The sequence below is a fragment of the Acidocella aquatica genome (genome assembly GCF_030160635.1).
Lineage (GTDB): Bacteria > Pseudomonadota > Alphaproteobacteria > Acetobacterales > Acetobacteraceae > Acidocella > Acidocella aquatica.
Genome location: NZ_BSOS01000065.1, coordinates 1 through 113,722 on the forward strand (window position 1 = coordinate 1; position 113,722 = coordinate 113,722).

Genomic DNA, 113,722 nt, shown 5'->3' on the forward strand with positions numbered 1-113,722 from the left:
ATCTCCTCGCGTAAAATGCCGAGAAAATTCTACTTATCAATCCCCTTAATGGCAGGGGGGATTACCAGCGGTCCAAAAGGAGTGCTGGCTAAAGCCGCAATGAACGACCTCCCGAACACGCCGGGGGAAGTTATTACTTTTGTTCGAGAATGGCGTCCCCGGCGGGATTCGAACCCACGGCCCCAGGATTAGGAATCCTGTGCTCTATCCTGCTGAGCTACGGAGACTTATCAAGGCGTTAACTGGCTTCTGAAGCTCAAAATCCAGTTTTGGTGTGTACATGATGTTCACGGGTGGTCTGGTGATGGCAGGCAAGGCGGTAGCAATGCGGTCTCTTTACCCTACCACTGAGGGCGAATCAAAGGTGAAGGTTTTAGCCGGTTCTCTACCTCCAGGTTCCCGCAGGAGAGCCTGCAATCTGCCGCGGGTGGCGCGCACGGGCTGGTTTTTTGCGCCATCAGTCGTCTTCGTTTTCGCTGGAGGTGAGGTCGACCATCATTTCCTCGGCGAGCCGTTCGAGGATTTTCTGGACGTCCTCAGTGGTGACGCTCCCGGGGACGCGCAGGCGCGCGGCGGCGCGGAACATGGTCTCGCCGGTGAAGGGGGCGCTTTCAATGCCGCTGCTGAACTCTTCAATATTGGCGCCGAGCTGGCCCAGGGCGTGGGTGACGTCGCGCACAATCCCCGGACGGTCCTGGCCGAGGAGTTCCAGGTCGAGGGTTCTGTAGCTGATTTCCGGTGGCGCGCTCGTGGTGCGTTCCACGGTGATCCGCAGCCCGGCTTCCTCCAGGCTGTGCAGGGCGGCGGTGAGGCCAGGGGCATTGGCGTCGGGCACGCTGATAAGCACGATTCCGGCGAATTCACCCGCTAGGCGCGCCAGCCGGCTCTCCAGCCAGCTTCCCTCGGCATCGGCGATTTTCTCGGAGATGGCGCTCACGAGGCCGGGTTTGTCGTGGGAAACGAATGTCAGCACGAGCGAAGTTGTCACGGCGCACCTCCTGGTTGTTTTGCTTCACGATACCATGAATGGCGGCCGCGGTGAACTCACCCGCCGCGCTGGTTGCGCGCGTGTTAAAATTGGCATTATCATGAATGGCATGAAAACAATTTTCAGCGCCGACCACCTGTTGCACCAGAGTCCGGGCGAGTTGATCTTTGGCGAATTTTTGCCGGCTTTTGAAAAACCGGAGCGCGCCGAGCTGGTATTGGGGCGGGTGAAAGAGGTCGGGCTGGGCGAGATACGCCCGCCAGAGAGCTTCCCCGTGAGCGCGATCACCCGCGTGCATGCGCCCGGGCTGGTGGCCCTGCTGCAGAGCGCGCAGGCGGAGTGGGAGGGGTTGGGCCGCACTGGGGCGGCATATCCTTATACCTGGATGTCGCGCGGCATGCGCGAGGATCGTGTGCCCGCCGGGCTGGATGGGCGACTCGCGTATTACAGTTTTGACTGTGGCACGCCGATTACCAAAACCAGCTGGCAGGCGATCAAATCCTCCGTTGATGTCGCGTTGAGCGGGGTGGCGTTGCTCAATTCGGGTGAGCGCGGGGCATTCTCGCTCTGCCGCCCGCCCGGGCACCACGCCGGGGCTGACCATTACGGCGGATATTGCTTCCTGAACAACGCCGCCATCGCCGCGCAAAAACTGCTGGACGATGGGGCGAAGCGGGTGGCGATCCTGGATGTGGATTACCACCACGGCAACGGTACCCAGCAGATTTTCTACCGGCGTGACGATGTGCTGCTGGTCTCCCTGCATGGGCACCCGGACCAGGAATATCCATATCTGCTGGGCTGGGAGGATGAAATTGGCGCGGGCGCGGGGGAGGGGTTCAACCTGAACTTTCCGTTGCGCTGGGGCACGGCCTGGCCTGAATGGTCAGCCGCGCTGGAAGCCGGGTTGAAGCGCATCACCGCCTATGGCGCGGATGCTGTTGTCGTTTCGTTAGGGGTGGACACCTATAAGGACGACCCGATTTCCCACTTCCTGCTTGAACATGAGCATTTCACGCAAATGGGCGCCCGCATCGCCAGCCTGCGCAAGCCGGTGCTCTTTGTGATGGAAGGCGGCTACGCCGTCGCGGAAATCGGCATCAACGCGGTGAACGTGCTCACAGGTTTTGAGGGAGCCTGAGGTTCACCGCGCTTTCGCCTATTGAATTAGAGCCTGATCGCTTTAGGTGTGATCAGGCTCTAGCCGTTTTTCTCAGGGCGATTCACGCTTTCGGCTCGCTCGGTTGAGCGAACCTCAAACGATCGCGCTTTAATGGGTAAATAGATTGCCGTTCTGGGTCACGCTCGTCAGCCCGGAGAAGATGAGCTGCGTGCCGTCATTGAGGGTGACGTTGAGCGAACCGCCAACCGTGGTTTCGCTCTGCACGCTCAGATTACTGGCCAGTTTCAGGCTGCCCTTGAATGTCTGCAGAACATCAACGCCGCCGCCGCCGGTGATGGAGATAAGGTCGGTTCCAACCGCCGCGGTGAAGAAGGTCTCATTTCCGGCGGCTGAAACAAGGGTGTTGTTGCCACCGCTGCCGCCGATGAGAACGTCATTGGTGCCGCCCGCGGCAAACAGATCGCCGCCGCCGCTCCCGCCATTCAGGCTGTTATTCCCGCCAAACCCGCCATACACGATGTTAGCGGTGCTGGCGCCGCCCGACATGGTTATGGCGGCATTGCTGGCACCACCGAGGATGGTGCTGGAGGTGCCGCTGGTGCCGATGAAGGTTAGTTTTTCGATGGCGTTGCCGGAGTTGCCGCCGATATGCACCCCGGGAATATCGGTCAGCGTTACTGATGTGCTGGCGTTGGCGATGATGGTGTCCGCGGCAAGATTGGTTTCCTGCAGGGCGATAAGGTTGTTGGCGCCGTTATTGATGATGGTGTTGCCGCCATAGACCTGGTCGCCGGCGGTCACGGTGTCGTTGGCGCCGGAGAGGGTGACGGCATTGCCGCCGAACAGGGTGATCTGCGCCGTGCCCTGGGTTTGCAGCAAGCTGTCCAGGCCGCCCAGAGAATACAGGCCGCTCTGCACGGTGAATGCGTTTTGCGTAAGCTGGTTGGGGGTAAAATTGGTCTCATAGGTGTAGGGGCTGCTGTCGGAGACTGTGTCCGATCCGCTCAGGTTGACCTGGTTGCCCGTGCCCATGAGCTGAAGGCTGATGTTCGATCCGGTGATGATGTTGTTGTTGGCCTGAACAACCATCTGCGCGCCATTGGTGCCGTTGATGGTGTTATTATCGCTCATCGCGACGAAGCTGTTGTTGCCGGAAACATTGATGGCGCCGCCCTGCGTGTTCACGCCGCTGCCGGCCTCGAGGATAAAGAGGTTGCCGCTGCCGCTTTCGTTCAACGTATCCTGGTTGGCGGCATAAATAATTCCGGTATTGCCGTTGCCCGTCACGTTGAGCGTGTTCTTCGCGTTCACGAACTTGCCGGTCATGCCGTTATAGAGGTCATCGGAGCCAAAGTTGATGACCGACCCGCTGATGCTGTCCTGCGAAATATTCGAACGGTCGGTCACCTGCACGGTATCATTGCCGGTGATGTTCACGAGGCTCGCGGCGGAAATGGAGAAATGATTGCCGCCGATTGAGTCGTTTATGGTCTCGCCGGCATTGGCCGTGACGCTGGCATTGGTGCCCATGACATTGATGGTCATGGGGGAGGGAGGGTTGATGATATCGATGATGGACGAGCCATCGTTATAGACCGTGCCAACCGATGAGTTCCCCGAAAGCACAACGACCGCCGCCGGTGCCGAGGGGCTCACCGTTAGCCCGGCACTGGTGACGGCGGAAACGGTATCGCCCGCACCCGAGGCGCTGACGGTTTCGCTGGTTCCCTGCGTGACCACGGATGACTGGCTGCCGCTGATGGAAATGGAATTATTGTAGCTCTGCGTGGAAACCGTGGTTTGCCCGCCGGAGGCGACGACGGTGTTGTTGTTGGTAAGGGAGGTAACGCTGGCGCCCGAACCGGTAATTGAGATCACGGCTCCCGGCGTTGTGTCGGTTCCCGCCGTTCCATTGCCATTGAGAAGATTATAGGGGATCGTTTGTCCCGGAATCGCTTCATTGACGAAGACGTTATTCTTGCCCGTATCGGTGATGCTTTTGGCAAGTACGGAGGTCACCGTGTCGTTATTGCCGTTGACCACGACATTGACGGCGCCAACGATAATATTCTCGTTGCTACCGTTGATCGTCATATTGCCGCCCAGATACAGGCTGTTGATCGTATTATAGGAGCCGTTGACGATCACATTCGCCGACTCAATTTTCTGGTTTGAAGCGATGGTGTTGTGGCTGCCGTTGATGGTGACCCCGCCGCCCTGAAACCCATAGTCCGCGACGATGTTGTAGTTGCCGCCTAGATAAAGACTGTCATAGCTCGAGGCGCCAAATGAAGGGATGCCCGCGGTGATGGTGCTGTTGGAGCCCGTGACGCTGATGAGCCCGTTGCTCCCGCTCAGTTTGATGCCGACATCCGAGGCGCTGCTCAGGACCGTATCGCCATCACCAGTGATCCCGACAGTGCCCGATTGCACGCTAATCGTTTTATAGCTGCCCGTGTAATAGGCCGACCCAGAAATAGTCACGATTGCGGTCATAACGGCTCCGTTCTTGGTCAAAGGCGATTGTTATTCAAGGTTGCATTGCAGCGTAAAATTACGTAATTTCTACCCAGAGTATATAAACACACAAGCAATATCACAGACAATTGAATTGAATAAGATGAATGAAAATTTAATAATTAAAGTTTAATTTTTGGGCTGTTCGGCCCAAAATGGGCTTGCAACAGCGGTCCGGGCTTGGGTTTTTCCATTTTTCCCATTGTGCGTTCACATTTTTTCGGTTGTTTAGGCGCAGAAACAGCACTCAGGCACCTCAATGACGCCCATATCCTTTCACGCGCCGCGGATTCTTGAAATTGGCGGCGGCGGCGTGGCCAAGGTTCCGGTGGTGCTGGCCCGGCTCGGTTTGGGGCGCCCGCTTATCGTCACCGATCCATTCATGGTTGCCTCGGGCCTGCTGGAGCGCCTGACGCAGCCGTTGCGCGCGGCGGGGCTGGTGGTCGATGTGTTTTCCGAGACGGTGCCTGAGCCGACGGATATGATCGTGGAGGCGGGGGTCGCGCGGATTCGGCCGGAGCATGACTGCCTGCTGGCCTTTGGCGGGGGCTCGCCGATAGACACCGCCAAGGCCATGAGCATTTTGGCCAGCAGGGGCGGAAAAATGCGCGACTACAAGGCCCCGGCCCTGGCCGATTCGGGGAAACTCCCGCTTATCGCCATTCCGACCACGGCGGGCACAGGCTCCGAGGTGACGCGCTTCACCGTGATTAGCGATGTTGAGCGCGATGAAAAAATGCTCATCGCCGGTTTGGGCGCGCTGCCGCTGGCGGCGATTGTTGACTACGAACTCACCTTTTCAATGCCCCCGCGTATCACCGCCGACACCGGGCTGGACAGTTTAACCCACGCTCTGGAGGCCTATGTTTCGCGCCGGGCCAATCCGCTCTCCGATGCGCTGGCCGAATCCGCCATGCGCCTGATCGGCGGCAATCTGCGTGCGGCGTTCCACGAGCCGCGCAATGCACAGGCCCGGGCCGCGATGATGCTGGGCGCGACACAGGCGGGGCTGGCGTTCTCCAACGCATCGGTTGCGCTGGTGCATGGCATGTCGCGCCCCATCGGCGCGCATTTTCATGTGCCGCATGGGCTCTCCAACGCCATGCTGCTCCCGGCGGTTACGCGCTTTTCGCTGTCCGCGGCGCTGCCGCGTTATGCCCAGGCATCCCGGCTGGCGGGGTTTGCCGGGGCGGGGGATGATGATGCATCCGCGGGCGCAAAGCTGTTGGCGGGGCTGGAGGCGCTGAATACCGAGCTTGATGTGCCCACGCCGGTGCAATTTGGTATCCCCGCCGCCGCCTGGCACGCCAGGACGCATTTGATGGCCGAGCAGGCGCTGGCCTCGGGCAGCCCGCAGAACAACCCGAAAATTCCCGATGTGGCTGAGATGGTTGCCCTTTACAGCGGATTGGTCCCGCAAGGATAATTTCCGCCCCGGGTTCGTTGTGATAAACGCATGATATGAAACATAGCAAAATTGGGTTTGTGACCGGCCTGGCCGCCGAGGCGGGGTTATTGCGCCAGACAGGTTTTTCAGTCGCGGTGGGCGGCGGCACCCCCGAGGGTGCCTTGCGCGCGGCGGAGGAGCTGGTGGCTGGCGGGGCGCAGGCGCTGGTGAGCTTCGGCTTGGCCGGCGGGTTGCGGCCTGGCCTGTTGCCCGGAACAGTGCTGGTGCCCTCCGCCGTATTTGAGAGCGCGCAGACCTATACATGCGACACATGGTTGATGGAGCTGCTGGGCGGCTCGACCGGCCGGCCGATGCTGGCGGGGCACCGGATCGCGGCTTCGGCCGGGGACAAGGCGCTGCTTTACCGCCGCGGCCGGGCCGATGCCATCGACCTTGAATCCGGTGCCGTTGCCCGTGCCGCCACGGCGCGGGGCATGCCCTTCGCGGTGTTGCGCGCGGTGGCGGACCCGGCGGAGCGCAATCTGCCCCGAGCCGCGCTGGCGGGGTTAAGGGATAACGGCGGGATCGACCTGGCGCGCGTTCTGCTTTCCGTGCTGCGCCATCCTGGGCAAATTCCTGAACTGCTTGAAGTGGGCAGAGACGCGGCGCGCGCGCGGCGCGCGCTCGTTGCGCGGGTAAGGCGGATCAAATAGAGGTGCTGGTTGCAATGTTTTACAATGCCGCCGGTTCGCCGCCCTAAACCTGCCTTAAATAGTGAGTATATTTGCTCTATAGCCGATGCTTACGGTCGAATATATTTAAGGAGTAACCAATGTCTTTCCGAACCATGAAATTTTCGTCACGCACCCTGGTCAAGGTTGCCGCCGTGGTTCTCGCGAGCGTTTCCCTGGCTGGTTGCGTGTATTATCCGGGCGGCTACGGCTATGGCCCAGGCTATGCGGTGGCGCCGCCGGTTGGCGTGGTTGTCGGCGGCGGTTGGGGCTGGCACGGCGGAGATGACGATTAAGGCTAACACCCAAGAAATCGCCGCGCGTTCTCCGTGCGCAGCAGGGTGAGTGTTTCTGGCGGCAGGCAAGCTGCCGCCAGAGCGCCAAGCGGATCGGCCTCCTGGATCTCAAAGGGGTAGTCCGTGCCGATCATCAATTGTGTCGCGCCGAATATATCCACGAGGTGGCGCAGGGTTGGCCCGTCATAGACCAGCGTATCATAATACAACCGCCGCGCGATTTTTACCGGTGATTCAGACATCAGCGTTTGTAACGGTTTGAGCGCCTGCCACCCGTGTTGCAGACGCGGCAGCACCGAGGCGAACGCGCCGCCGCCATGGCTGAAGGCGATTTTCAATCCGGGGAAGCGTGAGAGCATGCCGCCGGTCATCAGGCCGGAAATCGCCAGCGCCGTCTCGGTGGGGAAGGCCGCCACAGCACCCAGCACCGGCGGGCCGATCAGCCGGTCTAGCCCCGAAGGCTGAAACGCGTGCACGAAAACGGCCGCGCCGAGGTTTTCCGCCGCGGCGAAAAATGGCGTGAAACGCGCATCGCCAATCGGCACACCGGCAATGTTGGTGCCGATTTCCACGCCACGGAACCGGCCGTCGCGCATCAAATCCCGCAAAGCGGTTGCGGCCAGGGCGGGGTCCTGCAGGGGCACCATGCCAAGGCCGGTGAAGCGCGCTGGGGCAACCTCCACCATGGCGCCGATGGTGTTGTTCACCACCGCCGCCATCGCCCGCGCATCATCGGCGCTGAACTTATACGAGAGCAGCTCCGGCATTGGCGAGAGCGCCTGCCGCTGGATGCCATGGCGGTCCATATCCGCCAGTCTTTCTGCCGCGATGGACGTGCAGGTTGGCACGGTGCGAAAGATGCCGCCGCCGATCATCACATGCCGGTGCCCGCAGCCGGCCGGACAAATGGAAGGCCACGCCGCCTCGCCGGAATGCCCCGCATAGGCGGGGAACCCGGCGGGGACGATATGCGTGTGAATATCGGTGGCCATGCTTCAGCCCGTGAAGAAGTCGCGTGTCAGACGGGTGAAGTCAGCGCTCTTTTCAATCTGCGTCCAGTGGCCGCATTGGCCGAACACATGCAGCTGCGCCTTGGGAATAAGGTTAAGGAGTCGCAACGAAGATTCCAGCGGCACCACGCGGTCCTCGCGGCCGTGGATGAGCAGAACTTCCTTGTCCAGCGTGCGCAATTCGTCTTCGTCGCTGGCCAGCGCGTCCAGCCAGCGCTGGAAGGGGTGCGGAAACATGGTGCGGAAGGATTCCTGAAATCCCGGGCGGATGCTGGCCTCATAGCGAAGCTGCGCCAGCTCGTCAGTGACGATGGAGCGGTCATAGGCGAAAATATCCAGCAGGTTGCGCATGGCCTCGAATGATGGCTCATAGCCCCAAACCGCGGCGAGGCCTGGTGTCACCTCCCACTTCACCCCGGCCGCCCCCATCAGGATGATCTTGCCGACCCGCTCTGGATATTGCAACGCGAATGCCAAGGAAATACCGCCGCCGAACGAATTGCCGACCAGGTCCGCGCGTTCGATCCCGAGCGTATCCATCAGGTCTTTCACCTGCCGCACCCAGGTCTCCTTGGTGTAGGAAATGTTTTCCGGGCGGTCAGTGTAACCAAAACCCACCATGTCGGGCGCGACCACGCGGAAATCGCGCGCGAGCTGCGGGATGATCAGGCGCCAGTTGGCCCAGGCGGTAACGCCCGGCCCCGAGCCGTGGATGAAAATGACGGGCTTGCCCTCACCCTGGATGTGAACATTGGTGTTGTAGCCGCCGGTTTTGATGCTGTTTGCGATTTCCGGTGTGGTTGCGGTCATGTTTTTATAATCCCCAGTTGTTCGGATAAAAGCGCGTGGCCGCGCCATGATGTTAGACGCCCGGAATCAATCCGCCGGGTGTGGCCCCCCACATGCAGAAACTCAACGGTTCGCGCGTGAACTGGCGCGGGCGGTGCGTGGCCTCATCGGCGATTTCGCCAACGCCGCAGGAATATTCAAAGACCACGCCGTCAGGGCCTTTGAAATATAAAAACCGCGCGCCGGAAGTCGGGTGACGGCCGGGGCCGAATACGATGGGCACATTGTGTTCACGCAGGAAATAGTAAGAGCGCATCACGTCATCGACCTCGGCCACCTGATGGTTGATGTGCTGGATGCCGGGCTGGGCCGCCTGCACCAAAGCCAGCGTATGGTGAATGGCGTTGATGCGCATCAACGGAATATCGCCGATACGGTCGCTGACGCGGGCGTTGCAAACCTGCGTCCAAAAAACCTCGTCGCGCACGGGGTCGGTGGAGTTCAGGCCGACATGGTTGAATCCGGTAATCCCCGCATCACGGCTTGGAAAATGCCGCCTGGCGCTGAGTTGCGGGCGGGTCACCAGCTCGATCTGGTTGCCGGTGGGATCGCGGAAGTTGATAAATTCGCTGACATATCGCGCCTGCGCCTCCGCCGCCGAACCACGGCGCACCTTGTGCCGCAATGCCTCCAGCGCGGCGGCGGCGGCGTCTAGCGCGGCGGTGTTTTCGACCTCGAAGCCGATGATCTGCTCCTCCGGCGCGCCCTCAAAATAGCATAGCGAATGTGCGCGCTGGTCGGAGCGAAGATAAAGCGCATCGCGGCGGCGCTCGCGCACTTCCAGGCCCAGCACGCCGGTTGCGAAAGTCTCGGCGGTAGCAAGGTCCGCGGTGCCGAGCCGGACATAGCTGAGGTCTTTCAGTTCGATCATGGCGTTTGCCTTTTTGCGTGGTGCGGGTTGAGTTCCGGCAGTTCGGTGCAGATGCTGCCCCAGGCGCAGAACGCCTCCGCCGCCAGGGCGAATTGCCGGGGCGCGCGCGGCGCCGCCGGGGCGGCCGGGTGAACGAAGCTCCAGGCAAGCGCGCCTGGCCCCGCGAAGCGCAGGAAGCTGGAACCGGAGACGGCCTCCAGCCCCGGGCCGTGTACAATACGGGTTTGTTGGGCTTCCAGCCGGTAATTGTGCTGCATCAGGTAGTCGAAATCCGCCACCCCGAAGCCGATATACAACAGCCCGGCACGGTCTGATGGATACAGCGCGATGCGGTGATGCGCATCATCGAAGGCCAGATAAGTGATATCGCCAACCCGGCCGGCAACCCGCGCGCCGAGGAGGCTGGTCCATAGCCTGGTGTCGCGCGCCACATCCATACTGCGCAGGCCGATGCTGTGCAGGCCGGTGATGCCGCTGTCATGCGGCGGAAAAAAGCGGCTGGCCAAAAGCCGTGGGCGCAGCACAAGCTCCAGCGCATTGCCCGAGGCATCGCGCACCAGCAGCGCCTGCGCCACGCCGCGCTGTTCACAAAGCTCACGGTCCGCCCATGAACATATGAAACCCTCACGGGGCAGGGCGGCGGCGATTGCCGCCAGCGCGGCTTCATCCGCCACTTCCAGCCCGAGGCCCTGTTGCGCCTCGGCGGTCAGCGCCAGGCTCCACGCCGGCGGGCCGCTGCGCCAGCGGATTTCGCCTGCCACGTCCCCCGCGCGCTGCAATCCGAGCGTCGCCTCGGCGAACTGCGCCGCCGCGGCGGCATCAGCCACCGGCACGCGCGCGTAGCACAGCGCTGCCAGCCTAGCCTGCGTCATTGCCATCCTGCCTGTGTTTCTCGGCATAAAGCCGCACCATGCCGGCCCAGGTGGCAAAGCAGCGGTTCTGCCATTCGGTGTTGTCGTCCCACAGATTGCGTATTGAGTACCCGCGCACGATCGCCAGCGTCAGGCTGAGCAGTTCCGTGGCGATATCCTGGGGGATGCCCGCCGCGATGAACGCCTGTTTCCATGCGGCTTCCACCGGCAGCCGCGCGCGTTGGCTGATGGCGAGCACCGCCGTGCGTAATTGCGATGGCGGCTGGCTGGAGAGCACCAGATTCACCGCGACGAGAAAATATTCGCTGAAGAAAAATTCCTTGGCGTCTTCAATCACCATCTCGATCAGATCATGCGTTGAATCGCGTTGCGCCGCGCGCTGCCGGCTGGCCAGCATCTGGTTGTTGAAGGCATGTTCCACCAGCGCGATCACCAGCGTCTCCTTGGATTCGAAATGATGCTGCAACGCGCCCTTGGAAACCCCGGCCTCCTCCGCGACATCAGCCGTACGCAACGCGGCGTAGCCCTTACGCACGGTCAGCCGTGTGGCGGCTTGCAGAATGCGCTGTTTGGTCTCCTCGCTTCGCTCCTCCTGCGTGCGCCGCTTGCGCGCCGGGGGTTCGTGCGTGTCAGGCGTCAACATGGAGCACACCATCAATCTCGCTGACCGTGTAAGTCAGCAGGTTCTTATTGCACGGTGTCGTCACCACCTCGCCGGTGGTCACGTCAAAACTGCCAAAATGCCAGCTGCATTCTATGATGCAGCCGGTCAGAATGCCCTCCTCGGTGAGCGAGACCTCGCCATGCGTACACAGATCATCGGTCGCGTAGAATTTTCCATCGACGTTATAAATCGCAATCGCCCGCTCATCGGGCAACACCAATTTCTTCATTTCGCCCGGCGCCAGCGCGGCGGCCGTGAATGCAGCGAATGTGGTCAAGGCTCGGTTCTCCTTCAAAGCATTGTACTGCCGCCATTAACGCTGATGACCTGCCCCGTCACGAAGCCCGCTTCAGGTGAGGCCAGATAGCTGACCATGGAGGCAACCTCGCTCATTTCGGCCGCGCGGCCCATGGGGATGACGCTGATGAATTTTTTCGCCACCTCCGGCGCGCGGGCAATATACTCAGCCAGTTGCGGCGTATTCACCGCCGGGGGTGCCACGGTGTTGACGGTGATGCCATCGCCCGCGAACTCGCGCGCGAGCCCGGTGGTCAGCCCATGCACGCCGCCTTTGGCGGCATTATACGCGGCATGTTCCCACAGGCCGTTGCGCACTGAATCCGCGCCCATGTTGATGATGCGGCCATAGCCCTGCGCCTTCATATGCGGCAGCGTCAGCCATGTGGCCCACAGCACGGTCCATAAATTGCGGTCGATGGTGGTGCGCAAGGTCTCGGGCGTATGCTCCAGAAACGGGCGGATCACGCCTCCGCCCGCGTTGTTGACCAGAATGTCGATGCGCTCAAACCGCGCGATCGCGGCATTCACGGTCCGCTCCGCCACGTCCTGAAGCGAGAGATCTCCAGCCACGCTCACCGGTATGTGCGTCGGGTAGATGGTCAGGCGGCGGGCCGCGTCGGCCAGCCCGGCCTCGTCCATGTCGGCCAGCACGAGCTGCGCGCCATCGGCGGCAAGCCGCTGCGCGATAGCATAGCCGATGCCGCGCGCCGCCCCGGTGACGATGGCGACATTCCCTGAAAGCTTCGCTGGACTCATCGGCCGCCCCCTAAATGATGATGCTGATGCGGCATTGCGCGCGCAGCCCGTCGGAGGCCAGCATGGAGCGCTTCTCGCGGATTTTCAGCCCCGCGTCATCGCGCGCGAACTGGTAATAATGTGTGCCGAAATAGGTGTCGGTCACGGCATCCTTCGTGCGGTAGGTGATAAAGGCGGCGCTGGCGCTCAGGCTGTCTTCGCTCTGCGCCAAAATCCGCACGTTGCTGACCAGGCGCATGGTTTTGGAGCGCGGGAATTCCACATGCGCGGTCCGCTTCATCAACCGCTTCACCCGCTCGCTCAGGCGGAAATGATCGTCGGCGATATAGAACAAATTGTTCTCCGGCGAGGCCATGGGCGCCACGTCCGTCGAGGGCACATAATAAACGCCATCACCGGTGAACAGCGCCAGCCATTCCGGCAAGCGCCAGGTGTTCAGCAGCTCCGCCTCGGCGAACAGAAAATCTTCAATGTCGCTGCGTGTCAGCGGGGTTTTGTGGCTCATGCTTGGTCTCCAAACAGGCGGCGGTTCCACTCGGTCCAGAATGAGCGTGTCTGCGCCTCATCATCATAGGCCGGGGTTTGCCTGCCCATGCCGCGGGAAATATCATTCCAAGGGGCTTCTCTCATGTTGCTGAACCCGGCCTGGCATTGCTCCAGCGCCTCGATGTCGTCGGGCGTGGCAAAGCCGCCTGGCCCGAGGAATTCAAGAAAATTATAGAGCCGCGCCTGGCGGTCGTCGGCATGCTCGCCTTGCGGCGCCAGCGCCCAGCCGTTCACCGCCATCAGGTCGGGGGCCTTGGGGTAGAAGGTCCGCACCGTCACCGCCATGATGTCGTTGACCACGAGGTTGGGGAAAATGACCAGATTGCGGTTGCTATGGGCAATGCGCTCAGCGCGCGCCTCGCCGTGGCGCTCCACGAGTTTCTGGTAGATGGCATCGACGCGCGCCTTGCCCTCCTCGCCCCAGGCGGGAATCCACTGCGCGATCGGCCGGCCCCAGGGCGCCTTATATTCCACGACGCCATGGCCGTTGCCCAGCGCCCGGCCCGTACCGGAGAGCGCAATCGGCACCAGCCCGCCGGTGGTCGACTTCAGATAGTCCAGATAGGTCGCGTGGTTGGTTGCCGCGTGGTAGCCATCAAAACTGTTCTCGGCCAGCAGCTTCCAATTGGCGCGGATCGCATATTCCTGCGTGCCGCCGACAATGGCCATCCCCGCCTCCGAATGGTCGGCCACGAGTTCGAGATATTCCTTGGCGTTGCCAAGATAATCCTCAAGCGAAACGGCGTCCCTGTCGAAGTTCACGAACACAAATCCGCGAAAACACTCCAGCCGGGGCACATGTGTCATCTGCGTTTCCGGGCGCTGCTGGAAGTCCGGCTGATACGCATCCGCGCCGGGCAGGCCGCGCAGCGCGCCGTTGGTGCCGAAAACCCAGCCATGGTAGAAGCACTGAAAGGTTTTCGCGACACCGGAACGTTCCCGGCAAACCTGCGCGCCACGGTGCGGGCAGGCGTTGAGCATGGCGTTGAGCTTGCCCTGGTTGTCGCGCGTGAACAGCAGGTTGCGCCCGCCGACCGCGCGGGTCAGGAACGCGCCAGGCTCGCGCAGCTCACTTTCGTGGCCCAAATATAGCCAGCAATGGTCGAAAATACGGTCGTGCTCGGCCTGCAAAATGCCGGGATCAACAAAGTTGCGGCGCGCGACGTTGAATGTGCCTCGCGCGGTGTCGATTTTCACGGCCGGGCCAATGGCATGCGGCATGGGCGGTTCCTTCCTTGATTTTTTGTTCGTGGCGCCTGAGCGGTCCGCGGTTGTCGCTACATACAATCCATCCGGATGGTATGTCAATCGGGCAAAATTTAAACTTTACCGGGTCATACTGCCGCGCGCGGCCAGGCGCGGCCCCCGGCAAAAGTTTGGGAAGGTTCAGTCCGGCTGGATCAGCGCGCCAAACGCCGCCCCGGCGCGGCTGGGCGTGCGCTGTTTGTGGCGCAGCAGATGAAACGCGCGCTCGGGCAGGAGCAAATTCACCTGCCGGAGCAACCCAGCCTCCAGGCTGGGGGCGGCGACGGAGGCGGAAAGCGCCGTGGCGCCCAGCCCGGCTTCCACCGCGCCGCGCACCGCCTCGTTGGAGGGCAGTTCAAGCGCCACGCGCAAATTGCTGATATTCAGGCCAAAGCCGGCCAGGGCATGTTCGAATTCCGAGCGCGTCCCCGAACCCGGCTCGCGCAGCACCCACTCGCTTTGCGTCAGTTGCGCCGGCTCCAGCTTTTCCACGCTGGCCCATGGGTGGTCCGGCCCCACGACGAGCACCATGCTGTCACGCGCGACCTGCCGGCTCAACAGGCTCGGAGCCTCCACATTGCCTTCCACCAGCCCCATCTCGGCGATGCCCTCCAGCACCGCCCGCGCCACCTGGGTAGTGTTGCCCACGGTGAGTTCTATTTCGATGCCCGGATAGGCGCGCCGGAACGCCACCAGATGCCGGGGCAGCCAATAACTGGCGATGGTGTGGCTGGCCTGCACATGCAGCCGCCCGCGCGTGGCCCCGGCGAGGTCTTCCAACAGGGCCTGCGCGGCATCCGCCTGGGCCAGCACGGCGCGCGCCGCGCCCAGAAACTGCTCCCCCGCCTCGGTGAGCGCGATCCCCCGGCCGATCCGGTGAAATAATTTGGTGCCATGGCGTGCCTCCAGCGCGGCAATGGCGGCGCTCACGGCCGACTGCCCCAGCCCCAGTGCCGCCGCCGCCCTGGTGACATGCGCGCGCTCGGCCACGGCGATAAAAATACGTAGTTGTTCAAGGGTCATGGCCGGTTCCTCTCGAAGCAAAAGCTTCAGCTCAACGCGAAATTAACCATTTAATTAGATTGAAACAATAAAAACATTCGGTTTTATTAAAGTAATCCAGCGCTGTATGGTCATTTTCAAATCATTGAGGACCCTCATGTCTTTCCATCTGTCCAAACCATTCTCGCACCACCCGCATCCGCGCGAAATCGTCAGGCAATTCACCCCGAACTGGTTTACCGTGACAATGGGAACCGGCGTGGTGTCGCTGGCGCTCAACCTCTTCCCGCTGCATCTGTCCTTGCTGCACCAGATCGCGGTTGGGCTGTGGCTGCTCAACATCCCGCTGTTTGTGCTCTGCACGGTGCTTTATCTGGCCCGCTGGATATTTTTCCCGCGCGATGCCATGCCGATTTTCACCCATTCGGTGATGCCGATGTTTCTGGGGGCGATCCCCATGGGGCTGGCGACGATCATCAACGGGTTTCTCGCCTTCGGAATTGCCCTGATCGGGTCGCGGGCGGTCGGCATCGCGCTCACGCTCTGGTGGATCGACGCGGCGCTGGCCATCGGTATCGGCCTTCTCGTGCCCTTCCTCATGTTCACCCGCCAGACGCATAGTTTTGAATCCATGACGGCGATCTGGCTGCTGCCGATTGTTCCCGCAGAAGTGACAGCGGCCAGCGGCGGGTTGCTGCTGGTGCATCTGGCCAGCCCCGTGGCCGCCGCGCATATGTTGTTTCTCAGTTATGTACTCTGGGCTTTTTCGGTGCCGCTGGCGTGCGGCGTGCTGGTGGTGCTGTTCCTGCGGATGGTGCTGCACAAATTGCCCAAGCGGGACATGGCGGTTTCAAGCTGGCTGGCCCTGGGGCCGCTCGGCACTGGCGCCCTGGGCCTGCTGGTGCTGGGGCATGATGCGCCGGGTGTTCTGGCCGGGCTTGGCATGGCCGACATCGGCGCCGTCGCGCATGGCCTGGGTATTTTCGGCGGGTTAGTGTTCTGGGGCTATGGCGCATGGTGGCTGTTCATGGCCGTGGGCATCACCCTCACTTATCTGGATGAGGGCCTGCCCTTCAACATGGGCTGGTGGGGGTTCACCTTCCCGCTCGGCGTGTTCACTTTGGCCACGCTTAACCTTGGTGTGCAGACAGGCATGGGTTTCTTCACCGATTTTGGTGGATGCCTCGTGGTGGTTCTCGTTGGCTTCTGGATCATGGTTTCCGCCCGCACGCTGGCCGGCGGCTATCGCGGCTATCTGTTCGTCTCGCCCTGCCTCGCCAGCCGCAACGCGATGCTCTCGCCCGAGACGGGGTTGAACAGTTAGAGCGCGATCGTTTGAGGTTCGCTCAACCGAGCGAGCCGAAAGCGTGAATCGCCCTCAGAAAAACGGCTAGAGACTGATCGCACTTAAAGCGATCAGTCTCTAGCGCAATAGGTTCGAATTGGCGCAGGAGCGCCAATTCGAACCCGCTCCAAAAGCCCGCCGGCGCTCAGAAACCTTCGAGCACGATCTTGCCGCGAACCGAACCCGCTTCGATCGCGCCATGCGCGCGCTTCAGATTCGCCGCGTTGATCTTGCCATAGTTCTCGGTCATCGTGCTGCGCAGCGTGCCATTGTCGACCAGATGCGCAATGGCCTCCAGCGTGCGGTGCTGCGCGGTGATCTGGGGTGATTTCAAAATACCGCGAGCGAAAATATACTCCGTGTGCAAAGTGCCTGACTTTTTGATCAGCGCGGAAATATCCAAGGCCGTGGCGTCAGATTCGATAATGCCGATGGCGCCTTCGGGGGCCAGCAGCTCGGTGAGTTTCTTGAAATGCTGCCGTTGATGCGTGACACAGAAAATATGTTCCGGCGCATTCAGGCTGAATTGCGAAAACTGCGTCGCCAGATCGTGCTGGTGGTTGAATACGTGGTGCGCGCCCAGGGCGCGGCACCAGTCGGCGGTTTCGGGGCGGGCGGCGGTGGCCACCACGGTGTGGCCGGTAAGCTGGGCGGCAAGCTGAATCGCCATTGAGCCGACGCCGCCAGCCCCGCCGACGATAAGCAGTATGCCTCCGGCGGCGCGCGCGCGCGGCAGGTTGAAACGGTCGAACAACATTTCCCACGCGGTCAGCGCGGTTAGCGGCAGCGCCGCCGCCTGTGCGAAACCCAGGGATTTCGGCTTGTGGCCCACAATGCGGTCATCAACCAGATGAAACTCCGCATTCGTCCCCGGCCGCGTGGGCACGCCGGCATAATAAACCTCATCACCCACTGAAAAATGCTGAACCTCGGGGCCGATTTCGCGCACGATGCCCGCGGCATCAAACCCCAGCACACGCGGCTCACCCAAAGGCTCGCCGGAGAGGCGCAGTTTGGTGTCCACCGGATTAACCGAAACCGCTTTCACCTCCACCAACAGATCATGCCGCCGGGGAACGGGCATTGGCAGGTCGACATCCTCCAGCGAGTCAAAGGCCGTAATGGGTTTTGAATGGGTAAAGGCGACAGCTTTCACGACGCGGACCTTTCAGGTTTTTTTTTAAGTTAGTACCGTCAGCCGATCCTCAACAGTGCGGGACCATGCGTGCCCAGCCATGCGCTGGCGGCAATGCGGTGGGCGGTCAGTTGTTCGGTCAGCGCCCAGAACTGCCGCCCGTGGTTCATGTGGCGCAAATGCGCAACCTCATGCCCGACGACATAATCCTGCACGAATTCGGGCGCGCAGATCAGCCGCCAGCAGAAGGCCAGCGTGCCATCCGGCGCGCAGGAACCCCAGCGGGTGCGCGTGTCCTTCACCCGCACGCATCGGGGGGTAACCCCGGCATGCCGCGCCTTCTCGGCGGCGAGCGCGGTGAGCCGCTGGCGCGCCAGGCGGCGCAGGCAATCTGCCACGCGGCGGCTTAAAAATTCCGGTTCCCCGGTGACCAGGATTTCCCGCCCCTCAATCCACGCGCCGCCCCGCCCGGCGGGCACGGGGCGGATGACATGCTCAATCCCATGCACCGGCACCATCGCGCCAGGCAGGAAGGGCAGGGCGCGGGGCAGGGCGGCGAGTTTTTCCGCCACCCACGCCTCATGAGTCTGCAACAAGGCGAGGCCCGCCCGGCGTGAGGCGCGCGGCGGCAAGGTGATAACGATGCCGCCCTGCGCCGGGTCGATCCGCAGGGAGATTTTCGCAGCACGCACCGAACGCCGGAACGCCACCGGCGCCAGCGCGCCCTGCACCGGCACCATCTCGGTGGTGAGCTCGTTGTTTTTCATCGCCGTACCCTGGGCAGCTTGCCGGGCCATTCGACGATATGGTGCTCCAGCGGCCCGGCGTCGCGCTCGCTCAGCGCCCGCCCGGCCACGCTGGCGCCGGCCTCGACAACACTTTCCGCCCGGCCCGTGATGAGCGGATGCCAGGGCGGCAGGTCCTTGCCTTCCCCCAGCCTTCGGTAGGCGCAGCTGGGCGGCAGCCAGTCAACGGTCTTCAGCTTCCTGGGCGTGAGCTGCACGCAATCGGGGATTTTGGTTCGCCGGTTGGCATAGTCCGAGCAACGGGAGGTGTTCAGGTCCAGCAGGCGGCAGGCGACATTGGTGAAGCTCACCTCATCGGTATCCTCATCGCGCAATTTATGCAGGCAGCAGCGCCCGCAGCCGTCGCAGAGCGACTCCCACTCCGCCTTGCTCATCTCCGCTAATGTCTTGGTGCGCCAGAAGGTCATGCGCGCATCTTACCGCGTGGCGGGGCAATTGGCACCGGCTATTTGTACAAGGCTTTTGGCCAGCGGCGATGCAGCCAGAGCCAGGCGCCGGGCTTCTCGCGGATCCAGCGCTCCAGAATGCGGTTCATTTCGGCCGTCATGGCGGCCACGTCGGTGTCGCGGCCGCCGGTGTCAGGGGCGGTCATCGGCGGGTCGCAGATCACCTGCAGCCGCGCCGGGCCGATACGCACCACATGCACCGGCAGCACCGGGCATTTGAACTTGATCGCGAAGCTGGCCATGGCCGAGGCCGTCATCGCCGGAATGCCGAACAATGGCACGGAAATGCCGTTGTCGAGCTTCTGGTCGACCAGCATGCCCAGATGCCCGCCGCGCGCCAGATGCGCATAGGCCTGCCGCGCCCCGGCGCCGCCCTTGGCGAACATGATGATCTTGCGGCCGAAATTGGCCTCGCGCAGGCGCAGGATGATATCATCCACCAGCTTGTTGCTGGCGGCGCGGTACATGAAGCCGATATCCACCCCGCGCGAGAACGCCGCCGGGGGAATGATCTCCCAGTTGCCGATATGCCCGGTGAAAAAAATCGCCGGGCCGCCCTTGGCCAGCGCCGGGGCGACATGCTCCTCCCAGCCGGTGACGATATAGCCCGGGCCGGATTCGCTTTGGTGCAGCTCGCCGATGCGGGTGAGTTCCGCCACGGTCTGGCCGAGGTTGTCCCATACCTCGCCGATGATCTTGCGGCGCTGCGCGGCGTCCAGCTCGGGCATCGCCATGCGTAGGTTTTTATCGGCGATTTTCGAGACCGGGATGAGCGGCCCAAGCACGCGCGCCACGCCGCCCGCGATTCGGGCCGAGGTGGCGGGTGCCAGGTTGCGCAACAGGCCGAGCACGCCGCGCACCAGCAGCGCCTCGGCGCGGTGCGCCAGTTTCACCTCGCGGTGCGCCAGCTTCACCTCACTCATTTCAACAAAGCCTCCAACGCCGCCTCGTTCTCCCATTGCAGGCGCACACTCACCAGCAGACTTGCCGCGCGCAGCCGCGGCGGCAGTTTCACGTAATCCTTCGCGGTCGTCACCAGAGTTGCCCCCAGCTCCGCCGCCTCATTCAGCAGCCGTGCCGAATCGAGCGCAGTGTATACATGATGATCGGGGAAGGCATGGGTGGCCGCAATATCCGCGCCCAGCGAGAGCACCGAGCGGAAAAATTTCTCCGGCCGTCCGATCCCGGCATAGGCGATCACCCGTCGGCGGCTCAGGCTCCGCGCGCAATCGGGCACCAGCGCGGCGCGCAACACCGGCAGGCCGGGCGGCAGAGCGGCCAGGGCGCCGGTTTCATCAGCGCCTATGAGCACCGCCGCCTGGCAGCGCGCGGCGGCGCTGGCCACGGGTTCGCGCAGGGGGCCCGCCGGCAGCAGCATGCCATTGCCAAAGCCATACCCGCCGTCGACCACCAATACGGAGAGGGTTTTCACCAGCGAGGGGTTTTGCAGCCCATCGTCCATCACCACCACGGCGGCGCCCTCGGCCAGCGCCAGCTTGGCCCCGGCGGCGCGGTCGCGCGCCACGATGGTGGGGGCGGCGGCGGCAAGCAGCAGCGCCTCGTCTCCCACATCGGCGGCGGTGTGGACGGAGGGATCCACCAGGACCGGCCCAGCCAGCCGTCCGCCGTAGCCGCGCGTGAGCGCGAAGGCGGGGCCTTTCAGCCGGGAGAGGAAATCCAGCACCACCGTGGTTTTGCCCGCCCCGCCCGCCCCGGCGTTGCCGGCGCAGATGATCTTGATGCCGGGGTTGAACCCGGCCTTGCCAACGCGCCGGGCGGTGAGCATGGCGGTGATGGCGCCAAGCGGGCTGAGCGCATAGGCCAGAATGCCGCGTTTGGCCCAGAAGGCGGGCGTTTTCATGGTATGGCGGCCAGGATCAACCCGGCTAGCCGGGCGGGCAGGTTCTCCGCCGCGTCGAACGCCGCCTGCGCGGCGGCTCCGGCGGCTTGCGCGGCGGCGGGGTTGTCCAGCCAGGCCCGCGCGGCGGCGGCGAGGCCGGGAGCATCCGCCACCTCCACCAATGCGCCCGCGTCGCGCAGCCGGGCGGCGGCCTCGACAAAATTCTCATTATGCGGCCCGGTGATGACCGGGCGGGCCAGCAGCGCGGGTTCGATGACGTTGTGCCCGCCAAAACCCGCCAGCGAATTGCCGATAAAGGCGAACGGCGCGGCGCGGAAAAACAGCCCGAGTTCGCCCAGCGTATCCGCCACATAGATTTTTCCCGGCCGCGGGGCCTCGCGCAGGCTGCGGCGCGGCGCGGCGGCCAGGGCGGCCACTTCCGCGCCACGCTCGGGGTGGCGCGGGGCGATGATGGTGACCAAATCTGGATGGGCTTCCAGCAAGGCTTCATGCGCCTGCAGGACGAGAATTTCCTCACCGGGATGCGTGCTGGCGGCAAGCCACACCGGGCCGGGGATCTCGCGGCGCAGCGTGGCCAGGGCGGCGGCCTCCACCGGAAGTTTGGGGGCAAAGAATTTCAGATTGCCCCATTCGAGCACATTGCCCACGCCAAGGCCGCGCAGATTGGCGGCATCGCCCGGCGATTGCGCGTGAACGGCGCGAAACCCGCCAAGCAGACGCATGGCCAGAGGCGGCAGCCACCGCCATTTGGCGGCCGAACGGGCGGAGATGCGCGCGTTGATGAGCAGGCGCGGGATGCCCCTGGCGTCGCAGGCGGTGAGCATTCCCGGCCAGATTTCACTCTCCACGAACACCGCCGCCTCCGGCCGCCAGTGATCCAGAAAACGCCTCACCCAAACGGGATGATCCAGCGGCACGAACTGGTGGCGGGCAAAGCCGGGCAGGCGTCCGGCCGCGAGCCTGGCGGAGGTGAGGGTGCCGGTGGTGAGCAGAACCTGCGCCCGCCCCGCCAGCGCGCGGATCACCGGGAGGACCGACATCGTCTCCCCCACGCTGGCGGCGTGGAACCAGACGAGCGTTCCCTCAGGGCGGGGCAGGGAGGCAATGCCGAAACGCTCACTCAGGCGGGCCGGGTCTTCCTTGCCCTTGCTCACCCGGCGCGCAAGCATACGGCGCAGCGCCGGTGCGGCGAGGCGCATGGCGGCGTTGTAGGAGGGCAGGATCATAGCAGCTCCGCCGCGCGGTCCATCACGGCGTTAAGCGCGGCGGTGACGGCGGGAACACCCGCCGGCCAGTCATCCCGCGCAACGGTAATCGGCGCGCCGCAGACCAGGGCGCCACGGCCAAAGGGCAGCGGCAGGCGCATTTTGTCCCAGGAGTCGAGGGTTTTGGCGCGCGAGGTGAGGGCGCCGCAGGGCAGGATCTGCGCCCCGCTGAGGCTGGCAAGCTGGGCGACGCCGGGAGCTGCAACACGCCGCGGGCCGCGCGGGCCGTCAGGCGTGAGGCCCACATGCATGCCATTGGAAAGGGCCTTGATGAGCCCGCGCAACCCCGCCGCGCCGCCGCGCGAGGAGGAGCCAGAAACCAGGGCGATGCCCATATGCTGCACCGCCTGGCCGATGAGCTGGCCGTCACGGTGCTGGCTGGCCAGCACCACGGCCGGGCGGGTCATCCCCAGGCGTTTGGCGCGCAGCCAGAAAATGGGCATCGAAGGGAGCGATTCGTGCCAAAACACCACGATGAGAGGCTTGTCCCCCGCCATCAGGCGCAGATGCGACTCGCCCTCCACCCGCCAGCGCAGCGTGCGCGCGACCAGGGTGAGGTAACGCGCGGCAGCCCAGGCGATGAACGCCTGGGCAGGGGCGGATTGGTAGAACTTCTTCACAAACGCGGCGGTAGCATTAAGCGGCTGTAACGCCAACCGGGGCGGCCCGCCCCAGGCGCTCTACAGATCCTCGATCTGGCGGGCCGTGCCGTCCAGCAGGTCGGCGATCCTGCGGATCGTGCCGCTGGCCCGGTCGGTGTTTTCCAGCTTCAGCCGCAGCGCCGTGCGCAGGTTTTCCATCGCCCTTATCACTGGTGGCGCCATCTCGCGCGGTTGCGCCGCCGCGATGCGCGCCAGCAGCGAGTCCACGGCCGGTTGCGCCTCGGCGAGGCTGGCTTTGCCCTCCGGGGTGATCGAGAACAGCTTGCGGCTGCCCTCGGCGGCGCTCGCCACCTGGCCAAGCTCGTCGAGCATCATCAGCGTCGGGTAGATCACCCCGGGGCTCGGCGCATAGGCGCCCCCGGAGAGATCCTCGATCGCCTTGATGATCTCATAGCCATGCCGGGGCTTCTCGTTGATGAGATGCAGCACCAGCAGGCGCAGGTCGCCATGTTCGAGCAACCGGGCCATGCGCCCGCCGCGCCCGTGCCGGGGGCCGTGCATGCCGCCGCCGCGCATGCCGTGGCCGCCGCCTTCCTGGTCCGGGTGCCGGGCGAAACGGCGTTCGCCGCCGCAACGGGCGCCCTGGTTAGATTGGTCTTGATTACAAAATCGCATATGTCTTCTCCTTGTTAGACTGTATTTAGATATATCTAATTACAGTCTAAGTCAAGGGTAAACTTGCTGCGTCCACAAAACAGGGAGGATTCCCGCTTTCGCGGGAATGACGCCGGTTCTCGCGCCGGCTCTAAGCCGCCGGTTGCACCAGGGATTTAAGCTGCCCGCACGCCGCCAGAATATCCTGCCCGCGCGGGGTGCGGATAGGCGAGGCGTAGCCTGCGTCCATCACGATGCTGGCGAATTTCTTCAGCGCGGCCGGGGTTGAGGATTCGTAGGTGCTGCCCGGCCAGGGGTTGAAGGGGATCAGGTTCACCTTCGCGGGCAGCCCCGCGATGAGATAGACCAGCGCCCTCGCATCGGTCTCGGAATCGTTGATGCCCTTGAGCATGATGTATTCAAAGGTGATGCGCCTTGCGTTGGAGGCGCCGGGGTAGCGCTTGCAGGCGGCTATAAGGTCCTTGATCGGGTATTTGCGGTTCAGCGGCACCAGCTCGTCGCGCAGATCGTCACGCACGGCATGCAGCGATACGGCGAGGTTGACGCCGAGTTCCGCCCCGGCCTTGTCCATCATGGGGATAACGCCGGAGGTGGAGAGGGTGATGCGCCGGCGCGACAGGCCGATGCCCTCGCCGTCCATCACGATCTTCATGGCCTTGGCGACGTTCTCGTAATTATACAGCGGCTCGCCCATGCCCATCAGCACGATGGTGGAGAGCAGGCGCGGGGTTTCACCCTTGGGGCTGGGCCACTCCTTATAGGCATCGCGCGCGGCCATGAACTGGCCGACGATTTCCGCCGAGGAGAGGTTGCGCGCGAGTTTTTGTGTGCCGGTGTGGCAGAACCGGCAGGAGAGGGTGCAGCCGACCTGGCTGGAGATGCATACGGCGCCGCGGTCTTCCTGCCGGTCGGGGATATAGACGGTCTCGACCTTCTCATTATCGCGGAAATTGAAGAGGAATTTGCGGGTTTCGTCCTTGGAGAGCTGGTCCAGCGCCACTTCCGGGCGGCTGACGATAAAGTGCTGGGCGAATTTCTCCTGCAACGGCCGCGCGATGCTGCTCATGGCGGAAAACTCGCGCACGCCTTGATGATAGATCCAGTGCCAGAGCTGTTTGGCGCGGAAGGGGGCCTCGCCCACCTCGGCCACGGCGGCGAGCAGCTCCTCGCGCGAGAGGCCCACAAGGTCGCGCCGGCCATCGGGCAAGATGTTGCCCGGCGGCGGAAACAATGCGGCCTTGGCGAGGATGCGCTCGGCGTCAGCGGCGGTGAGATCAGTTAAGGACATGCTTTGACAATCGCGTTATAGGCGCCGGAAAAGCCGGTGAGGGAAAAATCATCCGTCACCGGATGGCCGTGCGGGCCGGTGGAAATGGCTTCCGCGGCGGCGCCGTTCTTAAAGGCGGCAACGGTCTCGCCCCCCGAGGCCGTGAAGGCGGTGCCGCCCTGGGTGTAAAAATCAACCTTGGTGGTGCCGATGGCAAGGGTCACGCTCGGCTTGGCCGGGTAGGTGTAACCGGCGCTGAGCGTTACCTCGTCGCGGCTGCCGGTACGCTCGGTCACGGTGAGCATCACCGGCCCCCGCGACTTCCAGCTCGGCTTGGAGGTTTGCGCCGTGGTGAAGGCGTAGCATATTTTGGCGCTGCCGGTGCCGTAGGCCGCGGCCGTCCAATCGCCGAATTTGCCGCCATTGCCGCCCAGCGCCACCGGGCCGTCAGCCGCGGCGGCGATCGCTGGGATGAGAAAAATGAGTGCTGCACCGAGGTATTTCATGACGCCTGACATAGCGTATGCACCCCCCGCGTCACAAGCACGCAAACGCATGCAAACCGGCGCGGCTGCTACCCGCAAAACACTTAGAGCCTGATCGCTTTAAGTGCGATCAGGTTCTAGCCATTTTTCTGAGGGCGATTCACGCTTTCGGCTCGCTCAGGCGAGCGAACCTCAAACGATCGCACTCTAAGGCGGCCTAATGCCCGCCACCGGGCAGGGCCATGGCGGCCAGGCTGATGAGCGCCCCCAGGATGAAACCGACCAGCGTGCCGTTGACGCGGATATATTGCAGGTCCTTGCCCACCCGCAGTTCCAGCTTGTCTGTGATGGTCGCGGTATCCCACGCGCCGACGACGCGGCCGATAAACGCGGCGAGCTCCGCCTGCGCGGCGGGGAGCAGGTTGAGCACCACGGTTTCCACGGCGGCGTTGACCCGTGCGCGTGCTGTTTCGTCCTTGCCGAGGATTTCTCCCAGCGAGGCCAGCGCGCTCTCGATCACGCTGACGGAGCGGCCATGCGGCAGGGCGGCATCGGTCTCCAGCGCGCGGCGCAGCCTGGCCCACACATCCCAGGCCCAGGCCTGCACCGTCTCATGCGCCAGCACGCCCTGCATCGCCCGGCCAAGCTCGGCGGCGCGGGCGGGGTCGGTTTCCAGCCGCGTGATCTCGAAACGGACCCATTCGTCGAAGGCGTCGCGCATCTCGGAACTATCCGGGCTGACGCGCTCCAGCTCGGCGTTGACGGCGGTGAGCACCCGTTTGGCCACCGTGGCGCCAAGCGCCCAGCCAACCAGCCGCCCCCCCTGTTCGCGCACCCGCTCCTTGATGGCGGCCTGCAAAACCTCTTCCCGCGCCACAAGGGTTTCCTTCAACTGGTTCAGGATAAACGAAAACACCTCCTGGTGCCGCCCACCCTCCACCAGCCCGCCCAAAGCGCGCGCCACGACCACGCCGGCCGCCCTGCCGCCGATCAGCTTGGGCAGCAGCCGGGCCAGCAGGCGCCGGGCGCGGCCGTCCTCAATGCTCGCCAGCAGCTTGGGCAACATGCCCGCCAGCGCCTCGGCGGCGGGGCGGGTGGCGGTGGGCTCGGTCAGGAACTGGCGGAGAATTCCCGGAGAATCCAGGTTGCCGAGGAATTTGCGGATATCCGTCTCGGTGAACACATGGTTGGCGACAAAACGGCCCAGCGCGTTGCCCAGGCGCTCCTTCTGCGCCGGGATGATGGCGGTGTGGGGAATTGGCAGGCCCAGCGGGTGGCGAAACAGCGCGGTGACGGCAAACCAGTCCGCCACGCCGCCGATGAACCCGGCCTTGGCGGCATCGCGCAGCAGGGTGGTCCACGGGCCGGGCGGCAGGGCGTAGCTGGCGGCGGCGAGGGCCGCCATGAGCCCCAGCAGCGCGGAGGCGAAAAGCTTGTGGCGTTTGAGGGAGGCGCGTAGCGGGGCGTCCGGATCAGTGGTCATCCTTGCAGCGTACAAGGCGGGGGCGATGCCGTGCAATACACGCATTTTTTGTTGCTTTTCAGGGGCGTTCGGGCGCAGAATTGCGAACGGAGATGATCCAGAAAGTCCCGCCGCGAGAAAACGGGATGGCTTCGAAGTTTCGAGGTACAAGGCAATGAATATAAAAGATTTAGAGACTGTAAACGTGCAGCCTTCGCCAAGCAGGAGGCGGCGGTCTTCCCGGCAGGTTTCCAATCCGACCTTTGCCGAGGCATTGTTCGGCGTGGTGTGCGTTGTGGGCGTGTTCGGGGTGCTCGCGCTGCTCTACTCCTTTAGGTAGCTGGCAGGTAACTGGTTGCCGTTTACAGGGGGCGTGTTTGCGGGGCATGATGAAACATGCCTTTTTTAACAGAACCGGAGCCGCAACGCGGCGTCCCGATTTTCGTCTTGCCGGGTATCCGGCGTGTGGTTGCCCGCAATCCCAGCGTCATGACCTATCAGGGGACCAATACCTACCTCATCGAGGTGGATGACGGCCTGGTGGTGCTCGACCCAGGGCCGAAGGATATGGAGCATGTGCGCGAGGTTATCGAGGCGGCGGGCAGCACCCCGATCCGCCATATCGTGCTCACACATACCCATAGCGACCATTGGGGCGCGGCGGCGGCGCTGGCGCAGGCCACCGGGGCGCCGGTCGCCGGCTACAAAATCAGCGAAAAACCAGGTTTCACCCCCGATCTCGGGCTGGACCACGGCGAGGTGATTGCCGGGCTCACGGCTCTGCACACGCCGGGCCATGCGGCGGATCATCTCTGCTTTGAGCATTTCCTGCCCGACGGCACCAAAATCCTGTTCAGCGGCGACCATGTGATGTCCTGGTCGTCCTCCATCGTCAGCCCGCCAGATGGCGACATGCTGGACTACTACCGCTCCCTGGAGTTGCTGCTGGCGCGCGACGAGGTGTTCTACCTGAGCGGCCACGGCCCCCTATTGGCGGACCCGCGCGCCCTGGTGCGGGAATTGCTGGCACACCGCCAGTTCCGCGAGCGGACCATTCTGGCCGAGCTGGAACAGCAGGACTGGGTGGTCGCGGCACTCTCGGCCAAGCTCTATGACAAAACCGATCCGTTCCTGAAAGCCGCGGCGCAGCGCAACGTGCTGGCGCATATGCTCAAGCTGAAGGCGGAAGGCTATGTCGAGGAGCATGAGCCGGATACCACGCCCCACCCCGATACGCTGATCATCACGCCACCGCCCGGCGTGCAGGATGAGAGCGGCGGCGAATTCGCCACCATGCGCGCCGACGCCCTGCGCCGCTTCGGCATGGTGGCCGCGCGGGCCTGATATCAGAGCGCGATCGTTTGAGGTTCGCTCAACCGAGCGAGCCGAAAGCGTGAATCGCCTTCGGAAAAAATGGCTAGAGCGCGATCGCACTTAAAGCGATCAGGCTCTAGGCATCCACCTCCGCCAGCCCCCTCCCGGCCAGGGCCAGATGGCGCTGGCCGGGAATGATGCCGCCATGATGGCTGATGGCAACGATGGTGGTGCCGGATAGTTTTTCACGCAGCACCGCCTGGATTTTTTCCACGGCCGCGGCATCCAGCGCTGAGATGGCTTCGTCGAGGAACAGCCAGTCCGGCTGGGCGATGATGGCGCGCGCAATCGCAAGGCGCTGCTGTTCGCCACCCGAGAGGATGAGGCTCCAGTTTTCAGTCTCGCCCAGCCGGGGGGCAAGACGTTCCAACCCTACATCAGCGAGCGCGGCGCGGACGGTATCATCCGTGACATCCTGTTCGGCTCCCGGATAGGTGACGGTGCGCTTCAGGCTGCCCAGCGGGAAGTAGGGTTTTTGTGGCAGAAACAGCAGGCTGCCCTTTGGCGGCGTGATGCTGCCCTGGCCAAACGGCCAGATGCCGGCGATGGCGCGGAACAACGTGGATTTACCGGCCCCCGAGGCGCCGGTGAGGAGAACCGGCTCACCGGGCCGCAGGGTGAGGCTGGCGTGGTCCAACAGGCAGCGGCCGTCAGGCAGGGTGAGGGTGAGGCCGTTAAGCGTGAGCATGGCCCCCGGCGCGCCCACCTGCGGCCCGGCGGCGGCGGCGATGCGCGCGGCCGCCACGGCTTCGCGGAAGCCGTAAAGACGCGAGACGGTGGCGCGCCATGTCACCAAATTCGGGTAGGAGGTGACAAACCAGGAGAGCGCCCCCTGCACCTGCCCGAACACCATGGGAATCTGGCTCAGGCCGCCAAGGCCGATGGCTTTGGCGAAATAGCGCGGCAAAATGACGACCAGCGGAAAGATGTTGGCGATCTGCGTGAAGCCGATGGTGAAGAAGTTCAGCAGCTTGGTCCGGCGCATGATGGCCCAGAAATTATCCCGCACCGCCTGAAAGCGCTCGCCCAGCGTGGCCCGCTCGTCAGCCTCGCCGCGGTAGAGCGCGATGGCCTCCGGGTTTTCGCGCACGCGCACCAGGCTATAACGGAAATCGGCCTCCAGCCGCTGCTGGTTGAAGGCGAGCGGCACCAGCTTGCGCCCGATGAGCTGGGTGAACAGCGTGCCGGCGGCGGAATACAATATGGCGACCCAGACCATATAGCCGGGAATGGTGAAGCCGAAGAGCTTGACCGAGCCGGAGATCTCGTAAAGCACGAAGACGAAGCTGAACAGCGTCACCACATTGGTGATGAAATCCATGCCCAGCGAGAGGCTGTTGGCCGTGAAATCGCGCAGATCCTCCGAAATCCGCTGGTCCGGGTTGTCAATGATGGCGCTGCGGCTCTGGCTCAGGCTGATGTTGTAATAAGCGCGCTCGGAGAGCCAGTTCTCGACATAATGCGTCGTCAGCCACTGCCGCCATTTAATTTGCAACATCTGGTTGAGGTAGAAGGCGTAGACCGCGATGAGGATATACACCACCACCAGCTCCGCGAAGCCCGGCATGGGGTAGCGCGCGCCTTTGATGGTGAGCAGCGGGTAATACAGCAGGTCGACCACGGTCTTTTGGTCATAGACCTGGATGGCGTTGAAGAAATCATTGTTCCAATAGGTCAGCACCACGTTCAGCCCGACCAGCAGCAGGTTGAGCCCGATAACCGCGCCCAGCAGAACAAACGCGGCCCAGCGCTCCTCCGAGCCGAAATACGGTTTGGCCAGGCTCCAGGCCTCACCCAACCCGGTGATGAAGTTGGTCATGGTGTGGCGCATGTTATTGTGCCTGTGTCAGGCGCAGGCGGATCACGCCGCGCGCTTCCGCCGGGGGAACCGGCTTGCCCTTGCGCAGGAGTTCAATGACCCCGGCCTTGGCCAGGCGCTGCGCGGCGAGGCGGATGGGCGAGAGGCTGGCCCGCCATGCCTCGCCCGGCGGGTTGCCGGCCAGGGCGCGGGCGGCTTCGGTGGGCGAGATGGATTTTTGCGCGCCCTTGCCAGTCAGCAGGGAGAGAATCGCTTGTTCGGCGGGGTCTGAGCTCATGTTTTGGCTTATGCCCAAAGCCGGGGCGAAGCGAAAGGCGGTTGCGGTTTTTTAAGGTTTTACTGGGTATTTCCAGCGGGCCGTTTCGCGTTAAGTGCGATTGCGCTTTAGAGTGCGATCGTTTGAGGCTTGCTCAACCGAGCGAGCCGAAAGCGTGAAGCGCCATCAGAAAAACGGCTAAAGCCTGATCGCACTTAAAGCGATCAGGCTTTAGCCCGCGGCGAGCATGGCGGAGATTTCAGCGGCGGCGACCGGCTGGCTGAAATAGGGGCCTTGGCCCTCATCGCAACCGATTTCGCTCAACAATACCAGTTGCTCCTCGCTCTCCACGCCGTCAGCCAGCACCGTGCAGCCCAGGGCCTGCCCGGCCTTTATCGCGGCCTGCACGATGGCGGTGCCCGAGGGGCCTTCACCGAGGTTTTGGGTCAGCGAGCGGTCCAGCCGCAGGGTGGTGATCGGCAGGCGCTTCAGCGCGCTCAGGCTGGCATAGCCGGTGCCAAAATTGTTGAGCGCCAGCCGCACGCCGAGGCTTTGCAGGGCTTTCAGCGCAAATACGGTGTCGTCGTTTTCATCGATCAGCATGGCCTCGGTCAGCTCCAGCTCCAGCTGCTCGGGCGGCAGGCCCGAGGCGCTGAGTGACTCCAGAAGCTGGCGGATCAACCTTCCGCTCTGCACATGGCGCTGGGAGAGGGTGAGGGCCACCGAGAGATTGCCCGGCCAGCCTGCTGCTTCCACGCATGCCTGTTGCAGCATCCAGCCGCCGATGTCGTTGATGACATCCGAGCGTTCGGCGATGGGCATGAAATGCGAGGCGGCGATGAGGCCGCGGCGGCTGTGCCGCAGGCGGATAATGGCCTCGGCCCCGCGGATAAAGCCCGATTGCAGCGAAATCAGCGGCTGGTACTGTAGCATGAGGCCGCCGGTGGCCAGAGCCTGGCGCACCCGCTGGGTGATGCGCCGCCGCTCGGTGATCTCACGCCGCGCGGTGCGCTGGCGCAACTCGCGCGCCGAATGCGGGGCGGGGGCTTCGGCGAGCGGAGCTAGCTCCTCTGCCGAACTTGCCTCAGCGGCGATTTTTGATGCGGGCGGCATGGGAGGTAATGCAGGTCATGCGGGGAAACTGACCGCAGAAAGTTAATGCGCAGAAAATGCTATTTTTATAAATTTAGGCAAAGTTTCTCAGGAAGTTGCGACAGCGCTGCAAGGAAAAAGCGCGGCCAGGAATAAGCGCTGCCTAAGCCGTGGGTAGGTCTGCGTGACCCTTAAGCGGCAGCAATGCCCGTGCCAGACCGGCGAAGCTGGGCCCGGTGCCATAATGCCGGCTGATATAGGCAAGGGCGGCGCCTGGCGGCGGCGGCGCCGATAGTTGCTTCACGATGGCGCGCGCAAAATGGTCAGCCGCCTTGGCCTCGATGAAGGGGCTGGCCGCATCGGGCGCAAAACCGTTCAGGCTGGCGGGGGTGGCGATGGTGAACAACCCGTGGCGGGCATAGTCCAATAGTTTGATCTTGAGGCCAGAGCCGACCCGCAGCGGCGCGATGGCAAGGCTGGCGCGGTGCAGCAGCGGCGATATATCGTCCACCCGGCCGAGGCGCGTCACGCCCTCGGGCAGGCCGCGCAAAGCCGGACCGCAATCGCCGATCAGGTCCAGGGTGATCCCCTGGCCGCGCAGGCGGGGCCAGACTTCGGTGAAGAACCAGCGCAGCCCGTCGAGATTGGGCAGCGAGGCGCTGCCGATGAAAACCAGCCGCCGGGGCAGCTTCTCAATCCCGGGCGGGGCGGGCGCGGGGCTGGCTGGCATGGGGAGTAAAAATATGTCTCGCGCCGGGCACATGTCCGCGAAGATTTTTGCTTCGTCGGGCTGGATGGCGGCGATATGGCGCGCCCTGCCGGCCAGCGCGGTTTCCTCCTCGCGGCTCAGCTGCGCCGGCTGCACGCGATAACCGGCGCTACGCAGCGCCCGGTGGCGGCGGTGGAACAGGTCATGCGTGATCAGCACGCTGTTCAGCCCGCTCAGGCCCGGGGCGGCGAGCACCGGGGCGCGGAAGATCGTGTCGAGCAAGAGAACATCCGGCCGGGAGCGGGCGGCGTGGCGGGCGCACCAGGCGGCGTCGGCGGCGGAGGTGAAGCTGCCGAGCACGGCATCGGCGCCATGCCGCGCGGCGCGGATTTTGGCCGCCAGCGTGGCGGGCAGACGCCGCAGCAGCGCACGCGCCACGCTGCGCACGATAACGCGCGGAGAAACCGCCACCACATAGCCGCCAAAACCGCGGACATGCGGCCCGGCGACTGGCGCCAGAGCATAGCCCTCCACCGGCCTGGGCAGCCGGTGCCCGACCAGCAAAATCTCAACCTCATGCCCCAGGCCTTGCAGCCATTCGATAATCGCGAAGTTCAACGCCAGATGCCCGGCGGTGCCGGGCCTTGGCAGCTCATCGGTGATGAAGGCTACGCGCATTGCGCCAGGGTGGTGCGCCAGGGCCGCGTGCCGGGGCGGCGCGTCAGGCGGCGTTGTCTTGCGCGATGCCTTTTTCATTCAACAGGGCTTCCAGCTCGCCGCTCTGATACATCTCGGTCACGATGTCGCAGCCGCCGATGAACTCGCCCTGGATATAGAGCTGAGGAATGGTCGGCCAGTTGCTGAAGCTCTTGATGCTGTCGCGGATTTCTGGATTTTCCAGCACGTTGACGGTCTTGAACGCAACGCCCGCATGCTTGAGGATTTGCACGACACGCGCCGAGAACCCGCATTGCGGAAACATCGGCGTGCCCTTCATGAAGAGCGCAACGGGAGCGGAGTCGATAAACGACTGGATTTCGGCGAAAACGGGGTCGGTCATGGGGCGTAAATTTCCTTAATCGGGGGCGGCGGTTTGCAGGGCCAAAGCGTGGAGCGCGCCACCCATGTTGCCCTGCAGGGCGGCATAGACCATCTGGTGCTGGCGCACGCGCGATACACCGCGAAACGCCTCGGAGATGACAGTGGCGGCGAAATGGTCATTATCGCCCGCCAGATCCTCGATCGTGATGACGGCATCCGGAAACGCGGATTTGATCAGGGCTTCGATTTCACTAGCAGGCATGGCCATGTTTTGTATCCTTCAGGCGAACCAAGCGGGGAAAAACCCCTCGTTGGCCTCGCGCAGTACTGATAACGATATGGCGACGCCGCCGGGCAGAGTCAAACATTCGTCAATGGTTGTATGGCCGATTTTTTGCGCGGGAATGCCGGCGGCAAAGGCGGCGGTGAGCAGGGGCTCCGCGTCCTCGACCGCCAGAACATAACGGGCCTGGTCCTCGCCGAAGCCGAAGGCGGGGGTGGTGTCGGCCTGGGTGAGGTCGGCGCCGGTGTTCCCGGCCAGTGCCATTTCTGTCACCGCGACGAGCAGGCCGCCGTCGGAGAGATCGTGGCAGGCGGCGACATTGCCTTGCAATATCTGCTCGCGCACGAAATCGCCGTTGGCGCGTTCGGCCGCGAGATCAACCAGCGGCGGGGCGCCGGTTTCCAGCCCGCAGATTTCCCGCAGGTAGAGCGAGCAGCCAAGCTCGCCATAGGTTGCGCCGATCAGCACCAGATCCTGCCCAGGGGCGATGGCGATGCCGCGCGCCAGGGCGGCGTCCTCCAGCACGCCGACGGCGCCGATGGCGGGGGTTGGCAGAATGCCCTTGCCCTCGGTCTCGTTATAGAGCGAGACATTGCCCGAGACGACAGGGAAATCCAGCGCGATGCAGGCCGCCGCCATGCCTTTGATGGCGCCGGCGAACTGCCCCATGATCTCCGGCTTCTCCGGGTTGCCAAAATTCATATTGTCAGTCACCGCGAGCGGCTTCGCGCCGGTGGCGGTGATGTTGCGCCACGCTTCGGCCACGGCCTGGGCGCCGCCCTGTTCGGGGTCGGCCACGCAGTAGCGCGGCGTGCAGTCGGTGGTGATGGCGAGCGCGCGGTTGGTGCCCTCCAGCCGCACGATGGCGGCATCCGACTCGGCCGGGCGTTTGACCGTCTGGCCGCCAACGGTGGAATCGTACTGGTCAAAAATCCAGCGGCGCGAGCAGAGGTCCGGGCAGGCGATGAGTTTCAGCAGCGCCGCTTCCAGGCTCATGTCCGAGGAGATCGGGCCAAGCGGCTCGGGCTTTGGGGCCTCGACATAAGGGCGGCGATATAAGGGCGCTTCATCGGAGAGCGGGGCGAGCGGAATATCCGCCTCCACCACGCCCTTATGCGTGATGACAATGCGCCCGGTATCGGTGATATGGCCGATGATCGCGTAATCCAGGTCCCATTTTTCGATGATTTTGCGCGCCATCTCGGAGCGTTCGGGCTTGAGCACCAGCAGCATGCGCTCCTGGCTCTCGGAGAGCATCATCTCATAGGCGCTCATGCCGGTCTCGCGCTGCGGCACGTTATCCAGCGTCAGCTCGATGCCGACGCCGCCCTTGCCGGCCATCTCCACCGAGGAGGAGGTGAGCCCGGCCGCCCCCATGTCCTGGATGGCGACGATCGCATCCGTCTGCATCAGCTCCAGGCAGGCTTCGATAAGCAGTTTTTCGGTAAACGGGTCGCCAACCTGCACGGTCGGGCGCTTCTCTTCCGAGGAGGCGTCAAACTCGGTGCTGGCCATGGTGGCGCCGTGGATGCCGTCGCGCCCGGTCTTGGAGCCGACATACACCACCGGATTGCCGATGCCCGCGGCGGCGGAGAGAAAAATCTTGTCCTGTGCGGCGATGCCGACTGTCATCGCGTTGACCAGCGGATTGCCGTTGTAGGCGGGGTGGAAATTCACCTCGCCGCCCACCGTGGGCACGCCCACGCAATTGCCATACCCGCCGATGCCGCGCACCACACCATCGACCACGCGCTTGGTGACGGGCAGTTTCGGGTCGCCAAAGCGCAGCGCGTTGAGGTTGGCGATGGGCCGCGCGCCCATGGTGAACACATCGCGCAAAATCCCGCCGACACCCGTGGCCGCCCCCTGGTAGGGCTCGATGAAGCTCGGGTGGTTATGCGATTCCATCTTGAAGATCGCGGCCATGCCTTCGCCGATGTCGATCACGCCGGCGTTCTCGCCCGGCCCGTGGATAACCCAGGGCGCCTTCGTCGGCAGCTCCTTCAGCCACACGCGGCTTGATTTGTAGGAGCAATGCTCCGACCACATGACCGAGAAAATGCCAAGCTCTGTGAAGCTCGGCACCCGGCCCATGATCTCCAGAACCTTGGCGTATTCCCCGGCGTTGAGGCCAAAGGATTTCGCGAGTTTTTCGTCAACGGGTTTCATGCGGCCGCCAGTGAGTCAAAAAGTGGTTTGCCGTCGGTGCCGCCCATCAGCGGGTCCACCAGGTCTTCGGGGTGCGGCATCAGGCCGAGAACGCGCAAATTGGGGGAATACACCCCGGCGATGGCGCGCGCCGAGCCGTTGCGGTTTTCGTCATGGTAGCGGAAGGCAACCAGGCCTTCGCCCTCCAGCCGGTCCAGCGTCGCCTCGTCAGCGGTGTAATTGCCGTCGCCATGCGCCATCGGGGCGCGGAAAACCTCGCCCTTGGCGTATTTGGCGGTGAATACCGTGTCGTTGCGCTCCACCTTCAGCATTGTGTCCATGGAGAGAAACCGCAAGCCCGCGTTGCGCAGCAGCGCGCCAGGGAGCAGGCCGGTTTCGGTGAGGATCTGGAAGCCGTTGCACACGCCCAGTACATAACCGCCGCGTTCGGCATGGTCGCGCACCGCGCGCATCACCGGGCTTTGCGCCGCCATGGCGCCGCAGCGCAGATAATCGCCAAAGGAGAATCCGCCGGGGATGATGACGAGATCAAGCCCGGTGAGATCGGTCTCCTTGTGCCAGACGATCCTGGGCTCTGTGCCAAAGCTCTGGCGCACCGCGAGCACCATGTCGCGCTCGCGGTTGATGCCGGGGAAAAGAAGAATACCAGCTCGCATCGTTTTGCTCCTACCCAGCGGGCGGGGTAATGTAAAACCTTAAAATCAACCGCTTAAACGGCGATCTCCACCTTGAAGCTCTCAATGACCATGTTGGCCAGGAGTTTTTTGGCCATCTCCTCGGCCGCGGCCTTGGCGGCGGCGGGGTCGGTTTCCGCCAGCTCCAGCTCGATGATCTTCCCGGCCCGGACCTCGCCAACCTGGGCAAAGCCCAGATTGTTCAGCGCATGGCCGATGGCCTTGCCCTGCGGGTCCAGCACGCCGGCCTTCAGCATGACGGTAACGACAGCCTTCATTGCATCATCTCCGGGCCCTTCATGTCGCGCGTGCCGGCTTCGGGCAGAATCCCGAGGCGGCGGGCAACCTCCTGATACGCTTCCTCGATCTTGCCAAGGTCGCGGCGGAAGCGGTCCTTGTCCATCTTCTCGTTGGTTTTGGCGTCCCACAGGCGGCAATTATCCGGGCTGATCTCGTCGGCCAGGACGATTCGCATGTCCTCATTCTCAAACAGGCGGCCAAATTCAATCTTGAAATCGACCAGCGTGATGCCGACACCCAGGAACAGCCCGGTGAGGAAATCGTTGATGCGCAGGGTGAGGTGCACAATATCGTCCATGTCCGGCGGGGTGGCCCAGCCGAAGGCGGTGATATGTTCCTCGGCCACCATCGGGTCGTTGAGCTGGTCGTTTTTGTAGTAATACTCCACGATCGAGCGCGGCAGGCGCGTACCCTCGGGGATGCCAAGGCGCTGCGAGAGGCTACCCGCGGCGATGTTGCGGACCACCACCTCGATTGGGATAATCTCAACCTCTTTAATAAGTTGCTCGCGCATGTTGAGGCGGCGGATGAAGTGCGTGGGGATATTGATTTCCGCCAGCTTGAGCATCAGGAATTCGCTGATACGGTTGTTCAGCACCCCCTTGCCGGTGATGGTGCCCTTTTTCTGGGCATTGAACGCCGTGGCGTCATCCTTGAAATATTGCACGAGGGTTCCGGGTTCGGGACCTTCGAACAGAATTTTTGCTTTGCCTTCATAGAGCTGCCGGCGGCGTGCCATAGGGAATACCTTCAGAGTTTTAACAGGAGCGGTCTATACCAACCAACCGCGGCGAGCGCCATGGCCGCCGCCGCATGGATGATGCGCCCCCGGGGTTGTTGTTCGCTCTTTAAGCTTTTCATGAGACGTTCCGGCTCAACCTCATGACAGAACTGATCCATACCGTTGCCGACCTTACCGATCTGCGGAACAAGGATGTTCTTGAGGCAGCCCTGGCGCGGGTGATTTTTGAGCTGGCCGAGGCGTCGAGCCTGTCAATCTGGCGGGTGGTGAACGAGGGGGCGGAGATCAAACTGCGCGAGCGTGTGTCGCTGCCCGCGCGCGAAGGCCAGAGCGAGGAGATCGGCCTTGATGAAGCGCGGCAGGAATGGCGCGATTGCCATGCCGGGCGGCGTTATATCTACTGCCCGCGCGATCAGGGCGGGTTGTGCCGTCATGTTTTTCCACTCTGTAATGAACGTGAGGTCATCGGGCTGCTGGAAATTCTGCGGCCCTCAAAGCTGGAGGGAGTCCAGGCGCATACGGTCCATGGATTGCTGCGTGTATACCGCAACCATCTGGGGTTGCTGGATTATGGCGACCGCGATGAGCTGACCGGCCTGCTCAACCGGCGGACCTTCGGCACCTATTTCAAGCAGATCACCGCCGAGAATAACGTGCATGCGGTCATCGCGGTGGTGGATGTCGATTTTTTCAAGCGGATCAATGACCAGTTTGGCCACCCCTATGGCGATGAGGTGCTGATCTTGCTGGCGCGGTTGATGAGTGAATATTTCGCCGGGATCGAAGGCATTTTCCGCTTTGGCGGCGAAGAATTCCTGCTGGTTTTGCCCGAGACAACGCAGGAGGAAGCCTGGGTGGCGCTCGATGCTTTCCGCGCCGCGGTCGCGGAGGCCGCGTTTCCGCAGGTCGGGCGGGTGACGGTGAGCATTGGCTTTAGCAAGATCGAGCCGGATGACAGCGGCGCGGCAGCCTTTGGCCGCGCCGACGAGGCGCTGTATCTGGCCAAACACAGCGGCCGCAACCGGGTGAAATGCTATGAGGAGCTGGTGCTGGAGGGATACCTCGCCGGAACCAGGCATTCAGGCGGCGAGATCGAGTTATTTTAGCGCGATCGTTTGAGGTTCGCTCAACCGAGCGCCGAAAGCGTGAATCGCCCTCAGAAAAATGGCCGGAGCCTGATCACACTTAAAGCGACCAGGCTCCGGCGCCGGCTGAAAATGGGGGCGGCGCTCAAAACGCCGCCCCCCCCAACCTTACGCGAGCGCCGATTCCATTGCGGGATAATCAGTATAGCCATGCGGGCTCGACCCATAAAACGTCGAGGCATCCGGCTCATTGAGCGTGGCGCCGCGCTTGAAGCGCTCCACCAGATCGGGATTGGCGATAAAGAGCTTGCCCCAGGCGATAGCATCAGCATCGCCGGCGGCCAGTGTGGCCTGCGCGGTTTCCAGGGTGAAGTTCTCATTGGCGATGTAGATGCCGCCGAAAATTTTCTTCAGGCGCGGCCCGAGCGAATCCGGCCCCTGATATTCACGGGCGCAGATGAAGGCGAGGCCGCGGTCGGCCAGTTCCGCCGCAACATAGCTGAAGGTGGCCACGGGGTCGGAATCGCCGGCGCCGTTGCCGTCCATCCGCGGCGCCAGATGCATGCCCACCAGGTCGGCCTCCCACACGGAGGTGACAGCATCGGTGACTTCCAGCATCAGCCGCGCGCGATTTTTGATCGAGCCGCCGTAGTCATCGGTGCGCTGGTTGCTGCCGTCCTGCAAAAACTGGTCGAGCAGATAACCGTTGGCGCCATGGATTTCCACGCCGTCAAACCCGGCCATCTGCGCGTTCATCGCCGCCTTGCGGTAGGCTTCCACGATACCGGGGATCTCCTCAATATCCAGCGCGCGGGGCGTGACATAATCCTGCTTGGGGCGAACCAGGGCGACATGCCCCGTCGCGGCGATGGCGCTGGGGGCGACCGGGAGTTCGCCGTTCAGGAACAGCGGCGCCGAAATACGGCCGACATGCCAAAGCTGGGCAAAAATCCGCCCGCCGGCCTGATGCACCGCATTGGTGACGAGTTTCCAGCCCTTCACCTGCTCATCGGACCACAGGCCCGGCGTATCGGCGTAGCCAACACCCTGCGGCGATACTGAAGTCGCCTCGGAAATAATCAGCCCCGCGGTGGCGCGCTGCGCATAATATTCGGCCATCAGCGCATTGGGCACACGCTCGGGCCCGGCGTGGGCGCGGGTGAGGGGGGCCATGATGATACGGTTGGGCAGCGTGAGGCCGCCGAGGTTCAACGGGTCGAACAATGAGGGCATAATAAGTCCTTTAGTGGTTTGGATTGGGCTATATGTAGTTGGCTGTGTGCGTTGCACAATAAGCAGGGCCAGGCATGGCGGCATTGCGGGCGGATAATCTCAGCTGATCTTGGGTGTGCTCCGCCCGGAGCGGGTGATGACCACAACGCCGTCGCCCGGCTCGATGACCGTGGCGGGCGACGGGCGGGTGAGCGTTTCGCCGTTCTTGCGGTTGATGGCGATGACAAACAGGCCGCCGGCCGCCTCCTGCTCGACTTTTCCGATGCTGCTGCCCGCCAGCGGACTGTCGGGCTATACCGCCATCACTTCAAGTTCCAGCCCCAGCGTGCGCAGCCCCGCCCCCAGCGCGCGCATGCGCCTGGTGTCGTCGGTGAAGCGCGAGGTCTGCGGGAAGAGGATCAGCTGCGCGATGCGCTCGGCGCCGATATGCGTGGGCTCCACCACCGAACTTGCCCCGGCATGCAGCAATTTGCCCTTGGTGTTGGGCGAGACGCCGCGCGCGATGATCTCCAGGTCCTTGTTCAGGCTGCGCGCCGTGAGGGTGATGAACACGTTCACCGCATCGTTGGGCACCACCGTGGCCAGGGCCCGCGCACGGTGCACCCCGGCCTCTTCCAGCACGCTCTCGGTGGTTGCGTCGCCCTGCCAGGTGGGAAACCCATGCGCCGCCGCCTGCGCCAGCCGTGCTTCGTCGAGGTCAACGATGACGAACTGCGCCTCACCCGCCCGCAACTCCTCCGCCAGCGCCTCGCCGATCCGCCCATAGCCGCAGATAATCACATGGCCGGACATTTTCTCGATCTGCGTTTTCATCCGCTTGGTTCCGAACAATTGCTGAATTTGCGTATAGGTGAAGGCCTGCACCAGCGCGCCGGTGAGGAAAATAACGCCCGTGCTGCCCAGCACGATGGTGCCGATGGTGATCGCGCGCAGCTCTGGCGAATGGATCGGGTGGACCTCTTCATAGCCGACGGTGAAGACGGTGATGATGACGAAATAAAACGCATCCGCCAGGTTCCAGCCCGCCAGCACATAGGCAAGCGTGGCCAGCGCCGTGATGGCGAGCATGTAGAGCAGCCCGGCGATCAGGTTGCGCCAGGGGCCGGAGGGCAGGCGGTTCAATAAAAAAAAGCCAAGGAAGTTTCCCCCCTTGGCCCTTGCGCGTGAGCGGAGCCTGGCATCAGCCCCGCTGGTCGATTGGTGTGTAGTCGCGGGTGGCGGCGCCGGTATAAATCTGGCGCGGCCGGCCGATGCGCTGCTGCGGGTCCTCGATCATTTCCATCCACTGGCTGATCCACCCGACAGTGCGGGCCAGCGCGAAGATGGGGGTGAACATGGTGGTGGGGAAGCCCATGGCCTTCAGGATGATGCCCGAATAGAAATCAACATTCGGGTAGAGCTTGCGCGAGACGAAGTATTCATCCTCCAGCGCGATCTTTTCCAGCTCCATGGCGAGGTCGAGCATCGGCTCGTCCTTGATACCCAGCGCCTCGAGCACCTCGTAGCAGGTCTGCTGCATGATCTTGGCGCGCGGGTCAAAGTTTTTGTAAACCCGGTGGCCGAAGCCCATGAGCTTCACATGGCTGTTCTTGTCCTTCACCTGCGCGATGAAGGCCGGGATGTTGTCCTTATGGCCGATCTCGGCGAGCATTTTCAGCACGGCCTCGTTGGCGCCGCCATGCGCGGGGCCCCAGAGCGAGGCGATGCCGGCGGCGATGCAGGCGAACGGGTTGGCGCCGGTGGAGCCGGCCAGGCGCACCGTGGAGGTGGAGGCATTCTGCTCATGGTCGGCATGGAGGATCAAAATCCGGTCCATCGCGCGGGTCAGGATCGGGTTCTGCGTATACGGTTCAGCCGGCACGGCATGGAACATATGCAGGAAGTTTTCCGAGTAATTCAGGTCGTTGCGCGGATAAACGAAGGGCTGCCCGGCGTTGTATTTATGCGCCCAGGCGGTGATGGTCGGGATTTTCGCGATCATGCGGTAGGCGCTGATCTCGCGCTGGCGCGGGTCCTGGGTATCGATGCTGTCAGGATAGAAGGCGGACATCGCGCCAACGACCGAGCAGAGCATCGCCATGGGGTGCGCATCGCGGCGGAAACCGTCCCAGAAGCGGCGGATCTGCTCATGCAGCATGGTGTGGCGGGTGACGCCGTTGGTGAACACGCCCAGCTCGGCCGTATTCGGCAAATTGCCGAACAGGAGCAGATAGGCGACCTCGAGGAAGGTGGATTTTTCAGCCAGCTGCTCGATCGGGTAGCCGCGATAGAGCAGAATACCGGCATCGCCATCAATATAGGTGATGGAGCTTTCACAGGAGGCCGTGGCGCCATAGCTGGGGTCGAAGGTGAAAACGCCGAGTTCGCCTTGGAGCTTGCGGATATCGACGCAGGCCGGGCCAAGCGAGCCTGCCAGCACGGGCAGGGGCGCTGATTTACCATCATAGCTCAGCGTTGCGGTGCCGACCTGCTTGCTGGTTACGGAGTGAGGCATGCGGATTCACCTTCTGATTGGTTCGAGGGGCTGTTCGAATAATAGTCTGGCATGGCGCGGACTAAGAGAGCGTTATTAAATCATGGGTCACATGTAAAGGCAGGCGCTCGCGGTTGCAGCATTCCGCCTGCATTGCTGTTCTGCCCCAGGCGTAGGGCGTCCCTCGTTTCAGACGGTATCCACCTCAGACGATATCCGCCGGCTTGATAAAGCGTTGCAGGGTTGCGCCATGCGCGCCCAGGCGCCGCCAGGGGGTGGAGACCAGGAATTCCGCCAATGCGGCGGTGGGGAAGCCGTCGTTCAGGCGCACCAGATCAGGCTGCGAGCTGGCCGGGCCGGAAATCGCCAGCGCCAGATCGTGCAACCCCGGATTATGCCCGATCACCAGCGCGCTGCGCACGGTCTCCGGCAGATCGCGCAGCAGATCGCGTATCCGGTTCGGCGAGGCCATATATAAAACGGGCAGGGAATCGATATTGGGCCATTCATCCCACACCCCGGCGGCTTCCAGCGCTTCGAAGGTCTGCTGTGTGCGCAATGCCGTGGAAACAAGCACGACATCGGGCGCCAGCCCCGCCTTGCGCATGGCCGTGGCAATGGCGGTGGCGGCCTGCCTGCCGGCGTCGGTCAACGGCCGGTCGTGGTCCGAGGGGGCGGCGTTTGCTGGGGCCGCTTTGGCGTGACGGAGTAAAATCAGTTGATGCATAAGAGTATTCTGCCACGCCACGTTATGGATGTCGCCCCTCCGCGGGAACTGATCCAAGTTTCATCGTTCATCGTATATTAATGCAAGCTGAAACGCTCAGCCGTTAGATCAACATGCGATTGGATTGACCCGGAAGGTTCAAGCTAACCGCATGAAACCAATTGTTAAAACATGACCGGACGAGATGAGCCAAGAGGCGGGAGCGACGATGCAAAGGCGGCGGTTTTTAGCGGGAACAGCGGCATTGGCCGTGGCGGGGCCGGCATTGGCCGACGGGCTGCCTGTGCCTCCGGGCAACAGCATGGCCTTCCGGGTGCTGCGCAACGGCGCGCCGATCGGTGAGCATCACCTGAATTTTTCCGGGAACGGCGATGCTCTGGTGGTGGATATCAACATCGCCCTGCTAGTCACCTTCGCCGGGATTCCTCTGTTCCGCTATGGCGCCGCCGTGCGGGAGCATTGGTCGGGCGGCGTGTTCCAGGGCCTGGAGAGCCAGGTGAACGACAACGGCACGCGCCTTGAAGTGCATGCGCGCAAGGTGGCGGCTGGTTATGATGTCGCGGGGGTCAACCACAACAACCCGGCCAAAAGCTACCCTGAGTATACCGCTCCGCCCAACACCATGCCCTTAACCTACTGGAACAAGGCGATGCTGACAGGCACGCTCCTCAACATCCAGACCGCGCATTGCTACCCGGCTGTTGTGAATTCACCAGGCTGGAACAATTTGCCCACCGCCGGGCAAGAGGTCATCACGGCGCAGCGCTTCGATCTCACCGGCAAACTGCATCTAAGCGTCTGGTACGACGGGTTTTCCCAGTGGTCTGGCCTGGCCTTCCATATCAGCGGCAACGAGAGCTATGAAAAATTCATCACCTGAAGCCGGTAAAGCTCAGCCCAGGCCGGCCTGCTTCTCGGGATGGCGCAGATGCCAAAGCCGTTCATGCGCGGCGACCAGGCTTTCGATGGTTTTGCGGCGGTTGGCGTCGGGCGGCACGGTGCGGCGTGTCAGCATGGTTTCCAGAATCCGCAGCAACTGCTCGGCGATCTCATAATCGCCCTGGTCGCAGGCATGGTGAAAGGCAATCAGAATCTTATCCGACAGCCTGCGGCTATATCGCGGAACAGCCGCGCCTGATTTGATCTGGGACTCGATTTCGTCCTCTGGTACACTTGCCATGATGCGTTTAGTCCAATGTAAAGCCGCCACCCACTATTCCACGAAGCACACCTGGTTTAACCTTAGTATAACCGTTTAGCCGTAGTCTAACCATGCGCGCCGAACGCGGTCACTCCGTCGAATGCTCGTTGTTAACTTATACCACGGTATTAGGCCATGCAAAAAACGCACAACTCTTCGCGAGTTGGTAGAAAAGCGCTGTAAACAAACAACCTTAAATGGCAAACCGTGGTGCAACGGCTTGGTTTTATTGCACCGGCAAACTGCTGGCGGACTCGGCAGCGCCGAACTCGGCGAAGGCATCCTCCCAGCTCCCGGTGGTTGACGCCTTGCTGTATTCGGTGGAGCGGTTCTCGAAAAAATTCGCGTGTTCCACCGCGTTCAGCATCTCGTCCAGCCAGGGCAGGGGGTTCTTGTCGACATGGAAGAGCGCGTTGAGCCCGAGCTGCGTCAGCCGGCGGTCGGCGATGTAGCGGATATAGCGCTTCACCTCATCCGCCGTCAGCCCTTCCACCGCGCCCAGCTCGAAGGCGAGGTCGATGAAGGCGTCCTCATGGTCGACGATGGTGGCGCAGGTCAAATACAGGTCCCGCCGCAGCTCCTCGGTCCAGATTTCCGGGTTTTCCTGCACGAAGGTGCGAAACAGCTTGATGATCGACTCGCAATGCAGTGATTCGTCACGCACCGACCAGGTGATGATCTGCCCCATGCCCTTCATTTTATTGAAGCGCGGGAAGTTGAGCAGAATCGCGAACGAGGCGAACAACTGCAGCCCCTCGGTGAAGGCGCCGAACGCCGCCAGGGTTTTCGCGATATTATGCTTATCGGAGACCGAGAAGCCGTGCATGAAGTCGTATTTGTCCTTCATCTCCTTATACTTAAGGAACGCGGTGTATTCGACCTCGGGCATCCCCACGGTATCGAGCAGATGCGAATACGCGGCGATGTGGATGGTCTCGATGTTCGAGAACGCCGAGAGCATCATCAGCACCTCGGTGGGTTTGAACACCTGGGAATACTGCTTCATGTAGCAGTTGTTCACCTCGACATCCGCCTGCGTGAAAAAGCGGAAAATCTGCGTCAGCAGATTGCGCTCGGCCAGGGTCAGGTTCTTGTGCCAGTCCTTCACATCATCGGCGAGCGGCACTTCCTCGGGCAGCCAATGCACGCGCTGCTGCGTCAGCCAGGCGTCATAGGCCCAGGGGTAGCGGAACGGCTTGTAGACCGGATTCTCAGTCAGCAGGTCGATCTTCAGAGGCAGGTTTTCGCTCATAATTTAGGCCTTTAATCTCTATTTGTGCTGCCAAGGGGCGCGGCCCCTTGGATCCCCACCAGGGCGCCGCCCTGGACCCGCTGGGGCCACTGACCCCAGACCCCGATCAGGTTTTTGCTACTGGCAGGCCAGGCATTCCTCATAATTCGTCGAGGCGGGTGCCTGCACCCCAGGCGCCGCCTCCACCGGAATCCCGGTGAACTCATCCGGCCGCACCGCCTTCTCAGACACCGTATCCGCCCGCTGGATCGACAGCGACCGGCAGTAATACAATGATTTCACGCCTTTTTTCCACGCCTGATAATGATACTGATGCAGGTCGCGCTTGTTCACATTGGCCGGCACGAAAATATTGATCGACTGGCTCTGGCAGATATAGGGCGTGCGGTCGGCCGCGTGTTCGATAATCCAGCGCTGGTCCAGCTCGAAGGCGGTCTTGTACACATCCTTCTCATGCTGGCTCAGGAAGTCCAGATGCTGCACGCTGCCCTTGGTGGTGGTGATGGAGGACCACGTCTCATCATCATCGCGCCCATATTTCTCCAGCAGCTTCTGCAGCGGCCGGTTGCGCACGGTAAAGCTGCCCGAGAGAGTCTTCTGCAGAAACACATTGGCCGCGATCGGTTCAATCCCCGGCGAGGTATTGCCGGTGATGATCGAGATGGAGGCGGTCGGCGCAATCGCGATCTTGTGCGAGAAGCGTTCCATGACGCCGTATTCCTCGGCATCCGGGCAGGCGCCGCGCTCTTGCGCCAGTTTCTTCGACGCCGCATCAGCTCCGGCGCGCAAGTGTTTGAACATCTTCACATTCCACACTTTCGCCATCACGCTTTCCCACGGCACGTTCTGGTCCTGCAGGAAGGAGTGGAACCCCATCACGCCAAGGCCGACCGAGCGCTCGCGCATGGCGGCGTATTTCGCCTTCTCCATCAGGTCCGGCGCCTTGTCGATGAAATCCTGCAATACATTGTCGAGGAAGCGCATGATGTCCTCGATGAACATCTCCTCCTTGTGCCACTCGAACCAGGTCTCCAGGTTCACCGAGGAGAGGCAGCACACCGCCGTGCGCTGCTTGCCATGCTGGTCCAGCCCGGTCGGCAGGGTTATCTCGGCGCAGAGGTTGGAGGTTTTAACCTCCAGCCCGGCCAGCTTGTGGTGCTCGGGGCGCGCGTTGTTCACATGGTCGGAGAACACCAGATACGGCTCGCCGGTCTCAATCCGCGCGGTGAGGATTCGCACCCAGAGGGCGCGCGCGGAGATGCTGCGCACATGCGCGCGGTCCTTCGGCGAGGTGAGCACCCATTCGGAATCGGTTTCCACCGCGCGCATGAACGCATCCGAGATCAAAATGCCGTGATGCAGGTTGAGCGCCTTGCGGTTGGGGTCGCCCCCGGTCGGGCGGCGGATTTCGATGAACTCCTCGATCTCGGGGTGCCACACAGGCAGATACACCGCCGCCGAGCCGCGCCGCAGCGAGCCCTGGGAGATGGCCAGCGTCAGGCTGTCCATCACGCGGATGAACGGCACAACGCCGGAGGTCTTGCCGTTCTGGCCGACCTTCTCGCCAATCGAGCGCAGATTGCCCCAATAGGAGCCGATGCCCCCGCCCTTGGAGGCGAGCCATACGTTCTCGTTCCAAAGCCCCACGATGCCCTCCAGCGAGTCGGAGGCTTCATTGAGGAAGCAGGAAATCGGCAACCCGCGCTCCGTGCCGCCGTTGGAGAGCACGGGGGTGGCCGGCATGAACCACATTTTGCTGATGTAGTCGTAGAGCCGCTGCGCATGCGCGGCATTGTCGCCGTAATAGGAGGCTACGCGGGCGAACAGATCCTGGTAGCCTTCGCCGGGGAGCAGATAACGGTCATCCAGCGTGGCGCGGCCAAAGTCGGTCAGCAGCGAATCGCGGGAGCGGTCGATATGCACCTGGTGCCGCCCGCGCATTTGTACACCGTCATCGAGCAGCACAGCCTCAGGCTTTGTCATCATGTTCATATTGTCAGACCCCGATGTTCTACTCTGGAACGCATTATCCTAGGACGCCAAACTACATCTTGTGGAGTATAAAGCAATCGATAACTACATCTGTCCGCAGGAGTTTTTTTTAAGACTCGCGTTTCCGCCGAGTCCCGGCGGTGCCAAAAAGCCTTTCCCTGGAAACCGTTACCCCAATATGGGGCGCCGCCGTCGCCCATAACATAACGATACATTGTGCCGACTCCACATGGACGGGGTATCTCCAAAACATGACGGCGGCGAAAACTTATACGCATGAGGAAATTCTCCCCGTCATCCGTGGCGTGGCCTTGTGCATTCTGCTCGCGGCGCTGGACCAGACCATTATCGTCCCCGCCGTGCCGCGCATGGCGCGCGATCTGGGCGGCGGGCCTCACATCGCCTGGATCATCTCCGCCTATCTGCTCACCGGCACCGCCGCCACGCCGATCTTCGGGCGGCTGTCTGACATCTACGGGCGGCGGCGGCTGATGCAGCCGGCGATCCTCGTGTTCGCCGCCGCCTCGCTGGGCTGCGCGGCGGCAACGCATTTCTGGGAAATCGCGCTCTGGCGGGCGGTGCAGGGCATCGGCGGGGCGGGCCTCATGGTCATCGCCCAGACGGCGATCGCCGATGTCGCACCGCCGCGCGAGCGTGGCCGCTATCAGATATATATGAGCGGCATGTGGGGCATCGCCAGCATCGCCGGGCCGATGCTCGGCGGCGCGCTGACCGACAGCCTCTCCTGGCGCGGCATCTTCTGGATCAACCTGCCCCTCTGCGCCCTGGCCTGGGTGTTCAGCGGCCGGGCGCTGCGCCGCCTGCCGCCGCATGCTGGCGCTGGCCAGCGCATAGACTTCCTCGGCGCCGCCCTGCTGGTGTGCGCCATCACCGCCTGGCTGGTGCTCGCGGCTTCCGGCGGGCGCGATTTTCCCTGGGACTCGCGGGCAACGCTGATCCTGGTGGCATCCGGGGTGGTTTTCACCGGGCTCACCGCCTGGGTGGAGCACCACGCCCCCGCGCCGATGCTCCCGCTGCGCCTGTTCGCCAACGCCACGGTGCTGGGCGGGTTGTTGCTCTCGGCCACCAACTCGCTATGCACCTTCGGCGGCTCGCTGCTGCTGCCGCTGTTCTTTCAATACATAAAACACACCAGCGCCGCTGTCTCGGGCCTCTACACCACGCCCTTTCTGCTGGCCTTTGTCATACTCTCTTATATAGGCGGCAAAATCTCCCGCGCCCTGGGCCGCACCAAACCCACCATGCTGGCGGCCCTGGCGCTATGCGCGCTGGGGCTGGGGCTTCTGGCGACCATGGGGGCATCAACGCCGCTGTTACTGTGCGAGGCATACAGCGTGCTGCTCGGCGGCGGCATCGGCTTGGTGCAACCCAACATCACGGTGGCCATCCAGAACGCGGCGCAGCGCGGCGATGTCGGCATCGCCACCGGCTGCATGCTGCTCTTTCGCGCCATCGGCGGCGCGTTTGGCGCCACGCTGGCGGCGGTCATGCTGCTGGCGCACGGTTTTGGCGCGGGGTTTGGCGCCTGCGCGCTGGTGGCGCTGCTGGCGGTGGGCATCGCCGCTGTGATGCGCGACGCGCTGCTCCGCTCGTAGCGCGGCATGCGCGTTGTTTAATACGCCGCTACAGGTTTAACCCGGCGCCCTGGCGGAGCACGGCATCGGCCGCCGGGGTGATCCCCGCCGCGTCATGCAGCGCCAGCCCCTGCAACACGCGGTCCGGGCTTTTGGCGCCCCGGCGCGCCGCGATGATGACAATCTTCGCCGGCTCGCCCGCCCGCGGCCAGAGCGGAAACAAGCTGATCGCGCCGCACCCCGCCCCGCGCAGCGCCGCCCCGGCGGCGGCGAAGGAGGCGGCGGGCAAAATCAGTGTGATGCTCCCGCGCGGGCGCAAAACGCGGGTGAGCGAGTTGATCCAGCCTTCAAGCAACCCCGGCCCGGCCTGATGCGCCAGCGCGCGCCGTGCATCCGGCGAGGCGGTGTTATGCGCGCTGAACCAGGGCGGGTTGGCCATCACATGGCCGAACGCATGGCTGGGGAAGGGCAGGTGCATGGCGTCGCCCCGGATACAGGCATTATCCGCGAACCCGTTCGCCCGGAAATTCTCATTGGCCAGGCGGGCGAGGGCAGGCTCGTACTCGATGCCCACGCCCCGCACCCCCGGCACCCGCGCGGCCATGCACAACAGAGCCGCCCCCGCGCCGGTTCCGGCCTCCAAAACCAGCTCCCCCGCCCGCGCCGGCACGGCGGCGGCCATCAGCACCGGCTCAAACCCCGTGCGATGCCCCGTGGCAAGTTGCCGGTAAGCCACGCGCCCGCCCAATAATCCGCCAGAGGTGATCTCATTCATGCCGCGCGCCTTGACCCTTTTTTCCGTCCGCCCGATATGGAGGTAACGTAAACCAAGCTCCCAGGTTAGGCCTAAAAAATTGGATGGTGCGACGCCTTTGACGACCAACGCTTTAGGCCGGCTCACAGCCATGCTGGAGCCCGAACTTCTGGCCACCAACCAGGCGATCATCGCCCGGATGGATAGCCCCGTTGCCCTGATCCCCCAGCTGGCCGCGCATCTCGTCGCGGCGGGCGGCAAGCGGCTGCGCCCGCTGCTCACCCTGGCGGCCGCCAAGCTCTGCGGCTACGAGGGCGCGCGCCAGATCAAGCTCGCCGCCTGTGTCGAGTTCATCCACACCGCCACCCTGCTGCATGACGATGTGGTTGACGAATCCGTGCTGCGGCGCGGCTTTGCCAGCGCCAACGCGGTGTTCGGCAACAAGGCCTCGGTGCTGGTGGGTGATTTCCTCTTTGCCCGCGCCTTTGAGCTGATGGTCGAGGACGGTTCGCTGGAGGTGCTGCGCATCCTGTGCAGCGCGTCCGCCACCATCGCCGAGGGCGAGGTGCTGCAATTAACCACGCAGAACGACCTCTCCACCACCGAGCAGAAATATTTTGACGTGATCCGCGGCAAGACCGCGGCGCTTTTCGCGGCGGCCTGCGAGGTTGGCGGCGTGATCGCGCAGCGCCCGGCGGCGCAAACCGCGGCCCTGGCGCAATTTGGCATGGACCTGGGCATGGCCTTCCAACTGGTGGACGACGCGCTGGACTACGCCGCCGACGAGGCCGAGCTTGGCAAAACCGTGGGTGACGATTTCCGCGAAGGCAAGCTCACCTATCCGGTGCTGCTGGCCATCGCCGGGGCGGATGCGCGGGAGCTGGAATTCTGGACCCGCACCATCGGCGAGGGCGAACAATCCGAGACCGACCTCGCCACCGCCCTGGCCTTCATGCAGCGCCACAACGCCACCCAGCGCAGCATCGCCCGGGCCGATGCCTTCGTCGAATCCGCCTGCGCGGCGCTGGCGGCCTTCCCGGAAAGCCCGATGCGCACCGCGCTGGAAGATGTCGCCCGCTACACTACCGCGCGGCGGTTCTGAGGCGCTAGCGATTTTTCTGAGGGCGATTCACGCTTTCGGCTCGCCCGGTTGAGCGAACCTCAAACAATCGCGCTCTAGCTCTTGTCGTTCGCCGCCACGGGCGCCAGCACCGAGGTGATGGTCGAGCGCACGATGCTCACGGTGACATTCGGGGCAATTTCCACTTCCACCTGATCGGCGCCGTCAACCGCCTTTTTCACCAGCCCGACGATCCCCCCCGCGGTGACAACCTTGTCGCCGCGCTTGATCGTGGCCAGCCGCGCCTTCAGCTGCTTCTGCTGCTTCTGCGAGGGCATGATGAGCAAAACATAAAAAACGCCAAACATCAGCACCAGCGGCGCGAACTGGAGAATCGTGCTGTAGCTGCTGGCCCCACCCGAGGCGGTCTGCGCGAAGGCCGAAGTGATAAACATGTCTGCTCCTGTTTGCGTTCAGTTGCGGCGGACCATAGGTTGCGGCGCGATCCAGTCAACTGGCGCGCCAAAACAACCGGGAGACCGCCGAATGGACGACACATTGCTCCGCCGCATTGCCGAGGCGCTGGAGCGCCTTGCCCCGCCCGTGCCGGTTCCGCCGGACCTGGGGGCGGCGGAGGCGTTCGTATGGCACCCGGAGCGGCTGACGCTGGCCCCGGTGCCCAAGGTCGCCCGGGTGGAGCTGACCCTGCTGCAGGGCATTGACCAGCAGAAGGGCATATTGCTGGAAAACACTCAGCGATTCGCAGCCGGCCTGCCGGCCAACAACGCCATGCTGTGGGGCGCGCGCGGCATGGGCAAATCCTCGCTGGTGAAGGCCGTGCACGCCCAGGTGAACAAGGAACGACCCGATTCGCTGGCGCTGATCGAGATCCACCGCGAGGACATCCGCACCCTGCCGGTATTGCTGAACGTGCTGCGCGGGCAGGCGCGCCGGTGCATCATCCTGTGCGATGATCTCTCCTTCGAGCGCGAGGATGCCGACTACAAGGCGCTGAAATCGGTGCTGGACGGCGGGATCGAGGGGCGGCCAAGCAATGTCCTGTTCTACGCCACCTCGAATCGGAGGCACCTGATGCCGCGCGACATGACCGAAAATGAACGCGCCGTGGCGATTCACCCCGGCGAGGCGGTGGAGGAGAAAGTCTCCCTCTCCGACCGATTCGGCCTATGGCTTGGCTTCCATAACAGCGGCCAGGACATTTTTTTCGCCATGGTCGAGGGTTACGCCGCCGCCTACAACCTGCCGGTCACCACCCAGGCGCTGCACGCGGCGGCGGTGGAGTGGTCAGTGACGCGGGGAGGGCGCTCCGGCCGGGTCGCCTGGCAGTTTATCCAGGATATCGCAGGCCGCCTGGGTGTCCGCCTGGAAAGCTAGAGAAAACCCCCCATGATTTGTATGGGGGGTTGTGCTTGCGGCGTTTTTGAAGGGGGCTGGCTCCCGAAGTAGGACTCGAACCTACGACCGAGCGATTAACAGTCGCTTGCTCTACCAACTGAGCTATTCGGGACCAGTGGGGGCGCTATAGCCAAACCTGCGCGCGGGTGCAAGGCGCCCGGTTGATTTCATTTTCCACCTACCTTACACACGGGCCAGACGCGGGCGTGGTGGAACTGGTAGACGCGCCGGACTCAAAATCCGGTTCTGGTGACAGAGTGTCGGTTCGATTCCGACCGCCCGCACCACCTCTTCAGGATGGATCGTTAAGCGGCCTCAAAGGCCCTTAAGAGCAATGAAGCGTGAGGCGGCGGCGCCATAGCGGCTCGTCCAGCCTAATGTGCGCCAGCCTAACGTGCGATAGTCACGGATCCAGGCGGTTTCTCGAATAAGCACATCCCCAATGCCCGGGCATTCACAAAGCATCGCCAGCCGGTGGCTTGCCGTTCATGCGGGTGAAATCAGGAAATTGATGAACATGTTGAACAATTCAGACTGGCTGGAGATCTGCAACCGGTCGTAGATCGCCTTCCTGTGGATTTTGACAGTCCCTTCAGTGATGCCAAGCCGCAGGCTGATGGAATGGTTGCTGTGCCCGCGCAGGATTAATTGCACGATCAGCCTTTGCCGCTCGGTCAGGCGATCCGCCGCGAAACGCCCGAAGGCCAGTTCCATCGCCTCGCCCTGGATTGACCAGGTTCGCCGCATCGCCGCGCCCTGGACGGTGGTGATGTACTTCCACTGCTGGGCGAGAATAAAGCGGACCATCGGTTCAATGGCCGCCAGGCGGGCAAATTCAGGCTCTGAAAACGGCGGGCTGCCATTGCTGCGCATGAGCGAGTAGGTGGCCATGAAACCGGCTTCCAGCGGCACGAAAAAACCGATTTCCTCGGCGAGCGAGCCTGTTTGCATCGAAATGCAAGGATGCACCGCGGGCGAATGATAATATTCGCTGCTGAAATAATTATCCGGCGCGAGCGCCGCCATGCGGTACAGCCCAGGCAGAATCTGGTTTGAGCAGGCAAGGTAGAAGGGGTCCAGCAGATAGGTTCCGCGCATATACGCCTCGAGCGCGCTTTGCGTGGCGGTATTCTTCAAGCCATCATGGAGCAGGATCGGCTCGCGGCCGTCTGGATAGGCGAAGGCCACTGAAATGTCGAAGGGAACGACGCGCCCCATGGCCGCCTCCAGCCGCGCCAGCACATCGCTGCCATCCGCCTGTTGCAGAATACCGGCAAGATCACGGTTCCAGAGCGTCCATGTTCCACTATCCATACGGCCACCTATCCCATTTGGGATATTTACCCAGCCCATGGTGTTTCTGCAAACATGAAGCCTCGGGGATTAAAAACCAGAAACAACAGGCGATTCAACCAAGCCGCGCTCTGAACGAGCGTTTCTACTGGTGTGCTTCATGAGTGTTATGAGGGGAGATTGTTATGGAACAAGGCGTTGAGGTGGCTATTCTCGATAATGACAAGCAAATTCTTCATCAGATGGGATATGCACAGGAATTGTCGCGCCGCATGCGGACATTTCAAAATTTCGCTGTGTCCTTCTCCATCATCTGCATTGTCTCTGGCGGGCTGAACTCCTTCGGCCAGGGCATTGGCAGCGTCGGCGGCGCCGCGATTGGCCTCGGCTGGCCGCTCAGCTGCCTGTTTTCGCTGTTCTTTGCCATCGCCATGGGCCAGATCGGTTCAGCCTACCCCACCGCCGGCGGTTTATACCATTGGGGCTCCATTCTCGGTGGCCGCTTTGTCGGCTGGGTCACCGCCTGGTTCAATCTTGTCGGCCTGCTCACCGTGCTGGCCGCCATCAATGTCGGAACCTATCTCTATCTGGTCGGCTCAATTGCCCCTTATTTCGGGATAGATACCGCAGCCCTCACGCCGGCCACGCCAACGCCTTACAGCATCGCGGTGCAGGTCGCGGTGGTCGGCATCATCACGGCAAGCCAGGGGCTGTTCAACCATCTCGGTATCCGCCTGACCTCAAAGCTTACGGACCTCTCAGGCTACCTGATTTTCGCCAGCGCGATTGCTCTTACCGTCACGCTTCTGCTTTGCGCATCTCATATTGATTTGTCGCGGCTTTGGACATTCACTAACTACAGCGGCGACGCTGGCGGCGGCGTCTGGCCGAAGACCAGCAATATGGGTTATCTCTTTCTGCTCGGGTTTCTCTTGCCGGCCTACACCGTCACGGGGTTTGATGCTTCGGCGCACACCGCCGAAGAGACGATTGATGCCGCGCGGGCGATTCCCCGTGGCATGATCCACTCCGTCGTCTGGTCCGGGCTGTTTGGCTGGATCATGCTCTCGGCCGTCATTCTGGCGGCGCCTGATATGAAGACCGCGGCCTCCCAGGGGTTCGGCGCGTTTTTCTGGATCATGAACGTGGTGCCTCCAGCGTGGAAGCTGGTGCTGTTCGTCGCCATTGCCATCGCGCAATATCTCTGTGGCCTGGCCACGGTTACCTCGGCAAGCCGCATGGTCTTTGCCTTTTCGCGGGATGGCGGGCTGCCGGGCTCTAAATTCCTGCGCCGGGTCAGCGCCAAATACCGCACCCCGGTGCATGCCATCTGGATGGTGTCCATCCTCTCCGTCGCCTTCACAATCTACGCGCCGGTTTACACGACCATTGCCGCGGTCTGCGTTATCTTCCTCTATATCTCTTATTTGTTGCCGATCATCGCGGGCCTGATCGCCTATCGGCGCAGCTGGACGGTAATGGGCCCGTTCGATGTGGGTAAAATGTATCCGGTCTTCGCCATCCTTGCGATCATCGGTGCGGCGGTGCTGCTTTATATCGGTGTGCAACCGCCCAACCAACAGGCGTTGACCGTCACCTTGGGCGTTATCGGCCTCACGGTTATCGTCTGGTTCGGCATTGAACGCCGGCGCTTCCAGGGGCCGCCGGTGGGCGATATGATCAAGCGCCGCCAAATGGAAATCAAGGCCGCCGAGGCCGCGGTAGGGGAGGTCTGAGGTGGCGGGCAGGCTGGCGGGTAAAACTGCCATCATCACGGGCGGCGCCGGAGGATGTGGCGCCGCCGCCGTCCGCCTGTTCGTGGCGGAAGGTGCGCGGGTGGGCATCATCGACCGCGATGAAGCCCAGGGCAAGGCGCTGGCGGCGGAAACCGGCGCTGTGTTCGCGCAGGCTGATGTCTCCGATGAGGCGCAGGTTATCGCCGCTGTGAGCAATCTCAATGCGTCCCTCGGCCCGGCGAACGTGCTGTTCAATCATGCGGGAACGCTGATCGTAAAACCGTTCCTGGATATAACGGCAACGGAATGGGACTGGCTGATGGCCGTGAACGTGAAAAGCATGTTCCTCGTCACCCGCGCGGTCCTCCCCGGCATGATCGCCGCGGGCGGAGGCTCCATCGTTTGCACCTCATCAATCTCCGCCGTGGCGGCCACCCCGATGGAGGTGCTCTACGACACCACGAAAGGCGCCTGCCACATGTTTGCACGCGCCATCGCTGTGGAGTTCCGGGACAGAAATATCCGCTGCAATGCGGTCTGCCCCGGCTTCATCCGCACGCCGCACGGCATGCGGGAGGTAAGAGATTTGCAGGCGCTGGGCGTTGATGTTTCAGAGGCCGCGCTGGCCGCGCAGCAGGGGCGCATGTGCGAACCCGAGGAAGTCGCCCGCGCCGTGCTGTTTCTCGCCTCGGATGATAGTTCCTTCGTGAATGGAACGCAGTTGTTCGTGGATAATTGCTTTACCGCGGTGTGAACGGCGGGGAGGCGGGTATATGCCGTCAATCAGATAACAATACCGCCTGTTGATTACTGATCGCCCGAGGGGGGAGGCGATTCCCCCTCAGGACCACGCAACATCATTTTTCTCAAAAACCCCCTGTCATCCCGCGGGTTATCTACCCCGGGGGATGGCGGGGGGATGCAACATTCATGCGGCCGTAAGCATGTTGTGCGGATCGATCACGAATTTCTTCGGCGCGCCGGCATCGAACTCGGCATAGCCCTTGGGGGCGTCGTCAAGCGAAATGATCTGCACGCCGACGATATCGGCGATCTTGATGCGGTCCCATAAAATCGCCTGCATCAGCGCGCGATTATACTTAAGCACCGGGGTCTGGCCGGTGTAGAAGCTGTGCGATTTGGCCCAGCCGAGGCCAAAGCGGATGCTCAGCGCCCCCTGTCTGGCGGCTTTGTCGGCGGCGCCCGGGTCGTCAGTGACGTAGAGGCCGGGAAAGCTGATCTTGCCGGCCGGGCGCGTCACGTTCATCAGCGAATTCAGCACGGTGGCCGGGGCCTCGTGCTGTGCGCCGTCATGGCCGTGGCCGCGTGCCTCGAAGCCGACCGCATCGATGGCGCAATCAACTTCGTCAGTGCCCAATATCTGCGCGATCTGCTCCGAGAGCGAGGCATCCTTGGAGAGGTCCACCGTTTGGAAGCCCACCTTGGCGGCGTGGACCAGGCGCACCGGGTTGACATCGCCGACGATAACCACGGCCGCGCCGAGCAACTGCGCAGAGGCCGCCGCCGCCAGGCCGACCGGGCCGGCGCCCGCGACATAGACCGTGCTGCCAGGGCCGACACCAGCCGTCACCGCGCCATGGAAGCCGGTGGGCAGAATATCGGAGAGGCAGGTCAGGTCACGGATTTTGGCCATGGCCTGCGCCCGGTCGGGGAATTTCAGCAGGTTGAAGTCAGCATAGGGCACCATGACATATTCAGCCTGCCCGCCGATCCAGTCGCCCATGTCAACATAGCCATACGCGCCGCCCGCGCGCGCCGGGTTGACCGTGAGGCAGACGTTGCTGTGCTGCTCCTTGCAGGAGCGGCAGCGCCCGCAGGCGACGTTGAAGGGAACCGAGACGAGATCGCCCTTTTGCAGGGTCTCCACATCGCGGCCCACCTCGATCACCTCGCCGGTGATCTCATGGCCGAGGATCAACCCCGCCTGCGCCGTGGTGCGCCCGCGCACCATGTGCTGGTCGGAGCCGCAGATGTTGGTGGAAACGACCTTGAGAATGACGCCATGTTCCGCCCGGCGCCCGCGCGGGTCTTCCAGCTTGGGGAAGGGGATTTTCTGGACTTCGACTTTTCCTTGGGCGATGTAAGCAACGCCTCTGTTACCTGTCATGTGACCTCCTGATTATTGTACTGGATAGCGGGGCGGGTGCCCCTGCCGGTTAACGCGGGTAGATGGGAAAGCGGGCGCACAGCGCGTGGACCTGCGCGGCGACCGAGGCTTCAACGGCGGCGTTGGTGCCGTCGTTGGAATGGGCGAGGCCCTCGACCACCTGGTTGATCAGCAGCCCGACCTCGCGGAACTCAGCGACGCCGAAGCCGCGCGAGGTGGCGGCCGGGGTGCCCAGGCGGATGCCGGAGGTGATGAAAGGCTTTTCCGGATCGAAGGGGATCGCGTTTTTATTGGCCGTGATATGCGCGCGCTCCAGGCTGGCTTCAGTGTTTTTGCCGGTCACGCGTTTGGGCCGCAGATCGACGAGCATCAGGTGGCTGTCGGTGCCGCCGGAGAAAATATCGAGACCTTCGCCGGCCAGGGTTGCCGCCAGCGCCTTGGCATTCTCGACCACAGCCTTTTGATAAACGCGAAACGATGGTTGCAGCGCCTCGCCGAAGGCCACCGCCTTGGCGGCGATGACATGCATCAGCGGGCCGCCCTGCAGCCCGGGGAAAATCGCGGAATTGATCTTTTTGGCGATGTCCTCATGGTTGGTGAGCACCATGCCGCCGCGCGGGCCGCGCAGGGTTTTATGCGTGGTGGTGGTGACCACATGCGCGTGCTCCATCGGCGATGGATAAATACCGGCCGCGACCAGCCCGGCGAAATGCGCCATGTCCACCATGAAATAGGCGCCGATTTCATCAGCGACGGCGCGGATGCGGGCAAAATCGATGAAACGCGGATAGGCCGAGCCGCCCGCGATGATCAGCTTGGGCTTGTGCGCGCGCGCGAGGGATTCCAATTCTTCATAGTCGAGCAGGCCATCTTCACGGCGCACGCCGTATTGCACGGCGTTGAACCACTTGCCGGACATGTTGGGCGCGGCGCCATGGGTGAGATGCCCGCCGGCGGCCAGCGACATGCCGAGAATGGTATCGCCCGGCTTGATGAGAGCAAGAAACACCGACTGGTTGGCTTGGCTGCCGGAGTTGGCCTGCACATTGGCGAAACCCGCGTTGAACAGTTTCTTCGCGCGCTCGATCGCCAGGGTCTCGGCCAGGTCCGCCGGGCCGCAGCCGCCGTAATAGCGCTTGCCGGGGTAGCCCTCGGCGTATTTATTGGTGAGCACCGAACCCTGCGCCGCCAGCACCGCGGCCGAGACGATGTTCTCCGAGGCGATCAACTCAATGCCATCCTGCTCACGGCGCAGCTCGGCGTTGAGGATGCCGGCAATTTCAGAGTCAGCCTGCACGAGCGGGGCCGAAAAGAAGTGCTCCAACTCTTGGGTGGGGTAAGATGTCGTCATGACGAGAGGTTCAACTCCAGGTTAAAGGCAAATTTCAGACACACCGGTGGCGTCTGGCGCCGCGGAAGGAAATGCTAAACAGCGGCCGGGACGGCGTGTGTTCTTCTGTTTTTTCCAGATATGGCCTGCAAAATATCCTTGATCCGGCAGATGCCGACGATTTTTCCGTTGTCATGGATAAGGGCCGGACGGTCGGATATTTGTTGTGCGTTCACAACCTGCTTCAGCGGCATTTCAAGCGGCACACAGGCAATAAAATCCTCCGGCGCGCCAGGAAAATTCTCCCCCTCCGCATAGGCAAAAGGAATGGTCCGGCCGCCGCAGGTTACGCTCTGCAGCCTGTCCTCGCGGTCGATCTCAAGGGTGTAGTCTGCGCCGCAGTGGAATGCGATGCTGTTCCCCTGGCGGGCGAAATCGCCAAGCGGGAGCATGACGGAGGAGGCGGTAAGCGCATTGAGCGGGTTCATGTGCTGGACGAACTCGGCCACATAATCGTTCTTCGGCCGCAGGATAATATCTTCCGGCCGGCCCGTCTGCACAATGCGCCCGCCTTCGAGGATGGAGATGTGGTTGCCGATTTTGAGCGCTTCATCCAGGTCATGGCTGACAAAGAGGATGGTTTTCTTCAGCCGTTTTTGCAGTGAGAGCAGCTCATCCTGCAGTTTGGTGCGGATCAGCGGGTCAAGCGCCGAGAAGGGTTCGTCCATCAGCAGAATATCAGCATCGGTCGCCAGCGCGCGGGCCAGGCCGACACGTTGCTGCATGCCGCCTGAAAGTTCGCTGACATAGCGATCAGCCCATTGCGTCAGCCCGACCAGTTCGAGTTTTTCATCAACAGCCGCCTTGTAGTCGCGCGGTTTGAGCCGGCGCAGTTCCAGGCCGAAGCCGACATTCTCGCGCACGGTCTTCCATGGCAGCAGCGCGAATTGTTGAAACACCATGGCCACGCTCTCGGTGCGCAGCTTGCGCAGCATCGCGGCGCTGGGCTGGGCGGCATCGAGCATGCCATCCTTGTGCTGCACGAGAATCTGCCCGCTGGTGACCTGGTTCAACCCGTTCACAGCCCGCAGAAGCGTGGTCTTGCCGGAGCCGGAGAGGCCCATGAGCACGGCGATTTCGCCTTTTTCAACCGTGAGGTTGGCGTTGCCGACACCCAGCACCGCCTTGGTCGAGGCGATGATCTCGGCCCGGCTCTTGCCCTGGCGGATTTCCTCTATAACCTTCGCCGCCTTGATACGGTCAGATTTTCTGTTGCTGACGCCAAAGACGATATTAACGTCGATAAACTGGATGGCGATGCTCATGATTGACTCGTCTTATCTTCAGAGGGACGGAATACACGGTCGAGGATGATCGCGAGAATGACGATGGCAAGGCCGGATGTGAAACCCTCACCGATCTGGACGGTTTCCATGGCGTCGACCACCGGTTCACCCAATCCGCCCGCGCCGACGAGTGCGGTGATCACCACCATCGAGAGGCTGAGCATGATAACCTGGGTAAGCCCGGCAAGGATCATCGGCCGGGCGGCGCGCAGTTCAACCTTCAGCAGGAGCTGGGTCTTCGTCGCGCCGAAAGCCTGCCCGGCCTCGATCAGCGGGCGGGGCACGGAGGAAATGCCCAGATAGGTCAGACGTATCGGCGTGGGCAACACGAAGACGATGGTGGAGATAAGGCCAGGCACGGTGCCCAGGCCGAAGAGCACCAGCGTGGGGATGAGGTAGACGAAGGTTGGCAGCGTCTGCATGAGGTCAAGCACCGGATGCAGGATGCGATAAAGCCAGGGGCGGTGCGCCGCGGCGATGCCGATGGGCACGCCGATGAGCATGCAGAAAAATGTGGCGTAGAGGATCAGCGCCAATGTCAATACGGTATCAGACCAATACCCCTGGTTCATCACAAACACCAGGGATAGGCCGACAAACAGCGCGAGCTTCCAGGATTTGCGCGTAAACCACACCGCGGCGACGAATATGCCGATCAGCAGCGGGCCCGGTATATCAAGCAGGAGGTTTGCTGTGTTGTCCAGCAGAAAGCCGAGGCCGTCGGAAATGACGTTGAAAAAACCGGCGGCGTTGGTTTTGATAAAGTTGATGTACCAGATGGCCCACGGGCCGACGGGTATCTGATTTGCCGTAATCCATGTTTCCAACGCGTTCAAGGTATCGGCCTCCATAGCATCCATAAACCCCATGTGCTGCACGCAACGAGGGCGGTTTAAGTCAATAGCACCGCGAGGTCAGCGCCAGGCGCGCTGGCGCCAACCTCGCGCACGCTCAGTTAGCCAGTGCGCTGGTGACAGCCGCAAGCCCCGGCTGGCCTGTGGTGGTGACCACGTTGGCAAGCTCGGCCTGCACCCATGCCGGGTTGGCCTTCAACCAGGTCTTGGCGACGTCATCGGCCTTCTCGCCTTTGATCTGGATGGCATACATCATCGTGTTTTCAGCATCGATCGGCAAGTTGAAATTCTTCAGCATGGTGCCGACATTCGGGCACTGCGCCGCATAGCCGTGCCGGGTGTTGATGTAGATTTTGGCAGCGCCCTCATTGGGGCCGAAGAATTCATGACCACCGCTCAGGTATTGCAGGCTGTAGGTCACGTTCATCGGCTCCGGCTCCCAGCCGAGGAAGACAATCGCCTTCTTCTGCGGATACAGCCGTGAGACCTCGGAGAGCATACCGGCCTCGCTCGACTGCACGAGGTGGAATTTGCCCAGGCCGAACTTGTTCTCCTGAATCATCTTCAGGATATGCTCGTTGCCGTCGTTGCCCGGCTCGATGCCGTAGATGTTGTAGTTGAGCTGCGCGCCGAACTTCTGGATGTCTGCGAAGGATTTCAGGCCTTCGTTATAGAGATAGGTCGGCACCACGAGGGTATATTTGGCGCCGGTCAGGTCGGGGCCCATCACATCGATTGTGCCGGCCTTCTCATAGGGGGCGGTGATGGAATCCATCGAGGGCGTCCAGTCATCCAGGAAAATATCAAGCTGGTTGTTCTGCAACCCGGCGTAGGCGACCTCTTCGGCGAAGAGGGTGCTCTTGGGGGTGTAGCCCAGCGCCGTCAGGATATTCGAGAACACGGCGTTCTGCACTTCATTGTCGGTCCAGCCGATATCGGCCATGCGGACCGCCTGGCAGGATTGCGGGTCGGTGGCGGCATGGGCGGCCGTGGTGGGGGCGGCGGCGAGGCCCAGGCAAAGAAAACCTGCGGCGAGCGTTGGGGCGAGGGATGTTTTTTTCATGAAGCGTCCTTTCAATCGGAGTGGGAAATAAGCAGTCTTGGCCTCGGGTCTGGTGCCGCGTGTTTAGCCGGACTAGGCAGTTCAATCGGGATTAAATAGCCGTTCAAGTAAGATTTGTGTCCTTAAAGCGAAAATACCGATAGTCCGGCTTTTTTGTTTTTCTCTTCTGTTCTTAGCCTTGCAAGCCCTATCATCGGCATTCGGGCGATACTTACTTGTGTGATTCCGACGCATGGCTTGAATGAAATGGGGGAATGCGACGAAAAAGGGGCGGATAAAAATTTTTACTTTTTTTGTTGATTGGTTGTTCAATTACGTGTTTTCTGTCGGAAAGCAAACAAGCAAAAACTTCGCGGCTGCCGCGTGAAATCATGATAGGGGTCATCACCATTACTACATTAGTCCACCAAAACAACGGCTCAACCGAAGATTCCCGGCGCGGGCAGATTATTGAGGCGGCGATAGATACCATCGCCGAGCTTGGTTATGTGGGGACCACGCTGGCGCAGATCGCGGCCCGCGGGGGTGTCTCGGCGCCGCTGATCTCGCATTATTTTCAGGACAAAAACGGCCTGATGGAGGCTGTGTTTCGCAAGCTGGTGCAGCGCGTGGCGCGTGGTGTGGTGGTGCGCCAGGGGCGGGCGCAAACGCCGCGCGCGCGGATTCAGGCGGTGATTGACGCCAATCTGGCGCCGGAGGAGTTTGACAGCCGCACCGGCATTGCCTGGCTGGCTTTTTGGGGGCAGGTGATACATGTGCCGCAATTCCGCCGGGTGCAGGTGGTGTATCAGAGCCGGATTCTCAGCAATCTGCGCCATGCGCTGCGTCCGCTCGTGCCGGCGCATGAGGTGGCTGAAACGGCGGCGATGATCGCGGCGATGATCGATGGGGTGTGGCTGCGGGCGACCTTGTCGGACTGGAGCGAGACGAACAGCGATTCGGCCCGGCTGATGGTGAGCCATCTGGTGGATATGGCGCTCGCCGCCGCGCAGGGAAAAATGCAGATTTTGCAGCGCGCCACGGGGCAGGTGCAAAAAAACTTCATCAATGGCGGGTTCGTCAATGCGGCCGGAGGGGAGACTTTCGAGACGCGCAACCCGGCGACCGGGGCGGTGCTGAGCACGGTGGAAATTGCCGGCGCGCCTGAGATTGAGCAGGCGGTGGCGGCGGCGCGGGCGGGCCAGCGCATTTGGGCGCGGATGACCGGCGCGCAGCGCGGGCGCGTGTTGAACGAGGCGGCGCGGCTGCTGCGGGCGAAGAACGGCGAACTCGCCCTGCTCGAGACGCTCGACACCGGCAAGCCGATTCAGGAGACCAGCGTTGTCGATGTTGCCTCCGGCGCTGACTGCCTGGAATATTTCGCAGGCATCGCCAGCGGCCTTGCCGGCGAGCAGGTGGACCTCGGTCCCGCCGCCTTTGGCTATACAAGGCGTGAGCCGCTGGGGATTGTGGCTGGCATCGGCGCATGGAACTACCCGCTGCAGATCGCCTGCTGGAAGGCCGCCCCCGCGCTGGCCTGCGGCAACGCGATGATCTTCAAACCCGCCGAGATGACGCCGCTCACCGCGCTCAGGCTGGCGGAAATTTTCAAGGAGGCAGGCCTGCCCGATGGGGTTTTCAACGTGGTGCAAGGTTTCGCGGCCACCGGGCGGATGCTGACGCAGCATCCCGGCATCCATAAAATCTCCCTCACCGGCGAGGTTGGCACCGGCCGCGCGGTGATGGCCGACGCTGCCGCGTCACTCAAGCATGTGACCTTGGAACTGGGGGGCAAGTCGCCGCTGCTGGTGTTTGAGGACGCCGATCTCGACAATGCGGTCTCCGGCGCGCTGCTGGCGAATTTTTATTCCGCTGGTGAAGTCTGCTCAAACGGAACGCGCGTGTTCGTGCATGAGCAGGTGCGCGATGAATTCCTGCGGCGCCTCAAGCTGCGCACCGAGGCGATGCGCGTGGGCGATCCGCTGGACCCGGCGACGCAAGTGGGCGCGCTGATCTCACCGGCGCATATGAACAAGGTGCTCTCCTATATCGAGGCCGGAAAGGCCGAAGGCGCGACACTGGTGACCGGCGGCGCTCGCGCCCTGGCCGGGGCGCTGGCGCAGGGCTGCTTCGTGGAGCCAACGATCTTCGCTGATTGCCACGATGAGATGAAGATCGTGCGCGAGGAGATTTTCGGCCCCGTGATGTGCGTGTTGAGCTTCCGCGACGAGGACGAGGCCGTGGCCCGGGCGAATGCGACACGCTTTGGCCTCTCGGCCGGGGTGTTCACGCAGGATCTGACGCGCGCGCACCGGGTGATTGCGAATCTCGAGGCGGGCACCTGCTGGATCAATCATTTCAACGTCACGCCGATCGAGCTTCCCTTCGGCGGCGTCAAGCAGTCCGGCCTGGGCCGGGAGAACGGCAAGGCCGCGATCGAGCATTATACGCAGATCAAGAGCGTCTACGTGGCGCTCGAAAAAATCGACGCCCCTTACTGAGCATTTTTAGGATCTTGTGATGCCTTCTGAACAATTCGACTATATCATCGTCGGCGCGGGTTCCGCCGGTTGCGTGCTGGCCAACCGCCTCTCGGCGGAGGCGGGCGTTTCGGTGCTGTTGCTGGAATACGGCGGATCAGACCGCTCGATCTTCATCCAGATGCCGAGCGCCTTGTCGATTCCAATGAACATGCCGAAATACAACTGGTTCTACGAGACCGAACCCGAACCGCATCTCAACAACCGGCGGATGCACACGCCGCGCGGCAAGGTTATCGGCGGGTCGTCCTCGATCAACGGCCTGGTCTATATCCGCGGCAATCCGCTCGATTTTGACGCCTGGGAAGAGCTGGGCGCGAAAGGCTGGGCCTATCGCGACGTGCTGCCCTATTTCAAACGCGCCGAGACGCGCGCCGAGGGCGGGGATGCGTATCGCGGCGGCGATGGCCCGCTGCACACGCAATATGGTCCGTTGAAAAATCCCCTTCATAAAGCCTGGCTCGATGCCAGCGCCCAGGCGGGTTATCCGATGACCAGCGATGTCAACGGCTTCCAGCAGGAAGGCATGGGGCGGATGGATATGACCGTGTATAAAGGCACGCGCTGGAGTGCGGCGAATGCCTATCTGCGGCCGATCCGCCACCGCAAAAATCTGGAGATTCGCGCCCAGGCGCTGGCCACGCGGGTGCTGTTCACCGGCGGGCGCGCCAGCGGGGTTGCCTACCGGCAGGGTGATTTGCACAAAACCGCCACGGCCCGGCGCGAGGTGATCCTGGCCGGCGGGCCGATCAACTCGCCGCAGCTGCTGAAGCTCTCCGGCATTGGCCCGGCGGCGGAGCTGCGCGCGCATGGCATAGAGGTGCTGGCGGACCGCCCCGGCGTGGGTGAAAACCTGCAGGACCATCTGGAGTTCTACTTTCAGGTGGCGTGCAAACAGCCGGTGACGCTGTATTCCTCGATGAATCCACTGGCCAAGGCGATGATCGGCCTGCGCTGGCTGCTGCGCCATGACGGCCTTGGCGCCACCAACCACTTTGAGAGCTGCGGCTTCATTCGCTCGCGCAGCGGGATTCGCTACCCGAATATCCAGTATCATTTCCTGCCGCTGGCCGTGACATACGATGGCAAATCCCTCGCCACCTGTCACGGATTCCAACTGCATGTGGGGCCGATGCGCTCGAAAAGCCGTGGCCATGTCAGGTTGAAATCAAACAACCCGCTGGAGAAGCCGGAAATTTTGTTCAACTATATGAGCCAGCCGGAAGATTGGGAGGAGATGCGCGCCTGCGTGCGGCTGACGCGCGAGATCGTGGCGCAGAAGGCGTTCGATCCGTATCGCGGCGAGGAGATGCAGCCCGGCGCTGGCGTGGTCAGCGACGAGGCGATCGACGATTTCATCCGCGCCAAGGTGGAGAGCGCCTACCACCCCTCCTGCACCTGCAAGATGGGCAGTCCCGGCGACCCGATGGCGGTGGTGGACCCGCAAACCAGGGTAATCGGGGTCGAGGGGCTGCGGATCGTGGATTCCTCGATCATGCCGCGCGTGACAACGGGAAATCTCAACGCCCCGACCATCATGATCGGCGAGAAGGGCGCGGATTTCATTCTCGGCAAGCCGCAGCTGGCGGCTTCCAACGCACCCTATTTCGTGGCGCCGGACTGGGAGCGCGCGCAACGCTGAAATCGCGGATAAATCCGCCAGACCATCAAAGCCGCCCGGTTTGCCGACCGGGCAGCTTTTTTATGTCCGCGCCATGCCGCGCGGTGGGGGAATGTCGCATTTATTCAACCCCTGCGCCGAGTTTGTGCGCGCTGGGGGCCGGGCTTGCGGGCACGCTTCAGCTCCAACAAGAGGCAATTATAAATGCAGCGTTTTTCCGCCTTCGCTTTGGTCAAACACGCGCTCTCCGGGCATCAGCGCTGGCAGCCGCAATGGCGCGACGCCACGCCGAAGCCAGCCTATGACGCGGTGATTGTCGGCGGCGGCGGGCATGGCCTGGGGGCGGCCTATTACCTGGCCAAGGAACATGGGCTGCGCAATATCGCGGTGCTGGAAAAAGGCTGGATCGGCGGCGGCAACACCGGGCGCAACACGACCATCATCCGCTCGAACTATCTTTTTGATGAAAGCGCCGCACTTTACGACCATGCGCTGAAGCTCTGGGAGGGGCTGTCGCAGGACATCAACTACAACGTGATGTTCTCGCAGCGCGGCGTGCTGATGCTGGCGCATAACGTGCACGATGAGCAGTCGTTCAAGCGCCACATTCACGCCAACCGGCTGAACGGCGTGGACAATGAATGGCTGACCCCTGCACAGGCCAAGGAATTTTGCCCGCCCTTGAATATTTCCGGCAATATGCGCCATCCGGTTCTGGGGGCCGCGCTGCAGCGGCGCGCGGGCACCGCGCGGCACGATGCCGTGGCCTGGGGCTATGCGCGCGCGGCGGATGCGCTGGGTGTCGACATTATCCAAAACTGCGAGGTCACCGCCATCCATCGCGATGCGTTCGGCCATGTCACCGGCGTTGCGACCAGCCGTGGCGAGATCGCGACCCGCAAGATCGGCGTGTCCGCCGCCGGCAACAGCTCGGTGGTGATGGGCATGGCCGGGCTGCGTATGCCGCTTGAGAGCTTTCCGCTGCAGGCGCTGGTCTCCGAGCCGATCAAGCCGATTTTCCCTTGCGTGGTGATGTCCAACACCATCCACGCCTATATGAGCCAGTCCGACAAGGGCGAGCTGGTGATCGGCGCGGGAACGGATGCCTACACCTCCTACACCCAGCGCGGCGCGCTGCATATTTCCGCACACACGCTGGAGGCGATCTGCGAATTATTCCCTGATTTCCGGCGTATGCGGATGCTGCGCAACTGGGGCGGTATTGTCGATGTCACGCCTGACCGCTCCCCGATCATCGCCAAAACCCCGGTGCCGGGCCTGTATGTAAACTGCGGCTGGGGCACGGGCGGCTTCAAGGCGACGCCAGGGGCCGCGCATCTGTTCGCCTGGACCATCGCCCGCGACGAGCCGCACACGATCAACGCGCCGTTCAACCTCGAACGCTTCGCCCGGGGCATGCTGATTGACGAAGCCGCCGCCGCCGCCGTGGCGCATTAGTTTTAATTTTTCCATAAAGGCCGTAAACATGCTGCTGATCACTTGTCCTTTCTGTGGACCGCGCCCCGAGCTGGAATTCGGCTATGCCGGCGAGGCGCATGTGGTGCGCGCGCAGGACCCGCGCGATGTTTCTGATTCGCAATGGACCGAATATCTCTACCAGCGCAGCAATGTGCGCGGGGTACATGCCGAGCGCTGGCGCCATGCGCATGGCTGCGCGCAGTTCTTCAATGCCCTGCGTGACACAACGACCGATCATTTTGTCGCGACCTACCGGATCGGCGAGAGCAGACCGGATGCGGCGGTGGAGGCGGGCCGATGAGCCAGAATTTCCGTCTCCCTACCGGCGGGCGCGTCAACCGCGGCAAAAAAATCAGCTTCACGTTTGATGGCAGGCGCATGAGCGGGCTGGAAGGCGATACGCTCGCCTCGGCGTTGCTGGCCAATGGCGAGCATCTTGCCGGGCGGTCGTTCAAATATCATCGCCCGCGCGGCATTTTATCGGCGGGCCCCGAGGAGCCGAATGCGCTGGTCGGCGTGGGCGCGGATGAGGGGCATTACAGCCCCAACCTGCGCGCCACGCAGGTGGAGCTGTTCGAGGGGCTGGTGGCGGAAAGCCAGAACCGCTCGCCATCGCTGCGATATGACTGGGCAGGTGTGAACAACCTGATCTGGCGCTTCATTCCCGCTGGTTTTTACTACAAAACCTTCATGTGGCCGCGCGGCGCGTGGACCAAATTTTTCGAGCCGCGCATCCGCGCGATGGCCGGGCTGGGCCGCGCGCCGCGGGCGCCTGATGCCACGACCTACGCGCAGCGCTACGCGCATTGCGATGTGCTGGTTGTCGGCGCTGGCCCCGCTGGGCTGGCGGCGGCGCTGGCGGCGGTGCAGGGCGGGCAACGGGTGATCCTCTGCGATGAACAGAACGAACTTGGCGGCTCCCTGCTCAGTGAGACGGACGCCACGATTGACGGCGCCCCGGCGGCGCGTTGGCTGAGCGAGACCATCGCGCAGCTACGGGCGGCGGGCTCGTTGCAGATATTGGCCCGCACCACCGCCTTCGGCTATTTCCCGCATAATATGCTGGGGCTGGTGGAGCGCCTCACCGACCATCTGCCCGGCGTCGCCGGCCAGCCGCGCGAGCGGCTCTGGCAGGTGCGCGCCAAGCAGGTGGTGCTGGCGGCAGGCGAGATCGAACGTCCGCTCGTGTTCCCCGATAACGACCGCCCCGGCATCATGCTGGCCGGCGCGGCGCGCATATATGCCAGCCGCTATGGCGTGAAGCCCGGCCAGCGGGCCGTCATCGTCACCGCGCATGACAGCGCCTACCGCGCCGCGCTGGCGCTCTATCAGGCCGGGGTTGGCATCGCCGCCATCGCCGATGTGCGGGCTAATCCGCAGGGCGGCTGGGTGGATCTGGCGCGCAAGGCCGGTCTGCCGGTGCGCGCGGGTTGCACCATCACCGGCACCAGCGGGCGGCTGCGCGTCAGCGGGGCAGACCTCGCGCCGCTCGCGGCGGATGGCACGGTTGGCGCGTCCGAGCGGGTGAGCTGCGATCTGCTGCTGATGTCGGGCGGGTTTACGCCCAGCGTGCATCTGTTCTCGCAGAGCCGGGGCAAGCTGGTTTATGACGATGCCCTGGGCGCCTTTGTGCCCGGCACTCCGGCGGAGGATTGCTGGGTGGCGGGTGCGTGCCGTGGCGTGTCGCTGCTCAGCGAGGTTCTGGCCGATGGTTTCGCCAAGGGCGCCAGCGCGGCCCGGGCGGCGGGCGGCGCGCTGGTGCCCGCGCGCGGCTTTGCCACCACCCATGCCCCCGCGACCGGCGGCGGCTTTGCGGGTGCGTTGCCGCACGGCAAAAATCCTGCCTCGGTGCGCGCCTTCGTCGATTTCCAGAATGATTCGACCGCCAAGGACATCAAGCTCGCCATCAGCGAGGGGTTGCGCTCGATCGAGCACATCAAGCGCTACACCACCACCGGCATGGCGACCGACCAGGGCAAGATCTCGAACATGAACGCGCTTGGCATCGCGACCGATGTTCTCGCCCGCCCGATCGCGCAGATCGGCACCACCACCTTCCGCATGCCCTACACCCCCACCACCTTCGGCGTGTTCGCGGGCTATGCGCGCGGCGACCTGTTCGACACCGTGCGCCGCACCCCCGTGCATCATTGGGCGGAGGCGCAGGGCGCGGTGTTTGAGGATGTGAGCCTGTGGAAGCGCGCCCGTTATTTTCCGCTGGCGGGTGAGGACATGCACCAGGCCGTGGCGCGCGAGTGCCGCGCGGTGCGTGCCGCCGCGGGGATTTTCGACGCCTCGACGCTGGGCAAAATCGAAGTGGCGGGCCCCGATGCGGCGGAGTTTCTCAACCGCATGTATGTGAACGCCTGGAGCAAGCTCAAGCCCGGGCGGCTGCGCTACGGCCTGCTGCTGCGCGAGGATGGCTTCATCCTCGATGACGGGGTGATCGGCCGGATGAGCGATGAGTGCTTTCATGTCACCACCACCACCGGCGGCGCCGCGCGGGTGCTCACCATGATGGAGGATTACCGCCAGACCGAATTCCCCGAGCTGAAGGTTTGGCTGACCTCGACCACCGAGCAATGGGCGGTGATCGCCTTGCAGGGGCCCAAGGCGCGCGAAATTCTCGCCCCCTTCGTGGAAGGCGCGGATATTTCACACGCGGCGATGCCGCATATGAGCGTGGTGGAATGCCGCGTCGCCGGGGTGCCCGCGCGGTTGTTCCGTGTCAGCTTCACCGGCGAGCTGGGTTTTGAGATCAACGTCCCCGCTGATTACGGCCGCGCCGTATGGGAGGCGATCTTCGCCGCCGGCCAGCCGGCCGGGCTGGTGGCCTACGGCACGGAGACCATGCATGTGCTACGCGCTGAGAAGGGCTACATCATCGTCGGCCAGGAGACCGACGGCACAGTAACCCCCGACGATGCCGGGTTGAGCTGGGCCATTGGCAAGGCGAAGCCTGATTTTGTCGGCAAGCGCGCCCTGGCCCGCGCGGGAATGGGCGAGGGCGTGCAGCGCAAGCAGCTGGTCGGCCTGCTCACCGACGACCCGCAGGTTGTGTTGGAGGAAGGCGCGCAGCTGGTCGCCGATCCGGCGCAGCCGCCGCCGATGACGATGCTGGGCCATGTCACCTCCTCCTATTGGAGCGCCACGCTCAACCGCTCCATGGCGCTCGCCCTGGTTAAAAACGGCCGCGCCCGCATTGGCGAAACGCTCCATGTGCCCATGCCTGGCCGGGTCATCCGTGTAACCATCACCGGACCGGTTTTCTACGATGCTGAAGGGATTAAGCTAGATGGCTGAAACAATGGCGCGCCTGCACCCGCTGGCTGCGGTTAAAACCGTGGCGGACCCGCATTTGGTGGCGCAGGGGCCGATGGGCCGGTTCTCCTTGCGCCTGTCTCCCACGGCCGCGCCGCCGCCGCTCGGCGCGCTGGGGCTGAGCCTGCCGCTGGCGCCTTGCCGCGCTGCCCAGTCTGAGACCGCCGCCGCCCTTTGGCTGGGGCCAGGCGAGTGGCTGCTGCTCACCGCGCCGGAACGCGCCCCGGCGGTTGAAGCCGCGCTGCGTGCCGAGCTTGCGGGGCAGGCGTTCTCCCTGGTCGAGATCAGCCATCGCCAGACCGGCTTCAGCCTCTCCGGCCCGCGCGCGGCGCAACGCCTCAACGCCGGTTGCCCGCTGGACCTTGATCTCGCAAGCTTCCCCGTTGGCATGTGCACCCGCACCGTGTTCGCCAAGGCCGAGATCGTGCTCTGGCGCACCGGGGCAGAGCAGTTCCACATCGAGGTCTGGCGTTCCTTCGTGCCGTATCTGTGGGAGTTGCTCGTGATCGTGGGAGCTGAGACCTCATGATCAGCGTTTTCGAGCTTTTCAAGATCGGCATTGGCCCCTCCTCGTCGCACACGATGGGGCCGATGCGCGCGGCGCGCAATTTCACCGAGGCATTGCGTGAGAGCGGCCTGCTCGATGTCACGGCGCGCGTGCGGACCGAGCTGCTCGGCTCCCTGGCCTGGACGGGTGAGGGCCACGGCAGCGGCAAGGCGGTTATCCTGGGGCTGGCGGGTGAAATCCCGGAAGAGATCGACCCGGCGCACGGCGAGGCGTTGATCCTCTCGGCCACCACCGCGGGCCGGCTGCGCCTCGGCGGCACACATGATCTTGCTTTTGTTCCTGCACAAGACATCATCTTTGACCGCCATTCCCCCACGCCGCGCCACCCCAACACGCTCAGCTTCAGCGCCTATGCCGCTGATGGCGCCTTGTTGCTGGCGCAGCGCTGGTGCTCCGTGGGCGGCGGTTTCGTGCTCCCCGAGGATGCCCCGGATGCCCCCGCGCAAGGGGCGCAGGCGGTGCCTTACCCTTTCAACTCCGGCGCGGCGCTGCTGCGGCTGGGAAAGTCGAGCGGCCTGCCGATTGCCGACATGGTTCTCGCGAACGAAACCGCCCTGCGCCCGCATGCGGAGGTGATAAATTATCTTGATCGCATCATCGATGTGATGATGGAGACGATTGACCGCGGGATGCACGGGCAGGGGATATTGCCCGGCTCGCTCAAGGTGCGCCGCCGCGCCGCCGGGCTGCGGGAAAAGCTGGAGGCAGACGCCGGGCTTAACAACCTCGCGCCGCATGCGACCATGGATTGGGTCAGCCTGTTCGCCATGGCGGTGAATGAGGAGAACGCCGCCGGCGGGCGCGTGGTAACGGCGCCAACCAACGGCGCGGCCGGCGTGGTGCCCGCGGTGCTGCGCTATTACCGCGAATTTTGTCCAGGTGCGACACGCGATACCATGCGCCGCTTCCTGCTGGTGGCCACCGCCATCGGCGGCCTGTTCAAAACCAACGCCTCCATCTCCGGCGCCGAGGTGGGCTGCCAGGGCGAGGTCGGCGTCGCCGCTTCCATGGCCGCCGCCGGGCTCGCGGAAGCTCTGGGCAGCAGCAACGAACAGATTGAAAACGCTGCGGAAATCGCCATGGAACATCACCTCGGCATGACCTGCGACCCGATCGGCGGCCTGGTGCAGATTCCCTGCATCGAGCGCAATGCGTTCGGCGCCGGCAAGGCGATCAGCGCCGCCTCGCTGGCCCGGCGCGGCGATGGCACGCACCGTGTTTCCCTCGACCATGTGGTTGACACTATGCGACAGACGGGCCAAGATATGATGACAAAATATAAAGAAACATCGCAAGGCGGGCTTGCCCTGAACTTTGTAGAATGTTGATGGGGTGGAACACACCGGCACTTCAAAATATGGAGAAAAGCCGTGTTATATACAAGAGACTACGTAAACGACGCCGCGCCGCAGAAGGACGCTGAAACCGATTTCGGCCAGCAAAGACAGAAATATGAGCCCGCGAGGCGCAAGCCGCTTTCGATCGGCATTATTCTCGCACCCAACTTCACGCTCTCGGCGCTATCGCTGTTCGTGGACACGCTGCGCCTGAGCGCCGACGAGGCCGATCGCTCGCGCCCGATCGGTTGCAACTGGGCGGTGTTGGCCAGCCGCTCCGAGACGATCCGCTCCAGCTGCGGCGTGCAGGTGAACCGCACCAGCGCGTTCAGGAATCCCAAGGAGTTTGACTATATCGCGGTGATCGGCGGCACGCTGCACAATGGGCAGGAGACCGACGAGGAAACGGTGGCCTATCTGCATCAGGCGGCAAAGCTGAATGTGAACCTGATCGGCATCTGCACGGGAAGTTTCATTCTGAGCCGCATCGGGCTCATGAAAAACCGGAGCAGCTGCGTAAGCTGGCTGCATTATCAGGATTTTTGCGAGGAGTTTCCAGACCAGAAGGTCTCCGCGGACCGGCTGTTCGAGGTTGACGGCAACCGGATCACCTGCGCCGGCGGCGCGGCGGCGGCTGATCTCGCGGCATGGTTGATCGAGCGTCATCTCGGCCAGAGCACCGCGCAGAAGCCGCATCATGTGCTGTTGCTTGACCGGGTGCGCACGATCAGCTCCGTGCAGCCGCACCCGCCGATTGCTGAGGCCACGGTGAATGTGCGCATCCGCCGCGCGCTGCTGCTCATGGAGCAGCATCTCTCAAATCCGCTGCAGATCAGCAGCATCGCCGCCACGCTCTCGCTCTCCACGCGCCAGCTTGAGCGCTTGTTCCAGACCGAACTCTCAACCCGTCCCTCGACTTTCTACCGCGTGTTGCGGCTGCGCTATGCGCGCTGGCTGCTCACCAACACCAGCCGCTCGGTCACTGAAATCGCGCTGGATTCCGGCTTTTCGGATGGCGCGCATTTTTCCCGGCAGTTCAAGGCGGCGCACGGCTGCCCGCCTTCAAACATTCGCGCCAGCGCGGGACCTTTGCCAAATTCCGACAAAATTCCGCCAGTGCCGCCAGGGCTGTTGGACCAGCAATTGGTCGGGTGCGCCGGGTCGCGGGTTTTTTAACTGATTTTCCGTCAATTTTGTCGGAAAATAGAAAATATTTGGCCCAAAATCTAAAGACGAGCATGGCCGGGCGTTGCATGCTGCCAGTCATAAACACTCAAGCAGAAGGCCAATAAAATGTCCGACGCCGCGATGACGAAGCTCAAGCATCTGGTACAAAACCGCCGCCCCTACCACATGCTTGAGGCGCCGTTCTATACCGACCCTGATATTTTTAAGGCGGATATGGATCTGATTTTCAGGCGGCATTGGATTTTCGTGGGGCTGGAGCCGGATGTGCCCGAGCCGGGCGATGTTATGAACGTCAAGATCGGCGATGCGTCCATTCTGATCGTGCGTGATGATGACAACAACATTCACGCGATGCACAATATCTGCCGGCACCGCGGCGCGGCTCTGGTGGTCGATGAAAAAACCAGCGTGGGGCGCCTGGTCTGCCCTTATCATTCCTGGACCTACGGGCTCGATGGCGCGTTGCTGCACGCGCAATATATGCCGGAGGATTTCGACGCCAGCTGCAGCGGGTTGCGCAAGGTTCACCTGCGTTCGGTCGAGGGCTTGCTGTTCATCTGCCTGGCGGAAAACCCGCCGGAGGATTTTGAGGAATTCGCAAAAACCGCCGGCCCCTACGTGGCGCCGCACGACATCGCCAATTGCAAGGTGGTGCATGAGAGCGATCTGATCGAGCCGGGCAACTGGAAGCTTGCCGTGGAGAACAACCGCGAGTGCTACCATTGCTCGGCCAATCATCCCGAGTTGACGCAATCGATCTATGAGTTCGGCTTCGGCTTCGATGCAACCGAACATGACCCCTCCCGCCAGGCGCTGCGGCGCCATTATGAGGATATGGTTGAGAAAGATCTGGCGGCGTGGGAGGCGGCGGGCCTGCCCTCAGTTGAGAACAACCAGCGCCTGGAAGCGGTTTCGGGCTTTCGCGTCGGGCGTATGACGATGGATAAGGCGGGCGAATCTCAAACGCTGGATACCAAGATCGCCTCCAAAAAACTGCTCGGAAATTTCACCGAGGCGCGGCTTGGCGATCTCTCGATCCACACCCAGCCCAACTCCTGGCATCATCTGATGAGCGATCATATCGTCTCCTTCGCGGTGTTTCCGCTGAGCGCCAACCAGACCCTGGTGAAAACCAAATGGCTGGTGCACAAGGATGCGGTGGAAGGTGTTGATTACGACATGGAGAATCTCACGCGCGTGTGGAGCGAAACCAACGTGCAGGATAGCCGCCTGGTCGGGCTGAGCCAGCTCGGCGCGCAGAGTCCCGGCTATGTGCAGGGGCCGTATTCTAAACAGACGGAAGGGCAGGTGGAGCAGTTCGCCGCCTGGTACATCGCGCGGCTCAAGGCGCATCTCTGCGCATGAGAGCCGAGCATATCTTCAAGGACGATGCGGGCGGTACCTCGTCATTCTGGAGCGGCGAGGACGACAATACGCTGGTCTGCATCGGCACGCGCGAGGAGACGCATGATGTTAAAACCTTCATCTTTGCGCCCAAGCGCCCAGCATTGTTTCATTTTCAACCCGGACAGTTCATCACGTTTGATTTCGTCATAGGCGATGCGGTGGTCAACCGCTGTTACACCATCGCCTCCTCGCCCACGCGCCCGCATGTGCTCAGCATCACGGTCAAGCGCGTGCCGGGCGGCCCGGTTTCCAACTGGCTGCATGAGACTATGTCCCCCGGCCAGGAGGTGAACGCCACAGGCGCATTGGGCAGTTTCAGCTACGCGCGCAATCCGGCTGAAAAATACCTGCTGCTTTCCGGCGGCTCGGGCATTACGCCGATGATGTCGATGGCGCGCGCGCAGTTTGACCTCGCCAGCGAGAGCGACATCGTCTTCATGCACCACGCGCGCACCCCGGCGGACATCATCTTCCGCCGTGAGTTGGAGTTGATGGAGGTTCATTCACGGAACTTCAAATTCATCCCGGTCTGCGAGGCCGACGCCAAATTCCACAGCTGGGGTGGACTGCGCGGGCGCATCAGCGCCGGAATGCTGAGCCTGGCCGTGCCCGATTGCGCCGAACGCGAGGTCTTTGTCTGCGGCCCGCCGGCCTATATGCGCGCGGCCAAGGCGCTGCTGGAACAGCTCGATTTCAACATGGCGCACTATCACGAGGAGAGTTTTGATTTCGCCACGCTGGCGCAGGAGCCAGCGCCGGTGGCGCCGGTGCTGGCCGGCGGGGGTTCATATGAGGTCATGTTTGCCAAAAGCCAGCGCGCGGTTATCTGCCCCGCGCAAAGCACGGTGCTCGATGCGGCCCGCGCCGAGGGGATGCGCCTGCCGTCATCCTGCGCTAAGGGGCTGTGCGGCACATGCAAATCCCGGCTGCTTTCGGGCAAGGTGGAAATGTCGCATCAGGGCGGCATCCGCCAGCGCGAGATCGACCAGGGAATGATCTTGCTCTGCTGTTCCAAACCGCTGAGCGATCTGGTGATCGAACGATAAGACATGGATCTGGCGTCACTTTCCCGGTTTGGATTTTTCACACTGCCTGACTATTCGATGATCGCGGTCACCAACGCCATCGAGGCGTGCCGCATGGCAAACCGCGTCGCCGGGCGCGAGGTTTATTCGTGGCAATTGCTGACGATGGATGGCGTGCCCTCAACCGCCAGCAACGGTCTTGCTCTGTCGCCGTGCATGCGGCTTGGTGCCGCGCCGCCGCCTGATGTTCTGTTCGTCTGCGGCGGCGTGCATGTGCGCGCGGCGGTGAAAAAACCAATGCTCGATATGTTGCGCCGCCAGGCCCGCCACGGCCTGCCGCTCGGCGCCCTCTGCACCGGCGCCTTCGCCCTTGCCGAGGCGGGGCTGCTCGAGGGCTACCGATGCGCCATCCATTGGGAAAATCTCCCCGCCAGCCGTGAAGAATTTTCAAAGACAGAGTTTGTTCCCGACCTTTTCGTGGTCGACCGTGACCGGATCACCTGCACCGGCGGCATCGCCCCGCTTGATATGATGCTAAGCCTGATCCATGCCCGGCTGGGCCGCTCCTTCGCCGAGGAAGTTTCCGCCGCGTTCATTCACGAGCGCATGCGCATGAGCGGCGAGCGCCAGCCGCTGGCCGCGCATGACCGCGCCAGCTCCAGCCATCCGCTCCTGGCGCAGGCGGTGGCGCTGATCGAGGCAAATCTCGCCAACGATCTCCCGGCCTCTGAAATCGCCGAACGGCTGAATGTCTCGCCCCGCCAGTTGCAGCGCTTCTTCAAGCGCCACATGGGCACCACGCTGGCGCATTTCGCACAGGAATTGCGCCTCAAGCGCGCCCAGCACCTGTTGCAGCAGACCGATTTGCGCATTACCGACGTCGCCTCGCTGTGCGGTTTTTCATCCGCCGCCTATTTTTCCTCCGCCTATGCGCGCTGTTTCGGTTACGCGCCCAGCCGCGAGAGCCATAAATCCTCCATCACCGGAGCATGAAATGCCATGCGTCGTGAATTCCCCTGGAAATGTCGCTTTCAGTAAAGTTACGCGTGACGAAAACGGACAGATTAGCCAACAACCAATATTCGATAAGAGATAAATATGACCTCCTTGCATCAAGACTCCATTGTCATCGACGGTTTGATCATCGCCAAATGGGGGCGTGACGTTTTTGAGGATATGCGCAAAGGCGGGCTGACGGCCGCCAACTGCACCGTCTCGGTGTGGGAAGGCTTCCAGGCGACGGTTCAGAACATCGCTGGGATGAAGAAAATGATCCGCGAGAATGCTGATCTGCTGACCCTGGTGCGCAGCACCGCCGACATCACGCGCGCCAAGGCGGAGGGCAAGACCGGCATCATCCTGGGATTCCAGAATGCCCACGCGATCGAGGATCATCTCGGCTACATCGAGGCCTTCGCCGATATGGGCGTGCGGGTAATCCAGCTTTGTTATAACACGCAAAACCTCGTCGGCACCGGCTGTTACGAACGCGACGGCGGCCTCTCCGACTTTGGCCGCGAGGCGGTGGCCGAGTTGAACCGCACCGGCATCATGATTGACCTGTCGCATGTCGGCGCGAAAACCTCGGAGGAGACGATCCTCGAATCCAAGAAGCCGGTTTGCTATTCACACTGCCTGCCCTCAGGGCTGAAGCAGCATCCTCGCAACAAATCCGACGAGCAGTTGCGCTTCATCGCCGATCATGGCGGCTTCGTTGGCGTCACGATGTTCGCGCCGTTTCTCAAGCGCGGGATCGAGGCAACGGTGGACGACTACATCGAGGCGATTGATTACGTCATCAACATTGTTGGTGAGGACACCGTCGGCATCGGCACGGATTTCACCCAGGGCTACGGGCATGATTTCTTCGAGTGGCTGACGCATGATAAAGGGCGCCACCGCCGCCTCACCAATTTTGGCAAAATCGTCAACCCTGAAGGCATCCGCACAATCGGCGAATTCCCCAACCTGACCGAGGCGATGGCCCGCGCGGGCTGGGGCGAGGCGCGTATCCGCAAGATCATGGGTGGCAACTGGCAGCGCGTCTTCGGGCAGGTCTGGGGCGCTTAAGCTTTTTCATTCATCCGGGAGCCATTTATGAATCCGCTTTTGCCAATTGATGTCGACGAGAACACCGGCGTTTGGACCACCGACGGTCTGCCGATGCTCTATGTGCCGCGGCATTTTTTTACCAATAACCATCTCGCGGTGGAGGAAGCTCTCGGCCGCGCGCGTTACAGCGAAATTCTCTACCCCGCGGGCCACCGTTCAGCCTATTTCTGGTGCGAAAAAGAGGCGCAGACGCACGGGCTCTCTGGCCTCGCGGTGTTTGAACATTATCTCAAGCGTCTCTCCCAGCGCGGCTGGGGCCTGTTTGAATTCATCTCCGCCGATGCCGCCACCGGCCAGGCGCAGATTTCGCTGCGCAACTCTTCTTTCGTGTTGCAACAGCCCCAGGCGCACGGGCGGCTTTGTTACATGTTCGAGGGCTGGTTCGCCGGCGCCATGGATTTTGTCTCACAGCAGACGAACCCGGCGTCGCCGGTCAAAACAAAAAGCATAGAGAGCCAGTGCGCGGCCGAAGGGCATGAATACTGCATCTTCACCGTCTCGCCGGTCACGCCCTGATACATTGCTGCAGGGCGCCCCGCGCGGGCGGATTGCCTTGCCCTGATATTTTCTGAGGATTTTTCATGCGCTACCCAAACCTTCTTTCGCCTTTTGTGTTGAACAAACTGACCCTGCGCAATCGCATCGTCAGCACGGCGCATGCTGAGGTTTATGCCGAACCGGGCGGCCTGCCCGGCGATCGCTACATCCGTTATTATGAGGAGAAGGCCAAGGGCGGTCTCGGTCTGGCCATCTGCGGCGGGTCCAGCCCGGTGTCGATCGACAGTCCCCAAGGCTGGTGGAAATCAGTCAACCTCTCCAACGACCAGATCATCGAGCCCCTGGCCCGCCTGGCCGGCGCCATGCACCAGCACGGCGCGAAGATCATGATCCAGGCGACGCATATGGGCCGCCGCTCGGCTTTTCATGGGGAGCATTGGCCGCATCTGATGACGCCTTCCGGCGTGCGCGAGCCGGTGCATCGCGGCAACGCGAAAATCATCGAGGTTGAAGAAATCAACCGCATCATCAAGGATTTTGCCGCCGCCGCCCGGCGGGTGAAGGCCGCGGGCATGGATGGAATTGAAATCTCCGCCGCCCATCAACATCTGATCGATCAGTTCTGGAGCCCGCGCACCAATTTCCGCACCGATGATTTCGGCGGCAGCCTGCAAAACCGCATGCGCTTTGGCCGCGAGGTGCTGAGCGCGGTCCGCGCCGAGGTGGGGGCAGATTTCGCCGTGGGCCTGCGCATGTGTGGCGACGAGTTCCACCCCGATGGCCTCGATCATGAAACATTGAAGGAAATCGCCCATGAAATGGTATCGAGCGGGCTGATCGATTTCCTCAGCGTGGTCGGCTCCGGGGCTGATACGCACAACACCCTGGCCAACTGCATGCCGCCGATGGCGCTGCCCCCTGAGCCTTTCGTGCATCTGGCGGCTGGCATCAAGGCGGTGGTGAACATTCCGGTGATGCACGCGCAGAGCATACGCGACGCCGGCCAGGCCGAGCGCCTGCTGGAGAGCGGCATGATCGACCTCGTCGGCATGACCCGCGCGCAGATCGCCGATCCGCACATGGCGATGAAAATCCGTGATGGGCGCGAGGATGAAATCAAGCAATGCGTCGGTGCGAATTACTGCATCGACCGGCAATATAACGGGCTGGACGTGCTATGCGTGCAAAACGCCGCCACCTCGCGCGAAGCCACAATGCCGCATGTCATCGCCAAATCCGGCGGGCCGAAGCGCAAGGTCGTGGTGGTGGGCGGCGGCCCCGGCGGGCTGGAGGCGGCGCGGGTCGCGCGGCTGCGCGGGCATGATGTGGTGCTCTTCGAGCGCGAATCCACTGTCGGCGGGCAGGTCAATCTCGCCGCGAAAGCGCCGCAGCGCGAGCAGATGGCGGGCATCATCCGCTGGTTTGACATGGAAACAACCCGCCTCGGCGTGGAGCGCCGCCTGGGCGTGGAAGCCACGGACGCGATGATCCTGGCGGAAAATCCCGACATCGTGGTCCTGGCCACGGGCGGTGCCAGCCATATGGGCCAGGTCGCGGGCTGGGGCGCTGCCTCCGGCCTATCTGTCAGCGCGTGGGATATTCTCTCAGGCCGCGCCGCCCCGGCGCAAAACGTGCTGGTGTATGATTCAATGAGCACCCACGCCGGCGCCGGCGTCGCTGACTTCCTGGCCACGCGCGGCAGCCGCGTCGAGATCGCGACGCCGGACGTGAAAATCGCCGATGATGTCGGCGGCACCACTTTCCCCATCTTCTACCGCCGCCTTTACGCGCTGGATGTGGTGATGACGCCAAACGTCTGGTTAGACGAGGTCTATCGCGAGGATGGCAGGCTGGTCGCCGTGTTGCGCAATGAATATACCGAGGTGCAGGAGGAGCGCGTGGTCGATCAGGTGGTGATCGAGAACGGCATCCTGCCCAACGACCAGCTCTATTGGGCGCTGAAGGAAAAATCCCTCAACCACGGCCAGACGGATATGGAAACGCTGTTCGCCGCGGCGCCGCAGCCCTCCTTGTCGCAGCCGCTGGGCGGCGGGCGCTTCCTGCTTTTCCGTGTGGGCGACTGCATCTCCCAGCATAACATCCATGGCGCGATCTATGATGCGCTGCGGCTGTGCAAGGATTTCTGAGCATGCACAGCCTGGATCATCTGGTGACGCTTTTCTTCTGGCTGGCCGTGGCGGCGCTGGCTTTCGGCACAATGCGGCGCGCGCGGCTGTGGCGGGCGGGGGCGGCGGCGCCGTTTAATTGGGCGCAGCTGCTCACCGTGCCCCGGCGTTATCTGGTCGATGTGCACCATGTGGTGGCGCGCGACCCGTATATCGCGCGCACGCACATGCTGGTGGCCGGTGGCGCCGTGGCGGCCATGGCGCTGGTGGCCCTCAATTACGGGCTGATGCTCTATCGGCCGCTGCTGAACGGCGCGCTCGTGCTGGCGGCTGCGGTGATGCTTGGCGGCAGCTATCTGGTCTGGCAGCGCCGCCGCGCCCCGCTGCCGCGCCTCTCGGCCGGGCCCTGGAACCGTTTGCCCTACACGCTGGCGGCCTTCGCGTTCGGGCTGCTGGCCCTGGCGCTGCTGCCCTCCGCTTTGCTTTCAGGTTTTTTCGCGGCGCTCATCATGCTGGCGCTGCTGGCCGGCACGGCGGAGCTGGTGCTGGGTATCGGCACCGGCGGACCGATGAAACATGCGGTGGCGGGCGTGCTGCATCTGGCCTTCCATCCCCGCGCGGAGCGTTTCGCCCCCCGCGCGGAGCGTTTCGCCATGCGCTCCACCGCGCTGCGCCCGCTGGACCTCGCCGCCCCGGTGCTGGGCGTGGAAAAGCCAACGGATTTCCGCTGGAACCAGCTTCTCGGCTTCGATGCCTGCGTGCAATGCGGCAAATGCGAGGCCGCCTGCCCGGCCTTCGCCGCCGGTCAGCCGCTGAACCCGAAAAAATTCATTCAGGACATGGTGCTGGGCCTCTCTGGTGGCAGCGACGCGGCGTTTGCCGGCAGCCCCTATCCCGGCATCACCCTGGGCGGCCATTCCGGCGGCCCGGAGGAGCCGATACTCCCCGCGCTGCTCGCGCCGGAAACCCTCTGGTCCTGCACCACCTGCCGCGCCTGCGTGGAGGAGTGCCCGATGCAGATCGAACATGTCGACGCGATCATTGATCTGCGCCGCTTCCAGACCCTCGCGCGCGGCGCGCTGCCGGGCAAGGGGCCGGAGATGCTGGGCAACCTGCGCGAAACCGCAACGCAGGGCGGATATGACAATGCCGCCCGCTACCATTGGGCGGTGGATCTCAACGTCCGCCAGATCAGGCCGGGTGAATCGGTTGATGTGCTGCTGGTGGCGGGTGAGGGGGCGTTTGACATGCGCTACCAGCGCAGCCTGCGCGCCCTGGTGAAGCTCCTGCAGGCCGCCTCGGTGGATTTCGCGATCCTCGGCGCGCTGGAAGTAGACACCGGCGACACCGCGCGCCGCCTGGGCGATGAGGCAACCTTCCAGGCGCAGGCCGTGCGGTTGATCGCCACTTTGTCGACCCTGACCTTCGGGCGGATTCTCACCGCTGATCCGCATGTGTTCCACAGCCTCAAGAACGAATATCCGGCCCTGGGCGGGCACTTTACCGTGCTGCATCACACCGTCTTTCTGGCCGGGCTGGCCAGCAGCGGGCAGCTGAAGCTGGGCGCAACAAGCGAGACGCGCACCATTACCTATCACGACCCCTGCTATCTCGGCCGCTACAATGGCGAGACCGAAGCACCCCGCGCCCTGCTGCGCCAGATCGGCGTGCGCCTGACCGAGATGGAACGCTCGGGCCTGCGCGGCCGCTGTTGCGGCGGCGGTGGCGGCGCGCCGTTGACTGACATCCCCGGCACTCAACGCATCCCCGATATCCGCATCGCCGACGCCCGGGCCACCGGCGCCGGGCTGGTGGCGGTGGCCTGCCCCGGATGCACCGCGATGCTGGAAGGCGTCGTCGGCCCCAGGCCGGAAGTTATCGATGTGGCGGAGCTGCTCGCCGCCGCGCTGGAGGGCCAGGCATGAACCAGGAGCGTAAACGTCTCGACCCCCGCCGCCCCTTCGTGCTGAGCCCGGCCGGCCTGCGCCGGATCATCCTTGGCGCCACCGGCGGGTTTGATGCCTCGCTGCTGGCCGCGCCCGCGCACACGCCCGCGGCCAAACCGCTGCGCCTGAAGGGGGATCCTGCCGGGTATCTGCTGGTCGCGGCGCACAGCCAGCGCGGCATGCTCGATGCGCACGCCCACCAGGCCATCGCCGCCGCCGCATTGCTGGCAAGCCCGCAACAGGCGGTCGCCGTGCTGGTGTTCGGCGGTTTGAATGAAGATCTGCGCGCGTATGGCGCTGATCTGGTGGCGGTGCTGCCCGGCGCCGATGAGCAGGGCTTCGCGCCGGAGCAGGAGCTAGCCTCGCTGTGCGAATTTGTCACCCGCTATGCGCCCGCGCATGTGTTCATGCCTGATAACGATATCGGTGATGGCGATCTCGGCCGCCGCCTCGCCGTCCACCTGGAGGCGGAGGTTGCCACCCATGTGGTGGAGCTCAAACCCGGCGCGGTGGCGATGTACTGGCAGGGCGGCGCCGCGCTGGCGCGCGGACCTATGCCCCTGGTGGTGCTGATCGCCCCTGATGTGGTGGAAACCGGCCTGCCGTTTTCCGGCGCGGGTGAAACCGTGGCGCCACCCGCCGCTCAGGCGCCGCCGGGCCGCTATCAGAACCGCGGCCTGCGCGAAATCGCCGCCTCCGCCTTGGCGCTGGAGGAGGCGGATTTCATCGTCGCCGCCGGCAACGGCGTGGCCGATATTCCAACGCTGGAGGCCGTGGCCGCCGCCTTCGGTGCCGCCGTGGGAGCCAGCCGCGTGGCGGTGGACGAAGGCAAATTCACCCGCGACAAGCAGATCGGCGCCACCGGCAAGACCGTGAGCGCCAGCACCTACCTTGCCGTCGGCATCTCCGGCGCGGTGCAACATCTGCAGGGGATCAAAGCCTGCCGCCACGTCATCGCCATCAACAGCGACGCCAGCGCGCCAATCACCAAACGCGCGGATCTGAGCGTCGTCGGCGATGCCCAGGAGGTGATGACGGCGCTGCTGGCCGAGCTGGCGCAGCGCAACTGGCCTGATACCGCGCGGGAGAGCGTATGATGCCCCCTCAACTCAAAATCGCGGCCCTGGTCTCCGTGGGGCGCAACCCGGCCAGCGGCGCGCCGCGCGCCGCGCGCAACGATGTGCTGGCGCTCGATGCCGCCCTGGCCCTCGCGCCGGAGGTCAGCGTGCTGCATGCGGGCGATGCCGCCCCCGCGCTGTATGATTACCTGGCCTACGGCGCCGCCAATGTGGAGGTGCTGCCCCTGCCGGCCGGGGCTGATGCGCTGGCGCCGCTGGCGGCGCGTGTTGCCGGGTATGATCTCATCCTGTGCGGCCAGCGCGCCGAGGCGGGGCAGGGCAGCGGCACGCTCCCCTACCGGCTGGCGAAGGCCCTGAACATGCCAGTGGTGAGCGCGGCGTTGGAGATCACCCTGCTGGGAGACGAGGCGGAGATTGTGCAGTTTCTGCCCAAGGGCCAGCGCCGGGTCGTGCGCGTCAGCCTCCCGGCTGTCATCGCGCTGCACCCGCTGGCCCCGCGCGCCCCGCGCTATGTGTATGCAAGCCTGCGCGCCGGGCGCCTGCTGAGCGCGCCGGCGCTGGTTGCGGCGCCCTTGCCGGCCAGCCCCTGGCAGAGCGAACCCGCGGTCAAAAAACCCCAGAGGCTCAAGCCGCTTGAAACCCGCCAAGGCCATGCAAGGCTGCTGGGCGCCATCGCCACCGAGAGCAAGGGTGGCGCGCTCGTGCGCGAGGGCAGCGCGGCCGAAAAAGCGCGCGCGATACTGGATTATCTGCGCACCAACCGGCTGATCGAATTCTAGATGGCACTCATCACTCCCGCATATGATATTGCCTCGCAACGATACGCGCATGGCTCGCCAGCATGAACCAGACCAGCCCCATCAGAGACTCGCGGCTTTTTCGCCGCATGTTTGTCAGAGACCTGGTGCTCGATGCCTCGATCGGCGTTTACGCGCATGAGCATGAGACGCTCCAGCGCATCCGCATCAATCTGGATCTCTCCGTGGTTGACGATGGCGGCGCGCATCGCTCGCACTGCGTGGCCGGGCCTGACGATCTGGCCCGCGTGGTGGACTACGAAGCGATCGTGGTGCGCGCGCGTGAAATTGTGAAATCAGGGCATGTTCAGCTGGTTGAAACGCTTGCCGAGCGTTTGGCGCGAACATGTCTGGATGATGCCCGGGTGTTGAACGTCCGGGTACGCGTGGAGAAGCTCGATGTATTCGTTGATGCGGCATCAACGGGTGTTGAGATCGAGCGCTGGAATTCCTGACGACCCAAACTGCGAGACTGTGTCAGGAAAAAATAAATCAGATCGCAAACACGGCAATGCATCTGAGTTTAACAGGTAAGTTGAGACTTTAACGTTTATTGGAGAACAAAATGAATATTCGGCAAAAGATTCTTTGCCTCACGGTGTCGGCCATCGCCATCGCGGCTTGTGCGCCCACGGCGAAGGCGATGAGCGGCCCGGCCGCCATCCAGATTGATGGTGGACCGCTGGGACCGCTGGAATTATCAGGTGCTGCCGATGGCATGGCCTATTTTTTTTCCGGAACGCAGCGCTACGCTGACACCGGCGGTATAGGCGCGCCCGCGACCAACAATGCGGGGCCTAAAGCGGTCGGAATGCAGTTTATGAACGGCGAAATCGAGCTGCAAAAGAACACCGGCGTGCTCCAGGCCACCATCGAGGTGGGCTCGACGAATTACATCTACCTGGGCCTGGGTCAGAACCCATCCTCAATCCAGAGCTTCTCCACCGGGCCGCTTTATGGCGCTTACGTCACCCTGGCGCCAACCGGTTCGCCGGTCACCATCTCGGTTGGCCAGGTCACCGGGCTGGAGGGATATGAAGCAGGGCAGGAGTTCAACAACGCGAATATCTTTCTCTCGCAGATCGCCTATGTGGAAAGCGGACAAGGCCGCGGCGTGATCGCGAACTACGCCTCGGGCCCGGTCAGCGCCTCCGTGTTCTTCGGCGATGGCTACGACACCGGCGTGTTCAACTCGCTGCAGGCGGTGGCAGGCTACACCTTCAACAGCAACAACAGCGTTGATGTTTATTACGGCGGCAACCTGGGCAGAACCGGCGTGCACGCCAACACCTACGGCAACGGCTCGCTGGCCTATAGCAACAGCTATGTAGGCGCGGCGCCGGAATTCGAGAACTCGCAGATGGTCGGCGCCTTTTACAGCTACACGGTGGGCCATCTGAACCTGGTGCCTGAGCTGCAGTATGAATACGCCAAGGCCGATGCCACGCTTGGCATTCAGAAGGGCATGTCCAACATCGTAGGCGCGGTCTTCGCTGATTACAGCTTCGGCACCTCGCCCTATTCGGTCGGCGCCTGGGTTGAGTATTTTGACCAGCATGAGAGCGTGGCGGATGCCACAAACGGCACCTACTGGTTCTATGGCCCGAATGCGACGGGCGAGGCGATCTCCGTCACGCCGACCTGGCAGGAGAAGGATATCTTCCTGCGCGCCGATGTTGGCGCGTTGCTGCTCAACCGCACCAGCGCTTACGGCCTGCCCAAATACGGCTATGGGAATCAGCATAATGATTCCTTCCAGCTGAGCGGGCTGCTTGAAACCGGCCTGGTGTTTTAATCCGCTCCGGCAGCCAGAGCGCGATCGTTTGAGGTTCGCTCAACCGAGCGAGCCGAAAGCGTGAATCGCCCTGAGAAAAACGGCTTTAGCCTGATCGCACTTAAAGCGATCAGGCTCTAGCCATCCTCGCGGGCTGCAGGCCCCCCTGCCGGCCGTACCCGGCTTCTGGCAATCATGCGCATGATGACAGATTTTAAACTGTGAAGCAGGAGTAAGGCGGGTGCGGGCTGCCCAGGTCATAGAACGGCTGCAGCAACTGGAAGGCGCGATGCCCAGTGCCGGTGCTGCCGTGGGCATGACTCTGGTCTCCGTCCTGCTTTGGGGCTTTTCGCCCATCGCCACACGCTACATGGTTGGAATCGGCGATGGCGGGCTCTCGCCGGTCGCCTTCATGGGTTTGTGCTACGGCATCGCCGCTGTTGTGTTGTCACCCGCTTTGCTCCTGACCCGTAACTGGACAAGCCGGGACTGGCTCGCGGGCGTGGTTTCCGGCGTTATCGGCATCACCGGCTATAATTTCCCAGCGGCGATTGGGCAGCAAACGGTCTCAGCCGGGCTCACCGGGCTGCTGGACGCGACGGAGCCATTACTGATTTTGGTTTTTGCCTCCATCGCGCTGCGCAAGGCGCCAACGCTGCTGACGGTTTTCTCGGTTATCGCCGGCCTCTTCGGCGTCATGCTGCTGGCGCACGGCACGGGGCCTGCTTTTGGAACGCCGCGTGGCATCATCCTGGTGCTAACCGGCGCCGTGCTGTGGGCGCTATATTGCGTGCTGGTAACCCCCCTTATCAACCGCCGCGGTGCTTTGCCCACAACCGCCGTCACGGTATTATCAGGCGCTTTGCCGATGGTCCTGTTTGGCGCGCCCAAAATTCCTGGCATCGTTGTGGGCATGAGCCTGGCGCAATGGCTGGTCACTTTCGCGTTTATCGGCGGCAACGCCGTGGCAGCCATTCTTTTCTGGAATGCGGGCAGCGCCGTTCTGGGGGCGCAGCGCGCCGGATGGTTCCTGTATCTCCTGCCACTGGTCAGCCTGCTCGGCGGGGCCGCGTTTTTGGCTGAGCCGCTGAGCTGGATTGAATTGCTTGGCGGCGCGCTGATCCTTCTCTCAGTATTCCTGGCGCATCTTGAGGCGAAGCCGCCCGGTTAGCGCTTATGCTCAGCTGATAGATAATTGCTGGCAAAACTCGTTCCTGGCCTCTCGATGCCCACTCCCGGCACAAGCGCCCAACGCCCCATCAAACAAGTACACTACCTACCAATACGCTACTTGATATTTTTTCCGCCTTCCCACACTCTCCCCCCATCAGCCCCAAGCCTCACCGCCAGGGGACGCAAAACAAAACGGGAGCAGAGCATGCAGCAAGTAGGTTTTATCGGCGTCGGCGCCATGGGCGGGGCAATTGCCGCCTGCCTGCTCAAAAAGGGCGTCCCCGTGCTGGCGTATGACCGCAACCCGGCGGTCCTGGCCGCCCTCCAGCAAAAAGGCGCCACCGCCGCCGCCTCGGTGCGCGAGGTTGTGGACCAGGCCGAAATCGTCTTCGCCTGCCTGCCCACGGTGGACATCTGCAAAACCGTCGCCTTTGGCCCCGGCGGCGTCGCCGAGGGTCAAAAGGTCAAAATCTACATCGAAACCTCCACCCTGGGCGGCGCGGCGGCTGTGGAAATCGCCGAGGGCCTGGCCAAACACGGCATCACCTTGCTCGATACCCCCGTCGTCGGCGGCACCATGGCGGCTGAGGCGGGCAACCTTGGCGTCCTCACCGCCGGCCCCGCCGAAGCCTTTGAGCGCGCCAAATTCGCCCTGGAAGCCTTCGCCGGCCGCCTCTTCTACCTTGGTCCCAACGCGGGCATGGGCCAGGCCGGCAAGGTGGTGAACAACGCCGTCGCCTACGCCTGCGTGCTCTCTACCTGCGAGGCCGTCGCGCTGGGCCTGAAGGCCGGGCTGGACATGGAAACCGCCGTCGCCATCATCAACCAGGGCAGCGGCGCCAATTTCTTCTCCCAGCGCGTCTTCCCCGGCTACATCATGCAAAACAAGTTTGACGGCACCGGCGCCATCGAAATCGGCCTCAAAGACGTCAAACTCTTCCTGGAGGAAGCAGGCCGCCTGCATATGCAAACCCCGATGGCCAGCGCCGTCTCCTCATTGCAGAAACAAATCATCGACTCCGGCGCTCCCGGCCGCGACACCCTCACGATATTTCACTATTTCACCGATCTGGCCGGTCTGCCCCGCTTTGGGTCGTAACAATCCCTCTTGCCTGCCTCCGCGTTCAGTTCAATGATGCGGCCATGACCCTCCCCACCCAATCGCGTGCCGTCATCATTGGCGGCGGTATCATCGGCTGTTCCACCGCCTACCATCTGGCCAGGCTCGGCTGGGAGGTCACGCTGCTGGAGCGCGCCAAACTCACCTCGGGCAGCACCTTCCATGCCGCCGGTCTGGTCGGCCAGCTTCGCTCCTCGGCCAGCATCACCCAGTTGCTAGGTGAATCGGTTAAGCTCTACCGCTCGCTGGAAGCCGAAACCGGCCTCGCCACCGGCTGGAAGATGAACGGCGGCCTGCGCCTCGCCTGCAACCAGGAGCGCTGGACCGAGGTGAAGCGCCAGGCCACCACGGCGCGCTCCTTCGGGCTGGAGATGCATTTGCTCACGCCGAAGGAGGCGCAAGACCTCTGGCCGCTCATGCAGATCGACGATCTCATCGGCGCCGCCTTTTTGCCGACGGATGGCCAGGCCAACCCGTCGGACATCACCCAGTCGCTGGCCAAGGGCGCGCGCATGAACGGCGCGAAAATCTTCGAGGACACGCCGGTCACCTCCATCGAGGTCACCAACGGGCGCGCCACCGCGGTGCTCACCGCGCAGGGGCGCATCGCCACCGATGCCGTCATCGTCTGCTGCGGCCAGTGGACCCGCACCCTCTGCGCCACCGTCGGCGTCAACGTGCCGCTGGTCTCGGTCGAGCACCAATACATGGTCACCGAGGCCATCCCCGGCACACCCAAAAACCTGCCCACTTTGCGCGACCCGGACCGCCTGACCTATTACAAGGAGGAAGTCGGCGGCCTCGTCATGGGCGGCTACGAGCCCAACCCCATCCCCTGGGCCGTGCACGGCATCCCGGAAAACTTCTCCTACCAGTTGCTCAACTCCAACTGGGAGCATTTCGAGCCGATCATGGAGCTGGCCATCGGCCGCGTCCCGGCCCTTGCCACCGCGGGGGTTAAAACCCTCATCAACGGGCCGGAAAGCTTCACCCCCGACGGCAATTTCATCCTCGGCGAAGCCCCGGAACTGCCCGGCCTCTTCGTCGGCGCCGGGTTCAACGCCTTCGGCATCGCCTCGGGCGGGGGCGCTGGCAAAATGCTGGCCGAATGGGTCGTGGGCGGCGAACCCTCGGCTGATCTCTGGCCGGTTGACATCCGCCGCTTCGGCCCCCCGCACCGCGACACCGGCTGGGTCCGCACCCGCACGCTGGAAGCCTACGCCAAGCATTACACCATGGCCTGGCCATCGGAGGAGTATAAATCCGCCCGCCCGCTGCGCCGCTCGCCGCTTTATGCGCGCCTTGAGCAGGCCGGCGCCTGCTTTGGCGAAAAGCTCGGCTGGGAGCGCCCCAACTGGTTCGCCGGCCCGGGCGAAACCCCGGCTGACATTTACACCTTCGAGAAACCCAACTGGTTCTCAGCCGTTGCGCGCGAGCACGGGAACACGCGGCGCAACGTCACCCTGTTTGACGAAACTTCCTTCGCCAAATTCCTCTTCACCGGCCGCGATGCCGAGGCCGCCCTCTCGTGGATCTGCGCCAACGACATCTCCGCCCCCCCCGGCAGCCTCACCTACACGCAAATGTGCAACACCCGCGGCGGTATCGAGGCTGATCTCACCATCGCCCGCCTGGAGGAGCGCAAATTCTACATCACCACCGGCACCGGCTTCGCCACGCATGATGCTGACTGGATCACCCGCAACATCCCCAAGGGGATGGACGCGCAGCTGCTCGATGTCACCTCCGCCTACGCCACCCTGGCACTGATGGGGCCAAATGCCCGCGCGGTGTTGCAGCAGATCACCACGGACGACCTCTCCAACGCCGCCTTCCCCTTCGGCACCGTGCGCACCATCACCGCCGCCGGAGCGCGCGTGATGGCCCTGCGCATCACCTATGTCGGCGAGCTCGGCTGGGAGCTGCATATCCCCACCGAATTTGCCCTCACCGTCTATGACGCCCTGATGGCGGCGGGCGCTGCCCATGGCATCGCGCCGGGCGGCTACCGCGCCATCGAATCCCTGCGCCTGGAGAAATTCTACCGCGCCTGGGGCTCGGATATCGGCCCCGATCACACCCCGCTCGAAGCCGGGCTGCGCCCCTTCGTGAAACTGAAAAAGCCCATCCCCTTCCTCGGCCGCGCGGCCCTGGAGGCCCAGGCGGCCAGCCCGCTGAAGAAGCGGCTTGTAAGTTTCACCACCAACGACCCGAACGTGATTCTTCTTGGCCGCGAGACCATTTATCGCGACAACATCCGCGCCGGCTGGCTCACCGGCGGCGGCTTTGGCCACACCATCGGCAAACCCATCGGCTTTGGCTATGTCCGCAACCCGGAAGGTGTGAGCGACGAATTTCTCACCTCGGGCACTTACGAACTCGAGGTCGCCACCATCCGCGTCCCCGCCACGCTACACCTGGCGCCGCTCTACGACCCAAAAATGGAGAAAATCAAAGTTTGATGGAATCGCCAAGCGATTCCGGTTCTAAACTCTGTTAAGCTCTATAAGGTAGATGGCCGTCCGGCCCTCTGGCGTCACGATGAGGGGCCGTGTCTGGCTTTCAAAAAAAGCGGCATCCCTGGCGGGTAGGCGGCCTGAATGGATACCGTCATCAAGACCCAGAGCGCCGGAACAGCTCAGGACCACGGTGATCCCGGCTTGCAATTGCCACCGCACGGGCGCCTCCGTATCCAGCCTTAGCAGCCGGTGGGTGAAACGGTTGCGCCTTGTCATGACGTTGAGGTCGAGGATGGGTCCATCAACCAATTTTGCAAAGGCGGGGGCATCCGCGGCAAAGCTGTAGGGGATGGATGCCGGTGAAATCCTGACCGGCGGAGCCTCAGAGATTGAAAGAACGATGCCATTGCCTTCAAGAACCGCAAGCGTGCGATCAATCTGCGGAAACTCCGAAAACCAGCCGTCGGCGCCGACCTGCGCCATGCTGATGCGCCAGTCGAAGTCATCCGTCGTGGCGCCGGGTGGCGCCACGGCGATTTCAGCCGTCGTACCGGCTCCGTTTTTCCAGGGCATCTGGCGGTAGCCGGCACTTTCGATGATTCGCATTCAGGCGATCAGCCCAGAATGCCAGGCAGGTCGAGGCCGAACTGCCGCGCGCAATCCTTCGCAATGTCGTAGCCCGCGTCGGCATGGCGCATCACGCCCGTTGCCGGGTCGTTCCACAAAACATTGCCAAGGCGTTTCGCCGCTTCCGGCGTGCCGTCGGCGCAGATGACCATGCCGGAGTGTTGCGAGAACCCCATGCCGACACCGCCGCCATGATGCAGCGAAACCCAGGTGGCGCCTGAGGCGCAATTGAGCAGCGCATTCAACAAGGGCCAGTCGGAGACTGCATCCGATCCATCCATCATGGCCTCGGTCTCGCGGTTGGGCGAGGCAACGGAGCCGGAATCCAGATGGTCGCGCCCGATGACAACAGGTGCTGAGAGTTCACCGCTGGCGACCATCTCATTGAAGGCCAGGCCGAGGCGGTGCCGGTCACCCAGGCCAACCCAGCAGATACGCGCCGGCAGACCCTGGAAGGCGATGCGCTCACGCGCCATGTCGAGCCAGTTGTGCAGATGCTTGTCGTGCGGCAGAAGTTCTTTCACTTTGGCATCGGTCTTGTAGATGTCCTCAGGGTTTCCCGAGAGCGCCGCCCAGCGGAACGGGCCGACGCCGCGGCAGAACAGCGGGCGGATATAGGCTGGTACGAAGCCCGGGAAATCAAAGGCGTTCTCAACCCCTTCCTCCTTCGCCACCTGCCGGATGTTATTGCCATAATCAAAGGTAGGAACACCCATTTTTGAAAATGTCAGCATGTCGCGCACATGCCCGGCCATGGAGGCGCGGGCGGCCGCCTCTACGGCCTTCGGGTTGGTCTCGCGGCGCTCGATCCATTCGGCGACTGTCCAGCCCTTGGGCAGATAACCGTTGATGGGATCATGCGCGGAGGTTTGGTCGGTGAGCGCGTCCGGGCGGATGCCACGGCGCAGAAGCTCGGGCAGAACTTCGGCAATGTTGCCGAGCAGGCCGACGGAAATCGGTTTTTTCTCGGCAACCGAGCGGTTGATGATCTCCAGCGCCTCGTCCAGCGTGTCGGCGCGCACATCGACATAACGTGTCTTCAGGCGCATCTCGATGCGGCTGGCCTGACATTCCACGGCCAGGCAGCTTGCGCCCGCCATGGTGGCGGCCAGCGGTTGCGCGCCGCCCATTCCGCCCAGGCCGGCGGTGAGAACCCATTTGCCAGCAAGCTCACCCTGATAATGCTGACGGCCCATTTCCACAAAGGTCTCGTAGGTGCCTTGCACAATCCCTTGGGTGCCGATGTAGATCCAGGAACCGGCGGTCATCTGGCCATACATCATCAAACCCTTGCGATCGAGCTCATGAAAATGCTTCCACGTCGCCCAATGCGGCACGAGATTTGAATTCGCCAGCAAAACACGCGGCGCATTTTCATGCGTGCGGAACACGCCGACCGGCTTGCCGGACTGGATCAGCAGGGTCTGGTCTCCTTCCAGCCGCCGCAACGTCTCAACGATTTTATCATACGAATTCCAGTCACGCGCGGCACGGCCGATGCCGCCGTATACCACCAGCTCCTCCGGGCGTTCGGCGACCATGGGGTCCAGATTGTTCATAAGCATGCGCAAGGGCGCTTCGGTCTGCCACGATTTGGCCGAAAGCTTATTGCCGTGCGGGGCGTGGATGATACGGGCATTGTCCAGACGGTTCATGGGATAAAACTCTCCAGAATGGTTTTTAAAATTTGAAGGATAGGCGGGGCAGGATTGAAGGGGGAGGGCCAGTTCTCCGGTGTTGGCGCCGCTGGTTCCTCCATATAGCCGCGGCAGGCGAGTTCCATCTGAAGGGCGTTGATGCCCTCTTCCGGGTCGCCGTAATGGCGCGTGATATATCCGCCCTTGAAGCGGCCGTTCACCACCCGCGAGAAACGCTCATCGGCCTCGCAGATTGCGGCAACGCGGTCTGTTATCGCCGCATCACAGGCTTTATCATCATTGGTTCCAATGTTGAAATTTGGAAGAACTCCCTGAAACAGCCTGGGGATTTCACTGCGAATGGAATGGCAGTCATATAACACGATGGCGTGGTGCAAGCGGCGGAGCCGTGTGATCTCCGCGGCCAGGGCCTCATGATACGGATCAAAATATTTAACCCGGCGCAGCAGAATTTCCGCCTCGTTCGGTGCGTGGCCGTCAACATATAACGGCTCGCCATCAAAAGTCTCGGTGGGGCAAAGCCCCGTGGTGGCCTGCCCGGGGTAGAGCGATACGCCCGAGGGGTCACGGTTTACGTCGATGACCGTGCGCGAAATGCGCGTGCGCACTACGGTCGCGTCCAGAGCCTCGGCAAAGGCATAAAGCTCTGGCAGCCACCAGTCGGCATCCTTGCGCGCGAGCCAGGGGGAAACCAAGGACGGCAGCAACGATTCCGGAATTTCCGTGCCAGCATGCGGGATGCTTAGAATCAGCGGGGCCGACCCCTGCCGGATGCTGATAAAGCTCATGCGACACCCGGCAGGTTTTGCACCGGCAGCGCAGCATGTTTCAACAGGGCGATGGTAGCTTCGATGTCCGGCGCGAAATAGCGGTCGTCATCCAACGCCGGTACTTTTTCGCGGAGCACGCCACGTGCGGATTCAAGAATATCGCTTGATGCCATCAGATGAAAATCGCAACCTTGCACGGCGGCCAGCAGTTCGATGGCGATAATGCCGCGCAAATTGTCCGTCATGGCCATTAACCGGCGCGCGCCGTGCGCAGCCATGGAGACGTGATCTTCCTGGTTGGCAGAAGTCGGGATGCTGTCAACCGAGGCGGGGAAAGCGCGGCCCTTGTTCTCGGAGACCAAAGCTGCGGCTGTGACCTGCGGAATCATGAAGCCTGAATTCAATCCCGGCTTGGGCGCCAGAAACGCCGGCAGGCCGGAGAGGGCAGGGTCCACCAGCATCGCCAACCGGCGCTCGGCGAGCGAGCCGATTTCGCAAACCGCCATCGCGATCATATCCGCCGCGAAGGCCACAGGCTCGGCGTGGAAATTACCGCCCGAGAGCGCTTCAGCAGGTTCCGTGAAGATCAACGGATTATCGGTCACGCCATTGGCCTCGGTCTCCAGCGTCGCGGCGGCCTGGCGTAAAAGATCCAGTACCGCGCCCATGACTTGCGGTTGGCAGCGCAGGCAATAGGGGTCCTGCACGCGCGCATCGCCGATTGCGTGCGAGGCGCGAATGGCGCTGCCCGCCATCAGCCCGCGCAATGCATCCGCAACCTCGGCCTGACCTTTGTGGCGTCGCAGTGCGTGAATGCGGGCATCGAAGGGTGCGTCTGAGCCTTTGGCGGCGTCAGTTGAAAGCGCGCCGGTGATCAGCGCCGCGCGGAACAGCGCCTCGGCCTCGAACAATCCAGCCAGGGCGTAGGAGGTTGAGAATTGTGTGCCGTTGAGCAGTGCCAGGCCCTCTTTGGGGCCAAGCACAAGCGGCGCCAGCCCGGCGCGCGCCAGACCTTCGGATGCGGAAAGACGCTGGCCGGAGAAGAAAACTTCGCCATGGCCAATCATCGCGGCGGTCATATGCGCGAGTGGTGCAAGGTCTCCCGAGGCGCCGACAGAGCCTTGCGCGGGCACAACCGGGATAAGGTTTTTGGCAAGCATCTGCTCCAGCATGAGCACTGTTTGCGGGCGCACGCCAGAGGCCCCTTGCGAGAGCGATCCCATCTTCAGCGCCATCATCAGGCGCGCGACGGAAATGGGCATGGGCTCACCCACACCAGCGGCATGCGAGAGAACGAGGTTACGCTGCAAGGTTTCAAGATCAGCTTCGGCAATGCGCACGCTGGCGAGTTTGCCAAAGCCGGTGTTGATGCCATAAACCGGCTCTCCCGCCGCGACGATCCGCGCCACGGCTTCGGCGGCGCGCTCGATAACGGGGATGGCCGAGGGCGCGAGGCTGACAGGCGCGCCGTTATATATATCACGCCATTGTGCTAGGCTGACGTTGCCGGGAATAAGATTCATGCGTGGCTCCAGATGCGGCGGTAAAGAGGGTTGAAACCGATATTGTAGACAAGTTCAGCCGGGTCTTTGATGTCCCAGATGGCGAGATGGCATTTTGCACCCGGCTTGAGCGTGCCAACATCTGCTCTGCCCAGGGCGGCGGCGGCGTTACGGGTGACGCCAAGCAGACACTCCTCCACCGTGAGGCGGAATTGCGTGGCGGCCATGTTCATCGCCAGCAACAGCGAGTTTAGCGGCGAGGTGCCGGGGTTTAGATCAGTGGAAACAGCGATTTTCACGCCATGCGCCCGCAGCGCGGCAATTGGCGGCATCCTGGTTTCCCGCAATGAGTAGAAGGCGCCGGGGAGCAGCACGGCAACCGTGCCCGCCGCGGCCATGGCGGCGGCGCCGGCATCGTCGGTGTATTCCAGATGATCGGCGCTCAGCGCGCCAAAGCTGGCCGCGAGTGCCGCACCGTGGAGGTTGGAGAGCTGGTCGGCATGCAGCTTCACCCGCAGGCCATGCGCGGCGGCGGCTGTGAAGACGCGGGTGATCTCGTCCGGCAAAAAGGCGATTCCCTCACAAAAACCATCGACGGAATCAGCTAATTTTTGCGTGGCGATTTGCGGAATGAGTGTATCGCAGAGTAAATCGAGATACCCCGCACGGTTATTGGCAAACTCCGGCGGCAGGCTGTGGGCACCCAGAAAACTGGAAGAAATATCAACCCCCGCTACCTCGCCCAGTGCGGCGATCACCCGCAAAAGCTTCAGCTCCGATTCCGCCGACAGCCCGTAGCCGGATTTTATTTCAACCGTGGTGACCCCTTCGGCAATCAGCGCGTTTAACCGCACGAGGCTTGCGGCGTGGAGATCAGCGTCGCTCGCGGCGCGCGTTGCCTGCACCGTGGAAGCGATGCCGCCGCCCGCGCGGGCGATGTCTTCATAGGTGGCGCCCTTTAGCCGTGCCGCGAATTCTCCTGCGCGGTTGCCGGCAAACACCAAATGCGTGTGGCAATCGATTAGGCCCGGCGTGATCCATCGCCCGCCGCAATCGGTTGTTTTGGCGGCATCGAAGGCGCGAACCGGGCCCGCATATATAATGCGTCCCGCCCTTTCGGCGACCACGCCATGTTCCACGGCACCCAGGCCGGGCAGGGCCGGATCCATGGTGGCGAGGCGGGCGTTGGTGAAAATATGGTCTGCTTGCATGAAATAACCCTTGGCCGGGCTGATTAAGTTGTATATACAATAGGGGCATCTGAGGGAGTTGTCCAGTGGTTCGTGATTTATTTTTCAGGCATGCGTTGTTGCCCACCGGATGGGCGAAGAATGTGCGGCTCAGCATAAGAGACGGCATGATCTCAGGCGTTGAGGAAGATGCGCGCCCGCATGACGAGGCTGGGGCGATTGCATTGCCTGGCATGCCGAACCTGCATAGCCACAGCTTTCAGCGCGCGCTGGCGGGGCTTACCGAACATAGAGGCGAGGGCAGGGAGAATTTCTGGACCTGGCGCGATTTGATGTATCACTTCGCATTGCGGATGAACCCGGACGATATAGAGGCGGTGGCGACGCAGGCCTTCGTGGAAATGCTGGAGGGCGGGTTCTCCGCCGTGGCGGAATTCCATTATCTGCACCATGCGCCTGATGGAAAACCCTATGACGACATTGCCGAGATGGCCTCGCGGCTTGGCGCGGCGGCAGCGGCGGCGGGAATTGATTTAACATTGCTGCCCGTGTTCTATGCTCATGCAGGCTTCGGCGGCACGCCACCTGCGACGGCACAGCGGCGGTTTATTAACGATATCGGCTCCTACGCCAGATTGCATGAACGCTGCCAGCAAATCGCGAACACAGGCGTGGCCCCGCATTCATTGCGTGCGGTAACGCCGGAGGAGCTGCATGCGCTTGTCACGATTGCGGGCGCCGCACCGCTGCACATCCACATCGCGGAGCAGACGGCCGAAGTGGAAGATTGCGTCGCGTGGTCCGGCCTGCGGCCCGTGGACTGGCTGATGCGCCACGTGCCGGTGGCGGCGAACTGGTGCCTGGTGCATGCGACACATGTGACACCCGCCGAATGCACGGGCATGGCCGCCAGCGGCGCCGTTGTGGGGCTGTGCCCGGTCACCGAGGCCAATCTGGGCGACGGGATTTTTCCGATACGTGATTTTTCAGGAAAATACGGGATCGGTTCGGATTCAAATGTATTGATCGGGGTGGCCGAGGAGTTGCGGATGCTGGAGTATTCGCAGCGGCTTGGCCTGCGCCAGCGCAATGTGATGGCGACGGCGGCGGCGCGTTCAACAGCCACGGCGATGTTCCAAGGTGCGGTTACTGGCGGTGCGCAGGCGTTGGGCGCGATTGGCGGGCTGGCCGTGGGCGCACCGGCAAATATCGTGGCGCTGGCAGGAGATGATCCTGATATCGCGCTGGCGCAGTTTGTTTTTGCGACGCGCGCGCCGGTGGTAAAAGACGTGTGGGTACGCGGGAGGCATTGCGTGCGCGATGGAAGGCATGAGTTGGCGGAAAGCAGCCGCAAGCGGTTTGACGCCGTGGTGCGGAAGCTGTTGGCATGACCGGCACCGAGGCGCCAAAGCCGCAAAAACTCTACGAGCAGATCAAGCAATATTTGCTCGATGGCATTGCTTCAGGCCAATGGCCCGATGGAAGCCGCATACCTTCGGAACATGAGTTGATGGAGGTTCTGGGCGCATCACGCATGACGGTAAACCGCGCAGTACGGGAATTGTCCGCTGATGGCTTGCTGAATCGCGTGCAGGGGCTTGGCACTTTTGTGCGTGCGCAGGCGCCGCGCTCAGCCTTGCTGGAAATCTATGATATATCGGAAGATATTCAGCGGCGCGGCAATGTGCATAAATCACGGGTCCTGCTGCTGGAGGCGGTCCGCGCGGACGAGGCTCTGGCGGCGGCATTCATCTTGCGGCGCGGCGCAAGGCTTTTTCATTCCGAAATCGTGCATTTCGAGAATGATCTGCCGGTGCAGTTTGAGGTGCGCTACGTCTCGCCGCGCTTTGCCCCGCAATATCTGGATCAGGATTTCACCCAGCAGACCAGCAACCGTTACTTGCAGAGCATCGCGCCGCCGAGCGAGGTGGAGCATATCGTGCATGCCGTGGCGCCCGATGAGCGGGCACAGGCATTGCTGGAAATCGGCCCGCATGAACCCTGTTTGCAGGTTGAGCGGCGAACCTGGACCGAGGCCGGCCCCGCCACGCGCTCGGTCCTCACGCATCCGGGCAGCCGCTACAGCCTGGGCAGCCGCTACGCGGTGGCGGAGTGGAATGCCAAAAAAGGCGGGTAGGGCAGGTTACGCCAGTTTGCGCGGCGAGAGGTGAACACCCGCGATCATGCAGCGTACGGAGCCGCCCGCCAGCTCGATCGTTGGCACCTCCAGCGGCAGCACCGTGACCGCTTGTTCAAGTTCATGCCGCTGCGCCGGGGTTAAAGCCCGCAAGGCCCGTGCCGAGATGGCCAGGATTTTCCCCGCACTTCCCTCAAGTTCTATTGCATTCCCAGCAAATTCCGCGATTTGCGCATGGGTGAGATCAACAATGCGCCGCCCGCCCGCCGCCAGGCGTTCCACGATTTCCGCGCGCCGGGCTTCATCTTTTATGGTTTGCAGGCCGATGAGACAAATCTCGCTGCCGATGCCCATCAGCACATTGGTATGGTAGATGGGCTGGCCATCCGCATCGAAGGCGTCGAACACAATCGGCTCGAAATTGAAATGCGTGCAGAAGCGCTCCAGCGCCACGGGGTTGCAGCGGTTTGAGCGCGCGGCATAGGCGACGCGCTCCACATGGTCCAAAACCATCGCGCCTGTGCCTTCGAGAAACACATTGTCATATTCAAGGCCGGAGTAGTCGATGACATCCTGCACGCGGTAGCGCTGTTTCAACAGCTCGATCACATCGCCCCGGCGTTCCTTGCGGCGGCTCGGCGCGAACATCGGGTAGAGCGCGATGTGCCCGCCGGTATGGGTGGAGAACCAGTTGTTGGGAAACACCGAATCCGGTGAATCCCGTGTCTCATCCTCAAACAGATGCACCGTGACCCCCGCCGCCACAAGCTGCGTGGCGGCGCGGGTCACCTCCGCATAGGCCGCCCGCGAAATTTCTTCCGCCGTGCGCGAGGCATCCTTTGCCTGAAAGCTATTGTCCTGTGCGGTGTCCGCATTGGGGGAGAAATGATGCGGGCGGATCATCACGACGCTGCGCGGGGATTGGATGGAGAGCATGGCTTCGTCCCTTTTATAAAATCAACCGATGGTCATCAGGCTGGCGTTGCCACCCGCGGCCGCTGTGTTGACACTGATGGACTGCTCAGCGAGCAGGAATTCCAGCGGATACTCTCCGGCGCGCGCGCCCTCGCGCGGCAGGCTGTAAACAGCAGCAACCGCATGGGTCTGCGTGGCCAGTTCCTCCATCAGCGCACACAGCGCGTTAGCGTCGCCATCAAACAGCGCGGCATCGGGCGCCTTGTCCGCAGGTACGATATAACTTGCCAAAGCTGCAGGCAGGTCATGTAACACCTGGTAATCACCCAGGTTTTTCACGAGCGCGATGTTGCCGGTGGCGAGGCATGCGGCAATCTGGCGCAGCAGGCCATCTTGCGTTGCGGCCCGGCAAAGCACCTTGCCGCGCGGCAACAGCCGATACTGGTTGGCTTCCCCCACAGGCCCGGCAAAAGTTATTTCCGCACGGCTTGGCGCCTGCGCGCTGTAGTGCGAGAATCCGGCAGTCCCGGCCTTGCGTTCCTGCAATGTGGCGATGAACAATTGCAACGCCTCGGGCGCCGCACCTATCGGCAGGCCGTGCATAACCGGGCGCTCGGCCAGCAGGCGGCGCAGGTAGAGCGGCCCGCCGGCCTTTGGCCCGGTGCCCGAGAGGCCATGCCCGCCAAACGGCTGCACACCCACAACCGCGCCGATGATGTTTCGATTCACATAGATATTTCCAGCATTAATCCGGTTCGTAACCTGCGTGATGCTCTCCTCGATCCGGCTGTGGATGCCAAAGGTGAGGCCGTAGCCCAGCGCGTTCACGGCGTTGATGGCGTTGTTCAACTCCGTGCGCTTGTAGCGCAGCACATGCAGCACGGGGCCAAAAACCTCGCGGCCCAGCACATCGATTGAGGGAATCTCAATGACCGTTGGCGCCATGAACCAGCCTTGGGCACAGGCTTTGTCCAGCTCCGGGGCAAATACCGGGTAGCCCCGCGCACGCATGGTCTCGACATGTTTGGCGATCCCCTGGCGGGCCTCGGCGCTGATCACCGGGCCGATATCCGTGGCCAGATGGTCCGGCTTGCCGATGGAAAGTTCCGCCATTGCGCCTTGCAACATGGTGAGCAGGCGCGGCGCGATGTCGTCCTGCACCAGCAAAATCCGCAGAGCCGAACAGCGCTGGCCGGCGGAGTCGAAGGCGGAGGCGATGATATCCGCCACCGCCTGCTCGGGCAGCGCGGAGGAATCGACCACCATGGCATTCTGCCCGCCGGTTTCAGCAATCAGCGGAATGGGCAGGCCGCGCGCGTCCAGCCGGTTGGCCAGTTGCGCCTGGATCATGCGGGCAACCTCGGTGGAGCCGGTGAACAGCACGCCGCGCACCCTTGTATCGGCAATCAGCGCCGCGCCGATCCGCCCGTCACCCGGCAACATTTGCAGCGCGCCGGGGGGGACTCCCGCCTCCAGCAGCAGATGCACGGCGGCGGCGGCGATCAGCGGTGTTTCTTCGGCCGGTTTGGCCAAAACGACATTTCCCGCCGCCAGGGCTGCGGCAATCTGCCCGGTGAAAATCGCCAGCGGAAAATTCCACGGGCTGATCGCCACAACCGGCCCCAGCGGGCGGTGTGTATCGTTGTCAAAACCATGGGTGATCTGGTGGGCATAATAGCGCAGAAAATCGACCGCTTCGCGGACTTCGCCGATGGCGGCGGGAATGGTTTTTCCGGCCTCACGCACAATCAGCCCGACAAGCGTGGGCAGGCGCGCTTCCAGCAAATCCGCCGCGCGTTGCAGCGTGGCGGCGCGGTCCTGCGGCGGGGTGGATTGCCAGATGGGGGCGGCCTCCTGCGCCAAGGTGAAGGCCGTGCCTACGATTTCCGGCGTCGCCTCGCTCACCTGGCCAACCTTGTCGCGCGTATCAGCCGGGTTGAGCACCGCCCGCGCCTCGCCGGAAACGTCGCCGGTGGCGAGGATCGGCCCCGCCTGCCACTGCACCGCCAGCCCGGCCAATACGGCGGACGCGAGCGAGCCGAGGCGCTGCTCGTTGGAGAGATCCAGCCCGGCGGAGTTGGCGCGCTGCTCGCCAAATATCGCGCGCGGCAGGGCAATTTTCTCATGCGCCGCGCCCAGGGGCACAATCTTGCGCGCTTCGCCCACCGGGTCGGCGGTCAGTTCGTCAACGCTCACCTTGGCATCGGCGATTTTGTTGACAAATGAGGTGTTGGCGCCGTTTTCCAGCAGGCGGCGCACCAAATAAGCGAGCAGTGTCTCATGCGTGCCGACGGGTGCGTAAATCCGGCAGGGGCGGTTGAGATATTGCGGGCCGACGACATCCTCATACAGCGGCTCGCCCATGCCGTGCAGGCACTGGAATTCATATTGCCCGCGGTAAAAATTCTCCCCCGCCATGGTGTGGATGCTCGCCACCGTATGCGCATTATGCGTGGCGAATTGCGGGAAGATGGCATCTGGTGCGGCCAGCAGCTTCTTCGCGCAGGCGAGATAGGAGACATCAGTATGCACCTTGCGGGTGAACACCGGAAAACCTTCCAGCCCATCAAGCTGCGCGCGTTTGATCTCTGAGTCCCAGTATGCGCCCTTCACCAGCCGCACCATCAGGCGGTGCTTGCTGCGGTGGGCGAGGTCTATGAGATAATCCAGCACGAAGGGCGCGCGCTTCTGATACGCCTGCACCACGAAGCCGATGCCGTTCCAGCCTTCCAGCGCGGGGTCGAAGCAGAGGCTCTCCAGCAGGTCCAATGAGAGTTCCAGCCGGTCGGCTTCCTCGGCGTCGATGTTCAGCCCGATGTCATAAGAGCGGGCGAGCTTGGCCAGATCGGTGAGGCACGGCAGCAGTTCGCTCATCACCCGTTCGCGCTGGCCCCGCGCATAGCGCGGGTGCAAGGCGGAAAGCTTGATGGAAATACCAGGACCTTCATAAATCCCCTGGCGCCGCGCGGCCTTGCCGATGGCGTGGATCGCCTGCTCGTAATCGCGCAGATAGCGCGCGGCATCCTCGGCGGTCAGCGCCGCTTCGCCCAGCATATCGTAGGAATAACGGAAGCCCTTGGCCTCCCATTTGCGGCTGTTGGCGAGCGCCTCCGCAATGCTCTGCCCGACGACGAATTGTTCGCCCATGAGGCGCATTGCGATATGCACACCCCCGCGCACCACAGGCTCCCCGCTGCGCGCGACCAGCTTGGTGAGGGCGGAGGAGAGGCTGGCCTCACTGTTGGTGGCGGCGAGTTTTCCGGTGAGCAGCAACCCCCATGTGGCGGCGTTCACGAATAATGACTGGCTGCCACCCAAATGGCTCTGCCAGTTTCCGGCGCCGATCTTATCGCGGATCAGCGCATCGCGGGTGGCGCTGTCAGGTATGCGCAGCAGCGCCTCGGCCAGGCACATCAGGGCCACGCCCTCCTGGCTTGAGAGCGCGTATTCCTGCAACAACGTCTCCACAATGCCGCGCGTGCGCTTGGCGCGCAATTTCACCACCAGGTTTTTCGCCGTCTCGCGCGCCGCCGCCGCCTGTTTTTCGGGCAGCGTGGCATGGGCGATGAGGGCAGGCACGCAATCCTCCTCCGGCCGGCGATAGGCGGCGGTGATCGCGGCGCGCAACACGGTCTGCGGTTGCACATCCTGCGCGAAATCCAGAAACGGCATGAACGTGGCGGCCTCTTCCTCCGGCGGCGCTCCCTCGGTGTCTGCGTCATCGGCGCCGCCATGCAGGCTCTCGCCACGCTCCAGCCGCTCCAACCCGGCCAGGATCATCTGCTTGACCACCCAATGCGCGGTTCGCGCCTGCGCCTCCGCCGCGGCCTTCAGCCGCAGGCGAATATGCTCGTCCAGTTTTACGCCGATCGTGGTGGTTGCCATAACGCCCTCCAAAAGGTTTTTGCGAATTTTGGCGAGAGTTATACAAAACCGAAAAAAGGTGCAACCTTTATTTTAGATAGGTTGCACCTTTTTGGTGCAACCAGCGCTACAGCCGCGCCTTGGTGGAACGCGGGGTCGCCAGCAGCAGGTTGGTCTCGCTGTTGATGACCCCCTGGATAAGCCGGATGCGGCGTAATACCGCATCAAAGTCGGAGAGCGTTCCGGTGCCGAGCTCCACCACCAGGTCCCACCGGCCGTTGGTGGTGTGGATGGCTGAAATCTCCGGAAACCCAGAAAGACTACGGACCACGCGGTCAGTCGAATAACCCTCGATTTCGATCATCATGATCCCCCGGACCGGCAGCTCGGTCGCGTCGGATTTCAGGATGACGGTATAACCCAGAATCACCCCCGAGTTCTCCAAACGCTCCATCCGGGCGCGAACGGTTGCGCGTGATACCCCAAGCTGGGTTGCAAGGTCGGAAATGCTTTGCCGCCCGTTGTGGCGTAGCTGGGTTGTGAGTTTTGTGTCGAGTGCGTCCATGATTAACCATTTTGAATAAAGTTTGTGCCAATTTGATAAATGAAAACGAGAAATATGCCAATTATGTTTGTTCACTTTGCCGGTAAAACCCGATTATTCTGGGAAATCGGGCGGCAATAAGCCCAAACTGGAGACGGTATGACTGTTAAACATTGCAAATTGATCGGGGTGCCCGTTCAGGAAGGCGCCGGGCGGCTGGGTTGCGAAATGGGCCCCAGCTCGCTGCGGACCGCCGGGTTGGCGGCAGCCATCACCGGGCTTGGGCACCGGTTGTCCGACCTGGGCAACCTGAGCGCGCCGCCTGCCAGTCAGGTGCATCACCCCAATCCGGCGCTAAAAAACCTGCCGGAAATCTCCGCCTGGGTCGAGCTTTTAAGCCAGGCTGCCTATGATGCCAGCGCCGAGGGCATGCCGATTTTCATGGGCGGGGACCACAGCATCGCCGCCGGCACGGTGGCCGGCATCGCCCGGCGGGCAGCGGAGACAGGCCGGCCCTTGTTCATGCTCTGGCTTGATGCGCATCCTGATTTTCACAGTCTCGAATCGACCGTCAGCGGCAATATTCACGGCACCCCGGTGGCGTATCTCACCGGGCAGGCCGGCTTTGGCGGCGGTTTGCCGCCGTTGCGGGCCACGCTAGACCCTAAGCGGGTCGCCATGCTCGGCATCCGCAGTGTTGACCCCGCTGAGCGCCGGGCTCTGGGGCATTGCGGAGTCTCGGTGTTCGACATGCGCGCGATCGACGAGCATGGCATCGCCCCATTGCTTTCGCGGTTTCTGGACCGTGTGACAGCTGAAAACGGCCTGCTGCACGTCAGCTTCGATGTTGATTTCCTCGATCCCAGCATCGCCCCCGCCGTCGGCACCACCGTCCCCGGCGGCGCCACCTTCCGCGAGGCGCATCTGGTGATGGAAATGCTGCACGACAGCGGTTTGGTTTCCAGTCTCGATCTTGTTGAACTCAACCCTTTTCTTGACGAACGCGGACGCACCGCAACCCTTCTGGTCGATCTTGTGGCAAGCCTCCTGGGCCGCCGCGTGATGGACCGCCCAACCTGGAGCTTCTGATGACGCCTATTCCCAATTTGAACATTGTGCCCTTCGTCAGTGTCGACAACATGATGAAGCTGATCCTGAAAATCGGGATCGAGAAGTTCCTGACCGACCTTGCCGCTTATGTCGAGGATGATTTTCTGCGTTGGGAGAGCTTCGATAAAACCGCGCGGGTCGCGGCGCACTCGATCGACGGCGTGATCGAGCTGATGCCGGCGAGCGATCATTCGCTTTATGCCTTTAAATATGTCAACGGCCATCCAAAGAACACGCGCGAGGGCCGCCAAACCGTCACCGCCTTCGGCCTGCTGGCCGATGTCAGCAACGGCTACCCGACGCTGCTGTCTGAGATGACCATCCTGACCGCCTTGCGTACCGCCGCAACCTCGGCCGTCGCCGCCAAATATCTGGCGCCGAAAAATGCTCACACCATGGCCATCATCGGCAACGGCGCGCAGTCGGAATTTCAGGCCATGGCCTTCAAGGCGATGCTGGGAATTAAAAACCTCCGGTTGTATGACGTCGACCCCGCCGCAACGAAAAAATGCACAGCCAACCTAAAGAAATTTGGCTTCGACATCACACCTTGCGGCTCGGTCGAAGAAGCGATGCACGGTGTGCAGATTGTCACCACCGCCACGGCGGACAAGCAATGCGCCACCATTCTCAGCGATAATCTCGTGGGTGCCGGGCTGCACATCAACGCCATCGGCGGGGACTGCCCCGGAAAGACCGAACTGCACCGCGATATTCTGCTGCGCTCGGATATATTCGTTGAGTATCCACCGCAAACCAGAATTGAGGGCGAAATTCAGCAATTGCCCGAGGACCATCCGGTTCAGGAGTTGTGGCAGGTGATCGCCGGGCAGGCCCAGGGGCGCAAATCCGCCGGGCAGATTACCTTGTTCGATTCCGTCGGCTTCGCGATTGAGGATTTCTCGGCCCTTCGTTATGTGCGTGACCAGGTACGCCAAACGCCGTTTTTCGAGGAGCTGGATATGCTGGCCGATCCTGATGACCCGCGTGACCTGTTCGGCATGATTTTGCGCGCTGCCTGAGATCATCCTCAATGTCCGCAACGCCCGGTGGTTTCGCCAGGCGTTGCGGAATCAAATCCCGGATATTCAAAAACTGACACTTCAGGCAGGCCGATCTGCCGGAAAAGCGAATTTCCCTCTATACAAGCCTTTTCTTTGCCGCTATTGTATATACAACTAATATAGCCGTTCAAGGGTTGTTTAATGTGCGCAGATCGTGTTGGTCACAACATCCGCCTAAAGACTCCGGCGCCTGACCTTTCAGGTCAGATGGGGGTGGTGTCAGTAAGGTTTGCCTTGCGCCGCCGGGCGGATCGCGGAGGCGAATGTGTCTCCGCTTTATGTTACGCGCGCCGCTTACGGCCATAATAAAAAAAGCCCGGTGTCTTAAAGGAAACGACGTATGTTATTAGATCAGCAACCCACTTCCTCAGCGTTGGTCGTTGAGGATATTCATAAAAGCTTTGGCCCGGTCGAGGTGTTGAAAGGCGTCTCCGTCACCGCGCATAATGAAGATGTGATTGCGATTCTTGGCGCGTCAGGCTCGGGAAAAAGCACTTTTTTGCGCTGCATTAACCTGTTGGAAATGCCTGACAAAGGCCGTGTACGGATAAAAGGCGAGCTTATTGAAATGAAAGAGGGGCGGCGCTCGCGTGATGCGGCGAACCCCAAGCAGGTTGAGCGCCTGCGTTCGCGCCTGGCGATGGTATTCCAGCAGTTTAATCTCTGGGGTCACATGACCGTGCTGCAAAATGTTACCGAGGCGCCGATCCATGTGCTGGGTCTGGATAAAAAAACCGCGATGCTGCGCGCGGAGGCGATGCTGGAGAAGGTCGGCCTGTCCGCCAAGTTGCAAGCCTACCCCGCGCAACTCTCGGGCGGGCAGCAGCAGCGGGTTGCGATTGCCCGGGCTTTGGCAATGGAGCCCGATGTGCTATTGTTCGACGAACCAACCTCGGCGCTGGACCCTGAAATGGTCGGTGAAGTGTTGAAGGTGATGCGCGACCTGGCGAAGGAAGGGCGGACGATGCTTGTTGTGACGCACGAGATGGGTTTTGCCCGTGAAGTGGCAAGCCGGGTGATGTTTCTGCACAAGGGACTCACCGAGGAAGAGGGCAAGCCGGAAGAGATGTTTGCCAATCCGAATTCAGAACGGTTTAGGCAGTTTTTGTCGAGTACGCTGAAGCATTAGTGGTTTGGCTCATTTGAACGAATATTAAAAATAAGATCAGGTACAGGTGGAATGACAAATATAAACATCACAGAACCTGCTCGTGCTGAATTGCTGCGGCAAGTGGCGGATTCCATGCGGCGCTACCTGAAGGGAAGCGATGCTGAAAAAGCCGTGGATTTTCTGGATGTTTATGCGGCCGGACTTTCCACGCCGAGCCTGGCGGGGCGTTCGGCGGAGGAGCTTGCCGGCGCTGTCATGTCGGTGTGGTCGTTCATGCAGCACAGGCCTTCCAGCAACGCGAATATCCGGGTTTTTAACCCGCGCGGCAGTGAGCAAGGGTGGGGCACCTCATACGCGATTATCGAAATCGTCAATGACGATATGAGCTTTCTCGTGGACTCCGTTCTTGGAGTCCTGCAATCGTTTGACCAGCCAGTCCAGTGGCTGGTTCATCCGATACTTTGCGTTACCCGTGACCAAAATGGCGTATTGGACAAAATCAATACAGGTTCAGCGGAATCTGTGATCCAGATTGCATTTGGCCCGGAAGTCGCGGTTGAAATCCTGAAACGCATCGAGGGAGCGATCAACGGCGCAATGCATGACGCGCGATCCGCGGTTGCGGATTTCGAGCTGATGCGCGGGCTGCTTGCGAACACGGCCGCTGCTCTCCCTCTCGGCGCGGAGAGAAATTTTCTCGATTGGCTTGCCGACCAAAATTTTGTTCTGCTCGGCACAACCACGGTTGCGCTCGACCATGCGCTCGATATCGTCATTCCCGAGAAACGCACGGCGCTGGGGGTGTTGAAAAGCCCCGACTGCCATTTGTTTGATGCGCTGCATGAACCCGCCATTTGGCGGGCGATATCAAAAGAGGCGCTGGAACGCTTTGAGACGGTGGCAATTGCCAAGGCCGACATCCGCTCGCGGGTGCATCGGCCGCAACTCTATGATGTGATTGTCGTTAAACAACGCGATTCAGAGGGCAGGGTTGCCGGACTTTCGTTCTTCGCCGGGCTGTTTGTCGCTGATGCCTACAATCGCAATCCGCGAAGCATCCCGTTTTTGCGCGAAAAGGTCGAGCTTATCTTGCAAGCGGCCGGGGTTGATCCGGTTAGCCACGATGGCCGGATGCTCAGGCATATTCTTGATACCTGGCCGCGCGATGATCTGTTCCAGGGGAATGTTCACGATATTCTGGCGGCTGCGCAGCGCATTGTGCAGTTGCAGGTGCGCCCCGAACTGGCTTTGTTTCTGCGTCTGGATTTGTTCGGCCGGCATCTCTCGGCCATTATTTTCGCGCCGCGTGACCGGTTGGATAGCGCCTTGCGCAACAAACTGGCGGAAATGCTCAAGAGAGTCACCTCCGGCAGCATCGCGGGCTTTGCGCTGGCTCTAGGTGATGGACCGCTGGCGCGTGTAAATTATACCATCGCCGCAGACCCGGCCCAGGCCCGCGGGCTCGACGCGGCGACGCTGGAAGTCGCCATGAAGGAGGTGGCGCGCAGCTTCCGCGAGCGGCTTCATGAAGCCCTCATGGTCGCGCATGGCGAGACGGCGGCTACTTTGATGATAAGCAAATGGGGCAGTGCATTCCCCGATGTTTACACAACCAAGACCCAGGCAATGACGGCGGTTGAAGACATTATCGCGGCAGAGTCGGCCCTTCAGGCGGGCGGCTTTCAAAGCACGTTGAGCAGGCCTTTCGGATTACCTGACCGGGTGATGGTCCTCAAGCTCTTCCATGCCGGTGAGCCGATCGCGTTATCCGACATTGTGCCGTTGATCGAGAGTCTGGGGCTTAGGGTGATTGAGGAAGTTCCATACCCGTTGGCTCCGCAAGGCGCCTTTGTTGTTCTGCATGAACTGACATTGGAAACGGCTGACGGCCATGCGCTTGATCTACCGGCACGCGGCGTGTTAATACAGGACGCCATTATGGCCGCGTGGGATGGCCGCTGCGAGGCAGACGGTTTCAACCGCCTGATTTTAACTGGCTTGAACTGGCGTGAAGCTTCGTTGCTGCGCGCCATGTTTAAATGGTGCCGGCAGGTGCGTGCCCCATTCAGCCAGAGCGCGGTTGAGGGGGCGCTGGCTGCGCACCCGGTGGCCGCGAATACGCTTATTTCAATGTTTCATTCCCGTTTTGATCCTGAACGTACGCGGGATGCCGCGGCCGAAGATGAACTTTCCAAGCAGTTTTTCGCACAGCTTGATCTGATCTCAAGCCCTGATGAGGATCGCATTCTGCGCAGATTATATCAGCTGACTGACGCTGTGTTGCGCACAAATTTTTATGATGCGAAAAGCCCTGTTATCGCTTTGAAAATTGACAGTGCCCGCGCGGGCGCCATGCCGTTGCCGCGGCCGATGGTGGAAATCTGGGTGCATGGCCCGCGTACCGAAGGTTGCCATTTGCGCGGCGGAAAAGTTGCACGTGGCGGCATTCGCTGGTCAGACCGCCGTGATGATTTCCGCACGGAGATACTTGGGCTGATGAAGGCTCAGATGGTCAAGAACGTGGTCATCGTGCCTGTGGGTGCGAAAGGTGGCTTTGTCATCAAACGCCCGCCCGTGCCAACAGGCAATGCGCGAGCTGACCGTGAAGCCCTGCTCGCGGAAGCGATCTCGTGCTATAAATTGCTGATCAATGCGATGCTGGATGTGACTGACAATCTGCGCGCGGGCGAGATTGTTCCGCCTCCCTATGTGGTCAGGCGCGATGGAGACGATGCATATCTCGTGGTTGCCGCTGATAAGGGCACGGCAACATTCAGTGATATCGCCAACGCGATTGCGATTGAACGCGGCTTCTGGCTCGGTGATGCATTCGCCTCGGGCGGTTCAGTTGGCTATGACCACAAGGCAATGGGAATTACGGCCCGTGGCGCATGGGTGAACATTGCGCATCATTTTCATGAGCTTGAAATTGACATTCAATCGACCACCTTCACCTGCGCCGGCGTTGGCGATATGTCGGGAGATGTCTTCGGCAACGGTCTGCTGGTTAGTAGAAAAACCCTGCTGCGTGCTGCCTTTGATCACAGGCATATTTTTCTTGATCCTGAACCCGACGCAGAGTCGAGTTATGATGAACGTAAACGGCTGTTTGCGCTGCCGCGTTCTTCGTGGGCTGATTATGACGCCGCAAAACTAAGCCCCGGTGGCGGTGTTTATTCACGCCAGACGAAATCGATCCTACTTTCTGATGCGGCCATGGCAATGCTTGGTTTGTCTCAAAACCAGCAGGAACCTGACGCCGTGATCAGGGCTATTCTAACCATGAAGGTGGATATGCTCTATTTCGGAGGCATCGGTACCTACGTAAAATCGAGCACAGAGAGCCAGGCCGATGCGGATGATCGGACTAACGATGCCGTGCGTGTTAATGCACGGGATGTGAGATCACGTGTGATAGGTGAGGGCGCCAATCTTGCGGTTACCCAGGCCGGACGGATTGAAGCGGCGTTTTCGGGTGTCCGAATTAACACGGATGCTCTGGACAATTCAGCAGGCGTTTCAACCTCTGACCACGAGGTGAATATAAAAATTCTGCTTGCAGACCCGATGGAAGCCGGAAAACTTACGGCCGGCCAGCGAGTGGAACTTTTGGCAACAATGACCTCGGAAGTTGCGGAGTTGGTGCTTCGCGATAACCACCAGCAATCATTGGCAATCTCGCTTGATCAAATCGGTGGTGCGAGCGATCTTCCGGCGCAAAATGCATTGATGTCATTGCTTGAAACGGCTGGTATACTCGACAGAAACGTCGCGGGCCTGCCGGATGCCGCGGCGATGAAGACCCGCAGCGCCACGGGCCAGGGGTTAACCAGGCCCGAGTTGTGCGCTTTGATGGCGTATACGAAACTGCACCTTGCAGCAGTGTTGGATGCCTCCTCACTGGTTGATGATCCAGCTCTTTCCGGCCTTGTTTCCCTGTATTTTCCTAAGCCGTTGCGGGAGCGCTTTGCAATGGAGATCGGCCGGCACCGTCTGCGCCGCGAGCTGATCGGTACAACCGTCACCAATGAACTGGTTAACCGGATGGGGGTGGCTGCGTTTGGCCGGCTTGCCGCCGAGGGCGGAGCTGATTTGGTGGATGTGGCCCACGCGGCACTGGTTGCTGATTACGCGTTCGGCTTACCTGATGTTTACGCCGGCGTGGAAGCGTTGCAGCATGTTCCTGCATCTGCACGATATGCCGTGCTGCTGGCGGCAAGCCGGTTACAAGAGGCTACAGCCCGTGTTCTACTTGGCAATAAACGTCCTTTGCCTGAGATAGGAGAAGGAGTTGCTGCCTTACGCGCGGAACTGTCTGCTCTCACGAAAGCCGCATGTGCGCAGGTTGCGGAATCGTCACCCGTGCAGGAGCTGGTGAGGCAAGGTGTTCCTGAAATACTCGCGGCTTTTGCCGTTGCGGTTCCTAATCTGGTGGCTGGCCCCTTGATTGTCCAGATTGCCAAGGCGCATACGATACCGGTTGTGGCAGCGCAACTTGCTTGGGCACAGGCGGGCGGCTGGAGTGCCATAGAGCCGTTGCGTGCAGCGGCCAGCATGCTCAAAACAAATGGCGTTTGGGAAGCGCGTGCTGTTGCCGCGATCGGCGACGATCTTACTTACCTACAGGCGGCACTTGCTAACGCTGCGTTATCGGAAGATGCGGAATCAAGAATTCTTCCCCAAGATCATTCGGCGACAGTGAATGCAGCCATCGACCTCGCGCATGAAGCCGCGCGAAACCCTGAAATCGTTTCATTGAGCGTTGCTGTCAGGAGCTTATCCAAAGCGCTGCTTATTGTTCGATAATCAGACTTTACCTCTACCCAGAATAACCTCGAAAATATAATCAACGACTTAGGAGATGTTCATGAAAAGAAGATTTGCAACCGCGGCTTTGGTAATCACGGCCCTTGGCTTTACAGCGCATGTGCCGGCACAGGCCAAAACCATGACCGAGATCAAATTCGGGGTGGATGCGACGTATCCGCCGTTTGAGAGTCTTTCCCCCAGCGGAGAGTTTGTTGGTTTTGACATTGACCTTGGCCGCGCCATCTGCGCCGAGCTGAAGGTAAAGTGTGTGTTCGTGAGCCAGGGTTTTGACGGCATTATTCCGGCTTTGCAGGCGCGCAAGTTTGACGCGATTTTATCCTCGATGACCGTGACGCCCGAGCGGGCCAAACAGATCGATTTTTCCTCCGAGATGTATAACGAGCCGACCAGCCTGATCACCAAGAAGGGTGCGGACCTGGAGCCGACGGCTGCGAGCCTCAAGGGCAAGACCGTGGGCGTGGAGTCCGGCACCATTCAGGAGAGCTACGCCAAAACCTATTGGCAGCCCAATGGCGTGAACGTGATCTCCTATCCCGGCCAGGATCAGGTGTATGCGGATCTGCTCTCGGGCCGGCTGGATGCCTCGTTGCAGGATTCCGTGGAGGCTGATTATGGCTTCCTGAAGACGCCAAAAGGCGCCGATTATGCCCTGGCCGCCAATGTGACATATGACCCGAAGGATGTGCTGGGCTCGTATATCGCCATCGGCGTGCGCAAGGATGAACCGGAACTGCTGAAGCAGATCGATACGGCGATTGCGGCAATTATCGCAAACGGCACCTATAAGAAGATCGAATCGCAGTATTTCAATTTCGACGTCTACGGCGCCAACCCGGCGAAGTGAGGCCAAGGCCGGCCTCGCGTGCAGCGGGGCCGGTTTTTTTTAATGAGGGATAGCGATGCTCAACCTTGCAGGCTACGGACCGCAAATTTTCCAGGGAACCATTGTCACAGTCGAGCTTTCGCTGCTCTCGCTCGTGGTCTCGTTTATCATCGGTCTGCTTGGCGCTTCGGCGAAACTCTCCAAGAGCCGTTTTCTGCGTGGGCTGGCTACAGTCTACACCACGATCATCCGTGGCGTGCCTGACTTGGTGCTGATGCTGCTGATTTTCTATTCGCTGCAGATATGGCTGAACGATGCTACAGATTATCTGAATAGTATCCAGAACAGTATCGATTTTGAGGTGAGCCTCGACCCCTTTACCAGCGGTGTCATCACACTGGGCTTCATCTATGGGGCGTATTTCACCGAGACATTCCGTGGCGCCTTCATGGCGGTGCCGCGCGGCCAGTTGGAGGCGGCGCGAGCGTTCGGGATGAAGCCACTTCTGGTATTCCGGCGGATTTT

100 protein-coding genes and 3 tRNA genes (1 of these 103 cut by a window edge) are annotated in these 113,722 nt (G+C 62.4%); 44 read left to right on the forward strand and 59 right to left on the reverse strand.

Going from position 1 to position 113,722, the window contains the following annotated elements; translation table 11 throughout:
* Nucleotides 1–150: 150 nt before the first annotated feature.
* A tRNA-Arg gene (locus QQJ84_RS09415) sits at nucleotides 151–227 on the reverse strand.
* Nucleotides 228–457: 230 nt separating this feature from the next.
* Nucleotides 458–988, reverse strand: a complete 531-nt coding sequence (locus tag QQJ84_RS09420; RefSeq protein WP_284257910.1) for a glycine cleavage system protein R — start codon at nucleotides 986–988, stop codon at nucleotides 458–460.
* Between the two features lie 109 nt (nucleotides 989–1,097).
* Here QQJ84_RS09420 and QQJ84_RS09425 point away from each other — a divergent pair, with 109 nt between their 5' ends.
* Nucleotides 1,098–2,129 (forward strand): histone deacetylase family protein, encoded by a 1,032-nt coding sequence (locus tag QQJ84_RS09425; protein ID WP_284257911.1) that lies wholly within the window; start codon nucleotides 1,098–1,100, stop codon nucleotides 2,127–2,129.
* Nucleotides 2,130–2,258: 129 nt separating this feature from the next.
* Here the strand turns inward: QQJ84_RS09425 and QQJ84_RS09430 are convergent, their stop codons facing one another.
* Entirely contained in the window at nucleotides 2,259–4,607 is a 2,349-nt protein-coding gene (locus QQJ84_RS09430; protein WP_284257912.1) for a beta strand repeat-containing protein, read from the reverse strand.
* A gap of 280 nt (nucleotides 4,608–4,887) precedes the next feature.
* On the opposite strand from QQJ84_RS09430, the gene QQJ84_RS09435 reads away from it, so the two are divergent.
* The 3 genes from QQJ84_RS09435 to QQJ84_RS09445 all read left to right on the forward strand — a co-directional run bounded on the left by QQJ84_RS09435 (nucleotide 4,888) and on the right by QQJ84_RS09445 (nucleotide 7,042).
* A complete protein-coding gene (locus QQJ84_RS09435) occupies nucleotides 4,888–6,054 on the forward strand; it encodes an iron-containing alcohol dehydrogenase (protein ID WP_284257913.1) in 1,167 nt (388 codons plus the stop codon).
* Nucleotides 6,055–6,089: 35 nt separating this feature from the next.
* Nucleotides 6,090–6,728, forward strand: coding sequence for a phosphorylase family protein (locus QQJ84_RS09440; protein WP_284257914.1), 639 nt, complete (start codon nucleotides 6,090–6,092; stop codon nucleotides 6,726–6,728).
* A gap of 119 nt (nucleotides 6,729–6,847) precedes the next feature.
* The gene (locus QQJ84_RS09445) at nucleotides 6,848–7,042 is read left to right on the forward strand and encodes a hypothetical protein (protein WP_284257915.1); all 195 of its coding nucleotides are present in this window, start codon (nucleotides 6,848–6,850) and stop codon (nucleotides 7,040–7,042) included.
* 2 nt (nucleotides 7,043–7,044) lie between these two features.
* Here the strand turns inward: QQJ84_RS09445 and QQJ84_RS09450 are convergent, their stop codons facing one another.
* The 10 genes from QQJ84_RS09450 to QQJ84_RS09495 all read right to left on the reverse strand — a co-directional run bounded on the left by QQJ84_RS09450 (nucleotide 7,045) and on the right by QQJ84_RS09495 (nucleotide 15,178).
* The gene (locus tag QQJ84_RS09450) at nucleotides 7,045–8,034 is read right to left on the reverse strand and encodes an amidohydrolase family protein (RefSeq protein WP_284257916.1); all 990 of its coding nucleotides are present in this window, start codon (nucleotides 8,032–8,034) and stop codon (nucleotides 7,045–7,047) included.
* A gap of 3 nt (nucleotides 8,035–8,037) precedes the next feature.
* Nucleotides 8,038–8,862, reverse strand: a complete 825-nt coding sequence (locus QQJ84_RS09455) for an alpha/beta fold hydrolase (RefSeq protein ID WP_284257917.1) — start codon at nucleotides 8,860–8,862, stop codon at nucleotides 8,038–8,040.
* Between the two features lie 52 nt (nucleotides 8,863–8,914).
* The gene (locus QQJ84_RS09460) at nucleotides 8,915–9,772 is read right to left on the reverse strand and encodes a VOC family protein (protein ID WP_284257918.1); all 858 of its coding nucleotides are present in this window, start codon (nucleotides 9,770–9,772) and stop codon (nucleotides 8,915–8,917) included.
* A complete protein-coding gene (locus QQJ84_RS09465) occupies nucleotides 9,769–10,644 on the reverse strand; it encodes a VOC family protein (protein WP_284257919.1) in 876 nt (291 codons plus the stop codon). The genes QQJ84_RS09460 and QQJ84_RS09465 overlap by 4 nt, the downstream gene beginning before the upstream one ends.
* Nucleotides 10,631–11,287 carry a TetR/AcrR family transcriptional regulator gene (locus tag QQJ84_RS09470; RefSeq protein WP_284257921.1) on the reverse strand — a complete coding sequence of 219 codons (657 nt, stop codon included), beginning with the start codon at nucleotides 11,285–11,287 and terminating at the stop codon, nucleotides 10,631–10,633. Before QQJ84_RS09470 ends, QQJ84_RS09465 begins: the two co-directional genes overlap by 14 nt.
* Nucleotides 11,274–11,585 carry a non-heme iron oxygenase ferredoxin subunit gene (locus QQJ84_RS09475; protein ID WP_284257922.1) on the reverse strand — a complete coding sequence of 104 codons (312 nt, stop codon included), beginning with the start codon at nucleotides 11,583–11,585 and terminating at the stop codon, nucleotides 11,274–11,276. Before QQJ84_RS09475 ends, QQJ84_RS09470 begins: the two co-directional genes overlap by 14 nt.
* Before the next feature lie 14 nt (nucleotides 11,586–11,599).
* Nucleotides 11,600–12,364: an SDR family NAD(P)-dependent oxidoreductase gene (locus QQJ84_RS09480; protein WP_284257923.1), complete on the reverse strand. Its 765-nt coding sequence runs from the start codon at nucleotides 12,362–12,364 to the stop codon at nucleotides 11,600–11,602.
* 10 nt (nucleotides 12,365–12,374) lie between these two features.
* Nucleotides 12,375–12,869, reverse strand: coding sequence for an aromatic-ring-hydroxylating dioxygenase subunit beta (locus QQJ84_RS09485; RefSeq protein ID WP_284257924.1), 495 nt, complete (start codon nucleotides 12,867–12,869; stop codon nucleotides 12,375–12,377).
* Nucleotides 12,866–14,131: an aromatic ring-hydroxylating oxygenase subunit alpha gene (locus QQJ84_RS09490; RefSeq protein ID WP_284257925.1), complete on the reverse strand. Its 1,266-nt coding sequence runs from the start codon at nucleotides 14,129–14,131 to the stop codon at nucleotides 12,866–12,868. Before QQJ84_RS09490 ends, QQJ84_RS09485 begins: the two co-directional genes overlap by 4 nt.
* Before the next feature lie 165 nt (nucleotides 14,132–14,296).
* Nucleotides 14,297–15,178 carry a LysR family transcriptional regulator gene (locus tag QQJ84_RS09495; protein ID WP_284257926.1) on the reverse strand — a complete coding sequence of 294 codons (882 nt, stop codon included), beginning with the start codon at nucleotides 15,176–15,178 and terminating at the stop codon, nucleotides 14,297–14,299.
* A 136-nt stretch (nucleotides 15,179–15,314) separates the two neighbouring features.
* On the opposite strand from QQJ84_RS09495, the gene QQJ84_RS09500 reads away from it, so the two are divergent.
* A complete protein-coding gene (locus QQJ84_RS09500) occupies nucleotides 15,315–16,481 on the forward strand; it encodes a TDT family transporter (protein WP_284257927.1) in 1,167 nt (388 codons plus the stop codon).
* Nucleotides 16,482–16,647: 166 nt separating this feature from the next.
* Here QQJ84_RS09500 and QQJ84_RS09505 read toward each other — a convergent pair whose 3' ends face one another.
* The 11 genes from QQJ84_RS09505 to QQJ84_RS09555 all read right to left on the reverse strand — a co-directional run bounded on the left by QQJ84_RS09505 (nucleotide 16,648) and on the right by QQJ84_RS09555 (nucleotide 26,572).
* Nucleotides 16,648–17,658, reverse strand: a complete 1,011-nt coding sequence (locus QQJ84_RS09505; RefSeq protein ID WP_284257928.1) for a zinc-binding alcohol dehydrogenase family protein — start codon at nucleotides 17,656–17,658, stop codon at nucleotides 16,648–16,650.
* Between the two features lie 38 nt (nucleotides 17,659–17,696).
* On the reverse strand, nucleotides 17,697–18,404 hold the full coding sequence (locus QQJ84_RS09510) for a M48 family metallopeptidase (RefSeq protein WP_284257930.1): 708 nt from the start codon (nucleotides 18,402–18,404) through the stop codon (nucleotides 17,697–17,699).
* Nucleotides 18,401–18,850, reverse strand: a complete 450-nt coding sequence (locus QQJ84_RS09515) for a YcgN family cysteine cluster protein (protein ID WP_284257931.1) — start codon at nucleotides 18,848–18,850, stop codon at nucleotides 18,401–18,403. The genes QQJ84_RS09510 and QQJ84_RS09515 overlap by 4 nt, the downstream gene beginning before the upstream one ends.
* 38 nt (nucleotides 18,851–18,888) lie before the next feature.
* Nucleotides 18,889–19,812: a lysophospholipid acyltransferase family protein gene (locus QQJ84_RS09520; RefSeq protein ID WP_284257932.1), complete on the reverse strand. Its 924-nt coding sequence runs from the start codon at nucleotides 19,810–19,812 to the stop codon at nucleotides 18,889–18,891.
* The gene (gene lpxK / locus QQJ84_RS09525; RefSeq protein WP_284257933.1) at nucleotides 19,809–20,750 is read right to left on the reverse strand and encodes a tetraacyldisaccharide 4'-kinase; all 942 of its coding nucleotides are present in this window, start codon (nucleotides 20,748–20,750) and stop codon (nucleotides 19,809–19,811) included. Before lpxK ends, QQJ84_RS09520 begins: the two co-directional genes overlap by 4 nt.
* Nucleotides 20,747–21,976: a 3-deoxy-D-manno-octulosonic acid transferase gene (locus QQJ84_RS09530; RefSeq protein ID WP_284257934.1), complete on the reverse strand. Its 1,230-nt coding sequence runs from the start codon at nucleotides 21,974–21,976 to the stop codon at nucleotides 20,747–20,749. The genes lpxK and QQJ84_RS09530 overlap by 4 nt, the downstream gene beginning before the upstream one ends.
* Complete coding sequence (locus tag QQJ84_RS09535; protein WP_284257935.1) at nucleotides 21,973–22,635, reverse strand: lysophospholipid acyltransferase family protein; 663 nt, start codon at nucleotides 22,633–22,635, stop codon at nucleotides 21,973–21,975. The genes QQJ84_RS09530 and QQJ84_RS09535 overlap by 4 nt, the downstream gene beginning before the upstream one ends.
* Before the next feature lie 60 nt (nucleotides 22,636–22,695).
* The gene (locus QQJ84_RS09540; protein WP_284257936.1) at nucleotides 22,696–23,292 is read right to left on the reverse strand and encodes a PadR family transcriptional regulator; all 597 of its coding nucleotides are present in this window, start codon (nucleotides 23,290–23,292) and stop codon (nucleotides 22,696–22,698) included.
* A 130-nt stretch (nucleotides 23,293–23,422) separates the two neighbouring features.
* Nucleotides 23,423–24,580: a 23S rRNA (adenine(2503)-C(2))-methyltransferase RlmN gene (gene rlmN / locus QQJ84_RS09545; RefSeq protein WP_284257937.1), complete on the reverse strand. Its 1,158-nt coding sequence runs from the start codon at nucleotides 24,578–24,580 to the stop codon at nucleotides 23,423–23,425.
* Nucleotides 24,571–25,065, reverse strand: coding sequence for an invasion associated locus B family protein (locus tag QQJ84_RS09550; RefSeq protein ID WP_284257938.1), 495 nt, complete (start codon nucleotides 25,063–25,065; stop codon nucleotides 24,571–24,573). Before QQJ84_RS09550 ends, rlmN begins: the two co-directional genes overlap by 10 nt.
* Before the next feature lie 196 nt (nucleotides 25,066–25,261).
* Entirely contained in the window at nucleotides 25,262–26,572 is a 1,311-nt protein-coding gene (locus QQJ84_RS09555; protein ID WP_284257939.1) for a DUF445 domain-containing protein, read from the reverse strand.
* Between the two features lie 330 nt (nucleotides 26,573–26,902).
* On the opposite strand from QQJ84_RS09555, the gene QQJ84_RS09560 reads away from it, so the two are divergent.
* Nucleotides 26,903–27,850: an MBL fold metallo-hydrolase gene (locus QQJ84_RS09560; protein WP_284257940.1), complete on the forward strand. Its 948-nt coding sequence runs from the start codon at nucleotides 26,903–26,905 to the stop codon at nucleotides 27,848–27,850.
* Between the two features lie 106 nt (nucleotides 27,851–27,956).
* On the opposite strand, the gene QQJ84_RS09565 is transcribed toward QQJ84_RS09560, so the two are convergent.
* The 10 genes from QQJ84_RS09565 to purC form a co-directional block, all read right to left on the reverse strand.
* On the reverse strand, nucleotides 27,957–29,711 hold the full coding sequence (locus QQJ84_RS09565; RefSeq protein WP_284257941.1) for an ABC transporter ATP-binding protein/permease: 1,755 nt from the start codon (nucleotides 29,709–29,711) through the stop codon (nucleotides 27,957–27,959).
* Between the two features lies 1 nt (nucleotide 29,712).
* Nucleotides 29,713–29,976: a DUF3253 domain-containing protein gene (locus QQJ84_RS09570; RefSeq protein ID WP_284257942.1), complete on the reverse strand. Its 264-nt coding sequence runs from the start codon at nucleotides 29,974–29,976 to the stop codon at nucleotides 29,713–29,715.
* A 210-nt stretch (nucleotides 29,977–30,186) separates the two neighbouring features.
* Complete coding sequence (locus QQJ84_RS09575) at nucleotides 30,187–31,068, reverse strand: EAL domain-containing protein (protein WP_284257943.1); 882 nt, start codon at nucleotides 31,066–31,068, stop codon at nucleotides 30,187–30,189.
* 142 nt (nucleotides 31,069–31,210) lie between these two features.
* Nucleotides 31,211–32,512 carry a glycosyltransferase gene (locus QQJ84_RS09580; RefSeq protein WP_284257944.1) on the reverse strand — a complete coding sequence of 434 codons (1,302 nt, stop codon included), beginning with the start codon at nucleotides 32,510–32,512 and terminating at the stop codon, nucleotides 31,211–31,213.
* On the reverse strand, nucleotides 32,478–32,816 hold the full coding sequence (gene grxD, locus QQJ84_RS09585) for a Grx4 family monothiol glutaredoxin (RefSeq protein WP_284257945.1): 339 nt from the start codon (nucleotides 32,814–32,816) through the stop codon (nucleotides 32,478–32,480). Before grxD ends, QQJ84_RS09580 begins: the two co-directional genes overlap by 35 nt.
* Nucleotides 32,817–32,831: 15 nt before the next feature.
* Nucleotides 32,832–33,065: a BolA family transcriptional regulator gene (locus QQJ84_RS09590; RefSeq protein ID WP_284257946.1), complete on the reverse strand. Its 234-nt coding sequence runs from the start codon at nucleotides 33,063–33,065 to the stop codon at nucleotides 32,832–32,834.
* 12 nt (nucleotides 33,066–33,077) lie between these two features.
* Entirely contained in the window at nucleotides 33,078–35,249 is a 2,172-nt protein-coding gene (gene purL, locus QQJ84_RS09595; RefSeq protein ID WP_284257947.1) for a phosphoribosylformylglycinamidine synthase subunit PurL, read from the reverse strand.
* Entirely contained in the window at nucleotides 35,246–35,905 is a 660-nt protein-coding gene (gene purQ / locus QQJ84_RS09600) for a phosphoribosylformylglycinamidine synthase subunit PurQ (protein WP_284257948.1), read from the reverse strand. Before purQ ends, purL begins: the two co-directional genes overlap by 4 nt.
* A gap of 53 nt (nucleotides 35,906–35,958) precedes the next feature.
* The gene (gene purS / locus QQJ84_RS09605) at nucleotides 35,959–36,201 is read right to left on the reverse strand and encodes a phosphoribosylformylglycinamidine synthase subunit PurS (protein WP_284257949.1); all 243 of its coding nucleotides are present in this window, start codon (nucleotides 36,199–36,201) and stop codon (nucleotides 35,959–35,961) included.
* Entirely contained in the window at nucleotides 36,198–36,962 is a 765-nt protein-coding gene (purC, locus tag QQJ84_RS09610) for a phosphoribosylaminoimidazolesuccinocarboxamide synthase (protein ID WP_284257950.1), read from the reverse strand. Before purC ends, purS begins: the two co-directional genes overlap by 4 nt.
* A 143-nt stretch (nucleotides 36,963–37,105) precedes the next feature.
* Here purC and QQJ84_RS09615 point away from each other — a divergent pair, with 143 nt between their 5' ends.
* A complete protein-coding gene (locus tag QQJ84_RS09615; protein ID WP_284257951.1) occupies nucleotides 37,106–38,071 on the forward strand; it encodes a GGDEF domain-containing protein in 966 nt (321 codons plus the stop codon).
* A gap of 147 nt (nucleotides 38,072–38,218) precedes the next feature.
* Here QQJ84_RS09615 and QQJ84_RS09620 read toward each other — a convergent pair whose 3' ends face one another.
* The 5 genes from QQJ84_RS09620 to QQJ84_RS09635 all read right to left on the reverse strand — a co-directional run bounded on the left by QQJ84_RS09620 (nucleotide 38,219) and on the right by QQJ84_RS09635 (nucleotide 42,483).
* A complete protein-coding gene (locus QQJ84_RS09620) occupies nucleotides 38,219–39,283 on the reverse strand; it encodes an alkene reductase (protein WP_284257952.1) in 1,065 nt (354 codons plus the stop codon).
* Between the two features lie 99 nt (nucleotides 39,284–39,382).
* Nucleotides 39,383–39,562 (reverse strand): TrkA C-terminal domain-containing protein, encoded by a 180-nt coding sequence (locus tag QQJ84_RS19480; protein WP_408862010.1) that lies wholly within the window; start codon nucleotides 39,560–39,562, stop codon nucleotides 39,383–39,385.
* 12 nt (nucleotides 39,563–39,574) lie between these two features.
* The gene (locus tag QQJ84_RS09625) at nucleotides 39,575–40,405 is read right to left on the reverse strand and encodes a potassium channel family protein (RefSeq protein WP_284257953.1); all 831 of its coding nucleotides are present in this window, start codon (nucleotides 40,403–40,405) and stop codon (nucleotides 39,575–39,577) included.
* A gap of 58 nt (nucleotides 40,406–40,463) precedes the next feature.
* A complete protein-coding gene (gene gltA / locus QQJ84_RS09630; RefSeq protein ID WP_284257954.1) occupies nucleotides 40,464–41,777 on the reverse strand; it encodes a citrate synthase in 1,314 nt (437 codons plus the stop codon).
* 184 nt (nucleotides 41,778–41,961) lie between these two features.
* Nucleotides 41,962–42,483, reverse strand: a complete 522-nt coding sequence (locus QQJ84_RS09635) for a SixA phosphatase family protein (RefSeq protein WP_284257955.1) — start codon at nucleotides 42,481–42,483, stop codon at nucleotides 41,962–41,964.
* Between the two features lie 184 nt (nucleotides 42,484–42,667).
* Here QQJ84_RS09635 and QQJ84_RS09640 point away from each other — a divergent pair, with 184 nt between their 5' ends.
* Nucleotides 42,668–43,363, forward strand: a complete 696-nt coding sequence (locus QQJ84_RS09640) for a DUF6134 family protein (RefSeq protein WP_284257956.1) — start codon at nucleotides 42,668–42,670, stop codon at nucleotides 43,361–43,363.
* A gap of 12 nt (nucleotides 43,364–43,375) precedes the next feature.
* Here the strand turns inward: QQJ84_RS09640 and QQJ84_RS09645 are convergent, their stop codons facing one another.
* From QQJ84_RS09645 to QQJ84_RS09655, 3 genes are all read right to left on the reverse strand, one after another.
* A complete protein-coding gene (locus tag QQJ84_RS09645) occupies nucleotides 43,376–43,663 on the reverse strand; it encodes a hypothetical protein (protein ID WP_284257957.1) in 288 nt (95 codons plus the stop codon).
* Nucleotides 43,664–43,910: 247 nt separating this feature from the next.
* Entirely contained in the window at nucleotides 43,911–44,936 is a 1,026-nt protein-coding gene (locus tag QQJ84_RS09650) for a ribonucleotide-diphosphate reductase subunit beta (protein ID WP_284257958.1), read from the reverse strand.
* A gap of 117 nt (nucleotides 44,937–45,053) precedes the next feature.
* On the reverse strand, nucleotides 45,054–46,928 hold the full coding sequence (locus QQJ84_RS09655; RefSeq protein ID WP_284257959.1) for a ribonucleoside-diphosphate reductase subunit alpha: 1,875 nt from the start codon (nucleotides 46,926–46,928) through the stop codon (nucleotides 45,054–45,056).
* 251 nt (nucleotides 46,929–47,179) lie between these two features.
* On the opposite strand from QQJ84_RS09655, the gene QQJ84_RS09660 reads away from it, so the two are divergent.
* Entirely contained in the window at nucleotides 47,180–48,544 is a 1,365-nt protein-coding gene (locus QQJ84_RS09660; protein ID WP_284257960.1) for an MFS transporter, read from the forward strand.
* A gap of 28 nt (nucleotides 48,545–48,572) precedes the next feature.
* On the opposite strand, the gene QQJ84_RS09665 is transcribed toward QQJ84_RS09660, so the two are convergent.
* Nucleotides 48,573–49,298 carry a tRNA1(Val) (adenine(37)-N6)-methyltransferase gene (locus QQJ84_RS09665; RefSeq protein WP_284257961.1) on the reverse strand — a complete coding sequence of 242 codons (726 nt, stop codon included), beginning with the start codon at nucleotides 49,296–49,298 and terminating at the stop codon, nucleotides 48,573–48,575.
* Between the two features lie 130 nt (nucleotides 49,299–49,428).
* Between QQJ84_RS09665 and QQJ84_RS09670 the strand changes: the two genes are divergently transcribed.
* Nucleotides 49,429–50,379 carry a polyprenyl synthetase family protein gene (locus QQJ84_RS09670; RefSeq protein WP_284257962.1) on the forward strand — a complete coding sequence of 317 codons (951 nt, stop codon included), beginning with the start codon at nucleotides 49,429–49,431 and terminating at the stop codon, nucleotides 50,377–50,379.
* Nucleotides 50,380–50,453: 74 nt separating this feature from the next.
* On the opposite strand, the gene yajC is transcribed toward QQJ84_RS09670, so the two are convergent.
* The gene (gene yajC / locus QQJ84_RS09675; protein ID WP_284257963.1) at nucleotides 50,454–50,792 is read right to left on the reverse strand and encodes a preprotein translocase subunit YajC; all 339 of its coding nucleotides are present in this window, start codon (nucleotides 50,790–50,792) and stop codon (nucleotides 50,454–50,456) included.
* 91 nt (nucleotides 50,793–50,883) lie between these two features.
* Between yajC and QQJ84_RS09680 the strand changes: the two genes are divergently transcribed.
* The gene (locus tag QQJ84_RS09680; RefSeq protein ID WP_284257964.1) at nucleotides 50,884–51,732 is read left to right on the forward strand and encodes an ATP-binding protein; all 849 of its coding nucleotides are present in this window, start codon (nucleotides 50,884–50,886) and stop codon (nucleotides 51,730–51,732) included.
* A gap of 57 nt (nucleotides 51,733–51,789) precedes the next feature.
* Here QQJ84_RS09680 and QQJ84_RS09685 read toward each other — a convergent pair.
* Nucleotides 51,790–51,865: transfer RNA gene (locus QQJ84_RS09685), tRNA-Asn, on the reverse strand.
* Nucleotides 51,866–51,953: 88 nt separating this feature from the next.
* On the opposite strand from QQJ84_RS09685, the gene QQJ84_RS09690 reads away from it, so the two are divergent.
* A tRNA-Leu gene (locus QQJ84_RS09690) sits at nucleotides 51,954–52,040 on the forward strand.
* Between the two features lie 199 nt (nucleotides 52,041–52,239).
* On the opposite strand, the gene QQJ84_RS09695 is transcribed toward QQJ84_RS09690, so the two are convergent.
* Nucleotides 52,240–53,067, reverse strand: coding sequence for a helix-turn-helix domain-containing protein (locus QQJ84_RS09695; RefSeq protein WP_284257965.1), 828 nt, complete (start codon nucleotides 53,065–53,067; stop codon nucleotides 52,240–52,242).
* Between the two features lie 251 nt (nucleotides 53,068–53,318).
* On the opposite strand from QQJ84_RS09695, the gene QQJ84_RS09700 reads away from it, so the two are divergent.
* Nucleotides 53,319–54,782 (forward strand): amino acid permease, encoded by a 1,464-nt coding sequence (locus tag QQJ84_RS09700; RefSeq protein ID WP_284257966.1) that lies wholly within the window; start codon nucleotides 53,319–53,321, stop codon nucleotides 54,780–54,782.
* A gap of 1 nt (nucleotide 54,783) precedes the next feature.
* Nucleotides 54,784–55,536: an SDR family NAD(P)-dependent oxidoreductase gene (locus QQJ84_RS09705; RefSeq protein ID WP_284257967.1), complete on the forward strand. Its 753-nt coding sequence runs from the start codon at nucleotides 54,784–54,786 to the stop codon at nucleotides 55,534–55,536.
* 174 nt (nucleotides 55,537–55,710) lie between these two features.
* On the opposite strand, the gene fdhA is transcribed toward QQJ84_RS09705, so the two are convergent.
* From fdhA to choX, 5 genes are all read right to left on the reverse strand, one after another.
* Nucleotides 55,711–56,910 carry a formaldehyde dehydrogenase, glutathione-independent gene (gene fdhA / locus QQJ84_RS09710; protein ID WP_284257968.1) on the reverse strand — a complete coding sequence of 400 codons (1,200 nt, stop codon included), beginning with the start codon at nucleotides 56,908–56,910 and terminating at the stop codon, nucleotides 55,711–55,713.
* A 49-nt stretch (nucleotides 56,911–56,959) separates the two neighbouring features.
* Entirely contained in the window at nucleotides 56,960–58,261 is a 1,302-nt protein-coding gene (glyA, locus tag QQJ84_RS09715; RefSeq protein WP_284257969.1) for a serine hydroxymethyltransferase, read from the reverse strand.
* Between the two features lie 74 nt (nucleotides 58,262–58,335).
* Entirely contained in the window at nucleotides 58,336–59,565 is a 1,230-nt protein-coding gene (choV, locus tag QQJ84_RS09720; RefSeq protein WP_284257970.1) for a choline ABC transporter ATP-binding protein, read from the reverse strand.
* Entirely contained in the window at nucleotides 59,562–60,422 is an 861-nt protein-coding gene (gene choW, locus QQJ84_RS09725) for a choline ABC transporter permease subunit (RefSeq protein WP_284257971.1), read from the reverse strand. Before choW ends, choV begins: the two co-directional genes overlap by 4 nt.
* 115 nt (nucleotides 60,423–60,537) lie before the next feature.
* Entirely contained in the window at nucleotides 60,538–61,503 is a 966-nt protein-coding gene (gene choX, locus QQJ84_RS09730) for a choline ABC transporter substrate-binding protein (RefSeq protein WP_284257972.1), read from the reverse strand.
* 371 nt (nucleotides 61,504–61,874) lie between these two features.
* Between choX and betB the strand changes: the two genes are divergently transcribed.
* The 22 genes from betB (at nucleotide 61,875) to QQJ84_RS09840 (ending at nucleotide 91,055) form a co-directional block, all read left to right on the forward strand.
* The gene (gene betB, locus QQJ84_RS09735; protein WP_284257973.1) at nucleotides 61,875–63,983 is read left to right on the forward strand and encodes a betaine-aldehyde dehydrogenase; all 2,109 of its coding nucleotides are present in this window, start codon (nucleotides 61,875–61,877) and stop codon (nucleotides 63,981–63,983) included.
* A 19-nt stretch (nucleotides 63,984–64,002) separates the two neighbouring features.
* A complete protein-coding gene (gene betA, locus QQJ84_RS09740) occupies nucleotides 64,003–65,664 on the forward strand; it encodes a choline dehydrogenase (protein ID WP_284257974.1) in 1,662 nt (553 codons plus the stop codon).
* A gap of 183 nt (nucleotides 65,665–65,847) precedes the next feature.
* Nucleotides 65,848–67,101 carry a sarcosine oxidase subunit beta family protein gene (locus QQJ84_RS09745; RefSeq protein WP_284257975.1) on the forward strand — a complete coding sequence of 418 codons (1,254 nt, stop codon included), beginning with the start codon at nucleotides 65,848–65,850 and terminating at the stop codon, nucleotides 67,099–67,101.
* A 28-nt stretch (nucleotides 67,102–67,129) separates the two neighbouring features.
* Entirely contained in the window at nucleotides 67,130–67,423 is a 294-nt protein-coding gene (locus QQJ84_RS09750; RefSeq protein ID WP_284257976.1) for a sarcosine oxidase subunit delta, read from the forward strand.
* Nucleotides 67,420–70,425 (forward strand): sarcosine oxidase subunit alpha family protein, encoded by a 3,006-nt coding sequence (locus QQJ84_RS09755; RefSeq protein ID WP_284257977.1) that lies wholly within the window; start codon nucleotides 67,420–67,422, stop codon nucleotides 70,423–70,425. Before QQJ84_RS09750 ends, QQJ84_RS09755 begins: the two co-directional genes overlap by 4 nt.
* Nucleotides 70,418–70,972, forward strand: coding sequence for a sarcosine oxidase subunit gamma (locus QQJ84_RS09760; protein ID WP_284257978.1), 555 nt, complete (start codon nucleotides 70,418–70,420; stop codon nucleotides 70,970–70,972). Before QQJ84_RS09755 ends, QQJ84_RS09760 begins: the two co-directional genes overlap by 8 nt.
* Nucleotides 70,969–72,339, forward strand: a complete 1,371-nt coding sequence (locus QQJ84_RS09765) for an L-serine ammonia-lyase (RefSeq protein ID WP_284257979.1) — start codon at nucleotides 70,969–70,971, stop codon at nucleotides 72,337–72,339. The genes QQJ84_RS09760 and QQJ84_RS09765 overlap by 4 nt, the downstream gene beginning before the upstream one ends.
* 42 nt (nucleotides 72,340–72,381) lie before the next feature.
* Nucleotides 72,382–73,524 carry a GlxA family transcriptional regulator gene (locus QQJ84_RS09770; protein WP_284257980.1) on the forward strand — a complete coding sequence of 381 codons (1,143 nt, stop codon included), beginning with the start codon at nucleotides 72,382–72,384 and terminating at the stop codon, nucleotides 73,522–73,524.
* Nucleotides 73,525–73,641: 117 nt separating this feature from the next.
* On the forward strand, nucleotides 73,642–74,901 hold the full coding sequence (locus tag QQJ84_RS09775) for an aromatic ring-hydroxylating oxygenase subunit alpha (protein ID WP_284257981.1): 1,260 nt from the start codon (nucleotides 73,642–73,644) through the stop codon (nucleotides 74,899–74,901).
* Nucleotides 74,898–75,989, forward strand: coding sequence for a hybrid-cluster NAD(P)-dependent oxidoreductase (locus QQJ84_RS09780; protein ID WP_284257982.1), 1,092 nt, complete (start codon nucleotides 74,898–74,900; stop codon nucleotides 75,987–75,989). Before QQJ84_RS09775 ends, QQJ84_RS09780 begins: the two co-directional genes overlap by 4 nt.
* Before the next feature lie 3 nt (nucleotides 75,990–75,992).
* Entirely contained in the window at nucleotides 75,993–76,961 is a 969-nt protein-coding gene (locus tag QQJ84_RS09785) for a GlxA family transcriptional regulator (RefSeq protein ID WP_284257983.1), read from the forward strand.
* Between the two features lie 105 nt (nucleotides 76,962–77,066).
* Nucleotides 77,067–78,038 carry a dipeptidase gene (locus QQJ84_RS09790; protein WP_284257984.1) on the forward strand — a complete coding sequence of 324 codons (972 nt, stop codon included), beginning with the start codon at nucleotides 77,067–77,069 and terminating at the stop codon, nucleotides 78,036–78,038.
* A 27-nt stretch (nucleotides 78,039–78,065) separates the two neighbouring features.
* The gene (locus tag QQJ84_RS09795; RefSeq protein WP_284257985.1) at nucleotides 78,066–78,596 is read left to right on the forward strand and encodes a DUF5943 domain-containing protein; all 531 of its coding nucleotides are present in this window, start codon (nucleotides 78,066–78,068) and stop codon (nucleotides 78,594–78,596) included.
* Nucleotides 78,597–78,661: 65 nt separating this feature from the next.
* Nucleotides 78,662–80,725 carry an NADH:flavin oxidoreductase gene (locus QQJ84_RS09800; RefSeq protein WP_284257986.1) on the forward strand — a complete coding sequence of 688 codons (2,064 nt, stop codon included), beginning with the start codon at nucleotides 78,662–78,664 and terminating at the stop codon, nucleotides 80,723–80,725.
* A gap of 2 nt (nucleotides 80,726–80,727) precedes the next feature.
* On the forward strand, nucleotides 80,728–82,629 hold the full coding sequence (locus QQJ84_RS09805) for a (Fe-S)-binding protein (protein WP_284257987.1): 1,902 nt from the start codon (nucleotides 80,728–80,730) through the stop codon (nucleotides 82,627–82,629).
* Complete coding sequence (locus QQJ84_RS09810) at nucleotides 82,626–83,747, forward strand: electron transfer flavoprotein subunit alpha/FixB family protein (RefSeq protein ID WP_284257988.1); 1,122 nt, start codon at nucleotides 82,626–82,628, stop codon at nucleotides 83,745–83,747. The genes QQJ84_RS09805 and QQJ84_RS09810 overlap by 4 nt, the downstream gene beginning before the upstream one ends.
* On the forward strand, nucleotides 83,744–84,508 hold the full coding sequence (locus tag QQJ84_RS09815) for a hypothetical protein (protein ID WP_284257989.1): 765 nt from the start codon (nucleotides 83,744–83,746) through the stop codon (nucleotides 84,506–84,508). Before QQJ84_RS09810 ends, QQJ84_RS09815 begins: the two co-directional genes overlap by 4 nt.
* A gap of 62 nt (nucleotides 84,509–84,570) precedes the next feature.
* On the forward strand, nucleotides 84,571–84,981 hold the full coding sequence (gene folB, locus QQJ84_RS09820) for a dihydroneopterin aldolase (protein ID WP_284257990.1): 411 nt from the start codon (nucleotides 84,571–84,573) through the stop codon (nucleotides 84,979–84,981).
* Nucleotides 84,982–85,091: 110 nt separating this feature from the next.
* On the forward strand, nucleotides 85,092–86,321 hold the full coding sequence (locus QQJ84_RS09825) for a porin family protein (protein ID WP_284257991.1): 1,230 nt from the start codon (nucleotides 85,092–85,094) through the stop codon (nucleotides 86,319–86,321).
* 220 nt (nucleotides 86,322–86,541) lie between these two features.
* Nucleotides 86,542–87,471, forward strand: a complete 930-nt coding sequence (locus QQJ84_RS09830) for a DMT family transporter (RefSeq protein WP_284257992.1) — start codon at nucleotides 86,542–86,544, stop codon at nucleotides 87,469–87,471.
* 54 nt (nucleotides 87,472–87,525) lie between these two features.
* Entirely contained in the window at nucleotides 87,526–88,572 is a 1,047-nt protein-coding gene (locus QQJ84_RS09835; protein ID WP_284258158.1) for an NAD(P)-dependent oxidoreductase, read from the forward strand.
* Between the two features lie 44 nt (nucleotides 88,573–88,616).
* A complete protein-coding gene (locus QQJ84_RS09840) occupies nucleotides 88,617–91,055 on the forward strand; it encodes a GcvT family protein (protein ID WP_284257993.1) in 2,439 nt (812 codons plus the stop codon).
* 24 nt (nucleotides 91,056–91,079) lie between these two features.
* Here QQJ84_RS09840 and QQJ84_RS09845 read toward each other — a convergent pair whose 3' ends face one another.
* From QQJ84_RS09845 to hutI, 5 genes are read right to left on the reverse strand one after another with little or no spacing between them, the layout of a single operon-like run.
* Nucleotides 91,080–91,658, reverse strand: coding sequence for a HutD/Ves family protein (locus QQJ84_RS09845; RefSeq protein ID WP_284257994.1), 579 nt, complete (start codon nucleotides 91,656–91,658; stop codon nucleotides 91,080–91,082).
* Nucleotides 91,659–91,666: 8 nt separating this feature from the next.
* Complete coding sequence (gene hutU, locus QQJ84_RS09850) at nucleotides 91,667–93,334, reverse strand: urocanate hydratase (protein WP_284257995.1); 1,668 nt, start codon at nucleotides 93,332–93,334, stop codon at nucleotides 91,667–91,669.
* Complete coding sequence (hutG, locus tag QQJ84_RS09855; RefSeq protein WP_284257996.1) at nucleotides 93,331–94,125, reverse strand: N-formylglutamate deformylase; 795 nt, start codon at nucleotides 94,123–94,125, stop codon at nucleotides 93,331–93,333. The genes hutU and hutG overlap by 4 nt, the downstream gene beginning before the upstream one ends.
* Nucleotides 94,122–95,630, reverse strand: coding sequence for a histidine ammonia-lyase (hutH, locus tag QQJ84_RS09860; protein WP_284257997.1), 1,509 nt, complete (start codon nucleotides 95,628–95,630; stop codon nucleotides 94,122–94,124). Before hutH ends, hutG begins: the two co-directional genes overlap by 4 nt.
* Nucleotides 95,627–96,820 (reverse strand): imidazolonepropionase, encoded by a 1,194-nt coding sequence (gene hutI, locus QQJ84_RS09865; protein WP_284257998.1) that lies wholly within the window; start codon nucleotides 96,818–96,820, stop codon nucleotides 95,627–95,629. Before hutI ends, hutH begins: the two co-directional genes overlap by 4 nt.
* Before the next feature lie 65 nt (nucleotides 96,821–96,885).
* Between hutI and QQJ84_RS09870 the strand changes: the two genes are divergently transcribed.
* Both QQJ84_RS09870 and hutC read left to right on the forward strand, forming a co-directional pair.
* Nucleotides 96,886–98,190, forward strand: coding sequence for a formimidoylglutamate deiminase (locus QQJ84_RS09870; protein WP_284257999.1), 1,305 nt, complete (start codon nucleotides 96,886–96,888; stop codon nucleotides 98,188–98,190).
* Complete coding sequence (gene hutC / locus QQJ84_RS09875) at nucleotides 98,187–98,936, forward strand: histidine utilization repressor (RefSeq protein WP_284258000.1); 750 nt, start codon at nucleotides 98,187–98,189, stop codon at nucleotides 98,934–98,936. The genes QQJ84_RS09870 and hutC overlap by 4 nt, the downstream gene beginning before the upstream one ends.
* Before the next feature lie 6 nt (nucleotides 98,937–98,942).
* On the opposite strand, the gene ctlX is transcribed toward hutC, so the two are convergent.
* From ctlX to QQJ84_RS09890, 3 genes are all read right to left on the reverse strand, one after another.
* Nucleotides 98,943–99,872 carry a citrulline utilization hydrolase CtlX gene (ctlX, locus tag QQJ84_RS09880; RefSeq protein ID WP_284258001.1) on the reverse strand — a complete coding sequence of 310 codons (930 nt, stop codon included), beginning with the start codon at nucleotides 99,870–99,872 and terminating at the stop codon, nucleotides 98,943–98,945.
* A gap of 21 nt (nucleotides 99,873–99,893) precedes the next feature.
* A complete protein-coding gene (gene putA / locus QQJ84_RS09885; RefSeq protein ID WP_284258002.1) occupies nucleotides 99,894–103,736 on the reverse strand; it encodes a trifunctional transcriptional regulator/proline dehydrogenase/L-glutamate gamma-semialdehyde dehydrogenase in 3,843 nt (1,280 codons plus the stop codon).
* A gap of 106 nt (nucleotides 103,737–103,842) precedes the next feature.
* A complete protein-coding gene (locus QQJ84_RS09890; RefSeq protein WP_284258003.1) occupies nucleotides 103,843–104,280 on the reverse strand; it encodes an Lrp/AsnC family transcriptional regulator in 438 nt (145 codons plus the stop codon).
* A gap of 138 nt (nucleotides 104,281–104,418) precedes the next feature.
* Between QQJ84_RS09890 and rocF the strand changes: the two genes are divergently transcribed.
* The 6 genes from rocF to QQJ84_RS09920 all read left to right on the forward strand — a co-directional run.
* Nucleotides 104,419–105,348, forward strand: coding sequence for an arginase (gene rocF, locus QQJ84_RS09895; RefSeq protein ID WP_284258006.1), 930 nt, complete (start codon nucleotides 104,419–104,421; stop codon nucleotides 105,346–105,348).
* Nucleotides 105,348–106,391, forward strand: a complete 1,044-nt coding sequence (locus tag QQJ84_RS09900) for an ornithine cyclodeaminase (RefSeq protein WP_284258007.1) — start codon at nucleotides 105,348–105,350, stop codon at nucleotides 106,389–106,391. Before rocF ends, QQJ84_RS09900 begins: the two co-directional genes overlap by 1 nt.
* A gap of 382 nt (nucleotides 106,392–106,773) precedes the next feature.
* Complete coding sequence (locus tag QQJ84_RS09905) at nucleotides 106,774–107,562, forward strand: ABC transporter ATP-binding protein (RefSeq protein ID WP_284258008.1); 789 nt, start codon at nucleotides 106,774–106,776, stop codon at nucleotides 107,560–107,562.
* A gap of 51 nt (nucleotides 107,563–107,613) precedes the next feature.
* Nucleotides 107,614–112,350, forward strand: coding sequence for an NAD-glutamate dehydrogenase (locus QQJ84_RS09910; RefSeq protein WP_284258009.1), 4,737 nt, complete (start codon nucleotides 107,614–107,616; stop codon nucleotides 112,348–112,350).
* Nucleotides 112,351–112,411: 61 nt separating this feature from the next.
* Complete coding sequence (locus QQJ84_RS09915) at nucleotides 112,412–113,218, forward strand: transporter substrate-binding domain-containing protein (RefSeq protein ID WP_284258010.1); 807 nt, start codon at nucleotides 112,412–112,414, stop codon at nucleotides 113,216–113,218.
* Nucleotides 113,219–113,273: 55 nt separating this feature from the next.
* Nucleotides 113,274–113,722, forward strand: the 5' portion of a protein-coding gene (locus QQJ84_RS09920; RefSeq protein ID WP_284258011.1) for an ABC transporter permease. The gene runs 262 nt beyond the window's last position; 449 of the gene's 711 nt are visible here — the first part of the coding sequence; its start codon is at nucleotides 113,274–113,276; the stop codon falls past the right edge of the window.

What these genes read in the sequence shown, in the direction of transcription:
- QQJ84_RS09550 (WP_284257938.1), bottom strand. Translation starts at nt 25,065, where the DNA reads ATGAAATACCTCGGTGCAGCACTCATTTTTCTCATCCCAGCGATCGCC.
- QQJ84_RS09645 (WP_284257957.1), bottom strand. Translation starts at nt 43,663, where the DNA reads ATGGCAAGTGTACCAGAGGACGAAATCGAGTCCCAGATCAAATCAGGC.
- QQJ84_RS09620 (WP_284257952.1), bottom strand. Translation starts at nt 39,283, where the DNA reads ATGCCCTCATTGTTCGACCCGTTGAACCTCGGCGGCCTCACGCTGCCC.
- purC (WP_284257950.1), bottom strand. Translation starts at nt 36,962, where the DNA reads ATGGCACGCCGCCGGCAGCTCTATGAAGGCAAAGCAAAAATTCTGTTC.
- QQJ84_RS09790 (WP_284257984.1), top strand. Translation starts at nt 77,067, where the DNA reads ATGACCTCCTTGCATCAAGACTCCATTGTCATCGACGGTTTGATCATC.
- hutI (WP_284257998.1), bottom strand. Translation starts at nt 96,820, where the DNA reads ATGCAAGCAGACCATATTTTCACCAACGCCCGCCTCGCCACCATGGAT.
- QQJ84_RS09670 (WP_284257962.1), top strand. Translation starts at nt 49,429, where the DNA reads ATGCTGGAGCCCGAACTTCTGGCCACCAACCAGGCGATCATCGCCCGG.
- hutU (WP_284257995.1), bottom strand. Translation starts at nt 93,334, where the DNA reads ATGAACCGTCTGGACAATGCCCGTATCATCCACGCCCCGCACGGCAAT.
- QQJ84_RS09520 (WP_284257932.1), bottom strand. Translation starts at nt 19,812, where the DNA reads ATGAGTGAGGTGAAGCTGGCGCACCGCGAGGTGAAACTGGCGCACCGC.
- QQJ84_RS09775 (WP_284257981.1), top strand. Translation starts at nt 73,642, where the DNA reads ATGTCCGACGCCGCGATGACGAAGCTCAAGCATCTGGTACAAAACCGC.
- QQJ84_RS09700 (WP_284257966.1), top strand. Translation starts at nt 53,319, where the DNA reads ATGCGGACATTTCAAAATTTCGCTGTGTCCTTCTCCATCATCTGCATT.
- QQJ84_RS09805 (WP_284257987.1), top strand. Translation starts at nt 80,728, where the DNA reads ATGCACAGCCTGGATCATCTGGTGACGCTTTTCTTCTGGCTGGCCGTG.
- QQJ84_RS09435 (WP_284257913.1), top strand. Translation starts at nt 4,888, where the DNA reads ATGACGCCCATATCCTTTCACGCGCCGCGGATTCTTGAAATTGGCGGC.
- yajC (WP_284257963.1), bottom strand. Translation starts at nt 50,792, where the DNA reads ATGTTTATCACTTCGGCCTTCGCGCAGACCGCCTCGGGTGGGGCCAGC.
- QQJ84_RS09890 (WP_284258003.1), bottom strand. Translation starts at nt 104,280, where the DNA reads ATGGACGCACTCGACACAAAACTCACAACCCAGCTACGCCACAACGGG.
- QQJ84_RS09650 (WP_284257958.1), bottom strand. Translation starts at nt 44,936, where the DNA reads ATGAGCGAAAACCTGCCTCTGAAGATCGACCTGCTGACTGAGAATCCG.
- QQJ84_RS09530 (WP_284257934.1), bottom strand. Translation starts at nt 21,976, where the DNA reads ATGATCCTGCCCTCCTACAACGCCGCCATGCGCCTCGCCGCACCGGCG.
- folB (WP_284257990.1), top strand. Translation starts at nt 84,571, where the DNA reads ATGAACCAGACCAGCCCCATCAGAGACTCGCGGCTTTTTCGCCGCATG.
- betA (WP_284257974.1), top strand. Translation starts at nt 64,003, where the DNA reads ATGCCTTCTGAACAATTCGACTATATCATCGTCGGCGCGGGTTCCGCC.
- QQJ84_RS09815 (WP_284257989.1), top strand. Translation starts at nt 83,744, where the DNA reads ATGATGCCCCCTCAACTCAAAATCGCGGCCCTGGTCTCCGTGGGGCGC.
- QQJ84_RS09465 (WP_284257919.1), bottom strand. Translation starts at nt 10,644, where the DNA reads ATGACGCAGGCTAGGCTGGCAGCGCTGTGCTACGCGCGCGTGCCGGTG.
- betB (WP_284257973.1), top strand. Translation starts at nt 61,875, where the DNA reads ATGATAGGGGTCATCACCATTACTACATTAGTCCACCAAAACAACGGC.
- QQJ84_RS09480 (WP_284257923.1), bottom strand. Translation starts at nt 12,364, where the DNA reads ATGAGTCCAGCGAAGCTTTCAGGGAATGTCGCCATCGTCACCGGGGCG.
- QQJ84_RS09510 (WP_284257930.1), bottom strand. Translation starts at nt 18,404, where the DNA reads ATGAAAAACAACGAGCTCACCACCGAGATGGTGCCGGTGCAGGGCGCG.
- QQJ84_RS09910 (WP_284258009.1), top strand. Translation starts at nt 107,614, where the DNA reads ATGACAAATATAAACATCACAGAACCTGCTCGTGCTGAATTGCTGCGG.
- purQ (WP_284257948.1), bottom strand. Translation starts at nt 35,905, where the DNA reads ATGCGAGCTGGTATTCTTCTTTTCCCCGGCATCAACCGCGAGCGCGAC.
- fdhA (WP_284257968.1), bottom strand. Translation starts at nt 56,910, where the DNA reads ATGACAGGTAACAGAGGCGTTGCTTACATCGCCCAAGGAAAAGTCGAA.
- QQJ84_RS09495 (WP_284257926.1), bottom strand. Translation starts at nt 15,178, where the DNA reads ATGACCCTTGAACAACTACGTATTTTTATCGCCGTGGCCGAGCGCGCG.
- QQJ84_RS09570 (WP_284257942.1), bottom strand. Translation starts at nt 29,976, where the DNA reads ATGAGCTCAGACCCCGCCGAACAAGCGATTCTCTCCCTGCTGACTGGC.
- QQJ84_RS09655 (WP_284257959.1), bottom strand. Translation starts at nt 46,928, where the DNA reads ATGAACATGATGACAAAGCCTGAGGCTGTGCTGCTCGATGACGGTGTA.
- QQJ84_RS09800 (WP_284257986.1), top strand. Translation starts at nt 78,662, where the DNA reads ATGCGCTACCCAAACCTTCTTTCGCCTTTTGTGTTGAACAAACTGACC.
- QQJ84_RS09750 (WP_284257976.1), top strand. Translation starts at nt 67,130, where the DNA reads ATGCTGCTGATCACTTGTCCTTTCTGTGGACCGCGCCCCGAGCTGGAA.
- QQJ84_RS09825 (WP_284257991.1), top strand. Translation starts at nt 85,092, where the DNA reads ATGAATATTCGGCAAAAGATTCTTTGCCTCACGGTGTCGGCCATCGCC.
- QQJ84_RS09560 (WP_284257940.1), top strand. Translation starts at nt 26,903, where the DNA reads ATGCCTTTTTTAACAGAACCGGAGCCGCAACGCGGCGTCCCGATTTTC.
- QQJ84_RS09500 (WP_284257927.1), top strand. Translation starts at nt 15,315, where the DNA reads ATGTCTTTCCATCTGTCCAAACCATTCTCGCACCACCCGCATCCGCGC.
- QQJ84_RS09845 (WP_284257994.1), bottom strand. Translation starts at nt 91,658, where the DNA reads ATGCGAATCATCGAAAGTGCCGGCTACCGCCAGATGCCCTGGAAAAAC.
- QQJ84_RS09445 (WP_284257915.1), top strand. Translation starts at nt 6,848, where the DNA reads ATGTCTTTCCGAACCATGAAATTTTCGTCACGCACCCTGGTCAAGGTT.
- QQJ84_RS09635 (WP_284257955.1), bottom strand. Translation starts at nt 42,483, where the DNA reads ATGCATCAACTGATTTTACTCCGTCACGCCAAAGCGGCCCCAGCAAAC.
- QQJ84_RS09840 (WP_284257993.1), top strand. Translation starts at nt 88,617, where the DNA reads ATGACCCTCCCCACCCAATCGCGTGCCGTCATCATTGGCGGCGGTATC.
- QQJ84_RS09905 (WP_284258008.1), top strand. Translation starts at nt 106,774, where the DNA reads ATGTTATTAGATCAGCAACCCACTTCCTCAGCGTTGGTCGTTGAGGAT.
- QQJ84_RS09460 (WP_284257918.1), bottom strand. Translation starts at nt 9,772, where the DNA reads ATGATCGAACTGAAAGACCTCAGCTATGTCCGGCTCGGCACCGCGGAC.
- lpxK (WP_284257933.1), bottom strand. Translation starts at nt 20,750, where the DNA reads ATGAAAACGCCCGCCTTCTGGGCCAAACGCGGCATTCTGGCCTATGCG.
- QQJ84_RS09640 (WP_284257956.1), top strand. Translation starts at nt 42,668, where the DNA reads ATGAGCCAAGAGGCGGGAGCGACGATGCAAAGGCGGCGGTTTTTAGCG.
- QQJ84_RS09810 (WP_284257988.1), top strand. Translation starts at nt 82,626, where the DNA reads ATGAACCAGGAGCGTAAACGTCTCGACCCCCGCCGCCCCTTCGTGCTG.
- QQJ84_RS09540 (WP_284257936.1), bottom strand. Translation starts at nt 23,292, where the DNA reads ATGCGATTTTGTAATCAAGACCAATCTAACCAGGGCGCCCGTTGCGGC.
- purS (WP_284257949.1), bottom strand. Translation starts at nt 36,201, where the DNA reads ATGAAGGCTGTCGTTACCGTCATGCTGAAGGCCGGCGTGCTGGACCCG.
- QQJ84_RS09695 (WP_284257965.1), bottom strand. Translation starts at nt 53,067, where the DNA reads ATGGATAGTGGAACATGGACGCTCTGGAACCGTGATCTTGCCGGTATT.
- grxD (WP_284257945.1), bottom strand. Translation starts at nt 32,816, where the DNA reads ATGACCGACCCCGTTTTCGCCGAAATCCAGTCGTTTATCGACTCCGCT.
- QQJ84_RS09835 (WP_284258158.1), top strand. Translation starts at nt 87,526, where the DNA reads ATGCCCACTCCCGGCACAAGCGCCCAACGCCCCATCAAACAAGTACAC.
- rocF (WP_284258006.1), top strand. Translation starts at nt 104,419, where the DNA reads ATGACTGTTAAACATTGCAAATTGATCGGGGTGCCCGTTCAGGAAGGC.
- QQJ84_RS09665 (WP_284257961.1), bottom strand. Translation starts at nt 49,298, where the DNA reads ATGAATGAGATCACCTCTGGCGGATTATTGGGCGGGCGCGTGGCTTAC.
- putA (WP_284258002.1), bottom strand. Translation starts at nt 103,736, where the DNA reads ATGGCAACCACCACGATCGGCGTAAAACTGGACGAGCATATTCGCCTG.
- purL (WP_284257947.1), bottom strand. Translation starts at nt 35,249, where the DNA reads ATGAAACCCGTTGACGAAAAACTCGCGAAATCCTTTGGCCTCAACGCC.
- gltA (WP_284257954.1), bottom strand. Translation starts at nt 41,777, where the DNA reads ATGCCTCACTCCGTAACCAGCAAGCAGGTCGGCACCGCAACGCTGAGC.
- QQJ84_RS09555 (WP_284257939.1), bottom strand. Translation starts at nt 26,572, where the DNA reads ATGCGTGTATTGCACGGCATCGCCCCCGCCTTGTACGCTGCAAGGATG.
- QQJ84_RS09515 (WP_284257931.1), bottom strand. Translation starts at nt 18,850, where the DNA reads ATGACCTTCTGGCGCACCAAGACATTAGCGGAGATGAGCAAGGCGGAG.
- rlmN (WP_284257937.1), bottom strand. Translation starts at nt 24,580, where the DNA reads ATGTCCTTAACTGATCTCACCGCCGCTGACGCCGAGCGCATCCTCGCC.
- QQJ84_RS09660 (WP_284257960.1), top strand. Translation starts at nt 47,180, where the DNA reads ATGACGGCGGCGAAAACTTATACGCATGAGGAAATTCTCCCCGTCATC.
- QQJ84_RS09440 (WP_284257914.1), top strand. Translation starts at nt 6,090, where the DNA reads ATGAAACATAGCAAAATTGGGTTTGTGACCGGCCTGGCCGCCGAGGCG.
- QQJ84_RS09780 (WP_284257982.1), top strand. Translation starts at nt 74,898, where the DNA reads ATGAGAGCCGAGCATATCTTCAAGGACGATGCGGGCGGTACCTCGTCA.
- QQJ84_RS09745 (WP_284257975.1), top strand. Translation starts at nt 65,848, where the DNA reads ATGCAGCGTTTTTCCGCCTTCGCTTTGGTCAAACACGCGCTCTCCGGG.
- QQJ84_RS09580 (WP_284257944.1), bottom strand. Translation starts at nt 32,512, where the DNA reads ATGAAAAAGGCATCGCGCAAGACAACGCCGCCTGACGCGCCGCCCCGG.
- glyA (WP_284257969.1), bottom strand. Translation starts at nt 58,261, where the DNA reads ATGACGACATCTTACCCCACCCAAGAGTTGGAGCACTTCTTTTCGGCC.
- QQJ84_RS09785 (WP_284257983.1), top strand. Translation starts at nt 75,993, where the DNA reads ATGGATCTGGCGTCACTTTCCCGGTTTGGATTTTTCACACTGCCTGAC.
- hutC (WP_284258000.1), top strand. Translation starts at nt 98,187, where the DNA reads ATGACCGGCACCGAGGCGCCAAAGCCGCAAAAACTCTACGAGCAGATC.
- QQJ84_RS09470 (WP_284257921.1), bottom strand. Translation starts at nt 11,287, where the DNA reads ATGTTGACGCCTGACACGCACGAACCCCCGGCGCGCAAGCGGCGCACG.
- QQJ84_RS09760 (WP_284257978.1), top strand. Translation starts at nt 70,418, where the DNA reads ATGGCTGAAACAATGGCGCGCCTGCACCCGCTGGCTGCGGTTAAAACC.
- QQJ84_RS09485 (WP_284257924.1), bottom strand. Translation starts at nt 12,869, where the DNA reads ATGAGCCACAAAACCCCGCTGACACGCAGCGACATTGAAGATTTTCTG.
- QQJ84_RS09490 (WP_284257925.1), bottom strand. Translation starts at nt 14,131, where the DNA reads ATGCCGCATGCCATTGGCCCGGCCGTGAAAATCGACACCGCGCGAGGC.
- QQJ84_RS09590 (WP_284257946.1), bottom strand. Translation starts at nt 33,065, where the DNA reads ATGGCCATGCCTGCTAGTGAAATCGAAGCCCTGATCAAATCCGCGTTT.
- QQJ84_RS09455 (WP_284257917.1), bottom strand. Translation starts at nt 8,862, where the DNA reads ATGACCGCAACCACACCGGAAATCGCAAACAGCATCAAAACCGGCGGC.
- QQJ84_RS09915 (WP_284258010.1), top strand. Translation starts at nt 112,412, where the DNA reads ATGAAAAGAAGATTTGCAACCGCGGCTTTGGTAATCACGGCCCTTGGC.
- QQJ84_RS09795 (WP_284257985.1), top strand. Translation starts at nt 78,066, where the DNA reads ATGAATCCGCTTTTGCCAATTGATGTCGACGAGAACACCGGCGTTTGG.
- QQJ84_RS09450 (WP_284257916.1), bottom strand. Translation starts at nt 8,034, where the DNA reads ATGGCCACCGATATTCACACGCATATCGTCCCCGCCGGGTTCCCCGCC.
- QQJ84_RS09615 (WP_284257951.1), top strand. Translation starts at nt 37,106, where the DNA reads ATGACAGAACTGATCCATACCGTTGCCGACCTTACCGATCTGCGGAAC.
- choX (WP_284257972.1), bottom strand. Translation starts at nt 61,503, where the DNA reads ATGAAAAAAACATCCCTCGCCCCAACGCTCGCCGCAGGTTTTCTTTGC.
- QQJ84_RS09755 (WP_284257977.1), top strand. Translation starts at nt 67,420, where the DNA reads ATGAGCCAGAATTTCCGTCTCCCTACCGGCGGGCGCGTCAACCGCGGC.
- QQJ84_RS09680 (WP_284257964.1), top strand. Translation starts at nt 50,884, where the DNA reads ATGGACGACACATTGCTCCGCCGCATTGCCGAGGCGCTGGAGCGCCTT.
- QQJ84_RS09565 (WP_284257941.1), bottom strand. Translation starts at nt 29,711, where the DNA reads ATGCGCCACACCATGACCAACTTCATCACCGGGTTGGGTGAGGCCTGG.
- QQJ84_RS09430 (WP_284257912.1), bottom strand. Translation starts at nt 4,607, where the DNA reads ATGACCGCAATCGTGACTATTTCTGGGTCGGCCTATTACACGGGCAGC.
- hutH (WP_284257997.1), bottom strand. Translation starts at nt 95,630, where the DNA reads ATGAATCTTATTCCCGGCAACGTCAGCCTAGCACAATGGCGTGATATA.
- QQJ84_RS09575 (WP_284257943.1), bottom strand. Translation starts at nt 31,068, where the DNA reads ATGCCGCCCGCATCAAAAATCGCCGCTGAGGCAAGTTCGGCAGAGGAG.
- QQJ84_RS09900 (WP_284258007.1), top strand. Translation starts at nt 105,348, where the DNA reads ATGACGCCTATTCCCAATTTGAACATTGTGCCCTTCGTCAGTGTCGAC.
- QQJ84_RS09765 (WP_284257979.1), top strand. Translation starts at nt 70,969, where the DNA reads ATGATCAGCGTTTTCGAGCTTTTCAAGATCGGCATTGGCCCCTCCTCG.
- choV (WP_284257970.1), bottom strand. Translation starts at nt 59,565, where the DNA reads ATGAGCATCGCCATCCAGTTTATCGACGTTAATATCGTCTTTGGCGTC.
- QQJ84_RS09425 (WP_284257911.1), top strand. Translation starts at nt 1,098, where the DNA reads ATGAAAACAATTTTCAGCGCCGACCACCTGTTGCACCAGAGTCCGGGC.
- ctlX (WP_284258001.1), bottom strand. Translation starts at nt 99,872, where the DNA reads ATGCTCTCCATCCAATCCCCGCGCAGCGTCGTGATGATCCGCCCGCAT.
- hutG (WP_284257996.1), bottom strand. Translation starts at nt 94,125, where the DNA reads ATGAGCTTTATCAGCATCCGGCAGGGGTCGGCCCCGCTGATTCTAAGC.